At 53.8% G+C, this 115,343-nt stretch carries 102 protein-coding genes, 2 tRNA genes and 3 pseudogenes (2 of these 107 running past the window's edge); 65 read left to right on the top strand and 42 right to left on the bottom strand.

What is annotated here, in order from left to right:
• Window positions 1-65: the start of a hypothetical protein gene (locus ACZ1HF_RS07825; RefSeq protein WP_472656966.1), read on the bottom strand. Its footprint begins 577 nt before the window's first position; 65 of the gene's 642 nt are visible here — the first part of the coding sequence; its start codon is at window positions 63-65; the stop codon falls past the left edge of the window.
• 184 nt (window positions 66-249) lie between these two features.
• On the opposite strand from ACZ1HF_RS07825, the gene hisN reads away from it, so the two are divergent.
• The 3 genes from hisN to ACZ1HF_RS07810 are packed head-to-tail and all read left to right on the top strand — an operon-like array spanning window position 250 to window position 2,801.
• Window positions 250-1,032 (top strand): histidinol-phosphatase, encoded by a 783-nt coding sequence (gene hisN, locus ACZ1HF_RS07820; RefSeq protein ID WP_472656965.1) that lies wholly within the window; start codon window positions 250-252, stop codon window positions 1,030-1,032.
• Window positions 1,025-2,362, top strand: a complete 1,338-nt coding sequence (locus ACZ1HF_RS07815) for an 8-oxoguanine deaminase (RefSeq protein WP_472656964.1) — start codon at window positions 1,025-1,027, stop codon at window positions 2,360-2,362. The genes hisN and ACZ1HF_RS07815 overlap by 8 nt, the downstream gene beginning before the upstream one ends.
• 10 nt (window positions 2,363-2,372) lie before the next feature.
• On the top strand, window positions 2,373-2,801 hold the full coding sequence (locus tag ACZ1HF_RS07810) for a CAP domain-containing protein (RefSeq protein WP_472656963.1): 429 nt from the start codon (window positions 2,373-2,375) through the stop codon (window positions 2,799-2,801).
• Here the strand turns inward: ACZ1HF_RS07810 and guaD are convergent.
• Window positions 2,790-4,088, bottom strand: coding sequence for a guanine deaminase (guaD, locus tag ACZ1HF_RS07805; protein WP_472656962.1), 1,299 nt, complete (start codon window positions 4,086-4,088; stop codon window positions 2,790-2,792). The two genes, ACZ1HF_RS07810 and guaD, sit on opposite strands and share 12 nt — an antisense overlap.
• 117 nt (window positions 4,089-4,205) lie before the next feature.
• Here guaD and mgtE point away from each other — a divergent pair, with 117 nt between their 5' ends.
• Complete coding sequence (gene mgtE / locus ACZ1HF_RS07800) at window positions 4,206-5,591, top strand: magnesium transporter (RefSeq protein ID WP_472656961.1); 1,386 nt, start codon at window positions 4,206-4,208, stop codon at window positions 5,589-5,591.
• Between the two features lie 33 nt (window positions 5,592-5,624).
• On the opposite strand, the gene ACZ1HF_RS07795 is transcribed toward mgtE, so the two are convergent.
• On the bottom strand, window positions 5,625-8,168 hold the full coding sequence (locus ACZ1HF_RS07795; RefSeq protein ID WP_472656960.1) for a hypothetical protein: 2,544 nt from the start codon (window positions 8,166-8,168) through the stop codon (window positions 5,625-5,627).
• Between the two features lie 167 nt (window positions 8,169-8,335).
• Between ACZ1HF_RS07795 and ACZ1HF_RS07790 the strand changes: the two genes are divergently transcribed.
• Window positions 8,336-9,040, top strand: coding sequence for an SIMPL domain-containing protein (locus ACZ1HF_RS07790; protein WP_472656959.1), 705 nt, complete (start codon window positions 8,336-8,338; stop codon window positions 9,038-9,040).
• Window positions 9,041-9,081: 41 nt separating this feature from the next.
• Here the strand turns inward: ACZ1HF_RS07790 and ACZ1HF_RS07785 are convergent, their stop codons facing one another.
• Entirely contained in the window at window positions 9,082-10,374 is a 1,293-nt protein-coding gene (locus tag ACZ1HF_RS07785) for an O-acetylhomoserine aminocarboxypropyltransferase/cysteine synthase family protein (RefSeq protein WP_472656958.1), read from the bottom strand.
• A 74-nt stretch (window positions 10,375-10,448) separates the two neighbouring features.
• Between ACZ1HF_RS07785 and ACZ1HF_RS07780 the strand changes: the two genes are divergently transcribed.
• Together ACZ1HF_RS07780 and ACZ1HF_RS07775 are read left to right on the top strand one after the other, a co-directional pair.
• Window positions 10,449-10,862 (top strand): VOC family protein, encoded by a 414-nt coding sequence (locus ACZ1HF_RS07780; RefSeq protein ID WP_472659005.1) that lies wholly within the window; start codon window positions 10,449-10,451, stop codon window positions 10,860-10,862.
• 156 nt (window positions 10,863-11,018) lie between these two features.
• Window positions 11,019-12,050 carry a hypothetical protein gene (locus ACZ1HF_RS07775; protein ID WP_472656957.1) on the top strand — a complete coding sequence of 344 codons (1,032 nt, stop codon included), beginning with the start codon at window positions 11,019-11,021 and terminating at the stop codon, window positions 12,048-12,050.
• 15 nt (window positions 12,051-12,065) lie between these two features.
• On the opposite strand, the gene ACZ1HF_RS07770 is transcribed toward ACZ1HF_RS07775, so the two are convergent.
• The gene (locus tag ACZ1HF_RS07770; protein WP_472656956.1) at window positions 12,066-12,539 is read right to left on the bottom strand and encodes a CoA-binding protein; all 474 of its coding nucleotides are present in this window, start codon (window positions 12,537-12,539) and stop codon (window positions 12,066-12,068) included.
• A gap of 560 nt (window positions 12,540-13,099) precedes the next feature.
• On the bottom strand, window positions 13,100-13,897 hold the full coding sequence (gene rlmB / locus ACZ1HF_RS07765; protein WP_472656955.1) for a 23S rRNA (guanosine(2251)-2'-O)-methyltransferase RlmB: 798 nt from the start codon (window positions 13,895-13,897) through the stop codon (window positions 13,100-13,102).
• Between the two features lie 163 nt (window positions 13,898-14,060).
• Between rlmB and ACZ1HF_RS07760 the strand changes: the two genes are divergently transcribed.
• Both ACZ1HF_RS07760 and ACZ1HF_RS07755 read left to right on the top strand, forming a co-directional pair.
• Window positions 14,061-14,144: transfer RNA gene (locus ACZ1HF_RS07760), tRNA-Tyr, on the top strand.
• Window positions 14,145-14,235: 91 nt separating this feature from the next.
• On the top strand, window positions 14,236-15,168 hold the full coding sequence (locus ACZ1HF_RS07755; protein WP_472656954.1) for a hypothetical protein: 933 nt from the start codon (window positions 14,236-14,238) through the stop codon (window positions 15,166-15,168).
• A 7-nt stretch (window positions 15,169-15,175) separates the two neighbouring features.
• Here the strand turns inward: ACZ1HF_RS07755 and ACZ1HF_RS07750 are convergent, their stop codons facing one another.
• From ACZ1HF_RS07750 to ACZ1HF_RS07735, 4 genes are all read right to left on the bottom strand, one after another.
• On the bottom strand, window positions 15,176-16,891 hold the full coding sequence (locus ACZ1HF_RS07750) for an AMP-binding protein (protein WP_472656953.1): 1,716 nt from the start codon (window positions 16,889-16,891) through the stop codon (window positions 15,176-15,178).
• A 336-nt stretch (window positions 16,892-17,227) separates the two neighbouring features.
• Entirely contained in the window at window positions 17,228-17,938 is a 711-nt protein-coding gene (gene deoD / locus ACZ1HF_RS07745) for a purine-nucleoside phosphorylase (protein ID WP_472656952.1), read from the bottom strand.
• A 152-nt stretch (window positions 17,939-18,090) separates the two neighbouring features.
• A complete protein-coding gene (locus tag ACZ1HF_RS07740) occupies window positions 18,091-18,438 on the bottom strand; it encodes an H-NS histone family protein (protein ID WP_472656951.1) in 348 nt (115 codons plus the stop codon).
• A 136-nt stretch (window positions 18,439-18,574) separates the two neighbouring features.
• Window positions 18,575-20,542, bottom strand: a complete 1,968-nt coding sequence (locus ACZ1HF_RS07735; RefSeq protein WP_472656950.1) for a methylmalonyl-CoA mutase family protein — start codon at window positions 20,540-20,542, stop codon at window positions 18,575-18,577.
• Between the two features lie 204 nt (window positions 20,543-20,746).
• On the opposite strand from ACZ1HF_RS07735, the gene ACZ1HF_RS07730 reads away from it, so the two are divergent.
• The 6 genes from ACZ1HF_RS07730 (at window position 20,747) to ACZ1HF_RS07705 (ending at window position 27,007) form a co-directional block, all read left to right on the top strand.
• Window positions 20,747-22,117 (top strand): 1-acyl-sn-glycerol-3-phosphate acyltransferase, encoded by a 1,371-nt coding sequence (locus ACZ1HF_RS07730; protein ID WP_472656949.1) that lies wholly within the window; start codon window positions 20,747-20,749, stop codon window positions 22,115-22,117.
• A gap of 119 nt (window positions 22,118-22,236) precedes the next feature.
• Entirely contained in the window at window positions 22,237-23,529 is a 1,293-nt protein-coding gene (gene ccrA / locus ACZ1HF_RS07725) for a crotonyl-CoA carboxylase/reductase (protein WP_472656948.1), read from the top strand.
• A gap of 212 nt (window positions 23,530-23,741) precedes the next feature.
• On the top strand, window positions 23,742-23,954 hold the full coding sequence (locus ACZ1HF_RS07720; RefSeq protein WP_472656947.1) for a hypothetical protein: 213 nt from the start codon (window positions 23,742-23,744) through the stop codon (window positions 23,952-23,954).
• The gene (locus ACZ1HF_RS07715; protein ID WP_472656946.1) at window positions 23,920-24,612 is read left to right on the top strand and encodes a helix-turn-helix transcriptional regulator; all 693 of its coding nucleotides are present in this window, start codon (window positions 23,920-23,922) and stop codon (window positions 24,610-24,612) included. Before ACZ1HF_RS07720 ends, ACZ1HF_RS07715 begins: the two co-directional genes overlap by 35 nt.
• Before the next feature lie 176 nt (window positions 24,613-24,788).
• Window positions 24,789-25,424: an acyl-homoserine-lactone synthase gene (locus tag ACZ1HF_RS07710; RefSeq protein WP_472656945.1), complete on the top strand. Its 636-nt coding sequence runs from the start codon at window positions 24,789-24,791 to the stop codon at window positions 25,422-25,424.
• A 41-nt stretch (window positions 25,425-25,465) separates the two neighbouring features.
• A complete protein-coding gene (locus ACZ1HF_RS07705) occupies window positions 25,466-27,007 on the top strand; it encodes an ATP-dependent DNA helicase (RefSeq protein WP_472656944.1) in 1,542 nt (513 codons plus the stop codon).
• Here ACZ1HF_RS07705 and ACZ1HF_RS07700 read toward each other — a convergent pair.
• The 10 genes and pseudogenes from ACZ1HF_RS07700 to ACZ1HF_RS07655 form a co-directional block, all read right to left on the bottom strand.
• Entirely contained in the window at window positions 26,978-27,742 is a 765-nt protein-coding gene (locus ACZ1HF_RS07700; protein ID WP_472656943.1) for a TIGR02186 family protein, read from the bottom strand. The genes ACZ1HF_RS07705 and ACZ1HF_RS07700 overlap by 30 nt on opposite strands.
• Entirely contained in the window at window positions 27,742-28,665 is a 924-nt protein-coding gene (locus tag ACZ1HF_RS07695) for a sulfite exporter TauE/SafE family protein (protein WP_472656942.1), read from the bottom strand. The genes ACZ1HF_RS07700 and ACZ1HF_RS07695 overlap by 1 nt, the downstream gene beginning before the upstream one ends.
• 60 nt (window positions 28,666-28,725) lie before the next feature.
• Window positions 28,726-29,691, bottom strand: a complete 966-nt coding sequence (locus ACZ1HF_RS07690) for an ABC transporter permease (protein ID WP_472656941.1) — start codon at window positions 29,689-29,691, stop codon at window positions 28,726-28,728.
• A 4-nt stretch (window positions 29,692-29,695) separates the two neighbouring features.
• Complete coding sequence (locus ACZ1HF_RS07685) at window positions 29,696-30,331, bottom strand: LysE family translocator (protein WP_472656940.1); 636 nt, start codon at window positions 30,329-30,331, stop codon at window positions 29,696-29,698.
• Window positions 30,328-31,425, bottom strand: a complete 1,098-nt coding sequence (locus tag ACZ1HF_RS07680) for an ABC transporter permease (protein WP_472656939.1) — start codon at window positions 31,423-31,425, stop codon at window positions 30,328-30,330. Before ACZ1HF_RS07680 ends, ACZ1HF_RS07685 begins: the two co-directional genes overlap by 4 nt.
• On the bottom strand, window positions 31,425-33,047 hold the full coding sequence (locus ACZ1HF_RS07675; protein ID WP_472656938.1) for an ABC transporter ATP-binding protein: 1,623 nt from the start codon (window positions 33,045-33,047) through the stop codon (window positions 31,425-31,427). The genes ACZ1HF_RS07680 and ACZ1HF_RS07675 overlap by 1 nt, the downstream gene beginning before the upstream one ends.
• Entirely contained in the window at window positions 33,048-34,040 is a 993-nt protein-coding gene (locus ACZ1HF_RS07670) for a BMP family lipoprotein (RefSeq protein ID WP_472656937.1), read from the bottom strand. It lies immediately after the preceding gene.
• Window positions 34,041-34,403: 363 nt separating this feature from the next.
• The gene (locus tag ACZ1HF_RS07665) at window positions 34,404-35,474 is read right to left on the bottom strand and encodes a flavin monoamine oxidase family protein (RefSeq protein ID WP_472656936.1); all 1,071 of its coding nucleotides are present in this window, start codon (window positions 35,472-35,474) and stop codon (window positions 34,404-34,406) included.
• Window positions 35,474-36,151, bottom strand: a complete 678-nt coding sequence (locus ACZ1HF_RS07660; protein WP_472656935.1) for an SDR family NAD(P)-dependent oxidoreductase — start codon at window positions 36,149-36,151, stop codon at window positions 35,474-35,476. The genes ACZ1HF_RS07665 and ACZ1HF_RS07660 overlap by 1 nt, the downstream gene beginning before the upstream one ends.
• Before the next feature lie 4 nt (window positions 36,152-36,155).
• Window positions 36,156-36,823: pseudogene (locus ACZ1HF_RS07655) on the bottom strand (cupin domain-containing protein).
• A gap of 640 nt (window positions 36,824-37,463) precedes the next feature.
• Here ACZ1HF_RS07655 and ACZ1HF_RS07650 point away from each other — a divergent pair.
• The 3 genes from ACZ1HF_RS07650 (at window position 37,464) to ACZ1HF_RS07640 (ending at window position 41,102) form a co-directional block, all read left to right on the top strand.
• On the top strand, window positions 37,464-39,806 hold the full coding sequence (locus ACZ1HF_RS07650) for a cache domain-containing protein (RefSeq protein WP_472656934.1): 2,343 nt from the start codon (window positions 37,464-37,466) through the stop codon (window positions 39,804-39,806).
• Between the two features lie 86 nt (window positions 39,807-39,892).
• Complete coding sequence (locus tag ACZ1HF_RS07645) at window positions 39,893-40,537, top strand: response regulator transcription factor (protein ID WP_472656933.1); 645 nt, start codon at window positions 39,893-39,895, stop codon at window positions 40,535-40,537.
• A gap of 226 nt (window positions 40,538-40,763) precedes the next feature.
• Window positions 40,764-41,102 carry a hypothetical protein gene (locus tag ACZ1HF_RS07640; RefSeq protein ID WP_472656932.1) on the top strand — a complete coding sequence of 113 codons (339 nt, stop codon included), beginning with the start codon at window positions 40,764-40,766 and terminating at the stop codon, window positions 41,100-41,102.
• A gap of 106 nt (window positions 41,103-41,208) precedes the next feature.
• On the opposite strand, the gene ACZ1HF_RS07635 is transcribed toward ACZ1HF_RS07640, so the two are convergent.
• Window positions 41,209-42,018 carry a lytic murein transglycosylase gene (locus ACZ1HF_RS07635; RefSeq protein WP_472656931.1) on the bottom strand — a complete coding sequence of 270 codons (810 nt, stop codon included), beginning with the start codon at window positions 42,016-42,018 and terminating at the stop codon, window positions 41,209-41,211.
• A gap of 232 nt (window positions 42,019-42,250) precedes the next feature.
• Here ACZ1HF_RS07635 and ACZ1HF_RS07630 point away from each other — a divergent pair, with 232 nt between their 5' ends.
• Complete coding sequence (locus ACZ1HF_RS07630) at window positions 42,251-44,737, top strand: GcvT family protein (RefSeq protein ID WP_472656930.1); 2,487 nt, start codon at window positions 42,251-42,253, stop codon at window positions 44,735-44,737.
• Window positions 44,738-44,795: 58 nt separating this feature from the next.
• Entirely contained in the window at window positions 44,796-45,701 is a 906-nt protein-coding gene (locus ACZ1HF_RS07625; RefSeq protein WP_472656929.1) for a hypothetical protein, read from the top strand.
• Here the strand turns inward: ACZ1HF_RS07625 and ACZ1HF_RS07620 are convergent.
• Together ACZ1HF_RS07620 and ACZ1HF_RS07615 are read right to left on the bottom strand one after the other, a co-directional pair.
• Window positions 45,694-46,761: an NAD(P)/FAD-dependent oxidoreductase gene (locus tag ACZ1HF_RS07620; RefSeq protein ID WP_472656928.1), complete on the bottom strand. Its 1,068-nt coding sequence runs from the start codon at window positions 46,759-46,761 to the stop codon at window positions 45,694-45,696. The genes ACZ1HF_RS07625 and ACZ1HF_RS07620 overlap by 8 nt on opposite strands.
• Complete coding sequence (locus ACZ1HF_RS07615; RefSeq protein ID WP_472656927.1) at window positions 46,758-47,690, bottom strand: aldo/keto reductase; 933 nt, start codon at window positions 47,688-47,690, stop codon at window positions 46,758-46,760. Before ACZ1HF_RS07615 ends, ACZ1HF_RS07620 begins: the two co-directional genes overlap by 4 nt.
• 256 nt (window positions 47,691-47,946) lie before the next feature.
• Between ACZ1HF_RS07615 and ACZ1HF_RS07610 the strand changes: the two genes are divergently transcribed.
• From ACZ1HF_RS07610 to ACZ1HF_RS07585, 6 genes and pseudogenes are all read left to right on the top strand, one after another.
• A complete protein-coding gene (locus ACZ1HF_RS07610) occupies window positions 47,947-48,270 on the top strand; it encodes a hypothetical protein (protein ID WP_472656926.1) in 324 nt (107 codons plus the stop codon).
• Window positions 48,271-48,357: 87 nt separating this feature from the next.
• Window positions 48,358-49,302 (top strand): sugar ABC transporter substrate-binding protein, encoded by a 945-nt coding sequence (locus tag ACZ1HF_RS07605; protein ID WP_472656925.1) that lies wholly within the window; start codon window positions 48,358-48,360, stop codon window positions 49,300-49,302.
• 82 nt (window positions 49,303-49,384) lie between these two features.
• The gene (locus ACZ1HF_RS07600; protein ID WP_472656924.1) at window positions 49,385-50,458 is read left to right on the top strand and encodes an ABC transporter permease; all 1,074 of its coding nucleotides are present in this window, start codon (window positions 49,385-49,387) and stop codon (window positions 50,456-50,458) included.
• 15 nt (window positions 50,459-50,473) lie between these two features.
• Entirely contained in the window at window positions 50,474-51,244 is a 771-nt protein-coding gene (locus ACZ1HF_RS07595) for an ATP-binding cassette domain-containing protein (protein WP_472656923.1), read from the top strand.
• An 11-nt stretch (window positions 51,245-51,255) separates the two neighbouring features.
• Complete coding sequence (locus ACZ1HF_RS07590) at window positions 51,256-51,459, top strand: hypothetical protein (RefSeq protein WP_472656922.1); 204 nt, start codon at window positions 51,256-51,258, stop codon at window positions 51,457-51,459.
• A 26-nt stretch (window positions 51,460-51,485) separates the two neighbouring features.
• A pseudogene (locus ACZ1HF_RS07585) lies at window positions 51,486-52,483 on the top strand (LacI family DNA-binding transcriptional regulator).
• Here ACZ1HF_RS07585 and ACZ1HF_RS07580 read toward each other — a convergent pair.
• From ACZ1HF_RS07580 to ACZ1HF_RS07570, 3 genes are read right to left on the bottom strand one after another with little or no spacing between them, the layout of a single operon-like run.
• On the bottom strand, window positions 52,484-53,641 hold the full coding sequence (locus tag ACZ1HF_RS07580; protein WP_472656921.1) for a Gfo/Idh/MocA family protein: 1,158 nt from the start codon (window positions 53,639-53,641) through the stop codon (window positions 52,484-52,486).
• Between the two features lies 1 nt (window position 53,642).
• Window positions 53,643-54,539 (bottom strand): sugar phosphate isomerase/epimerase family protein, encoded by an 897-nt coding sequence (locus ACZ1HF_RS07575; RefSeq protein ID WP_472656920.1) that lies wholly within the window; start codon window positions 54,537-54,539, stop codon window positions 53,643-53,645.
• Between the two features lie 14 nt (window positions 54,540-54,553).
• Complete coding sequence (locus tag ACZ1HF_RS07570; protein WP_472656919.1) at window positions 54,554-55,657, bottom strand: Gfo/Idh/MocA family protein; 1,104 nt, start codon at window positions 55,655-55,657, stop codon at window positions 54,554-54,556.
• A gap of 121 nt (window positions 55,658-55,778) precedes the next feature.
• Here ACZ1HF_RS07570 and iolD point away from each other — a divergent pair, with 121 nt between their 5' ends.
• The 6 genes from iolD to iolG are packed head-to-tail and all read left to right on the top strand — an operon-like array spanning window position 55,779 to window position 62,142.
• A complete protein-coding gene (iolD, locus tag ACZ1HF_RS07565; RefSeq protein WP_472656918.1) occupies window positions 55,779-57,650 on the top strand; it encodes a 3D-(3,5/4)-trihydroxycyclohexane-1,2-dione acylhydrolase (decyclizing) in 1,872 nt (623 codons plus the stop codon).
• Window positions 57,651-58,487, top strand: coding sequence for a phytanoyl-CoA dioxygenase family protein (locus tag ACZ1HF_RS07560; protein WP_472656917.1), 837 nt, complete (start codon window positions 57,651-57,653; stop codon window positions 58,485-58,487).
• A complete protein-coding gene (gene iolC / locus ACZ1HF_RS07555; protein WP_472656916.1) occupies window positions 58,484-59,467 on the top strand; it encodes a 5-dehydro-2-deoxygluconokinase in 984 nt (327 codons plus the stop codon). Before ACZ1HF_RS07560 ends, iolC begins: the two co-directional genes overlap by 4 nt.
• The gene (locus tag ACZ1HF_RS07550; RefSeq protein WP_472656915.1) at window positions 59,464-60,321 is read left to right on the top strand and encodes a 5-deoxy-glucuronate isomerase; all 858 of its coding nucleotides are present in this window, start codon (window positions 59,464-59,466) and stop codon (window positions 60,319-60,321) included. The genes iolC and ACZ1HF_RS07550 overlap by 4 nt, the downstream gene beginning before the upstream one ends.
• Complete coding sequence (locus ACZ1HF_RS07545; protein ID WP_472656914.1) at window positions 60,318-61,145, top strand: class II fructose-bisphosphate aldolase; 828 nt, start codon at window positions 60,318-60,320, stop codon at window positions 61,143-61,145. The genes ACZ1HF_RS07550 and ACZ1HF_RS07545 overlap by 4 nt, the downstream gene beginning before the upstream one ends.
• Window positions 61,146-61,149: 4 nt before the next feature.
• Window positions 61,150-62,142 (top strand): inositol 2-dehydrogenase, encoded by a 993-nt coding sequence (gene iolG / locus ACZ1HF_RS07540; RefSeq protein WP_472656913.1) that lies wholly within the window; start codon window positions 61,150-61,152, stop codon window positions 62,140-62,142.
• A 41-nt stretch (window positions 62,143-62,183) separates the two neighbouring features.
• Here the strand turns inward: iolG and ACZ1HF_RS07535 are convergent, their stop codons facing one another.
• The 5 genes from ACZ1HF_RS07535 to ACZ1HF_RS07515 all read right to left on the bottom strand — a co-directional run bounded on the left by ACZ1HF_RS07535 (window position 62,184) and on the right by ACZ1HF_RS07515 (window position 67,272).
• On the bottom strand, window positions 62,184-63,242 hold the full coding sequence (locus ACZ1HF_RS07535) for a TRAP transporter substrate-binding protein (RefSeq protein WP_472656912.1): 1,059 nt from the start codon (window positions 63,240-63,242) through the stop codon (window positions 62,184-62,186).
• A gap of 37 nt (window positions 63,243-63,279) precedes the next feature.
• Window positions 63,280-64,569 carry a TRAP transporter large permease gene (locus ACZ1HF_RS07530; protein ID WP_472656911.1) on the bottom strand — a complete coding sequence of 430 codons (1,290 nt, stop codon included), beginning with the start codon at window positions 64,567-64,569 and terminating at the stop codon, window positions 63,280-63,282.
• Window positions 64,569-65,156, bottom strand: a complete 588-nt coding sequence (locus tag ACZ1HF_RS07525; protein ID WP_472656910.1) for a TRAP transporter small permease — start codon at window positions 65,154-65,156, stop codon at window positions 64,569-64,571. Before ACZ1HF_RS07525 ends, ACZ1HF_RS07530 begins: the two co-directional genes overlap by 1 nt.
• A 71-nt stretch (window positions 65,157-65,227) precedes the next feature.
• On the bottom strand, window positions 65,228-66,121 hold the full coding sequence (locus tag ACZ1HF_RS07520; RefSeq protein ID WP_472656909.1) for an aldo/keto reductase: 894 nt from the start codon (window positions 66,119-66,121) through the stop codon (window positions 65,228-65,230).
• Window positions 66,121-67,272 carry an LLM class flavin-dependent oxidoreductase gene (locus tag ACZ1HF_RS07515; RefSeq protein ID WP_472656908.1) on the bottom strand — a complete coding sequence of 384 codons (1,152 nt, stop codon included), beginning with the start codon at window positions 67,270-67,272 and terminating at the stop codon, window positions 66,121-66,123. Before ACZ1HF_RS07515 ends, ACZ1HF_RS07520 begins: the two co-directional genes overlap by 1 nt.
• An 86-nt stretch (window positions 67,273-67,358) precedes the next feature.
• On the opposite strand from ACZ1HF_RS07515, the gene ACZ1HF_RS07510 reads away from it, so the two are divergent.
• Together ACZ1HF_RS07510 and ACZ1HF_RS07505 are read left to right on the top strand one after the other, a co-directional pair.
• On the top strand, window positions 67,359-68,060 hold the full coding sequence (locus tag ACZ1HF_RS07510; protein WP_472656907.1) for a GntR family transcriptional regulator: 702 nt from the start codon (window positions 67,359-67,361) through the stop codon (window positions 68,058-68,060).
• Between the two features lie 8 nt (window positions 68,061-68,068).
• Window positions 68,069-69,160: a Gfo/Idh/MocA family protein gene (locus ACZ1HF_RS07505; RefSeq protein ID WP_472656906.1), complete on the top strand. Its 1,092-nt coding sequence runs from the start codon at window positions 68,069-68,071 to the stop codon at window positions 69,158-69,160.
• A gap of 3 nt (window positions 69,161-69,163) precedes the next feature.
• Here the strand turns inward: ACZ1HF_RS07505 and urtE are convergent, their stop codons facing one another.
• From urtE to urtA, 5 genes are read right to left on the bottom strand one after another with little or no spacing between them, the layout of a single operon-like run.
• Entirely contained in the window at window positions 69,164-69,859 is a 696-nt protein-coding gene (gene urtE / locus ACZ1HF_RS07500) for an urea ABC transporter ATP-binding subunit UrtE (RefSeq protein ID WP_472656905.1), read from the bottom strand.
• A gap of 3 nt (window positions 69,860-69,862) precedes the next feature.
• Entirely contained in the window at window positions 69,863-70,603 is a 741-nt protein-coding gene (gene urtD, locus ACZ1HF_RS07495) for an urea ABC transporter ATP-binding protein UrtD (protein WP_472656904.1), read from the bottom strand.
• The gene (gene urtC, locus ACZ1HF_RS07490) at window positions 70,600-71,805 is read right to left on the bottom strand and encodes an urea ABC transporter permease subunit UrtC (protein WP_472656903.1); all 1,206 of its coding nucleotides are present in this window, start codon (window positions 71,803-71,805) and stop codon (window positions 70,600-70,602) included. The genes urtD and urtC overlap by 4 nt, the downstream gene beginning before the upstream one ends.
• A 5-nt stretch (window positions 71,806-71,810) precedes the next feature.
• Window positions 71,811-73,754 carry an urea ABC transporter permease subunit UrtB gene (gene urtB, locus ACZ1HF_RS07485; RefSeq protein WP_472659004.1) on the bottom strand — a complete coding sequence of 648 codons (1,944 nt, stop codon included), beginning with the start codon at window positions 73,752-73,754 and terminating at the stop codon, window positions 71,811-71,813.
• 58 nt (window positions 73,755-73,812) lie between these two features.
• The gene (gene urtA / locus ACZ1HF_RS07480) at window positions 73,813-75,090 is read right to left on the bottom strand and encodes an urea ABC transporter substrate-binding protein (protein WP_472656902.1); all 1,278 of its coding nucleotides are present in this window, start codon (window positions 75,088-75,090) and stop codon (window positions 73,813-73,815) included.
• A gap of 502 nt (window positions 75,091-75,592) precedes the next feature.
• Here urtA and ACZ1HF_RS07475 point away from each other — a divergent pair.
• The 23 genes from ACZ1HF_RS07475 to ACZ1HF_RS07365 all read left to right on the top strand — a co-directional run bounded on the left by ACZ1HF_RS07475 (window position 75,593) and on the right by ACZ1HF_RS07365 (window position 100,209).
• A complete protein-coding gene (locus tag ACZ1HF_RS07475; RefSeq protein ID WP_472656901.1) occupies window positions 75,593-76,597 on the top strand; it encodes an ABC transporter substrate-binding protein in 1,005 nt (334 codons plus the stop codon).
• Window positions 76,573-76,860: a hypothetical protein gene (locus tag ACZ1HF_RS07470; protein WP_472656900.1), complete on the top strand. Its 288-nt coding sequence runs from the start codon at window positions 76,573-76,575 to the stop codon at window positions 76,858-76,860. Before ACZ1HF_RS07475 ends, ACZ1HF_RS07470 begins: the two co-directional genes overlap by 25 nt.
• An 89-nt stretch (window positions 76,861-76,949) precedes the next feature.
• Window positions 76,950-78,029: a dehydroquinate synthase/iron-containing alcohol dehydrogenase family protein gene (locus tag ACZ1HF_RS07465; RefSeq protein ID WP_472656899.1), complete on the top strand. Its 1,080-nt coding sequence runs from the start codon at window positions 76,950-76,952 to the stop codon at window positions 78,027-78,029.
• Between the two features lie 19 nt (window positions 78,030-78,048).
• The gene (locus ACZ1HF_RS07460; RefSeq protein ID WP_472656898.1) at window positions 78,049-79,479 is read left to right on the top strand and encodes an aldehyde dehydrogenase family protein; all 1,431 of its coding nucleotides are present in this window, start codon (window positions 78,049-78,051) and stop codon (window positions 79,477-79,479) included.
• Window positions 79,480-79,631: 152 nt separating this feature from the next.
• Window positions 79,632-80,510, top strand: coding sequence for a helix-turn-helix domain-containing protein (locus ACZ1HF_RS07455; protein WP_472656897.1), 879 nt, complete (start codon window positions 79,632-79,634; stop codon window positions 80,508-80,510).
• Window positions 80,511-80,635: 125 nt separating this feature from the next.
• Entirely contained in the window at window positions 80,636-81,157 is a 522-nt protein-coding gene (locus tag ACZ1HF_RS07450) for an ABC transporter permease subunit (RefSeq protein ID WP_472656896.1), read from the top strand.
• 35 nt (window positions 81,158-81,192) lie between these two features.
• Window positions 81,193-81,585 (top strand): branched-chain amino acid ABC transporter permease, encoded by a 393-nt coding sequence (locus ACZ1HF_RS07445; protein WP_472656895.1) that lies wholly within the window; start codon window positions 81,193-81,195, stop codon window positions 81,583-81,585.
• 63 nt (window positions 81,586-81,648) lie between these two features.
• On the top strand, window positions 81,649-85,629 hold the full coding sequence (locus ACZ1HF_RS07440; protein ID WP_472656894.1) for a Tm-1-like ATP-binding domain-containing protein: 3,981 nt from the start codon (window positions 81,649-81,651) through the stop codon (window positions 85,627-85,629).
• A 3-nt stretch (window positions 85,630-85,632) separates the two neighbouring features.
• Window positions 85,633-86,460, top strand: coding sequence for a phosphoenolpyruvate hydrolase family protein (locus ACZ1HF_RS07435; RefSeq protein WP_472656893.1), 828 nt, complete (start codon window positions 85,633-85,635; stop codon window positions 86,458-86,460).
• Between the two features lie 18 nt (window positions 86,461-86,478).
• Window positions 86,479-89,673, top strand: coding sequence for a flotillin family protein (locus ACZ1HF_RS07430; protein ID WP_472656892.1), 3,195 nt, complete (start codon window positions 86,479-86,481; stop codon window positions 89,671-89,673).
• Window positions 89,673-90,110: an SRPBCC family protein gene (locus ACZ1HF_RS07425; RefSeq protein ID WP_472656891.1), complete on the top strand. Its 438-nt coding sequence runs from the start codon at window positions 89,673-89,675 to the stop codon at window positions 90,108-90,110. Before ACZ1HF_RS07430 ends, ACZ1HF_RS07425 begins: the two co-directional genes overlap by 1 nt.
• Before the next feature lie 3 nt (window positions 90,111-90,113).
• Complete coding sequence (locus ACZ1HF_RS07420) at window positions 90,114-90,557, top strand: SRPBCC family protein (protein ID WP_472656890.1); 444 nt, start codon at window positions 90,114-90,116, stop codon at window positions 90,555-90,557.
• Window positions 90,558-91,349: an FAD binding domain-containing protein gene (locus tag ACZ1HF_RS07415; protein ID WP_472656889.1), complete on the top strand. Its 792-nt coding sequence runs from the start codon at window positions 90,558-90,560 to the stop codon at window positions 91,347-91,349.
• Window positions 91,349-91,831, top strand: a complete 483-nt coding sequence (locus tag ACZ1HF_RS07410) for a (2Fe-2S)-binding protein (RefSeq protein ID WP_472656888.1) — start codon at window positions 91,349-91,351, stop codon at window positions 91,829-91,831. The genes ACZ1HF_RS07415 and ACZ1HF_RS07410 overlap by 1 nt, the downstream gene beginning before the upstream one ends.
• Window positions 91,831-93,666 (top strand): xanthine dehydrogenase family protein molybdopterin-binding subunit, encoded by a 1,836-nt coding sequence (locus ACZ1HF_RS07405; RefSeq protein WP_472656887.1) that lies wholly within the window; start codon window positions 91,831-91,833, stop codon window positions 93,664-93,666. Before ACZ1HF_RS07410 ends, ACZ1HF_RS07405 begins: the two co-directional genes overlap by 1 nt.
• Before the next feature lie 2 nt (window positions 93,667-93,668).
• Complete coding sequence (locus tag ACZ1HF_RS07400; protein WP_472656886.1) at window positions 93,669-94,166, top strand: molybdopterin cofactor-binding domain-containing protein; 498 nt, start codon at window positions 93,669-93,671, stop codon at window positions 94,164-94,166.
• A 35-nt stretch (window positions 94,167-94,201) separates the two neighbouring features.
• Complete coding sequence (locus ACZ1HF_RS07395) at window positions 94,202-94,693, top strand: molybdopterin cofactor-binding domain-containing protein (RefSeq protein WP_472656885.1); 492 nt, start codon at window positions 94,202-94,204, stop codon at window positions 94,691-94,693.
• Window positions 94,693-95,574 carry an AAA family ATPase gene (locus tag ACZ1HF_RS07390; protein ID WP_472656884.1) on the top strand — a complete coding sequence of 294 codons (882 nt, stop codon included), beginning with the start codon at window positions 94,693-94,695 and terminating at the stop codon, window positions 95,572-95,574. The genes ACZ1HF_RS07395 and ACZ1HF_RS07390 overlap by 1 nt, the downstream gene beginning before the upstream one ends.
• Window positions 95,571-96,668 carry a vWA domain-containing protein gene (locus ACZ1HF_RS07385; protein ID WP_472656883.1) on the top strand — a complete coding sequence of 366 codons (1,098 nt, stop codon included), beginning with the start codon at window positions 95,571-95,573 and terminating at the stop codon, window positions 96,666-96,668. The genes ACZ1HF_RS07390 and ACZ1HF_RS07385 overlap by 4 nt, the downstream gene beginning before the upstream one ends.
• Complete coding sequence (locus tag ACZ1HF_RS07380) at window positions 96,665-97,540, top strand: amidohydrolase family protein (RefSeq protein WP_472656882.1); 876 nt, start codon at window positions 96,665-96,667, stop codon at window positions 97,538-97,540. Before ACZ1HF_RS07385 ends, ACZ1HF_RS07380 begins: the two co-directional genes overlap by 4 nt.
• A gap of 12 nt (window positions 97,541-97,552) precedes the next feature.
• Window positions 97,553-98,401 (top strand): N-acyl homoserine lactonase family protein, encoded by an 849-nt coding sequence (locus ACZ1HF_RS07375; RefSeq protein WP_472656881.1) that lies wholly within the window; start codon window positions 97,553-97,555, stop codon window positions 98,399-98,401.
• 9 nt (window positions 98,402-98,410) lie between these two features.
• Window positions 98,411-98,620 (top strand): hypothetical protein, encoded by a 210-nt coding sequence (locus ACZ1HF_RS07370; RefSeq protein ID WP_472656880.1) that lies wholly within the window; start codon window positions 98,411-98,413, stop codon window positions 98,618-98,620.
• A gap of 11 nt (window positions 98,621-98,631) precedes the next feature.
• A complete protein-coding gene (locus ACZ1HF_RS07365; RefSeq protein ID WP_472656879.1) occupies window positions 98,632-100,209 on the top strand; it encodes an isochorismatase family protein in 1,578 nt (525 codons plus the stop codon).
• A 93-nt stretch (window positions 100,210-100,302) separates the two neighbouring features.
• Here the strand turns inward: ACZ1HF_RS07365 and ACZ1HF_RS07360 are convergent, their stop codons facing one another.
• Complete coding sequence (locus ACZ1HF_RS07360) at window positions 100,303-101,085, bottom strand: IclR family transcriptional regulator (protein ID WP_472656878.1); 783 nt, start codon at window positions 101,083-101,085, stop codon at window positions 100,303-100,305.
• 205 nt (window positions 101,086-101,290) lie between these two features.
• Between ACZ1HF_RS07360 and bhcA the strand changes: the two genes are divergently transcribed.
• The 5 genes from bhcA to ACZ1HF_RS07335 all read left to right on the top strand — a co-directional run bounded on the left by bhcA (window position 101,291) and on the right by ACZ1HF_RS07335 (window position 106,763).
• A complete protein-coding gene (bhcA, locus tag ACZ1HF_RS07355; RefSeq protein ID WP_472656877.1) occupies window positions 101,291-102,481 on the top strand; it encodes an L-aspartate--glyoxylate aminotransferase BhcA in 1,191 nt (396 codons plus the stop codon).
• Window positions 102,482-102,488: 7 nt separating this feature from the next.
• Entirely contained in the window at window positions 102,489-103,460 is a 972-nt protein-coding gene (gene bhcB, locus ACZ1HF_RS07350) for a beta-hydroxyaspartate dehydratase BhcB (protein WP_472656876.1), read from the top strand.
• An 11-nt stretch (window positions 103,461-103,471) separates the two neighbouring features.
• Window positions 103,472-104,635 carry a 3-hydroxy-D-aspartate aldolase BhcC gene (bhcC, locus tag ACZ1HF_RS07345; protein ID WP_472656875.1) on the top strand — a complete coding sequence of 388 codons (1,164 nt, stop codon included), beginning with the start codon at window positions 103,472-103,474 and terminating at the stop codon, window positions 104,633-104,635.
• A 13-nt stretch (window positions 104,636-104,648) separates the two neighbouring features.
• Window positions 104,649-105,638: an iminosuccinate reductase BhcD gene (gene bhcD / locus ACZ1HF_RS07340; protein WP_472656874.1), complete on the top strand. Its 990-nt coding sequence runs from the start codon at window positions 104,649-104,651 to the stop codon at window positions 105,636-105,638.
• A 108-nt stretch (window positions 105,639-105,746) separates the two neighbouring features.
• Entirely contained in the window at window positions 105,747-106,763 is a 1,017-nt protein-coding gene (locus ACZ1HF_RS07335; RefSeq protein WP_472656873.1) for an AbrB family transcriptional regulator, read from the top strand.
• A 48-nt stretch (window positions 106,764-106,811) separates the two neighbouring features.
• Here the strand turns inward: ACZ1HF_RS07335 and ACZ1HF_RS07330 are convergent, their stop codons facing one another.
• Window positions 106,812-107,417, bottom strand: coding sequence for a flavin reductase family protein (locus ACZ1HF_RS07330; RefSeq protein WP_472656872.1), 606 nt, complete (start codon window positions 107,415-107,417; stop codon window positions 106,812-106,814).
• Between the two features lie 68 nt (window positions 107,418-107,485).
• Between ACZ1HF_RS07330 and ACZ1HF_RS07325 the strand changes: the two genes are divergently transcribed.
• Both ACZ1HF_RS07325 and ACZ1HF_RS07320 read left to right on the top strand, forming a co-directional pair.
• A complete protein-coding gene (locus tag ACZ1HF_RS07325; protein ID WP_472656871.1) occupies window positions 107,486-107,962 on the top strand; it encodes a GNAT family N-acetyltransferase in 477 nt (158 codons plus the stop codon).
• A 174-nt stretch (window positions 107,963-108,136) separates the two neighbouring features.
• Window positions 108,137-108,772: an EcsC family protein gene (locus ACZ1HF_RS07320; protein ID WP_472656870.1), complete on the top strand. Its 636-nt coding sequence runs from the start codon at window positions 108,137-108,139 to the stop codon at window positions 108,770-108,772.
• Window positions 108,773-108,838: 66 nt separating this feature from the next.
• Here ACZ1HF_RS07320 and ACZ1HF_RS07315 read toward each other — a convergent pair whose 3' ends face one another.
• From ACZ1HF_RS07315 to ACZ1HF_RS07300, 4 genes and pseudogenes are all read right to left on the bottom strand, one after another.
• Window positions 108,839-110,479, bottom strand: a complete 1,641-nt coding sequence (locus tag ACZ1HF_RS07315; protein WP_472656869.1) for a right-handed parallel beta-helix repeat-containing protein — start codon at window positions 110,477-110,479, stop codon at window positions 108,839-108,841.
• A gap of 144 nt (window positions 110,480-110,623) precedes the next feature.
• Window positions 110,624-112,524: pseudogene (locus ACZ1HF_RS07310) on the bottom strand (acyl-CoA synthetase).
• A 130-nt stretch (window positions 112,525-112,654) separates the two neighbouring features.
• A complete protein-coding gene (locus ACZ1HF_RS07305) occupies window positions 112,655-114,394 on the bottom strand; it encodes an ABC transporter transmembrane domain-containing protein (protein WP_472659003.1) in 1,740 nt (579 codons plus the stop codon).
• Window positions 114,395-114,532: 138 nt separating this feature from the next.
• Window positions 114,533-114,606: transfer RNA gene (locus ACZ1HF_RS07300), tRNA-Gly, on the bottom strand.
• Window positions 114,607-114,896: 290 nt separating this feature from the next.
• Between ACZ1HF_RS07300 and ACZ1HF_RS07295 the strand changes: the two genes are divergently transcribed.
• On the top strand, window positions 114,897-115,343 hold the start of the coding sequence (locus tag ACZ1HF_RS07295; protein ID WP_472656868.1) for an ExeM/NucH family extracellular endonuclease. It continues 3,066 nt past the right edge of the window; the window shows 447 of its 3,513 coding nt (coding positions 1-447); its start codon is at window positions 114,897-114,899; the stop codon falls past the right edge of the window.

Below are 115,343 nucleotides of genomic sequence, written 5' to 3'. Positions count from 1 at the left end.
CTTGTGAAAAGTGCGGTTGCTGAAAGAACAAGCCCGGCACATACTAGACGAAACATATGGTACACGCGATCAAATCTCCTGACTCATACTAAAGTATCACAGTATTGTGCGAGATAAAAGGTTTGGGACAGCAGTGCGTTACACTGAGAAGCTTAGAGTGCAGTTCAAAAGCAAGATTGATTGTACGAGAAAGCATTTGAGAGCAACGTAATAGGTAGAACAAGATCGGGGGTCTGTGTGGATGCAAAGTTGAAATCGGAACTGTTGGTGCTGTTACCGCTGCTTGCGGATGCGGCACGTGCTGAGACACTTGCGTATTTCCGAGGCGGAGCTTTGGCGACCCAATCCAAAGATTTAGATGGATTTGATCCAGTGACAATCGCAGATCGTGCGGCAGAACAAGCTATTCGTGCGCTTCTGGCGCAGCATCGCTCTGACGATGGCATTCTGGGGGAGGAGTTTGGCGCAACCGAAGGGGCCAGCGGTTTGACATGGGTGCTTGATCCCATTGACGGAACACGGGGCTATATCTCAGGGACGCCAACATGGGGGACGCTGATTGCGCTGCATGACGGCGCAGCACCGGTTCTGGGCTTGATTGACCAGCCTTATATTGGTGAGCGGTTTATTGGCGGGCTGGGCATTGCACAGCTTGAGGGGCGGCATGGCGTGCGAGACCTGAGAACCTCGGGCACGACGGATTTGAGCGATGCTTTGATTTTCACAACATTCCCCGAGGTGGGCACGGAAGCAGAAAGGACTGCTTTCAATGCGGTCGCAAGACGATGCAAACTGACGCGTTATGGGATGGACTGTTACGCCTATGCACTTTTGGCGCTTGGCCAGATTGATCTGGTGATTGAAGCTGGGCTGAATGCTTATGACATCCAAGCACCGATTGCGGTGATCGAAGCGGCTGGCGGTGTCGTCACCGATTGGCAGGGTAAACCTGTTGATCAAGGCGGGCGTGCCGTTGCGGCCGCAACGCCGGAATTGCACGCAGCTGCGTTGGAAATCCTGAAAGATGCCTGAAAGGCTGATCAAAGGGGCGGAAATCATCCTGACGATGGATGATGCGGGCTCTGAATTGGCTAATGCTGACATACTGATCCGGGATGGTGTGATTGCTGAGATAGGCTCTGATCTGAAAACGATTGGTGAAACCATTCTTGCAACAGGTTGTGTGGTTACGCCCGGTTTGGTGAATACACATCACCATTTGTATCAAACGCTGACCCGTGCTGTGCCCGGCGGTCAAGATGCGCTGCTGTTTGGTTGGCTCAATACGCTTTACCCGATTTGGGCGCGTTTCGGGCCGCAGGAAATGTTTAGCGCGACCCAGATTGGTCTGGCAGAGCTGGCACTGTCAGGCTGTACGATGACTTCGGATCACCTGTACCTTTACCCAAATGGCGCGCGGCTGGATGATACGATTGCAGCAGCGGCCGAGATCGGGCTGCGCTTCCATCCCACGCGTGGCGCGATGAGTATCGGTGAAAGCGATGGCGGTTTACCTCCGGATGGGTTGGTTGAAGCAGAAACAGCAATCATCAAGGATATGATCCGGGTTGTAGATACGTTTCATGACCCCTCACCGGGGTCTATGATCCGTGTGGGACTTGCGCCCTGTTCGCCTTTTTCGGTTAGCCGGGATTTGATGCGTGAAACTGCCCATCTGGCGCGGGACAAGGGCGTGATGCTGCATACCCATTTGGCCGAGAATGATGAGGATATCGCCTATTCCCTGGAAAAATTCGGCTGCCGTCCGGGACAATATGCTGAGGATCTTGGTTGGGTTGGTGATGACGTTTGGCACGCCCATTGCGTCAAGCTGGATGGAGCAGAGATTGATCTGTTTGCGCGGTCGCGCACGGGTGTGGCCCATTGCCCGTGTTCAAACTGCCGCCTTGGTTCAGGCATCGCGCCCGTGCGGGCCATGCGGGATGCAGGGGTTAAGGTCGGACTTGGGGTGGATGGATCAGCGTCTAACGATATGGGCAATATGATGCTTGAGGCGCGACAGGCCATGTTGCTGCAACGCGTAGTTCAGGGGGCTGACGCGATGAGCGCTCGGGAGGCTTTATATATTGCCACGCGTGGTGGCGCCGAAGTTCTGGGCCGCGGCGAGCACTGCGGGCAGATCAAGACAGGCTATCGCGCCGACATCGCGCTGTGGGATACGAATGGGGTCGATGGCGCGGGCAGTTGGGACAAGGTGGCGCTGATATTGGCAGGGCCAAGCAAAGTGCGGGATTTGTTTGTGGAAGGTGTGCAGGTCGTTCGGGATTATCAGCTTTCAGGTCTGGATTTGCCGTGGGCCCTTGAGCGACAGAAGCAATTGGCGCTAAACTTGATGCAATAGGAGGCACATTATGCGCTGCGATTTGATGATTTCGTTGGTTTTTGTGTTTGTGTTATTACCGTTTGCTGGTTTTGCTGATATCGGGCAAATCCTGAATGCCGAGAGACGGGCCGCCGGGCTACCTCAGTTGACCCAATCCGAACGCTTGACCCGCGCGGCGGAAGTCCATGCCAGCGATATGGCGCGCAGAGGGTTCTTTGGTCATCGTGGATCGGATGGTTCTAACGTTGGCAAACGGGTACGCAGAGCGGGTTACAGATTTTGCTTTGTGGCTGAAAATATAGCTAAGGGGCAGCAATCCTCTGCACGCGCTATGTCGGCATGGATGCAATCACGCGGCCACAGACGTAACAATCTGGACAGGCGCGCACGGGAATATGGCGTGGCGCGGGCACGTGGCAATATCTGGGTTTTGGTTTTGGGGCGGTCAAACTGTTAACTGCCCTTTAACCCAGACATTACGCACAGCCCGGTCATCCCCCATCATGATGGTGGGAAAGACAGTGTCCCAGAAGCCTTCGGCCCGGTTCGCGCGTTGTGAAATTTCAGGGGTAGAGGCCAGATCAAGTATCACAAGATCGGCCTCCATCCCCGGGGCAAGATTTCCAATCTTATGCCCCAAAAGCAGGGATTGCGCTGATCCGCAGGTGGCCAACCAAAGCAATTGCGCCGGGTGCAGCGCTACGCCCTTTAACTGGCTGATTTCATATGCGGCGGCCATGGTGCGGAGCATGGAGAAGCTTGACCCACCGCCAGTATCTGTCGCCAGACCTACGCGATGCCCATCGGCTTTCAGGGCGGACATATCAAACAGCCCGGAGCCGATGAAGGTGTTGGATGTGGGGCAGTGGATCAGAGCAGCGCCTGTCTCACGCAATCGATCCCGTTCGCGCGGTTCCAAATGGATCGCATGGCCATATAACCCGCGTGTCCCAAGCAGGCCGAATTGTTCATAGGTATCAAGATAATCGCGAGCTTTTGGGAAGAGACCGCGTACCCAGTTGATTTCTTCCACCTGTTCGCTGAGATGAGTCTGCATCAGGCAATCGGGGTATTCAGCCCATAACGCGCCCAACGCCTCAAGTTGCTCTGGCGTTGATGTCGGTGAAAAGCGTGGCGTGATCACATAGCCAAGCCTGTCCACCTCATGCCACTTCTGCAATAATGCCTTGCTATCATCATATGCAGATTGCGCAGTATCGCATAAGGCGTCTGGTGCGTTACGGTCCATACAGGTCTTACCAGTTAAGGCACGCAATCCGCGTTTTTGCGCCTCAGAAAAATAGGCGTCAACGCTCTCAGGATGAATTGTCGCATAGCTGACTGATGTGGTTGTCCCATGAGACAACGCCAGATCAAAATATAGGTTTGCAATTTCTGCGGCATAGGCCGGGTCAGAAAACCGTATCTCTTCAGGGAAAGTGTAGCTGTTTAGCCAGTCGATCAACCTCTTGCCCCAACTGGCGATGATCGCTGTTTGAGGGTAGTGCATATGCGCGTCTACAAACCCGGCCATAATTAAACAGTCGCCATAATCTGTAGGCCGCGCGTTCTCTGGCACGTCTATCGTATTTGCAGGACCGACGGCTGTGATATGACCGTTCTCGATCACAACTGCACCATGTTGTTCGATCTGTACCGCCTCACCCCAAGGCGTGTGAAACGGGTCGCTTTTGAAGCTTAGGGTCTGGCCATAGAGAACATGCGTTGTGGTCTGCTGTATCATACCCCTCGATACCGCGCTCAGGCCTGAAAGGAAATCTGTCAAAAGTGCTGATGCGCTCTACCGTTGCGGTGCAGCATTTACTAAGGTCGCCACAACGCCAGATTGAGGCAGGCAGTTATGACCGAAGATACCGTTAAGAACACTGAGAACAGGGAAGAAACCTACGCGTTGGAGCGCGGCTTGGTTGATGGGGTTATGGGCGCCATCGACGCTATGGATGCGCGTGCGCTTGATGTACTGCTTGAACCCCTGCATCCGGCTGATATTGCCGACCTTCTGGAGCAGATCAGTGGTGCGGAGCGGCGTGCATTTCTAAGCCTGTGGTCAACCAATATCGACGGCGAAGTTCTGTCAGAGCTGGAAGAAAGCCTACGCGAAGAGGTTATCGAATATCTGCCCGCCCATGTTCTGTCCGAAGCTGTCCGAGAGCTGGAAACAGATGATGTGGTCGATCTGGTCGAAGACCTTGAAGACGACCAACAAAAGCTGATCCTCGGCTCGCTTGAGGACGTGGATCGGGTCGCTGTGGAACAGGCGTTGACCTATCCAGAGTTTTCGGCCGGACGTTTGATGCAGCGAGAGCTTGTTGTTGCCCCACAGCACTGGAATGTCGGTGAAACGATTGATTTTCTGCGGGGTGAAGATGACCTGCCAGAGCAGTTTTATTATGTCATTCTGGTCGATTCTTCTTACCACCCGGTAGGCCACGTAACACTGGGCAAGCTTCTGGGGTCGCCTCGCGATATCCAATTAGCGCAAATTATCGAAGACGGTTTTCGGACCATACCTGTCACGCAGCCCGAGAAAGACGTGGCTTATGCGTTCAATCAGTATCACCTGATTTCCGCCCCGGTTGTTGATAGCGATGACCGTTTGGTCGGCGTTATCACAATTGATGATGCGATGGTCGTGCTGGATGCAGAGGCAGAAGAAGATATCTTGCGTCTGGCTGGTGTGGGCGGCGATGAAAGCCTGTCTGACCGCACATTGGAAACGATGCGTCAGCGTTTTCCATGGCTAGCGGTCAATCTGGTCACAGCAATTCTTGCATCCCTGGTGATTGCGCAGTTTGAAAATGTGCTGGGGCAGATCGTGGCGCTGGCTGTTCTTATGCCGATTGTGGCGTCGATGGGCGGGAATGCCGGGACCCAATCGTTGACGGTGGCCGTGCGGGCCATTGCGACGAAGGACTTGACCGGATCAAACGTCTGGCGGGTCGTGCGTCGTGAGGCCTTGGCTGGCCTGTTGAACGGAATGATTTTTGCGGTGGTGATGGGGGTGATCGGTGTTTTGTGGTTCGGCACGCCGATGCTTGGCGTAGTGATCGGGATCGCAATGGTGATCAACCTGCTTGTGGCGGCTCTGGCGGGTATCCTGATCCCGGTCGCGTTAGACAAGCTTGGCGTTGATCCAGCTTTGGCGTCTGGTGCTTTTGTGACAACAGTGACGGATGTGGTTGGGTTTTTCGTATTTTTAGGATTGGCGGCAGCATTGCTGATTTAGGATGCGTTCAGCGCTTGCAAGCCTATCCCAAGTCTAGCCTCGTGGCATTTCAAGCGTCACGGTACGCCCACCTTTGACATATTTCAGTGATTGCTCACCGATTGCCGCGATGCGCCCGCCATTTATCCGGTCGCCGATGGCCACTCTTTTAAATTTCCCGTTCGGCATACGTACGATCGCCTTACGGCTTGAGGTGGTGCCAAACACACCCACAAGGGCGACTTTGCCAAGGCTGATAGCATTATTGTCTGTGGCTGCACGGGCAACCGAAGCTGTGGTCGGGGCTGTTGGCGTTGCCCGGCTGCTGCGTACAACGGCAGGGCCTGTCGCGCGCACGGCTGCGGTCGAAGCTGACGCGGTCTGGGTTTGCTGCGGTGCGCGCTGGGCTGCGCGCGCAACAGCTTCAGGCCGAACACCGGGACGCAGTGAATTTGCAACGACGTTGACGTTTGCTGGCGCTGATTCTGCCAGATCCACTTCAGCCAGAGCGCGGGCAATTGCAGCGGCTTGGGCCTGATCTGATACGGGTCTGGGTTGAGGGCGAATAGCAGCCAGTTCTGAGTTACCATTTTGCACTGGCGCTGTCTCTTCAGTCAGTTCAACCGCTTCTGAAGGTCGTGGCTGCGGGCGAATGGTTGCCAGTCGTGCAGTTTCGGGATTTTCCGTCCCAGGTGTCTCGTCAACGGCTGTCTCCGGGACAAGATTATCCGGACGCGGGATCGCCGTTTTCGGTGGCTTTCCAGCAAATATCAGAATGCCCTCTGAGTTCAAGGCGCCCTCTAGCGTTGGTTCTACCAACGTATTTTCATCTCGCACGACTTGGGCGTCAGTTGGTGTCTGCGGCGACTGGAACACGGCCTCGTTTTCTGAAGGATCGAAGGACGCCAAAACAGGCGGGGTTTCCGGCGTAACAACAGGATCATTCGCTACAGTTTTCAGGCCATCTAATGTGTCTTGCGTCAGCGACTTTGCAAAATCCGGAGCGCGCTGCCAGATACCTGTTGCGGCATAGGCTGTTTTTGCCTCGGTCTGATTCATGGGCGATGGCAGGATTGCTGGTTTTTCCGCAGTCAACGGTTCGTCTACGGGCGCTATAAACTCTGGTATGGTGGCCGGGGCCACGGTGGGAAGCGCTGCCAAGTCTATCGCATCCAACTCTTCAATCTGATTCAACTGGGCCGGAGGTTGCTCAAGCTCAGCTATTTGCGGGGCATCTTGCCGGGAGAACCAGCGTGTTACGGCGTTCTCTGGCAAGAAGTAGGATGACAGAACGGCAACTAGCCCCAAGGTCACAAGCAGCGCAAAAGTCAGGATTACGCCCAGATAAGGTGGCTTGCCGCCAATAACGTCACCAACTGGTTCCAGTATCGGTTGAGATGGTTTGGGCTTTACAGGTGCTGTAAGCTTAAGCGTTTCACGTTTCGTTTGTAGCGATGTCAACGCAGGCTCTTGCCGGGGTTTGGTCTCCTCGGCCTCGGCTGTCATAGCCAGTTTCTTGATGCCGCCCAATTTTGGGGCAAGCTTGATGTCAAAGTCTCTCTGCGCTTCTTTTGCCGCCAATATGGGGGCCGGTGGTACGAAGTTTTCTGCTTTTGTAGTAGCAACACCCGGAGAAACTGTTACCTCATCTTCGTCCTCTGCAACAGACACAGGCTCTGCTGAAGTATCCAGAAACGGCTCAGGGATTTCGCTCTTGGTTTCAAAATTATCAGTTGCCCTTAGAATTGGTATGGGCTTGGCCTTGCCGGGCTCAGGCTTCTCTGCTTTTTCTTCGGCTATCTCATTGGCCTCATCGGTGGCTGTTTCTGCCGGTTCGATTTCAGAGGTTTGAGGGTCGACTGGGGCCGCTTCGATCTGATCGCCCGTTTTGGGCAAGGTGGCATCTTCCTGCTCATCGGTGGCTGTTTCTGCCGGTTCGATTTCAGAGGTTTGAGGGTCGACTGGGGCTACTTCGATCTGGTCGTCCGTTTCGGGTGCGGCAGTATCTTCTTGCGCTAAGACCTGCTGTTCCTCGATATCTTCCGGTTGAGCAATTTCCGGTTCAAAAGTATCATCTTCGATAATCTTGATCGCCACAGTATCAGTAACGAACTCTTGGCCGACGGCTGCAGAGGTTTTACCAAGGTTGGGTTCGCCGTCAAATTGCCCATCTTCTGGTATGGATGTGAATCCCAGCGGATTTAGGCGAAACGGAGCGAGGAATTTTTCTGCTTCAGCTAATGTTTCGCGCGCAACGGCCACCACTTTGGCCTCGTCGCTATGTAATGTATAATCAAATGATATCTGGCTTTCAGTATAGGGTGTCTGGTCCTCAAGGGCACGGATAATGTCGCCCTCAACATCATCCGAGACACTTACAGTCATGTAAAGCAACTGCGATGGCGGCAGGATCAGTTTAGTGGTGAAACTCTGACCACCGATTTCAACGGCATGTGCCCGGATAGCCCGGATGTCATCTTTGAGAGTTTCACTGTCGAATTGAACTTTTTCAACTTCAATCCAACCTGCACCACTTTTGGAACGATGAAGAAGGACGATGCAGTCCTCCAGAAGATTCAACGCGAAATCAGGGATCATATTGTACCGCTTCAGCCCACCACAACTAGAGCTATCCGTTTATTCCAGATTAGCCTTAAACATATCTTAACGCAGAAAACCTCCAAGAGAAAGCATTCTTGCCAAGGATTGCTTTGTGCGATGCGTCAAAGCTGTCATGATAGGCTCATATTCAAGGAGAAGTTGTCATGTACTTGGTCAAATCAGCAGTCATCGCCATTTCTATACTTGTCGCCGCATTGCCAGTATGGGCGCAGGATGAAACAGGTCGCATAACTGTTATGGGGGAAGGGCAGGTCAAAAGTAATCCCGATATTGCGACAGTGACGTTGGGAGTGACCAACCAGTCTGATAATGCAGCAGATGCTGTTCGCCAGACCTCGGATGTAACACGTGAGGTTCTGAGCCAACTTGCAGCCGTCGGGGTTGAGCAGAAAGACATGCAAACCAGCCAGTTATCCCTAAGCCCGCAATGGAATTATCGAAATTCTTCGGTTCAGGACGCGAATAAAATCACAGGATTTATCGCGTCCAACATGATTACCGTAAAGGTGCGCGATCTGGATCGTCTAGGCGATACGTTGGACCAGGTTGTAAGCAGTGGAGCCAATGATTTCAGAGGGTTAAGTTTTGGCTTCGCGGACCCGGAACCTCGAAAGGACCAAGCGCGTGAAGCCGCAATCAAGGATGCTATGCGCAAAGCCAAGTTATATGCGGATGCGGCAGGTGTTACTTTGGGATCTGTTCAGTCGATCAGTGATGTTTTTGCAGGTGGTGGTGCGCCCACAGTATTTGCTGAGTCTCGTATGGCTGCAGATAGCGGCATTCCGATTGCACAAGGCGAGTTGAGCGTCTCAGCGCGCGTCACGATGGTTTTTGAGATCGGCCAGTAGACGTAGATCACGGGTGATGCCAAGACATCACCCGTATCAATTCAGGCCGTTGCTTTGGTCAATGCCTGATCCAGATCAGCGATCAGATCTTTGGCATCTTCAATGCCGATAGAGACACGCACCACGTTGGGTTCTGCACCGGCGGCTTTTTGCTGCTCTGGCGTGAGTTGCCGGTGTGTGGTCGAGGCCGAATGGATGATCAGAGACCGCGCATCGCCCAGATTTGCGACATGACTGAAGATCTCCAAGCTATCGACCAGCTTGATGCAGGCCTCGTATCCGCCCTTCACAGCGAACGTGAACAGACCGCCTGCGCCTTTCGGGCAGACCTTGGCGACGCGATCATAATAAGGGGACGATTTCAGCCCGGCATAGGTCACGAAATCAACGCGCGGGTCCTTTTCAAGCCAGTTTGCGATTTGCTCTGCGTTTTCTATGTGTCGTTGCATTCGCAGGCTCAGCGTTTCAATGCCGCATAATGTGTAATGCGCGGCTTGTGGGTTCATCGTCATGCCGAGGTCGCGTAATCCGACAGCGATGCCGTGGAACGTAAAGGCCAGCGGGCCGAAGGTTTCGGCAAACTTCAAGCCATGGTAGGCTTGTTCCGGCTGTGACAGGGATGGGAATTTATCCGAAGCGGCCCAGTCAAACTTACCTGAATCGACAACGCACCCACCTGTTACTGTGCCGTTGCCTGTCAAATATTTTGTCGTGGAATGCACGACCAACGTAGCGCCATGTTCAATCGGGCGGCACAGATAAGGCGTGGCCGAGGTGTTGTCGATGATCAATGGGATGCCCGCAGCGTCAGCGATGTCAGCAATTGCACGCACGTCCATGATATAGCCGCCGGGGTTTGCAATAGCTTCGCCAAACACAGCGCGTGTTTTGTCATCGATGGCTGCTTTCACAGCGGCCTCATCGTCAAAGTCGACGAATTTTGCAGACCAGCCAAAGCGCTTGATCGTCTGGCTGAACTGCGTGACTGTACCACCGTAAAGCCGGGTTGATGCGACGACATTGCATCCCGGCTGCATAAGCGGGAACAGAGCCATGATCTGCGCTGCATGTCCGGAAGAGCAGCACACTGCACCTGCGCCACCTTCAAGGGTGGCAATGCGTTCTTGCAAAACAGCTACGGTCGGGTTCGTCAGACGCGAATAGATATAGCCGACTTCTTGAAGGTTGAACAAAGCGGCGGCGTGGTCGGCATCGCGGAAGACATAGGCAGTTGTTTGATAAATTGGCGTTTGTCGCGCACCTGTCGCGGGATCAGGGCGCGCGCCCGCATGAATTTGAAGCGTGTCGAAGCCGTAAGCCTCTTGATCGGACATCGTAATTCTCCTCATTGATTTGTGCCAGCTTAGAGGCTTGCCAACGGGGCGACAATGCTATGATATTCATACTGATGTTAATGCCTTTTCATCTTGCCTATCATGTGACGGATCTGAATGACGCCCGGACTTTTTACGGGGGTCTTCTTGGCTGCGTCGAAGGGCGTTCAACAGACACATGGGTGGATTTCGATTTCTTTGGCCACCAGATATCTTTGCATTTGGGAACGCCGTTTGTGACCACGAATACCGGCAAAGTTGGTGAGCATATGGTGCCAATGCCGCATATGGGGCTGGTACTACCCTATGAACTATGGCGCAAGTTGGCAGATCGACTTGAATCCGCAGGGCAGGAATTTGTTTTGCCTCCATCAGTACGCTTTGAAGGTGAGCCGGGTGAGCAATGGACGATGTTCTTCCGCGATCCGTCGGGCAATCCGATTGAAATCAAGGGTTTCAAGGACATGGCGCGGATTTTCGCCAGCTAAGCGTTCCATTCTGACTGTTGCCAAATATGCGCCAATTATGGCGATATGTTTTTAATGAGGCGAGTTTGTCCGCAATTGTCATTTTGAGGTCATAAGTTCTCCTTTCCTGTTCGGTAACGCTTCTGTGAAGTCGGAAACGCGAGCAGGAAGAGCTGAATGAAACTATCGTACTCAGCGAAACGCATTGCATTCGCCTTGGGCCTTTGGGGGGCATCCTCTCTGTCTGCGCTGGGCAATGAGGCAGAGATACAGGTTGCAGCTTTTGCAGTTGAGACGATGCCGGCCTATCAAAGCGCCGCGCAGTTTCAGGTCAGTCAGGGGCATCGGATCATGTCCTTGCAGCCCGAATTGGTCGGTTTCATGAAAGGTAGCAAAACCGGGTTGTTCAATGCCCGGATAACGCGCCATACCGGCCAGATAAACTTTGCAAATAAAGCGGAAAAACCCTTGTGGTTTCAGTTAAATACTTCATGGGCCTCGCTGCAGGGTATCAAAAATCAATATGGGTTCGGGGCGTTTGGTAGCCATAAGAAGCTAGCGCCCAAAGTGCTGATCGGGGCCATGTTCCAGTTTGACTATCATGAGCAAGCCAGCCGCTTTGCGAACAAGCGTGGTATGGGCTGGATGACAGGCCCCTATCTTGTTCTGGGGGCCCCGAGTCAGCCGCTTTATTTTGCCGGACGCCTGCTTTATGGCAAAACATCCAGCGAGGTTATGCAGGCTGGTGTTTATCGGGATGGTGTGTCGCGAGAGCGTTTGCTGGCGCAGGCCAGGGTTGCCGGAGAGCTTCGGTTTGATGAAACGATTGTGCGCCCAAAACTACAGATGTCGTATACGATTGACCGGCAAGCGGGTGAGATGAACCATATCGGCAGCCCCATGCCTCATCAGAAGATCGAGCTTGGCACTATGCAGTTCGGCGCGGAATTCGCCAAGCCTATGCCCGTCAAGGCAGGGTCTTTTGAAATGACCGGAGGATTGGACGGAGTTTGGACTTACAGAAACGCGACCGGCTTGGCTGGATCCGTTGCGCCATACTATGAAGGCGGGCGTGCGACGGCCAAATTTGGCCTCACACACCGTAATCAGAATGGTGCGCAACGCAGCATTGGTGTCTTCTATGATGGGATTGGCGCAAGTAGCCAGAAACATTATGGCATTGACGTTAAATTCAGTCTGAATTTCTGAATTGGTATTGATCTTCTAAAGTCGCGAAGAAATTACACCAGTGTTGAAGCCGCCCATACGTAGTTCCCCGAACAGGCGTTGATATTCTATTTTGGGACAGCGGTTCTGGATGACTGTCAGGCCCGCCGCTTCAGCTGTTGCAGTTGCTTCCTTATGCTCTATGCCGATCTGCATCCATATGGTTTTCAGATGGGGCAGGTTGGCGATTGCTTCATCAACAATAGCGGGCACAGCGTCCGGGCGGCGAAAAATATCAACCATATCTACTGGTATCTCGGCCGGGATATCTGACAGGGTGGCGCGGATTTGCTCGCCAAACAACATCTTGCCCGCGTGCCCAGGATTGATGCCAATGACCCGGTAGCCTTTTAAGGTCAGATAGCGCGCCACGTAATAGCTTGGCCGTACCGGATTCATCGAGACGCCGACACAAGCTATCACTTTGGTGCTGGTCAGGGTTTGGCGGAGAAGGTCATCAGAATAATTCATAACTTCGCCATATAATGGAAACCGCGTTAAAGGCACAGCGGTTGCTGATACGTATCTCCGAGTATGGCTTGCCTCAGTAATAAGCGGCTATTACAAAAAAGCGCCTGCGGGTCTAACCACAGGCGCCAGTCGCGGAACGAGGGACAGTGAAGTCAGATGCAACAGTTCCGGTGCTGCATCTACATGTCATAGATAAGGTCTGGAATCGCATCTTCTAGGGACTTTACAAAACTGTGAACGGTGGCGAGGCGAATTGTCGCGCTTAATCGAAGATTTCGTCGATCACATCCTCAACCAGTTCACGCCAAAACGGTTTGCGTTTCTTTTGTTGTTTTGAGGGGCGGCGATGGCCATAATTATCTGATCTGGAACGCTTCTTGTGGTTTTGCCCATAGTCGCTCCGCCCCTTCCGTCCGGATGTTTTGAGCGATTTCATCTCATGCAATGGGGCACCGCAAGACCCACATGCCAATTCATGCCCATCGCGCGCACTCAATTTTAATGTTGTCCGGCTTGAACAATAACAGCAGGTGGCAATCTTTACGTCATGGGGCACGGGGTCATCCTGTTCGTTGAATCTTCTCTATTGCATATAGGGACACTGCCGCCGCATTTGAAACATTTAGCGATCCAAATTCTCCCGCAGGGTCAATTCGGGCCAGTGTGTCGCAGGTTTCTTTAGTCTTTTCGCGCAGGCCTGGGCCTTCTGCGCCAAGCACGAGAGCTATAGCTTTACTGCCAGTCATCTCTTGCGTGGTTTCTTCCAAGGTCTGTGCGCCGGTGCCATCGAGACCGATCAGAGTGTAGCCCATCTCGCGCAGCGCCCCCATTGTTGTGGACAGGTTCTTGACCCGCAGATAAGGCTGGCGTTCCAGCGCACCGGATGCTGTCTTGGCCAATGCTCCGGTTTCCGGGGCCGAATGGCGATGGGGTGCGATGACTGCCCGCGCGCCGAATACCTCGGCAGACCGCAGGATCGCGCCGACATTATGTGGGTCAGTCACGCGGTCCAGCAGGATCACACGCGCGGCTTCGCCGCGTGGGGCGCAAATATCAGACAGGCTGCCCCAATCCAGCGGTTTGACTTCCAGGGCAGCGCCTTGATGGACAGATTGCGGATCAATGGGGGCAGCAAATTTTCGTGGGTCCGAGAGTTCTGGCTCCACCCCACAGGTCCGGATCGTGTCGCCAAGGCGATCAGCCGCGTTTTTCGTTACCACCAGCCGTAAGCGTTCGCGCATAGGGTTCATCAGTGCGTCGCGGACAGCATGCAGGCCAAACAGCCATACCGTCTCGGCCGCCGCTGCCCGGCGATTGCGTTCTTTTTCGACGACCCATTTGGGCTTCTTCTGTGCCATGTTTTCAAGCGCCTTGTTTTCGTGGTGACCTTGATCATTTGCGCGACCAAACGCAACGCGCAATATGGTAGCCAGTTGAGCCGTACCTGATCGATTTTCCTGTTGACGGGGCGATGGCAGGCTTATATCTCACCGAACGCAACAGGGCTCAGGCCTTGAGTGTGGGCGACAGGCCGCAAGGTGTGGCAGGGGACTGTAACTCCCTCGCGGAGACGCACGCCTGGTTCGATTCCAGGGTCGCCCACCATTTATCTACAGCATTGATATACTTGATTTTGTTTTGGAATAGCCCCTTAATGGGGTCATATTTCGACACAAATTTGGGATTTTTCGACACAATGCCGCCTAAGACCGTCAAATATTTGAAGGAAGATCGAGGTCGCTTCTTCTATCAGCGACGAGTTCCAAAGCGGTATCACAAGACGTTGGGCATCACTGTGTGGACAGAACCTTGTGGTGACGTGTCCTATGCCAAAGCGGTGTCACTGGTTACAGGTTGGGCTGAAGAGCATGATGCTTTGTTAGCAGAACTAAAAAATCCACAAACACAAACCGAGACGCGGCGTTCAACCGAGAGTGCCGAAGTCGAACCTCTGGTCACACGCATGATTGACGGGATGCAGCCCCTCAAGAACGATCCCTTAGCCTTTTCTCGCGCTGTCGATGAAGAAGGTAATGAGATCATTCTCGACTTAGCTCCCTTTGACCCGCTGAAAAAGGCCAAGGTAAGTGTCAATGACATCGACGGACAGGTTGACCCCGATAGGCAACTTGCGTGGTATCGTGGCGTCCTAGCAGCATTCTTCGGACAACATGTTGATCCACCGAACGATCCAGATGAACGCGGCGAATACGATCTGGTTAAACGCAAACTAGAACGTCGCATTGCTGGAATAGCTGGCGACCCAAACACGATAAGTGCTGTTGCCGAACGATACTACGACTTCTCTGGCATCACTAAAGAGGTTCGCAACAAGTATCGCCGTAGCATCAAAACGCTGATCGATCAGGTTGGAGATGTTCCCCTCAATCACCTCACAGCCGCCAAGCTCAGAGCTTTCAGAGAGCAGCAATCACCGAATATGCAGCCAACGTCGTTGTGGGCATTGTTCACACCGATCAGAGGTATCTTCAGGTACGCAGTCGAAAACGAAATCGTCGAACTCAACCCCATGCCCTCTGTGCCGATGCCGAAAGAAAAGCGATCAATTCAGATGCGGAAATGGCAACCATTTTCACCTGAAGAGGCTCAACGAAGTAACCGCTTATAGTTTTGATTTACGCCGTTTTATCGACCACCAACCCGAGTTCTGCGATCATAGCATCACGCATAATAAATTTCTGCGGCTTGCCCGTAACCGTCATTGGCAATGTATCCTTGAAACGGACCAACGCAGGAATCTTGAATTGAGCTATCTGATCTTTGCAGAAGTCGCGGATCGAAGCTTCTGTTGGCGTCATATCGGGTTTGGGTATGACCCAGGCACAGACGATTTCGCCGTACTTGTGGTCGGGAATTCCAAAGACCTGAACCTGACTGATTTCCGGGTGGGTAAAGAGAAACTCTTCCACCTCGCGTGGATATATATTTTCTCCTCCGCGGCAGATCATGTCTTTTACGCGCCCGGTGATGTTGCAATAGCCCTCGGCATCAAGTGTCGCCAGATCTCCGGTATGTATCCACCCGTCGCTATCAATGGCCTCAGCCGTTTTGTCCGGGTCGTTCCAATATCCTTGCATCACGATATACCCGCGGGTCAGTAACTGGCCTTGTTCGCCGATGCCAACGGTTTGACCGTCCTCATCAATAATCTTGACCTCAACATGGGGCTGAACCCGCCCGACACTGGTAACGCGCTTTTCCACTGGATCATCGACGGCACTTTGAAAAGAAACCGGGCTGGTTTCCGTCATGCCATAGGCGATGGTTACTTCGCGCATATGCATCTTTGACTGGACTTGTCTCATGACTTCAATCGGGCAGGGCGCACCTGCCATGATGCCTGTGCGCAGCGATGTCAGATCGAAGCTGTCGAAGTCTGGATGCTCCAGCTCGGCAAGAAACATTGTTGGTACACCATAAAGAGCCGTGCATCGCTCTTTTGAAATGGCTTGTAGGGTTGAGGTCGGGTCAAATGCTTCGCCCGGGACCACCATCGTAGCCCCTTTGGTAACGCACCCCAAGGTTCCCATAACCATACCAAAACAGTGATAGAACGGCACGGGCATACAAAGTTTATCGACTTCGGTAAACTTCATAGCGTTTGTGACGAAGTGAGCGTTATTGACGATGTTATGATGCGTCAGTGTGGCACCTTTAGGACGACCTGTTGTCCCGCTGGTGAATTGAATATTGATCGGATCATCAGGTTTCAGAGTGGCTGTTATCGCATCGATACGATCTGTCTCGGGGGCGGTGTTCTGAATATCTGAAAACAATTTCGTCCCGGGACGGGCGTGTGTCCCTGTGGCTATGACATGGCGCAACGCAGGCAACCGGGTTGAATTTAACTGAGGCTGGTTTTCTGAAAGTTCCGGCGTAAGTTCGCGGATCATCGCAACATAGTCGGAGGTTTTGAAAGTCTCGGCCAAAACCAGCGCCGTGCAACCGGTTTTGTTCAGAGCGTATTCCAGTTCAAACACGCGATATGCAGGATTGATATTCACCAGAATGATACCAAGGCGGGCTGTGGCGAACTGTGTGAGAACCCATTCGTAGCGGTTTGGCGACCAGATACCGACCCTGTCCCCTTTTGACAGCCCCAGTTGCGACAACCCGGTGGCAAGCTTGTCAATCTCATGTGCGAATTGAGTATAGGTCCAGCGAATATCCTGTTCAGAAAATACAACCGCTAGCCTGTCTGGGTATCGTGATACAGTCTCCGCCAACAGATCTGGTATTGTTATGTCCAGTAAGGGACTGCCCGTGTGGCCCGCAACATTGGCCAGCCCATCTTGCGGAATTTGATCTAACTGTTCCTGAGTATGTGTCATGGCTTTATCCAATTGCATTCTCCTCCCTTTGGATACGATTTGCTGCGCACTTTTTTACAAGCATACCGCACATTTCACGCCATGCGATGGAATATGTATTGCGTTGGTTGGCCGGTTCCCTGAAGCCAATAAGATATGCCGTCATATTTGCCGCAAGTTAAATACAAATCCTCATACCAGTTTCAAATGGCACAGCTACATTCCGCAGCACACGATCCTACCCCGTGCCAAGAATATCCGAGGCAGTTTCTATTTTCATGTCAGTATATAGATTTTATGCGTTGTAGGTCATCTACAACGCAACAAGATTTGAAAGCCGCGCAACGGCTTTACATATCAGCTGTCAGGAAATGCAGCTTCCAGTGCAATCTGCACCATATCTCCGAAGCTTTTCTCTCGATCTTCTGAAGGTAGCGCTTCGTGAGTGATCAAATGATCCGATACCGTAAGTATAGCAAGGGCGCGGCAGTTATATCTGGCAGCTATAGTGTAAAGCTCTGCGGCTTCCATTTCTACGGCCAAAATACCGTGGCGGGTCATCTGTTCCGTCAAGTCCGGACGTTCATCGTAAAAGACATCTGACGAATAGATACCGCCAATATGTGTATTCACACCTTTTGCTTCGGCAGCATTGGCTGCTTCTTTTAGAAGGCTCCAATCGGCACAGGGCGCGAAATTTACTTCTTTAAAAAATCCGCGGGATGGAGTCGACAGCGTTGAAGATGTCATAGCCAGAATGATGTCACGCAACGCTACTTTTTCCTGCATTGCACCAGTTGACCCGATGCGTATCAGTGTCTTCGCACCGTAGTCTCGGATCAACTCGTTGACATAGATAGACAAGGAGGGCATCCCCATGCCAGATCCGTGGATCGTGACCTTGTTTCCCTTCCATGTGCCGGTGAAGCCCAGCATACCGCGAACTTCGTTCACCAATTTTGGGGACTCCAGAAATGTTTCTGCGGCCCATTTCGCGCGATAAGGATCACCCGGCAAAAGAACAGTTTCAGCAATATCGCCGGGATTTGCACCTATATGAATAGTCATGAAACTAAGCCTTTACGTCGAGATCAGCCGTATAATTTGATCAGTCTTTTCAAATATGTGAACAAAGGTCCAAAATTTGATATTTTAATAGCAGTTACCGTAAATCAAGAAGCTTGGAATTTGCCATTTATGTCTGACCATATCTTCGAAATCTATTTGATTTCAAAATCTGACAGTTTCTTACCTTTTGATAAAGCATCTTTTATCCATAGCGGTTGTCGCCCGCGCCCGCTCCAGGTCATTTTTACGTCATTAGGGTTGCGATATTTTGCAGGGGCTTTTTTGGTTGATGATTTCTTCTTGGTGCCTGATGTTGCTTTTGATGCGGATTGAGATTCAGTCAATTCTGAAAGAGAATAGCCAAATGCTTTGACTGCTTTTTCAGCCGCGATAAGCGCTTTTTTCTTTTCCAGTGCGGCATGTTTTACGAGCGCTTTTTCAACGTCAGATTTGAGTTTCTCAAGTTCTTTTTTTGTCATGCTTTTTAAGTCGAATTTCATTGTAACCTCCATTTTTCTTTTTATTGCAGAAAAATAGAACGAAATGCAATTGCGTTTGACGCATTTCCCAAACGGGATTCAATTTTATTTCGACGTCTTCACCAGGCTGATACTAATGTGGCAGGGCGCGGTTTGATTATTCTGCCGCAACGTCTTTCGGGTCAACCAATTCGATGAGATCTTCCATGATGCGGTTCAGCTCGAAATCCTTGGGCGTATACACTTTGGCCACGCCCATCGCGCGTAAGCGGTTTGCGTCGTCTTCAGGGATGATGCCACCAACCACAACAGGTATATGGCCCAACCCTGCGCTATGCATCTTAGCCATGAGGTCTTCAATCAACGGAATGTGAGAGCCTGACAGGATTGACAGGCCGACCACATGGGCTTCATCGGTCTGTGCGGCTGAAACAATCTCATCGGGTGTTAGGCGAATGCCCTCATAAGAAATGTCCATCCCGCAATCGCGCGCGCGGGCGGCGATTTGCTCTGCCCCATTCGAGTGACCATCTAGACCGGGTTTACCCACAAGAAATTTCAAGCGACGCCCCAGCCTGTCTGATGCCGCATCGACGCGGGCGCGAATATCATCCAATCCTTCGGTGCGGTTTGATGGATTGCGCGACACGCCGGTAGGGCCGCGGTACTGTCCGAAGGTGGCACGGACCATATCGCCCCATTCACCGGTGGTCACACCGGCTTTGGCGGCTTCGATAGAAGCGGGCATGATGTTCGTGCCGGTTTGCGCGGCTTGGCGCAAGGCCTCCATGGCAGTCTTGACACGTGCGCTGTCACGGGTTTCGCGCCAATGGGACAGACGGGCAATTTGGTCGGCTTCTGCATCTTTGTCTGCAACCATAATGGCCTCATCGCCAGCGGTCAGCGGCGATGGCTCTCCGGTCGTGTATTTGTTCACGCCTACAACAGTTGTATTTCCATCTTCGATTCCGGTAATGCGGTTGGCATTGCTGTCAACAAGGCGAGATTTCATATACTCTATAGCCTCATTCGCGCCACCCATCGCATCGATGGTGGCAAGTTCGGCGCGGGCACCTTCTTTTAGCGCGTTTACCTTGTGCTCGACGGCAGGGTTGCCATCGAAAAGGTCGTCATATTCCAGCAGATCCGTCTCGAAAGCCATGATCTGTTGCATCCGCAGCGACCATTGCTGGTCCCAAGGGCGTGGCAGGCCCAGCGCTTCGTTCCAAGCAGGCAGTTGAACAGCGCGGGCGCGCGCTTTCTTGGACAGTGTAACGGCCAGCATCTCGATTAGGATGCGATAGACGTTGTTTTCGGGCTGTTGTTCAGTCAGTCCGAGCGAGTTGACCTGCACGCCGTAGCGGAACCGTCGGAATTTGGGGTCTTCCACACCGTAGCGATCCCGGCAAATCTCGTCCCAAAGATCCACGAAAGCGCGCATTTTGCACATTTCGGTTACAAAACGGATACCTGCGTTGACGAAGAAGGAAATACGTCCAACCATCGCGGGGAAATGTTCCGGTGCCACTTTGCCTTGCAGGTCGTCAAGAACGGCAGTTGCCGTGGCCAGTGCAAAAGCAAGTTCCTGTTCTGGCGTGGCACCGGCTTCTTGCAGGTGGTAGGAACACACGTTCATCGGGTTCCATTTTGGTAGATGTTCACGCGTATAGGCGGCAACATCTGTAATCATACGTAGCGAGGGTTTCGGCGGGCAGATATATGTGCCACGAGACAGGTATTCCTTGATGATATCGTTTTGCACGGTGCCTTGCAGGGCAGCAATATCTGCACCTTGTTCCTCGGCCACGGCAATATAGAGTGCAAGCAACCACGGTGCAGTTGCGTTGATCGTCATCGATGTATTCATCTGATCCAATGGGATATCGGCAAAAAGCGTGCGCATATCCCCAAGATGCGTAATTGGTACGCCGACTTTTCCGACCTCTCCACGGGCAAGTTCGTGATCGCTGTCATAACCTGTCTGTGTGGGCAAATCGAAAGCAACGGATAGCCCGGTCTGTCCCTTGGCGAGATTGCCGCGATATAAGGCATTGGACGCCTTGGCGGTTGAATGGCCCGCATAGGTACGAAACAGCCAGGGTCTATCTTTTTGCACGTCGGTCATCGAGATTCGCTATCTGTAACTTTATTACGCTATACGGTTCATATTCGGAATTTTATGACTTTGTCAATTCGCTGCGTCGCGGCATTTCTTCTTGCGAAACGCATTATACAAGTTACGTCCTTGGCTTATATATGGTTCGTGCCTACAGACCAACGTGAAGCCAAGGATTTACGCCGCGCGTAAACCCTGCCAGAGTCCGGCGCGATGTTTACGATTGTTGAATTACCTGTCTGGGCGCTTGTTCTTATGGGGCTACTTGCTGCGGTGACGGCAGCCTCGCATCTATTGTTCCCATCGGTTCGCTGGTTTTTTAGGCGCAGGGCAGAGCGTGTGGTCGCGCGGCTAAACACGAAGTTGAAACGTCCAATCCAGCCGTTCAAACTCGCGCAGCGCAGTGATATGATCCAAAATGTGCTCTATGATCCCGAGGTGATCCGCGCCGTGAATGATCGCGCTGCAAAAGAGCGGACCCCCGAAAATGTAGTATTTGAGACCGCACAAAGATATGCGCGTGAAATCGTACCCTCCTTTAGTGCAACGGTCTATTTCGGGTTCGGGATACGGGCGGCCAAGTGGTTGGCACGGGCGCTGTACCGGGTGCGGGTCGTCAACCCTAACCGAGAAGCGATTGATGCGATTGATCCAGAGGCGACGGTGGTGTTCATCATGAACCACCGGTCCAACATGGATTATGTGTTGGTAACGTATTTGGTGGCTGGCGATTCAGCTTTGTCATATGCAGTCGGCGAATGGGCACGCGTTTGGCCACTGCGTCCACTGATCCGCATGATGGGCGGGTATTTCATCAGGCGCAAATCACTCAACCTGCTTTATCGCCGGATACTGGCCCGATACGTGCATTTATCTACGCGGGAAGGCGTCACGCAGGCGGTTTTCCCGGAAGGTGGGCTCAGCCGGACGGGCGCGCTGGGCGACCCTAAACTGGGGCTGATCAGCTACATACTGGATGGGTTTGATCGCGACGGCCCGCGTGACGTTGTGTTTGTGCCGGTGGGTCTGAACTATGACCGTGTGCTGGAGGATCGTGTTCTAGTGGCGGCTGTGGGCGATGCGCGCAAACGGTTCACATTTCGGATCAGTACGGTTTTTCGGTACGTGGGCCGACATTTCTGGCAACGCCTGACGGGTAGGTTCCACCGTCTGGGCTTTGCAGCCGTGGCCTTTGGAACACCCATTTCGCTTAAGCAGTTTTTAGATAAGCCAAATGAAGACCCAGCCACAGCACTTGGCGCGATCTTGATGGAAGAGGTCGCAAAATCTGTCCCTGTTCTGCCAGTGCCGCTGATCTGTTGGTATCTTGCCGCAGCGGATGGGCGTATTGGGATCGCGCAGTTACAGGATCGGTTTGCCAATGATGTGGCTGACATGCGGACCCGCAGGATCGAGATCTGTTTGCCAGACGCAGGAATTGAGGCAGCTGTAACAGGCGCGTTGCGGATGCTGGAGGCACGTGGGCTTGTCTATCTAACAGAAGATATGGTGCACATCACGGACCGTAACCCTGAGCTCATAGCTTACTACGCCGCCTCCATTGCGCATATCTCCGCGACATAAAATTACAAAATTATCTCAATTAGGATTGCATTATTACTTTCGTATTTGTATTTCCGACCTATTGGCAGTGCAGAAATTGATTCTGCGTTGCGGCAGGATTACGGTTGAGGAGCACAAGTATGGCCTTGGATACTCGGGATACGATTATGGACTATGACGCCCCAAAGAAGGACCTCTACGAGGTTGGTGAAATTCCCCCGCTGGGCCATGTGCCTAAGAAAATGTACGCATGGGCGATCCGGCGCGAACGCCACGGAGAACCAGAACAGGCGTTTTTAACTGAAGTTGTCGATGTTGTGAAACCGGATAGCCATGAGGTTCTGGTGCTCGTGATGGCAGCAGGGGTTAACTATAATGGCGTATGGGCAGGCCTTGGTGTTCCGATCAGTCCCTTTGACGTCCACAAAGCCGAGTATCACATCGCCGGCTCCGACGCATCTGGGATAGTTTGGGCTGTGGGCGACAAGGTCACGCGTTGGAAAGTCGGTGATGAGGTTGTCATCCACTGCAATCAGGACGATGGCGACGACGAGGAATGCAACGGCGGCGACCCTATGTTCTCAAACTCTCAAAGGATTTGGGGCTACGAGACGCCTGATGGCTCTTTCGCGCAATTCACAACTGTTCAGTCGCAACAGCTGATGCCACGCCCTCAGCACCTGAGCTGGGAAGAAAGTGCCTGTTATACTCTGACGCTGGCGACGGCGTACCGAATGCTGTTCGGCCATCACCCGCATGAGCTGAAACCGGGTCAGAACGTACTTGTATGGGGCGCTTCAGGTGGTCTGGGATCCTACGCGATCCAATTGGCCAATACCGCGGGTGCCAATGCGATTGGGGTGATCTCGGATGAGGATAAGCGCGACTTTGTCATGGGTCTTGGTGCGAAAGGCGTCATCAATCGTAAGGATTTCAATTGCTGGGGGCAGATGCCCACAGTGAACACACATGAATATAAGGAATGGTTCGGCGAGGTTCGCAAATTCGGCAAAGCGATCTGGGATATCACCGGTAAGGGCAATAATGTCGATATGGTCTTTGAACATCCTGGCGAGGCGACGATGCCCGTGTCTGTATTCGTGTGTAAGAAAGGCGGGATGGTTGTTATCTGTGCTGGCACCACCGGTTACAACCTGACGATGGATGCGCGTTATCTTTGGATGCACCAGAAACGGGTGCAGGGATCGCATTTTGCACATCTCAAGCAAGCGTCAGCAGCGAACAAGCTGATGGTCGAACGCCGCCTTGATCCCTGCATGTCCGAGGTTTTCCCTTGGGCCGAAATTCCGCAGGCCCACACCAAAATGCTTCGGAACGAACATAAGCCGGGCAATATGGCCGTGCTGGTGACAGCCTCGCGTACTGGGCTGTCGACCTTTGAAGACACGTTGGAGGCTAGTCGTTCAGCTTGAAACAAGTCGATTTTCTGGACAGAAAAAGGCCCCGAATCATCCGGTTCGGGGCCTTTTTGCGGCGAACTTACGAGGGTTTAAGGAAAACAATAGTATAGAAAGGCCACCCCTCGCTATTTTGGGGGAGTAGGAAAGCGCGAATATCTTTGAAAAAACCTCCTGTGGTATCCTGTTGTTAACGATTGATTAACTGTTTCCGGAGGATGATTGTGATGAACAATGAATGGATTATCGATGTACTGACGGACCTGCGAAAGTTTTCGGCCAGCAATAATTTGGAAAATCTGGCAGAACAACTTGACGACATGATCATGGTTGCAACTCATGAGCTGTCATCGCGCAAGTCTGGGATACGTCAAATGGTAGGTGATATTGAGCAGGCTCGCGGATATGCAGCAACTTCTATCGCAGGCGACAACGCTTGACGAAGTTCAGACCTTTGTAACAGGTCTGCGCGATGCCTATGATATTGAGCATCTCGTATATCATTCGGTGAACAGCACCGGCGAACAATATGCAGCTTTGACCTATCGTGCAAATTGGGTCGACAGATATATCGAACAGGATTACGCGCGGATCGATCCTGTGGTTCATGGATGCTATCAACGTTTTCAGCCAATTGACTGGAAAGAGCTTGATTGGACACCCAAAAGCAGCCGCAATTTTCTGGGGGAAGCGATCGATGCAGGTCTGGGAAATCAGGGGTTCAGCGTTCCGATCAGGGGACCAAGCGGACAGTTCGCGCTTTTCTCGGCAAACCAGCGATGCAACGATGATGAGTGGAAGACCTACACTCAAGAACATGTCGGCGATCTGATCTTGATTGCGCATTACCTCAATGAAAAAGCGCTTGATATTGAAGGTGGCCCAACACGTGGTCCGGCCCGCGCATTATCCCCGCGCGAAAAAGATACGCTGACCTTGCTGGCGCTTGGTAATAACCGCGCAGCAATTGCCGAAGAGTTGAAAATTTCTGAAAGTACGCTACGGGTCTATATTGAATCCGCACGCTTCAAGCTTGGGGCGGCAAACACTACTCATGCTGTTGCTATTGCTCTGACTCATGGTCTGATTGTCGTCTGACAGCGACTTTCTATATCTTTAAAAAAATCTTAACCCAGATAACTTGCATTCATATTCTGAAAGAATTGCAATAATTTTTCATCATTTTCTTCAAACATTGATTTAGCGACCGGTGCCGTGACGGTTTATTAAGCATGTTTTGCGACCTCCATTCTATCTAGAATGGAGGAAGAAAGATGATCCGATATCTATACGGACACCAACTCAACAATTTCCCAATACTTAAAGAAACAATGCTGCGAGACCGTGCCACTCAATTCAAGGACCGCTTGAAATGGGAGGTCACAGTTGATGAACATGGGTTTGAGCAGGATCAGTACGACCCGATAAACCCGCTCTATGTCATCTGGCAAAACAGGTTTGGCACCCATGGCGGTTCTATGCGGTTTCTGCCGACGTTGGGCGATACGATGGTCAATGACCATTTCTCCCACTTATTACGCGATGGCCCTGTTGCTGATCCACAAATCTGGGAAACCACGCGTTTCTGCGTCTCGCCAGGGGCTGCGGATAGCAGCCGTGTCGCGTCTTTGCTGATGCTGGCAGGGGCACAATTGGGTGTGGGGTTTGGCCTGACCCACGCCATCGGCGTCTTTGACGCACGTATGGTACGCATTTACCGCAAACTGGGGTGGCAGCCTGATGTCCTTGGGACAGATGGTGTTGGCCGCGATGCAATCAGTGCGGGGCTATGGAAATTCGACATCGAAACGCTGAGTGATCTTGCGGAAAAGGCGAATGTCTCACCGGACCTGTCGCAAGTCTGGTTTGAACAGTCTTTCGGTCGCACTCCGAAAACCAAAGTCGCATAATCGTGCTGGCACCCGCCGGGGCAGGGCTATAGGATTTGCCCATGTCCCGCGCGGTTGCCACTATTACCTTCTCTGATGATCAGGCCGAGGCCTATGACAGTATTGCAGCCCTGCTAGCGCAGGCTGGTGTAGATATTGTCGAGGGGCAGACGACCCCTCTAGGCGACAGCAAGTCGCAGGTCATGGCTGTCGTAGGCAAGGCCGGGTCAGGCAAGACCTTGCTGTTGGCGCAGCTTGTGGAAGCAGTACAAGAAGCTGGGGTCGATTTGATCTCAGGCGACTATGACGGCAAACCGCGCAAGGATCGCCGCACCATCGCCGTCTTAGCGCCCACCAACAAAGCAGCCAGCGTGCTGCGCAACCGTGGTGTGCCTGCGACGACGATCCACCGTATTCTCTACACGCCCGTATATGACCCTGAATACGAAAAGATCGCTGACTGGCTGGCAGGGCAGGGGGATAAGCCTGATATAGAGGGGCTGACCGATGCCTCGCTGGAGCGCGCAAGGCTGTTCTATGAAGCAAACAAATCCATTCCCGGTGCGCTTGCGGCGGCTGGATTGAAAGGCTCGGATTTTATTCAGGGCTGGAAACGGCGTGATGATCCGCTGGACATCGGATTTATCGACGAAAGCTCGATGCTTGACGAAAAGCAGCTTGATGATTTGCAAGAGATTTTCCCGACACTCCTACTGTTCGGTGATCCGGCGCAATTGGCACCTGTGGGCCAGTCCGGAAAAATGGTGTTTGATACGTTGAAAGAGGGCCGGAAACTGACGCTTAGCCGTGTGCACCGGCAAAAACAGGATAATCCGATCCTAGATTTGGCCCATGCTTTGGCGGACCCATCTCTTGGGTTTGAGGCATTTGAGCGTATGGTGGAAGACGCAGGTCGATCTGATGATCGTGTCGTATATGCAGGTCGTGTCGAAGCTGATCTGATGTCACGTTCCCCTGTTCTGGTTTGGCGCAATGCAACGCGTATTCGGTTGATCCAAGCCTATCGCGGAGCTTACGGCGCGACCGTGGATACGCTTTTACCGGGTGAGCCGCTCATTTGCGATGGGATCGAGTTGCCGCTGAAGCACCGTAAAAAGCGCATCGATCTTGAGGCTCGTGGCCTGATCAAAGGGGCGCAAGTGATCTATCTGGGGCCTGGTAGCAAGCCCGGCTTTTCGCGCCTGCATGTTATGGGGGCCGAAGACCCACGGGTCAGTGCGGCTTCGATTATCAAAATCGAAGCCCCGGATGAGGAAGAACCTTTCATTCCCTTCGCCGCCCGTATGGGCGCGGCATTCCTGCATGGGGCTGCGGTAACAATCCACAAAGCCCAAGGGTCCCAATGGGAAACGGTTCAGGTTTTTGCACCTGATCTATATGCCGCCGCGCGTTCCGGGCGTGAAGAGTCGGGGCAAGCCTTATGGAAACGTCTGGCCTATGTGGCAATCACACGGGCACAACACAGACTACTTTGGGTGACACGCAATCGTCTGTCACGCCCGACCGGTGCATTAAGCACAGATGATTTGAAAGTCGCCCCTGCGCCGCTAACCCTAGAACCGAATGAACCGGAAAACAGCTGAGGCCAACCAACCCGCAGCAATGGCAATGAACAGCGACAAGAGCCCGTAGATCAATGGTTTTTCATGGGCCAGATTGTAAATCCAGCGTTCTAGCCCAACTTTGTTGACCTGAATGACCGTTGTATGTTCATCAATAATGCGACCACCACGTGTTAGATAAATTTTGGTGGTATAGTCGCCCTCAACCAGATTGGCGGGTAGGTCGATCTTAGTAGAAAACAGTGTTTCGTCGAACAGGTTGACGTGTCCCTCACGTTGCTGGAACAACTCGGCTTTCTTGCGGATGCGGATCAGCGCATCCTTGAACTTGACTTGGCTCTCAAGTGGCTCACCGGTGTTTGGCAACCTGATGGCCCGCGGGATGGTGATCTTGTGTAGCAAGTCATCGGCGGTTCGAAGAACTTCGGCCATAGGGCCGGTCGTTGCAACTGCATAAAAGCTGGGGGCTTTGCTGATCGTCAGCGCATCTGTGTTGATCCAGATACCAAGACGTCTATCCTTGCGCCGCACTGTTACAGGTTGTTTTGGGCCCGCGACTGTAATGATCACATGCATAGGATTTGCTTCGGGGATAGGTTTTTCCCGTTTTACGGCACCATAGATCAATATGTCTGAACCATCGAAATTTGCAGTGATCGCAACTTGGTCGCGCGACAGCCCTGCCACTACGGTTTCTGCCCGCGCAGGTAGGCTTGTCATGAGGGTCATCAGCAGAAATGTTACCAGAAGGCGCATCAATGCGCCCCTTCTAAAGCGCCACCAAGCGAGAAGAGCTCGGACGGCTGGACAAGTAGGTCAAATGCCAGCTTGCCACACACAGCCAAGACCATGATAGAAAGTAAAATACGCAACTGCTCGGCTTTCAGCTTGACGCCAATGCGCGCCCCGATCTGCGCACCGACGACCCCGCCAACCAGCAGCAGAACAGCCAATGCCATATCCACAGTGTAGTTGGTCGTGGCATGCAGAAGTGTCGTAAACGCAGTCACAAAGATGATTTGAAACAGTGAGGTTCCCACCACAACTTTGGTCGGCATACCAAGGATATAAATCATCGCCGGCACCATGATAAAGCCGCCGCCAACACCCATGATAGCAGCTAGAATGCCCACTAGCACGCCAACAATTACCGGGGGAATAACTGAGATATACAATCCCGATGTACGGAATTTCATTTTGAACGGCAGCGCGTGAATCCAGCCTCGTTGTTTGCGGGTGCGGATTGTTTGCGGGCTTTTGGACCGCCGGATGGCGCGCAGGCTTTCGAAGAACATCAGCCCGCCGATAATGCCTAGAAAGACCACATAGCAAAGTTTGACCAGTAGATCGACCTGACCGATCTGGCGCAACATAGTGAATAACTGCACACCAAGCGCCGCCCCGATCAGCCCGCCGACCAATAACACACAGCCCATTTTCAGATCGACGGTCTTTCGTTTGAAATGTGCCAGCACCCCTGAGAAAGAAGATGCAACAATCTGGTTCGCCTCAGTCGCGACAGCAACAGCAGGTGGGATGCCGATAAAGAACAGAAGCGGTGTCATCAGAAACCCACCACCGACACCGAACATGCCAGACAGAATGCCCACAATGCCGCCCAATCCCAGCAATAGGAAAGCATTGACGGAGACTTCGGCTATGGGCAGGTAAATTTGCATGGCATCTCTTAGACCCGGCTAACTGGACATAGCAATGCAAATTGATGAGTCCAGTTTGTTTTATCGTTCCTTAACGTAAGGTTCCCCACCTGCGCGGGGTGGAATTGCCTTGCCAACAAAACCCGCAAGGATCACGACCGTCAGAATGTAGGGTAGGGCTTGCATGAACTGCACGGGCAATACAATCCCCAGAACTTCAATATTTTGATATCGGTTCGAAATTGCCTCAAGCAGGCCGAATAGCAATGTGGCATATAGCGCGTACCACGGACGCCATTTTGCAAAGATCAATGCGGCCAAGGCAATAAACCCGCGGCCTGCGGTCATATCCTTGACGAAGCCAGCGGCAAGCCCTGTGGCAAGATAGGCACCTGCGATGCCGCATAAAATGCCGCAGATCGCAACGGCGGCGTAGCGCAGCCCGATGACGGAAACACCTGCTGTATCAACCGCAGCCGGGTTCTCGCCAACCGCGCGCAGCCTCAAGCCAAATCTGGTGCGAAACAGCACATACCAGCTAAGCGGCACGCAAAGCAGTGCGACATAGACCAGAATTGTATGACCTGAGATCAGCTCGGCATATATGGGTCCAAGAACAGGCACGTCGGACAATGCTTCGGCAAAGGGCAGGGTTACGGGTTCAAACCGACCTTGCCCCATAAGCGAGGGCGTGCGCCCGCCCAATTGGAACCAGCTTTGTCCGATCAGAACTGTTATGCCGGCAGCCAGAAAGTTGATGGCAACACCTGAAATCAACTGGTTGCCGCGATAAGTGATCGAGGCCAGCCCGTGGATCGCTGCCAGGACCAGAGACGACCCTATACCAGCCAGCAGTCCAAGCCATGCTGATCCTGTCATTGCGGCGATGGCAGCCGAAAAGAACGCGGCGGCCAGCATCTTGCCTTCCAACCCGATGTCAAAAATGCCAGCGCGTTCTGAAAACAGCCCGGCCAGACAGGCCAGTAGCAAAGGTGTCGCCAGGCGTAGCGTTGAGTCGAGGATTTGCAGAACAGTCAGAAAATCCATGGCGCTACACCTTCGTTGTCGCCAGCTTATAGCTGGCAAAACAGAAGAACACCCCAAGTCCCGCCTGAATGACGCGACGTGCTTTTAAATAGCCGGCGACGACTGGATCCGTTGAAAACGCCATAGCGTAGGTCAAATGACCAATGATGGACAAAACCGTTGCGCAGATAATCAGCATCAGCCCTACCAATGGCGGCGCATTTGCCCCGATGCTGAGCGCTACGACTGCCAACCATTGTATGGCTGCTTTTGGGTTGGTCATCTGCACCGTAAGTCCACGCAAATAGAGAGGCCAAAGTGACCGTGAGGTCGCTGAAATAGGCTGGGGGTCTATTGCGCTCGCTGCGTTGCGAAAGGCTTTGTAGGCAAGAAACAGAAGATAGGCTGCACCAAACAGTTTAACAGCAATCATCGCATTTGCATAAAGCGATACCATGACTGACAGCCCTGTCACGCTAAGCGTTGCCCAAAATGCTGTGCCAGTTGCAACGCCCATGGCGATTGCAGCGGCAGGCTTGCGCCCTTGCGACATTGCAGTCCCGATAATTGTCAAAATGTTGGGGCCTGGGCTGATCATACCCATCGAAAAAAGTCCGATACCGACCATCAGGCCCGGCAGATAAGGATACAGCTCACTCATTGTGCCTCTCCCCTTTTGCTGGCAAGGAACATTTTCTCAACTGGTCCGCGAACCATACCGTCAAGCGCACCCGTGAACAGGATCACCAGCGCCTGAATAACCACGATCAATTCCCGGGGGATGGTTGTCCAAAGGGCCAACTCGGCACCACCCTGATACAGAAACCCGAACAAAATGGCAGCCAATAACACACCGAATGGATGGGACCGCCCCATCAACGCCACGGCAATCCCTATGAACCCCGCACCTTCGACCGAGTTCAGAACCAAACGCTCTGCTTCGCCCATGACGTTGTTGATTGCCATCAAGCCTGCCAGCCCGCCCGAGATCATCATCCCGATCATGGTGATACGCACAGGGGAAATTCCAGCATAAATCGCGGCGGGCTCAGAGTGGCCGAAGGCCCGGATCTGATAGCCCAGCCTTGTATGCCAGATCAGAAAATATACTACGACGCAGGCAATCAAAGCCACAAACAGGGTGACGTTTGCAGGCGTTCGCGCGGCGAAAGGGATGCCAATACCGTTCAGAATTTCAGCCAGCGTTGGCAGATTGGTCGCGGCTGGAAACTTCGCTGTCGCCGGGTCCATAGAGCCTGCGGGACGCAACATATTCACCAGCACATAGTTCAAAAACGAGGCTGCGATGAAATTGAACATGATCGTGGTGATCACGATGTGACTGCCACGTTTTGCTTGCAGGTAGGCCGGTATCATTGCCCAAAGCGCACCAAATAGCATCGACGCGCCAATCGCACCTAGAAGGGCAAGTGTCCAATGGGGCCAAGGGATGAACAGACACGCCAATGCAACACCAAGACCGCCGAGTGTCGCCTGACCCTCCCCACCGATATTGAACAGAGATGCATGGAAAGCGACAGAAACCGCAAGGCCAGTAAAAATGAAATTGGTCGCGTAATAAAGCGTAAAGCCCCAGCCGTATGTGGAGCCTAGTGCGCCTTCAACCATCAGCTTCAATGCGGCAATTGGATCTTCGCCGATAGCAAGGATCACCAGCCCAGAAATTACAAAGGCCAAAACCAGATTAATGAGCGGAATTAAGAATATATCGGCCCATCTTGGCATTTTTTCCATCAGCGCACGCTCCCGTCTGTGTGGGCCAGCGCGGCTTCCACGGCCTCGTGTAGCGGTACGTCCGGTTCTTCTGTGATGCCCGCCATCAGCAAACCAAGTTCTTTCTCATCCGTCTCGGATGGCAGACGTTCGCCCATGATCTTTCCATCAAAGATAACAGCGATCCGGTCTGACAAGGATAGAATTTCGTCCAGCTCGACCGAGACCAGAAGGATAGCCTTGCCCTGATCCCGCAGTTCAACAATGCGTTGGTGAATGAATTCAATCGCGCCGATGTCTACACCCCGCGTAGGTTGACCAACCAGTAAGAGGTCCGGATTTCGCTCAATCTCGCGTGCGAGAACGATCTTCTGCTGGTTTCCGCCTGAGAAGTTTTTTGCCTCAAGCCAGCAATTGGCCGGGCGCACATCGAAACGTTCGATCTTGTCTTCGGTATCTTTGCGCAGGGTGTCGTTATCCATTAACAGACCCTTTTGATAGGCAGGGTCATGGTGATAGCCGAACGCCATATTTTCCCACGCCTTGAAATCCATGATCAGGCCTTCTCGTTGGCGATCTTCGGGCACATGCGCAATCCCCCGTGCGCGCCGCGACCTACCATCGGAATGCTTGCCCGTCAGGTCAATTTCCTGTCCGTTCACTTTGACCGATCCCGTTGCGGTCTGAATGCCGCCAAGCACCTCAAGCAGTTCGGATTGCCCATTTCCGGCAACCCCGGCGATGCCCAAAATCTCCCCGGCGCGGACATTCAGCGAAATGCCTTTTAACCGCTCCACGCCTTTGTCATCTGTTACCTGAAGATCTTCAACCTCAAGCACATTGGCACCCGGCGTGGCGGGCTTCTTATCGACCCGCAGAAGCACTTTGCGACCTACCATCAGCTCTGCCAATTCAGCAGGCGAGGTCTCTGACGTCTTCACAGTTGCAGTCATTTCTCCGCGGCGCATGACTGAGACAGTGTCAGTGATTTCCATAATCTCGCGCAGCTTGTGAGTGATCAGAATGATCGTCTTTCCCTGCGCCCGCAGCCCTTCCAGAATGCGAAACAGATGATCGGCCTCGGCCGGTGTCAGAACCCCTGTCGGTTCATCCAAGATCAGAATATCGGCTTGTCGGTACAGCGCCTTAAGTATCTCGACCCGCTGCTGCATGCCCACGCCGATATCCTCAATTCTGGCGTCGGGATTGACGTTCAACTCATATTCTTTGGCAAGTTGCGTCAGCAACTTGCGCGCCTTGGCCAGTGATGGACGTAACCATGGCCCGTCCTCAGCCCCAAGCACGACATTTTCCAGTACAGTGAAATTCTCTACCAGCTTGAAATGTTGGAAAACCATCCCGATGCCTGCCGCAATCGCAGCCTGACTGTCGGGGATCTGTGTTCTCTGTCCGCTAATATAGATTTCACCGGCATCGGCTTTGTAAAAGCCGTAGAGAATCGACATCAATGTCGATTTGCCAGCACCATTTTCACCGATTATCCCGTGTATTGTACCGGGCATAACACGGATCGATATATCTTTATTCGCCTGAACGGGCCCAAAGGATTTGGAAATACCTCTTAGCTCAATAGCAGGCGGAACGGCCAATTCTGGCCGCTCCTTTGATGTTTGCAAAGTCATTTAGAAAGACAGCGCAGGGCAGCTTTCGTCTGACATGTAGTCATGTACCTGAATTTCACCGGCAATAATTTTCTCGCGGATGCCGTCAACGGCAGCCTGCATCTCCGAAGAGACAAGGGGTGCATTGTTGTCATCCATTGCATATCCCACACCTTCCTCGGCCAGCCCAAGAACCTTTACGCCAGGCTCAAGGCTTTCTGCTGAAAACGCGTCATAGACGGCCACATCGACCCGCTTCATCATTGAGGTCAGAACGGAGCCCGGATGCAGACCATTCTGATTGCTATCTACACCTACAGACAGTTTGCCCGCGTCAGCTGCTGCTTGCAGAACACCAACGCCAGTGCCGCCTGCCGCAGCATAGATCACATCGGCCCCCTGACTGATTTGTGCCTTTGTCAGTTCAGCCCCTTTCACTGGGTCATTCCAAGCTGCAGGGGTCGTGCCTGTCATGTTGGCAATGACTTTAGTGTCCGGGTTCGCAGCTTTCGCACCTTCTGCAAAACCACAGGCAAACCGGCGGATCAGAGGAATATCCATACCCCCGATAAAGCCGACAGCATTTGTCTCAGAGGCCTGAGCCGCCATGTATCCAACAAGATATGACCCTTCGTGTTCCTTGAACACGATTGAGGTCACATTGGGCTTGTCGACCACTGCGTCAATGATCACGAAACTGGTCTCAGGATAATCATCGGCAACTTCTTCAAGTACCGACCCAAAGGCAAACCCAGTCATAGCAACCGGGTTAGCGCCTGTTTCCGCCAAACGGCGCAGGGCCTGTTCGCGTTGCGCCTCAGACTGCATCTCAAGTTCTTTGAACTTACCGCCAGTTTCATCAGCCCACTTCTTTGCGCCATTATAGGCAGCTTCGTTGAAGGATTTATCGAACTTGCCACCAAGATCGAAAATAATAGCCGGGTCAGCAAATGCCGCTCCTGCTGTCAACGCCAGCGTTGCCGCTGCGCCATAAAATTTCTGCATGAATGTCATGACAGTCTCCCAGATGTTTTTGTTTATACGGGGGCCCGTCCCCCCCGTGCCGTGTGAGCAGAGATTGCTCTCAGATCATTGCACATTAAGGGCCAACCCGGCAGGGAGGGTCAACCGATTCTTGATGGTTTTGTAAAGGAAACCGGTAAATTCAGCAGGTTACGTGAGGTGAATGCTTTTTATTAAGGCGTATATTCGTTTCCGAAGTCAGTCAGCGACTTTGGGTGTCATCGTGATGTTGCGGCTTTGCATCTGCAAATCAGGGTTGGAGAAGGATCACAAGTTCCGCGCAGGTTTCACCTAACATGCCAATGATAATGGGCAGTATCAGGACTGTCGCACCACAATTGAGCGGTAGGGCATTCAGGCAATACTACGGTTTTGGCCTGATATCTTTATCAGCTTCTGCGCAAGCTCTTCTGCGACGGCCAGTGCCCCTTCCAAAAAGCCGCCGAACTGGGGGGCGACTTCTGTTGCGCCCAAATTTAAGCGCCCGTCCCATAAATCAGTCAGGGTTGACGGCCGGCCGTAAGCAGGATGGCCCCCGATGGGCATATGATCCAGTTTGCTTGCGGTCTCGGATGCAAAGGCCCAGTCCGCCAGAACCGCTTTGCGTGGCGATAATGCGGCGTCTCCGAAGATCCGTCCCAATTGCGCCAGTGCTGCAGCCTCGATTTCATTGCCGCGGCCTTGTCGGTGTGTCACTGGGTCGCCAACAAAGCCGAACAAAGCAGCAGGCCCATCGGGTGCAGAGGCATCATGGATTTCGACAAGTGGGCCGTGGCGGCTCATCGCGTCACCGGACAGGCCAGCTTCGCGCCAGAATGGCGCGTCGTAGGTGGCAACGAATTTCGCCTGACCACCCATCCATGTCGGTATCCGTTCCATTGCATCACGTGCATGCGAAGGCAGTTCAGGCGTAAATCGCAGACCAGCAGCTACGCGAGGTGGTACGGCAAGAACGATCTGATTTGCCGCGATCTCGCGCCCATCAGCAAGGAGCGTTGAACCCGTCTGGCGCAGTTCTGTCACTGCTGTTCCAAGATGCAGACGCTCTGCCGGTAAACTGGTGGCAAGGGCGTCGATCATTGCCATCATGCCGCCCTTGATCCGCAATGACCCCTCCATTGAGGCAAATCCCATCCCGCGCTGTATGCGACCAGTTTCATCTTCGAAACTCAATTCACCCTGGCTCCATTGATCGAAAACCGTCAGTTTCAGCCGGTCAGCCATTGCTGCCATGCGTGGTTGTCCGGGCCAGAACCATGACGGCCCCAGATCAAATCCGGCCTCTTGATCGTGTAGCATCTTGATACGCCCGCCGAAGCGTTTCCGTGCTTCGACCAATTGAAAATCGGTCCCGGCGCGGTGCAAATGGTCTGCAAGTGCAAGACCCGACAGACCGCCACCCACGATTAATACGTCAGTTTTCATCAGAAACTTTCTGTTTGCGGGCGGAAATCCACTTCGTGACTCCAAGTCGATTTCGGCTGATGTGCGAGCGCCCAATAGGCTGCGGCCAGATCGTCAGGCTTTATCATTCGCTGTGGGTCAAGGCTATGCAGATCGCGCGAGGCGGGCGTATCGATAATTCCATCAAGGATCGTGTGCACCACATGCACGCCCGCAGGCTGGAAGCTGCGCGCCAAGGATTGTGTTAGCCCACGCAAGGCAAATTTAGCCGAGGCAAATGCCGCAAATTTTGCACCACCTCGCAGGCTTGCTGTTGCGCCTGAGACAATGAATGTCCCGCCGCCGTCCCGCACCATGGGTTGCAATACGCATTGGCCTAACATGATTGCTGATTGCACCATGGATCGCCAACAGGCGGTGAAATCGTCGAGCGAGGTCTCAAGGAAATCCTGAATAACCAGGTGGGCAGTGTTATGGACGACGATCTGTGGTGCACCATGCTTTTGCATCAGTGGCGCAAGCGTTGCGCGTAAAGCTTTCTCATCACACAAATCGCAGGCGCGGATATCATGCGGGCCGGTCCCACCGCTGCGGGTCAGGCCCACAGCCATCATACCCTCATCGGAGAATTTTTGCAGCAGGGCAGCCCCCAATCCGGGTCCTGCACCTGCAACGATTGCAAGGGGTTTGTCTGCCATAGCTTCAGACCTGCGGTGCCTTGGCGTAGGGCAGATGGCCCGCCTTCATCCACAGCTTTACGCCATCAGCGCCAGCCTGTGCTTTCAGCACGCTGCCTTCGGGTAGACGCAACCAGCTATCTTTGCGTAAGGTATCTCCGCCTTCGGAAAGCGTGCCGCCCAAAACCAGAATCTCGCCCCCATGAGGCAAGTCGATCTCTGTCGCTATGCCAGCATCCCATTCTTCATATGTCACCGTTTCATGATCATCCTTGTGCAGTTGATTGCGGCGAATACCCGGAGCGGCCTTTGTCAGATTGGCTGCCATATCCTTGCGGAACTGATTGCGGTCTTCCATGTCAAACTGCCAGAGCTTAACGAAAATTGTGCAGCCTTCGTCCGAACCTGGCGTGTGGCTGGTCGTTGGGGGTTGCGCACATAGGTGCCCGCCGGGAAATCGCCGTGTTCGTCCTGAAAGACACCTTCCAGCACGATGAATTCTTCACCGCCGGTGTGCGTATGTGATGAGAAGTGACTGTCTGGCGCGTAGCGCACGATGGTTGTGGCGCGCGCCACTTCGCCACCGATGCGATCCAGCATTCTACGATCCACGCCTGGCATGGGCGAGGCTTGCCAGTCTATAGAATCGGCATGAACAAGGACGCGTTGTGAAAAGTCATCATTGAGGTTCATTTGGCAAGCTCCTTCTTATTTTGATCATTATGGATCACTTGGCATTATTTTAGGTTATTTATTTGAGAGGTAATATATCTATTAGTAAGTAGGCAAGCGTAATAGTCCCTATTTTTATAATTTTAGATGAACAGTTTGTGATGTCTCAGATAAGAGAGAGCCTCGTAACTTGCGGGGGATGTTCACCTTAAACAGCTATAAATGAGTTGGTGCATAGGTAGATTTACATAGGTAATTATGCGGATTTATTCTCAAGTATCATTTATGCAAATATGTTGGACTTCTGACGTCTATCACCTGTTATTAATTCGAAAAGTACACGAACGGATGTTGCAAACATTGGTACCGATACTAATCGGCAGGTATGCTTTGGTACTCTTTGTATGGGTTTTGCAGTACTGCCATGTGCTTACTTCTTTCAAGCATTCAGAAATTCGTTAAAACAAAGCCGTTCAGTGAGTAGACTATCAAGATGATAAAGGTAAGATTTTCTCCAAAGAGAGCGCTATGCTTTTCATGAAACCTTCGCACAGTAGAAACTTGCCATGATCAATTTCAAACGTGATTCATCTTGTGCTCGCCCAAGCTGCTGTAGACTACAAGTTGAATTTTTTCCGCTTCATATTAGGCAGAGCGTGCCATGAAAATTTCGTTGGGAATGTGGCTTGCAATCGGCTTGGCTGGTTTGCAATTTTTGGCGGTCACGGTCGTTGTTTTCTCGTCCTACCTAACGTCCGAGCGCGCAATGCTCGATCATGCGCGCAATCTTTTAAGCGATGCGGGTACGAATACTATTGAACACTCGCGGGGCTTTCTGAACCCAGCAAGTGGCGCTGCCGAACTTGCAACGCGTCTGGCGGAAAACAAGATTGTCGCGAGCGACAATCCCAAGCTGCTGGAAAAGCTTCTGTTCCAGCAATTGCGGAGTGCCCCGCAATTCGGGGGGGTATTCTATGGAGATGAAGAAGGCAATTTTGTCTATGTTAAACGAAGCGATGGGGCGGGGCCATTTCGCTCGAAGATCGTCACCAGGGATGGGGAAAACCGTTCGACTGAGCTTATCTGGCGAAATGACAAGTTTGCAGTGATGGATAGCCGACCGGATCGGGAGGATACCTATGATCCGCGGGCACGCCCTTGGTATCAGCGTGCCAGTGAAGACCTTGGCATTATCTGGACTGATCCTTACATTTTCTTCACGTCGCAAACACCAGGCATCACGATCGCGTCGCCTGTTATCGGGAATGACAATACCTTGCAGGGCGTTATCGGCGTGGATATCGAGATTAGCGAGATTTCAAGTTTTCTGGCCCGCCTGAAGATCGGAGAAAATGGCACCGCTCTGATACTCAATAGAAACGGTGATGTTATTGCGCATCCCAGTCCGGAACTCATCAAGGCTGAAAATCCCGACGGAACGCACCGTTTTGCAAACATTGGTGAGATTGCAGACCCAATTGCGCGCGCGGCCTTTGAGAATCTGTCAGATATGAGCTTTGTTTCGATTGACGAAGAAACATCTGCCGAGTTCGAGTTTGGCGGGGAGCGTTATGTATCGACGGTAATGCCAATTATTAGTGAAAAGTTGCCATGGACAATTGCAGTCTATGCGCCCGAAAACGATTTTATTGGTGCCATAAAGAAGAACCGAACCCAAAATATCTGGACAGCAGCGATTATTGCTTTGTTGACCGGGATCGTTGGCCTGTGGCTTGCGAACTACATCCACAAACCTGTCCGTGCTTTTGCCGTCCGCTCGGCGCTTATCTCTCAGGGGGAGCTTGATCCATCAGCACCGATTCCGCGATCTTACAAAGAACTTGATCGTGCGAATGAAGCCTTGATGCACGAAATAGCGGAGCGCAAGAAAACCGAGCATGAATATGGACAGACTTTTGATATGTCATCGCGTGGTATGGCGCAGATTGAGGCGGGGACCGCACGTTATGCCAAGGTGAACTCGAAATTCTGTGATATTATGGGCTATACGGAAGATGAGCTTACGAAGATGACAATTCTCGACCTGAGCTATCCGGGTGAGCCGACCATTTTTCCGACTCTCAACTCAGAGGATAGTGATGATTTTGCGTTCAACCTTGAGAAACGGTGTATTCGCAAAGATGGGGAGGTTATCTGGCTCAAGATCAATGCAATCATGATCCGAGATGAGGCAGGGAAACCACTTCATGCAGTGGCGACGGTTGACGATATTACCAATCAAAAAGCGGCTGAAACTCAGATCCATAAACTCAACAAGGACTTGTCGCATATTGCCCGTGGAAACATGTTGGGTGAGATGGCGGCGGGGCTTGCACATGAACTGAACCAACCGTTGACGGCGATCACGCAGAATGTTGATGCGGCTCTTACGACTGCGACTGAGCAACCAAAGATTGACCCAGAGCTTATTGATATTCTGAAAGATCTTGATCAACAGGCCCATCGTGCAGGGGACATTATCAAAGCGCTACGTGCCTTTGCACGAAAAGATGAAGCTTCAAAGGCAGAATTCGACTTCCAAGAGTTACTTGATCAGTCGCTGCGATTGATACAATCTGAAGCAAATGAGCATGGTGTGAATATCTCGGTCGTTTCGAATGACCTGCCAAGCGTAACCGGTGTCCGTGTGCAAACGGCACAAGTGCTGGTAAACTTGCTTAGAAACGCTATCGAGGCGATGGATTGCAGCGGGATTGATGAGAAATTGATCACGGTAACGACCAAAGCAATCGATGGTTTTGTAGAAGTTTGTGTAGAGGATACAGGGCCGGGTGTTGACCCTAATCTCAATCTGTTTACGCAGTTTGAAACGACAAAAAGTGACGGTATGGGTTTGGGGTTGTCTATAAGCCGTTCGATTGTCGAGGCGAATGGCGGCGCGCTTTGGTATCATAGAAACAAAGTCGAACATTCTTGTTTCTGTTTCACGCTACCGACGACTGAGCTGGCGGAAAATCGTATCGAAGATGTAGTTAAGACATGATGACTCAGAAATGTGTAAGCCCCTGCTGGCAGGAAACGCTGCGGCCAGTATACTTGGTCAGATAAGAACGAACGAGATAATTTGTAATGTCCAATTCAAATCAAACTGTTTTTCTTGTTGACGACGATGAAGCTATTCGTTCATCGCTCTCAAGAGCTTTGACGAAGCGGGGTTTCGAAGTTCAAACTTTTGAATCAGCAAATGCTTTTCTTAAATCATATGACAAAGATCAGTCAGGATGCTTAATTCTTGACTACGGCATGCCTGATATGAACGGCTTGGAACTTCAGGAATATCTTGCCAATAACAGGTATTCGCTTCCTATAATTTTCATCACAGGACATGGGGGCATCCCGGAGTCCGTTCAAGCGATGAAAGGGGGCGCATTGGATTTTCTGGAGAAACCATTTCGTCAGGAAATTCTCATTGGACGGATCACTGCGGCCTTGAAGGCGGATGCGGATGCCAGACAAGTTAATGAGAAGACACAACTTGCTCGGGCCAAACTGGAAAACCTCACTGCTCGTGAAAGGGAGATCGCAAAACTTATCGTTTCGAGCCCTTCCAGCACATCAAGTAAAGAAATTGCCCGGCAGCTTGATATCAGTCCACGGACCGCCGACCACCATCGTGCCCGCATTCTGGAAAAAATGGGGGTTAAATCTGTCGCTGAATTGGTCAACCTTTCAATCAGCGCAGGGTTGTTCTTGGATAAAGATGCAGAGGCTTAATCTGATATAGGTGTTTCTGCCTACGTAATCACACGAATTTCCCCGAACGTTATATTCTGGCAAACACGCTTTTGAAGCGCGGTGGTTTAAAATCTGCGTCTGTATGTTAACGAGTGATAAAATAACCGTACCGGACAGCCTGCCTTTAGACAGAAAACGGTAATTGGGTCAGCGCACTGCATCCTCCACATGGGTAGTGCGCTGACCGTCAACGGAGAAAAATAGCGTGCTAAATTATGAAACCCTGCCGGCTAAAGTTGAGCAAACGAATATGATTGAGTCCGATATTATACCCAAAGACACAATCCATGGGAAAAGAACGCTTTTTTGGCAAGAGATTTTTGCAAGATACAATGTAAAGCCAACGCTCAGAGGCGATAGGCTGTTGCAGACAGCAATCTACTTAGCTGGCAAAGACATTGCCATCAAAAATGAGCTGGCAGAGCTTCCAGTCAGAACAGACTGGAAATTGGCTATTTCGATGATGGACATCTACGCCGACCCTAGATCCAGCGGTATCTCACGACCAGAGATGGTAAGTACTTTATCAAAGCAAGCCGCGTAATCTATGCGCCCCGATTTCAGACGAAAGTTTTAGCCTCAAAACCGCCCCGCGCCCAAAACGCTGCTTGTACTTAAGCGCTGGTAAAAAGCAGGCTGCGGGCAGGCAATCATCCCTCAATTCTTGCGGCCATGATCGCAATCGCTTTCTGATACACGCCCGCTGCGTTCCACTGTTTGATTACGGCAAAGTTGGGTTGGCCTTCCTGATACCCCTGACCCGGCTGCCAGCCTTTTTGGCGCAGGAAGTTAGCAGTAGAGGATAGCGCATCGTGGACGTTATTCAGGTCGAGCCTGCCGTCTCCATTGCCATCCACGCCGTAGCGCAAGGCATTGCCGGGCAGGAACTGTGTGTGGCCGAGCTCGCCATGCTTGGCACCAATGGCGTTGGGTGACAGCACGCCGCGGTCAACAAGTTGCAGAGCGGCCATAAGGTGGCCGGTAAAGAATTCGGACCGTCGGCAGTCATAGGCCAAGGTGGCGATAGCGGACATGACATTGCTGTCACCCATGAAGCCACCAAAGGCGGTTTCCATACCGTGGATCGCTACGATCACGCCTGCAGGGACGCCATAACGCCGTTCAAGGGAGGCAAAGAAATCGGCGTTGCGCGCCAATTTCTTACGGCCTTGGGCAACGATTGTATTGGCGCCGCGAACCTGCATGAATTTCTCAAGCGAATATTTGAAGCTTTTCTGGTTGCGATCAGCAGCAATGGTGCGTCTGGCATATTGGGTGCCAGCAAGCGCTGATAACCCCCGCTTGCCGATACCTTGTTGTGCAGCCTCTTGCTGAAACTGGGTTTTCCAAGCCTCAAAGCCGCCCGCGGAATTGCCACAGGCGGCGGCATAGGCACTGGTGGACAGAAATACACTAACAACAAGCCCAGTGCAGGCGGACGTCAGACGCGGAAAAAACATGGCAACCCCTTAAATCCAGATTTTATAAATCCTACAGCGGGTTTTGTTATTCATAAAGTACAATTAAGTTTGCAACAGAGCGCATTGCGAAGGTGTTGTCTTCAGAGCGCAATTCTCATGGAGCGATGTGAATTCAAACGCTGCTTGTCGGAAAACGCGCATTTTGGGTCGAATGATGTGTTCGTCTTGGTCCACGGCTTGCTAGAACGGTGATAGAACCGGAGGTACGCTCATGAAAACCCACGTAAAAGCTCTTGTTGTCGGTGGCGGCGCTGTTGGAACATCTATTGCCTATCATCTGGGCAAAGCCGGATGGGACACGATGCTTCTGGAACGCGATGAGCTGACGAGCGGGTCCACATGGCATGCGGCGGGGTTGTTACCGTATTTCAACATGAGTTACGCGACAACCCATATCCATGACTATTCCATCAGGTTTTATAAAACCCTTGAGGAAGAAACGGGTCTAAATGCCGGGTTCGCGGTCGTGGGCAATCTGCGCATGGCCCAAACCGACGCGCGTATGGATGAATACATGCTCTACGCCAGCACGGCAGAAACCGTGGGCGTGCCCTATGAATGGTTAACCCCGGCGCAGATCAAGGATCGGTATCCGCTGGTACGCACAGAGGATTTGAAGGGTGCAATCTATCACCCGACCGATGGTTACATAAACCCGGCGGATGTGACGATGGCGATGGCCAAAGGCGCGCGTCAGCATGGGGTTGCGATTGAGCGGAAGTGGCAGGTGGATAGCTATCACTGGACTGGTGATCATTGGGATGTGACCTGCATCAAGATGGTGGAAAAAGGCGGTAATCTGGTTCCCTCGGACGAGCAGACCGTGATCCACGCGGAACATGTGGTCACAGCGACAGGCAACCATGCGCAGCGCACAGCAGGTCTGCTTGGGATCAAGATCCCAGCGATCCCAGTAGAACATCAGTTTATCGTGACCGAGCCTGATCCGGCGCTTGTAGAATGGCGGAAGAACAACCCGGAACATCCCGTTTTGCGGGATGCCGATGCCAAGTGGTACGTGCGCGAGGAACGGGGCGGCTGGATTCTAGGGCCGTATGAGAAAAACGCCCCGGCCCGCTTTGAATATGGGGTGCCGGACAGTTTCCGCGCTGATCTGTTTCCGCTGGATCTGGAGCGGATTGAAGAAGAATATATGTCGTTTATTCACCGGATCCCATCCTCGGAAGAGGTTGGCTTGAAGGATGATTTCAATGGCCCGATTTGCTACACGCCCGATGGTAATCCGTTGGTTGGGCCAGCGCCGGGGCTGCGCAATATGTGGCTGGCCGAAGGCTTTTCTTTCGGGATCACGGCTGCAGGTGGCACAGGTTATTACCTTGCACAGATGATGGTTGACGGGGAGGCCGAGATCGACATGGCTTCGCTGGACCCAAAACGCTACGGGTCATGGATGACGACGGAATATGCTGCCCGCAAGAATGAGGAATGCTACGATCACGTCTACATCCTGCACCACCCGGATGAGGAACGGCCAGCGTGCAGGCCCTTGCGGTGTTCGCCAGCTTATGACCGTCAGGCGGCGCGGGGGGCTCAGTTTGGACAAGTTAACGGATGGGAACGTCCGAATTACTATGCCCCAGAAGGGTTTGATGACCATGACAACCGGTCCTTCCGGCGCGGTGGCTGGTGGCAATATGCGGTAGAAGAGGCGAAAGCGATCCGTGAAGGCGTTGGTTTGATCGATGCCACGGCGTTTACCAAGCATATCGTCAAAGGACCCGGCGCTGCAGCTTTCCTTGATTGGTTTACAACCAATAAGCTGCCCAAAGTGGGACGGATCAACCTGACTTACGCGCTGACAGATGCAGGCACAACGCGGACCGAATATACGATTGTGCGTCTCAAAGAGGATGAGTTCTATCTTGTCTCTGCCGGCGCCTGGACAGCCTATGACGCCGATTATCTGCGCAAGTCGGTTGAGGATATGGAACATAAGTTTGGTCGTATTGAAGTGCAGGATGTTACGACGCAATGGGGCGTGTTCGCCATTGCTGGGCCGAAATCGCGTTATGTATTGAAAGCGGTGATCAAGGACGCTGACCCTGAAACGGCGCTGTCAAACAAGCGCTTCCCGTGGTTGTCAGCGCGCCAGATCGAGCTGGGCATGTGCCCAGTCAACGCGATCCGCGTCGCTTACACGGGTGAGCTGGGTTGGGAGCTGCATCACCCGCTTGAGATGCAGAACTACCTGTTTGATCTGTTGGAAGAGGCAGGCGAGCCTTATGGCATGAAACTGGTCGGCGCGCGGGCGCAGAACTGGCTCAGGCAAGAGAAATCCTACTGCGCTTTCGGAACGGAACTGGGCCGCGATGCGACGCCGCTGGAAGCTGACCTACCGCGTTTCGTGGACCTGTCTAAAGAGTTTCGTGGCAAGGCCGCGATGGAAGCGGTGGGCATCCGGTCGAAATGCGTCACGCTTCTGATCGACGGACCGGAAGGTGCAGACCCTTGGGGGCGCGAAGCGCTTTACGATGGAGATACAAAGGTTGGTCGCCTCACATCTGGCGGCTACTCTGTCGCTTTCGGAAAAAGCGTAGGCATGGGCTATGTGTCCCCCGAACTGGCTGCAGTTGGAACAAAGTTGAAAGTGCGTATGCAACGCGATTTGTGGGATGCCGAAATTGTCGAAGACAGCCCGTATGATCCAAAGAACGAAACGATCCGCATAGACGGTTAAAAGACGGGATTCCCCTTGCCCCATGCAAGCGCTATGCTGCGGGGTAAGGAGGTTCCTGATGAAACGCCATCTGATTATGGCCGTCCTCAGCCTTGGGCTGTTGATCGCATCCTGTTTTGCGGTCAACCCGCTGTCCAATGCGGCGCAGCGCTACACCACGGAGGTGGTTGTCTCGACCGTTGCTGTCTATGCGACATTGCGGACAATGAATGCGTTTCTATCCACGGCTCAGGAGGTCGAGGTCGGCGGATCACTGGTCGTATCGGGCAACCTTCAACCTCTGAAAGCTCTTGAGCCGTTTGATGATACGGTCGAACAGATGGCGGGTGTGGTGTTTGCCTTGGCGATCGGGGCGGGGTTGTTCTCGCTATCTTTTGGGCCGCTGGCGGGGATTGGCTTTGGGCTGATTTTTCTGGGCTTATGTGTCGAAATTATTAGCGCACGGGCCAATGCCGGACATCGCGCACCGCGCGTAGGAAGTGTGGTGCTGCAATATGGCGTTGGTCTGGGAATAGTGCTGCCGCTGGCATTCGTGCTGTCCGCTTTGCTTGCGGATGTCGTGACCAGAAATGTGTGGGACAGGCATGAAGCGATCCTGAGCGAAATTTCTGGTGATCTTGCTACATCCTCTGTCAGTACAGCAGAGCAATCATCGCCGCGCCAAGACATCCCAAACGTGACAAAGCAGCCAAAAAACGGGATACTTGAACATATGCTAGACGGTATTATCCAAGGCACGTCTGCAATGACAACGACAGCGGCTCGGATGGCCGATGCAACACGTGCAACTTTTGCCGGGGTTGAGGACTATGCGCAGGCGGCACAGATCATCATATCGCGTGCGGATGAGTTGGTGGCGAGCTTCATCAACATTCTGGCAGTGTTCCTGTTCAAGACAATTCTGTTGCCAATGGTCCTGGCCTTTGCACTGCTTGGGATGCTGCGTAGCGTTAGGTTCAGTTGAAGCGGTGGGGTGATAAGGCCGTGATCAAGCCTCTATCCAGCTCGGATGGGGTGTCGGATAGAAGGGACAAGACCAATTTGCTGACCGCTGGCACCGTCTGAAAGCCATAACCACCTTGCCCTGCGCACCAGAAGAATGATGGGTCAGCCTTGTCGCGCCCAATAGCCAGTTGCCTGTCAGGCGCAAAGCTGCGCAGACCAGCCCAATTGCTTAGAAGACGGGTCACAGGGGTTATCACATGGGCCTCGTACCGCGCAAGCCCTTCGGCCAGAACCATGTCATCCGCGTATGCGTCATGAGGTGCGACCGGATGTTCATCAGCCGGAGAGACGATAAGCGCCCCGGCATCAGGCTTGGCATACCATGTCTCGCCGGGGCCAAACATCATGGGCCAATCGGTCACGTCGTGATTGCCGGGCGTGGGAATGCGCGCCATAGACCGACGCATCGGCTGGATGCCAAGCGGCGCAATGCCCGCCATTTGCGCGATCTCGTCGGCCCATGCACCAGCTGCATTGACAAGTGTCATCGCATCATAAATGCCGTCGCCTGCTTGTACCTGCCAACCTTGTGGTGTTTTCGCGATAGCTGAAACCTTGGCCTTGGTTTGAACTTCTCCGCCATTGGCGCGCAGGTGGCGGGCATAGCGTTGCACCATGGCATCTGTATCAATGTCCCACGCTTCGGTATGATAGCCAACGCGGTCAATGGCATTGCTGTCAAGTATCGGGACCATCGCGCAGGCTTCCTCCAGCGTTATTTGGGTCATGGCCATATGAGACAAGTCCGCATCGAAGGCGTCATCACCCGGTTTTCCCAACAACATAAGCCCGCGTTGTTTACTGGCATTGACCTCAAGGTGATAAGCCTTGCTGGCGCGGTTCAGGGCAATGGTGGTTGGCTTTCCGTAAGTTTCCTCAAACATTGCGGCGGATCGACCCGAGGCGTGGTAGGCAAGGGCGTCTTCAGTCTCTAGCAGAGTGACCTTGCCAATAGTGCTCAACTCTGCCGCGGCTGAGATACCGGCGATCCCGCCACCGATCACCAGAAAGTCGATCATGCTTCTTCGAGCCTGTCTGTCGCAGGTGCCGGTGTGGGCGACAAGGCTGTGATCTGCGCGTAAAGGGCGTCGTCCATAGAGAAGTCCAGTGCCGCGAGGGACGGGTGCAACTGTTCCGCCGAGCGGGCTGAGATGATCGGTGCTGTGACTGCCGGGTTATGTGCGGCCCATGCGACGGCAAGGGTTGCAGGATCTATAGCAAGCTCTGTTGCAAGGCCTGCCAGATCCGCCGCGCTTTGATGCATCCAGTCAAGCCCGTATCGCGCGCCATAGCGGGTGTCTTCTTTCAACCGTCCAGTGCCGTCGCTTGCGTATTTGCCCGTCAGCAAACCGCCTCCAAGTGGGGAGTAGGGGGCCACAGCAATACCTTCCGACGCGCACATTGGTAGGATTTCAACCTCTACCTGCCGTTTCACAAGGTTATACATAGGCTGCAGGATATCGACAGTGACACCAAACTGTGCGGCCACATTGGCAGCTTTCATTACCTGCCATGCTGCAAAGTTGGACACGCCGATATAGCGGATCAATCCTTTATCTTTTAGGCGCGCAAGCGTTTCGAATGTTTCATCCAGCGGAATGTTATCATCCCAGCGATGCAGATAAAGGATATCGATGGCATCCATCCCCAGACGCGCGCGACTTTCGTCGAAGGTGGTCAAAATATTGTCCCGGCTAGAGCCGCCTGTATAGCCTACCTTGGTTGCTACGATCAGATCGTCCTGCTCGGGGTTTGCGAATTGGCCCAGCAAGGTTTCAGACGCACCGCCGGTATAGACATAAGCGGTGTCGAAGAAATTTATGCCCTTTGCGCGGCAAGCATCATACATGGCTTTGCTGGCAGTCTCATCAGCCTTGCCGCCAAACTGCATGGTTCCAAAACAAAAGGGTGAGACGGGGGTGCCGGAGCGCGTTGTTAAATTGGTCATGCGGGCAATCTGGCAGAGTCGTTGTGTGGGATAAAGAGGGTGATCGCTTTGATTGTTTGTTACTTCGTAATTCTTTTGGAACCTGAGGGACAGGCCCGTGTTCGGGATGAGTATATTGAATGAACAACCTCTGCAAAATCAGACGAATACGTCCATCATTCAGGCATCCGTAACTGAAAATTCGATTCGATCCACCTGTGCGGTATTTGTAGGGGGCTCTCGGCTAATCTAGGCACATTAATCCAAACCTAAATTGTTGAAAAATAAGAATGAAAATTCATGCGAAAACAAAAAATTATACCCATTTATGCAACCGGTTGCAAAAAATAATTTCCCCGTTAAGCTGAATGGGCTTCGCAGAGCGCGTCGTGAAGAATTTGGGGATAATTTGAGACTTGCGCTAAACCATAGGACGGTTCCGTCACTGACTACGGCACAACTTCATGCTTTGGTGCTCTCGGTGCATTTAGTTGGTGTCAGAATGCGCAATGACCCCGAATATGCATTGTCTGATCTGAAAGCTGTGCTTTCGAGATCTATTCGCTTCATCAAAGGCACAATCATGGCGCATGCGGCGTGACTGTAGATTTGATGAATAAATCGCCCCAAATGGGATCCCGGTCTATAGTATTGGTTGTGCGCCGGGCACAGTTCTTGGGAGGAACACATGAAAAAACTTCTACTTACTGCAGGTCTGACAGCGTTGATCAGCACCACAGCGATGGCTGAAACCATTGGTGTGTCTATCGCGCGTTTTGACGATAACTTCCTGACCGTTATGCGCAATGGTATGGAAGATCATGCTGCCACTTTGGACGGTGTTGACCTTCAGGTTGAAGATGCAACGGATGATGTGGCCAAGCAACTTGATCAAATCAACAACTTCGTCGCATCAGGCGTTGATGCGATCATTGTCAATATCGTGGATACATCCGCTGCTGACGCAATGACTGCAGCTGCTGAAAGCGCTGGCGTTCCTCTGGTCTATGTGAACCGGGAGCCGACCAATGTAGACAGCCTGCCTGACAACCAAGCCTTTGTGGCCTCGAACGAGATCGAATCCGGGACACTCAAAGCATTCCAGATATGTCAAAACCTGCGGGCAGAGGGCAAATCCGGCGGCGCCAAGGCTTATATGCTTATGGGCCAGCTTTCCAATCAGGCCGCTATCCAACGCTCCAAAGACGTCGAAGACGTTCTGGCAATGGATATGTGTAACTTCATCGAATTGGTGGACAAGCAAACCGCTGAATGGTCACGCGACAAGGCACAAGACCTTATGACCAACTGGTTATCCTCGGGTGAGCCGTTTGATGCGGTTTTCGCCAACAACGATGAAATGGCAATTGGTGCAATTCAGGCGATGAAAGCGTCAGGCATTGATATGGCCGATGTGCAGGTCGGCGGTGTCGACGCAACACAGGATGCTCTTCAAGCGATGCAATCCGGTGATCTGGACGTGACAGTGTTCCAGGATGCCAACGGACAAGGTGCTGGCTCTGTCGATGCCGCTTTGGCACTGGCCCGCGGAGAGGACGTGGACCAAAAGGTCTACATCCCGTTCAAGCTGGTAACACCTGACAATATAGACGATTTCCTGGGTAAGAACTAAGCTCATGATCAACAGGCACAGGGCATGCGTATGTGCCCTGTGCCATTATAAGAAGAACCGATATGTGTAGGGGAGCTGACTAATGTCAGACACAAGTCACGGCATAGGTGGATTGTCTTTCGATAAATCCAAACGCCAATGGCCCAATGAGATCAATGTTTTTGGTGCGCTTATCCTGATTGTCCTGATCTTTGAAGGGCTAGGGGCCGCCATCATGGGGCAAAGCTTCCTGTTTGATAGCAATGATCGGTTTGACAGCATATTCAATGAAGCTCGTTTGAAGATCATTATTCTTCAGGTGTCTATCATCGGCATCATTGCCCTTGGCGTAACGCAAGTGATTATTTCTGGGGGGATTGATCTTTCCTCTGGCTCTGTCGTTGGGGCCGCTGCGATGATCGCGATGAGCTTTGCGCAGGTTGCCGAGGTTAATGGCAATCCCAATCCGAAGGCTGTATTCGGCCCGGAGTGGATGGATTTGCCTGTGCTTGTTCCTGTTATTGTCGGTCTTGCTATCGGTGTCTTCGCAGGGATCATTAACGGGTTTTTTGTGGCTTATGCCAAGATCCCACCTTTTATCGCAACACTTGGTATGATGGTGTCAGCGCGCGGTGTCGCCAAGTGGTGGACCAGCGGTCAGCCTATTTCTTTCCCAACCGAAGCTTATGGCGCGATCGGCAAAGGCATGATGCCGGTGTTTATTTTCATAGCGTTGGCGATCCTGTTTCATTTCATAATGACCCGGACACTTTACGGCAAACACACCTACGCTATCGGGTCGAATGAAGCGGCGGCTCGGATGTCCGGTATCAACGTCGCCCGCCATAAGGTTTTGGTTTATTCCATTGCCGGTATGTTGGCTGGCCTGTCGGCCATTGTTCTGACCTCAAAGAACCTGACCGCCCAGTCGGGTATGGGTATCATCTACGAATTGGATGCCATTGCAATGGCCGTTATCGGGGGCGTGTCACTCGCCGGGGGGCGTGGGTCCATTATCGGGACAGTTATTGGCGCACTGATCTTTGGTGTGATCATATCCGGTTTCACGTTCTTGCGGTTGGACGCGTTTTATCAAGAGATGGTGAAAGGCGCGATTATCGTCGGTGCGGTTGTCCTTGACCAGTGGCGCCAACAACGCGCCGCAGCGCGCGCATAAGGGAGGGCCAAAGAGATGTCGGATATTATTCTGGAGACCAAAGACCTGACCAAGCACTATGGCGGAGTACATGCTTTGGAAGGCGCAGATTTTGCTCTGCGCAAGGGAGAGCATGTCGCGATCATGGGTGACAATGGCGCGGGCAAGTCAACCTTCGTGCGCCAGATCACAGGCGTAGAGCAGCGCACCCGTGGTACAATTCACTTTAACAGCGAAGAAGTGCATTTCGCAGGCCCCCTTGATGCCCGCGAGGCAGGGATTGAAACTGTATTTCAATCCCTGGCGCTTGCCGATGATCTGGATGTTTCGGATAATCTGTTTCTGGGCCGAGAGATCGTGAAGTTCAACTTGGGGCCATTTTCGATCCTTGATTACAAAGCGATGCGTGAGGCAACGCTTGCAGGTCTTGAGAAAACTGCCGTGAAGATTCCGAATATCAAGAACACGATCCGCAATATGTCCGGCGGCCAACGCCAATGCGTTGCCATAGCGCGCACGGCGACCTTTGCGTCAAAGCTGACGATCATGGACGAACCGACAGCGGCGCTTGGCGTGCAGGAAACCGCTCAGGTAGAAAACATCATTCGCACCCTGAAAGAGCAAGGCGAAAGCCTGATCCTTGTTAGCCATAACATGCGACAGGTATTTGATCTGGTCGACAGGATCGTTGTATTTCGGCGCGGACGCATTGTTGCGAACCTGCGAAAGGAAGAAACAGATGGTCAAGATGTTGTGGCCTATATTACCGGGGCCAAAACAGGTGCGGAATACGAAGGTGCTGCTTAAAGTATCAGGCTATGTTTGATCTTGCCGTTCCTTTCTTCCTGCCGGTCTGGCGCCGGGTTGCTGTTGTGGGGGTTGCTGTGGGGTGGGGACTTTTTGAACTGTCCACAGGGGCGGCATTCTGGGGGCTGATCTTTTTAGGTATGGGTGGCATAGCCACATGGAAATTTATTACGGCTGACTGGTCAGCTGTGTCAGATGAAAAAGACAAGCCGTAACTGGCGCACAAAAGGAGACGACGGCTGTGGCGGTTACACTCAAGGATGTAGCAGAACGTGCGGGCGTATCCCGCTCTGCTGTGTCGCGCACTTATACCGAGGGGGCATCGGTTTCCAAGCAAACTCGCCGCAAAGTTGAAAAGGCCGCAAATGAGCTTGGATACAGCCCGAATGCCTTGGCGTCATCGCTGACCACGGGCAGAACAAAGCTGATTGGTCTGGTCTCCAACAACTTTCATAACCCGATCTTTCTTGAGGTTTTTGACCTTTTTACCAAGGGCCTTCAGGAACGCGGTTTGCGTCCTTTACTTGTTAATTTGACGGATGAAGTGAACCCTGAAAATTCGGTGCGCATGTTGAAGGCGTATTCGGTGGATGCGGTGATCGTTGCGTCCTCGACATTGCCAGAAAGCTTTGCTGAAGGGTTCCGCGATGCGGGTGTGCCGGTTGTGCATTCTTTCGGTCGGCATGTGGCCACCCCCAAAGTCAATGTCCTTGGTATCAACAATATCGAAGCTGGGCGCATGGCTGCGCAAACCTTTGTTGCGCGCGGATATAAGCGCGTGGCGTTTCTTGGGGGTCCGGAGTCAGCCACGTCCACCCAGGATCGTCATCAGGGTTTCGTCGATGAAATCGCGTTGCACCCCGATGTTGAAATGACGGCAAGTTTCGCCTCTGCATATTCTTTTGATGCAGGCCGGGCAGAGATGCTGCGCGTATTGGAGAGCCCCCATCCGAGGCGTATTTCTGCGGTGATGATGTCCTGTCGATTGGTGCTTTGTCAGCTATTCAGTCTGCGGGTCTATCTGTGCCGGGCGATATCGGATTACTTGGTCTGAATGATATGGAGATGGCGCGGTGGGAAAATATCAACCTGACCACGATCCATAATCCATTTCGCCAGATCATCGCGTCGTCCATTGAACTGGTCGAGGCAATGCTCAAAGACGATCAGCGCTACCCGGAAGCAAGGCTGTTCGCGTGCCACATCGTCGAACGCGGCACGCTGCGCCCGCTGCCCTGATTATCTAAGCAGCGGCGGAATTGCAGTAACCCATTTGCCGCCGTCTTTTGCAGATGCAACGCAAGCATAGACTGCTGCCATGGACCGCAACCCGTCCTCGGCCCTTGGGTAAAGATCGGCCGCTTTATCCACAGCTGTGCCAGCCTTTTCGGCCCGGATAACTTCTGCCAGATCTGAATAGATATTTGCGAATGCCAGCGGCATGCCTTCTGCATGGCCGATAGTCACACGGGTGGTTCTGTCAGCTTCTGGCGACAGCTCTGCCTCACCGCGCTCAATAATCTGAACCCGGCCATTTGTCGGGGTGAAGTAAAGCTGGTTTGGTTGTTCTTGCGCCCAACGCAACCCGCCTTTTTCGCCAAACACCTGAAGTGTCAGACCATGCATTCGACCCACAGCGACAGCTGACGTCCAAAGCCGTCCAACAGCGCCGTCTGTCATTCGGAAATTGACCATTGCATCATCTTCCAATTCGCGGCTGGAAATGGTTGAGGTGAAGTCGGCAGACAGTTTTTCGACCTCTTGGCCGGTCACGAAGCTTGCCATATGCATCGCGTGGATGCCGCAGTCGGCAAATTGCGCAGAGACGCCCATCTGTTTGGGATCATAGCGCCAGCGAATGCGCGGATTATCCGCCTGCGCTGCGTCTGCGTGATGGCCGTGTGAAAACTCGGCAACGACAACCCGCACAGCCCCCAGATCGCCACATGCAATCATCGCCCGCATGTGACGCACCAGCGAGTAGCCTGTATAGCCGTAATTCACGGCGCATATCTTACCGGTCGCGCGTGCGATTTTGACGATCTCTTCGCCTTCCTCGACGGTCATGGTCATCGGCTTTTCGCAGAGCACGTGAAACCCGCCTTCAAGGAAATCCTTGGTGATCTCAAAATGCGTCGCATTCGGCGTAGCAACGGTGACGAGGTCGATGCGATCCTCACGGGTCTTCTCGCCCGCAAGCATTTCTCGCCAGTCGCCATAGGCGCGATCTTTCGTTATTCCAAGTTCTTGCGCATAGGTGCGGCCAGCTTCAGGGTCGTGATCTAAGGCACCGGCAACGAAAGAGAAATCCCCGTCCAAGCCTGCACCCAGCCTGTGGGCCGGTCCGATCTGCGATCCCTTGCCGCCGCCGATCATTCCCCAATTCAATCGTGCCATATCAAGCCCCCTTGAAGCCAATGGATTGCAGATAAGCACGGTTCAGTTTTGCGTCTGCAATAGGCGACGTGTCGCCCGCCGGGTCACAGTCCTGCTCGACCGTGCACCAGCCTTCGAAACCGGTATCGACAAGCCGCTGATGCACTGCTGGGAAATCCACATCACCGTCGCCCAGGTTGCAGAAAATTCCCTGCGCGCAGGCATCATAGAACCCGGTTCTCTTTGCGATGACGTCGGCTTTCACAACGGGGTCGATATCCTTGAAATGCATATAGCTGATGCGGTCCATGTGGCGGTCCATAAAGGCCACGGGGTCAAAACCCGCATATGAATGGTGTCCGGTATCAAAACAGATCTTCAGGATGGCTTCGTCGATCTCGTCAAGAATGCGCTCCAACTCGGGCTCGAAATCGATGAACCCCGCTGCATGAGCATGCATTCCGACCGTCAGCCCATAGTCTTCTGTGCCCATCTTTGCGACCGTCGCGATCCTGTCACGAAAGGCAGTCCATTCGGCCTTATCCATTTGTTCTGCTTCGCTTGCCCTGCCAGCAGTGGGCGCGCGCCGCGGCGAGATCGAGTCGATCAGCACCAGATGCTGCGCGCCATGCGCCCGAAGCGCCTTGCACGTGCGCACAGCACCATCCATCACGTCGTCCCATTGGGCGGCATCATGGAAAGGGCGGAAGACCACGCCGCCTACAATCTCTTGCCCGAATTCTTCCAGCGCGTCGCCCAGAATAGTAGGGTCCTCGGGCATAAACCCGACAGGGCCAAGTTCGATCCCCGTATAGCCTGCATCTGCATTTTCTTGCAGCACTTTACGCCAGTTCGGGTTGCGCGGATCATCCGCAAATTCGACACCCCAGCTGCACGGGGCATTGCCAATCTTAATCATCGTTTTGCCTTCTCTCAGTAGTCCGCCACATTGACCCAAGCCTTTTTGGTGCTGGAGTCCAATGCAGCCGCAACCACGCGGTTTACTTCCATGCCTTCCGCAAAGGTCGGCCATACAGGTGTTTTGTCCGAAATCGCTTTCAGGAAATCATGCGCTTCAATTATGATCTGATCCTGATATCCCGTGCCGTGGCCGGGGCCTTGGCAAAATGGCAGATAATCAGGGTGAGCGGGTCCGGTCAGAATTTTGCGAAACCCTTGTTCTGCTTCGGGCCCATCGCGCAGATACAGGTGAATGGCGTTCTGATCCTCGCCATCGAACCGGATCGCGCCCTTTGTCCCGTGAACCTCATAGGCGTACCCCATTTTTCGCCCTGTTGCGATGCGGCTGACATGGATATGGCCTTGCGCGCCATTCTCGAATCTCACCATCATTTGCGCCTGATCATCATTTGTTACGGGAACACCGCCCCGGTCCGTGTGTACGGTTTCAACCACCGCATTCAGCGCGACAATCGGACCCATCAGACGCCGTGCACCATTGATCATATGTGGGGCCAAATCGCCCATCGTGCCATTGGCCATCCCATTTGTGCGCCATGTCGCGGGGGCATCCGGGTCGGCGTAGAAATCTTCAGTATGTTCACCTCTGAAATAGGTGATATCGCCAAGGCGGCCGCTTCGGATCAACTCATAGGCATATTGCGATGCTGGCGTGCGGATATAGTTGAAACCAACCATATGCGCAGCCCCCGAGGCTTCGGCTGCCGCAAGCATGATACGGCTTTCCGTGAGGGAGGCGCCCAAAGGTTTTTCGCACATCACATGCTTATTTTTGGAAAAGGCAGCGACAGCAATATCACAATGGGTCTCTTGAGGAGATGCGATAATAACCGCCTCGACTTTCGGGTCTTCGACCAAGACGCGCCAGTCATCTGTCGCGCGGTGAAAACCATAGGTCGCGCGGTAGCGCTCTGCAGAGGCAGGTGAGGACGCGCACACCATTTCCAACCGGGGCCGCAGGGACGTCCCGAAAAGTGCTGCGACTGAAGAAAAGGCAACAGCATGTGCCTTTCCCATATAGCCACCACCAACAATGCCGATGCCGATATCTGTCACTGTGGCATTCCTTTCAAGAAAGCAATTGCAACCGGTTGCAAAATGGTTATCTTGGATTCGGGCAGCGGGTCAATATGCAATCGCGCTGTGGGATGAATTTGACGATCCGGGGGGATATGGCGTGGCACAGACCAGTGATACCATCACATTGACCACAGCACAGGCCATTGTGCGTTATCTTGCTGCACAATTCATCGAGATTGATGGCAAGAAAACCCGTCTATGTGGCGGTGGGTTCGGCATTTTCGGGCATGGCAATGTCACGTGTCTGGGCGAGGCGTTGTATGACCACCAAGCCGAATTACCGCTCTATCGTGGGCAGAACGAGCAAGGCATGGGGTTCGCTGCTGCGGCTTATGCGAAGTATCACCTGCGCCGTCGGTTTATGTTTTGCACAGCCTCAGCCGGGCCCGGTACGGCGAACCTTTTGACAGCTTCGGCCTTGGCTCATGCAAACCGCTTGCCGATGCTTATGCTCTGTGGTGATACGTTTATCACTCGGCTGCCGGATCCGGTGCTGCAACAACTCGAACATTTCGGCGATCCGACATTTGGTGTAAACGACGCCTTCAAGGCGGTGACACGGTTCTGGGACCGGATCACACATCCCGCCCAGATCATCCAGTCTTTGCAAGCGGCTTTGAACACGATGCTGGACCCGGCTGATTGCGGTCCCGCATTTATAGGCTTGCCACAGGATGTGCAGGGTTGGAGCTACGACTACCCGGTCAGCTTCTTTGAAGAACACGTGCACCGGATCAGACGGCAAGCTGCGGATGTGGACGAAATCGCGTCGGCGGTTGGTCTGTTAAAGACAGCAAAGCGCCCGATGATTATCGCAGGCGGCGGAGTACAGTATTCCGGTGCCGTGGCTGAACTAACCACCTTTGTCGAAGCAACCGGTATTCCTGTCGTTGAAACCATTGCTGGGCGGGCAAATCTGCTGGATACGCATCCGCTGAATATAGGGCCGCTTGGCGTAACCGGATCAGACTCAGCCAATGCAATTGCAGAGAAGGCGGACGTTATTCTGGCAGTCGGAACCCGGCTTCAGGATTTCACGACCGGCAGTTGGACGGCCTTCGCGCAGGATGCAAAAATCATCGGCCTGAACGCGGCCCGCCATGACGCGGCTAAGCATATGTCGCTGACGGTCGTCGGTGACGCAAAGCTTGGGTTAGCGGTCCTGCGCTCTGACATGAAGGGTTACGCTTCGCCTGCTGACTGGACCAAACTTGCCCAGACCAAGCGCGCAAAATGGGCAAATTACGTGACTGAGAACACGCGCATAGGCAACGGCCCGCCATCTTATGCGCAAGCCATTGGTGCGGTGAATGCCCTTTGCGACCCACGCGACCGAGTTGTCGCTGCCGCCGGAGGATTGCCAGCAGAAGTAACGGCAAACTGGCGCACGTTGGATATTGGCACTGTCGATGTTGAATTCGGGTTCTCTTGCATGGGCTATGAGATCGCCGGTGGCTGGGGCGCCCGAATTGCGCAATCTGAGCTAGAGCCCGAGAAAGACACAATCGTTTTCACCGGCGATGGGTCATATCTATTAATGAACTCTGATATTTATTCTTCTGTTTTAACACAGAAAAAGCTGATCATTCTGGTACTCGACAATGGTGGGTTCGCGGTGATCAACAAATTGCAGAGCAATATGGGTGGCGAGAGTTTTAACAACCTATTTGCAGATACGCCCACGGCGACGCATCAGGTCGGCGTTGATTTCGAAGCCCATGCGCGGTCCCTTGGCGCAATGGCTGAAACGGTCACGTCACCAGCAGGTCTGGCTGATGCGCTTGCCCGCGCCAAAGCCGCTGATCAGACATATATTATTTCCATGAAGGTGGATGCTTATGACGGCTGGACAACCGAAGGCCACACCTGGTGGGAGGTCGGCACGCCGCATATCTCAGATAAGCCAAAGATAACTGCTGCACATGAAGAGGTCGAAAGTGCCCGCGCCCGACAGCGCAAGGGGGTCTGAGTGAAACGCTATACTGCAGATACGGTAGAGCCTGATGAAATCGTGCAGGAATTGCTGCATGGCAAGGGCGCAGTGCTGCTATCGGGTTTGTTTACGTCTGAGCAGATTACCGAGGCGCGTGACATCATCATGCGCGAATCTGAGGCTCAGGACAAAGTAACCCACTTTCAAGGCAAAGCGCTTGAGGAAGGTCACGCAAATCTACAGCGCCGCGTCTGGAACCTTCTGGCCAAGGGCGCGGTTTTTTCCGATATGGCAGCGCATCCTGTGTTCATGACAATCCTGCGGAAGTTTCTGGGGACCGAATTCATCATGGGGTCTATCGCTGCGAACCGGATCCTGCCCAACGGACCGGGGCAAGAACCGCATGTCGATTATCCATATTGGGATTTTCATACGCCTGAGACGCATCCACATGGTCTGAATGGATCTTTCCCGATGAATGCCCAGATTTCGATTCTGCTGGACCCCTTCACGGAAGAAAGTGGTGCGACGGCTTATGTGCCGGGGTCACAAAAAGAATTGCGCTATCCGGTTGAAGCTGACAACTTCTATGACAAATGCGAACGCATGTTGGGGCAGCCCGGTGATGTTGCTCTGTTTTATGGCGTGGCATGGCATTGTGCGATGCCGAATAAGTCTGACCATGACCGCTCTGCAATTTTGATCAACTATTTGCCAAAATGGGTCAAACCTTTGGAAGACATGCCTGCGGCACTCCCCGATGACTTCATCGCGACCGCGTCACCAGACATTAAACAGCTTCTTGGATTGAATTATCCCTATCCGGAAATTCTGGATCAAGCGGCGGCAACAAATGCGGCAGGACGTGTATGACCGATCTGCTTGATGGCATAAAACAGAACAATTTCGTCATTATAGGGCGTGCAGGCATGGATTTCTTCCCCGACCCGCCCGGGACGAAAACTGAAGAGGGTGAGGTCTTTCGCGCAAGCCTTGGCGGAAGCTCTGCCAATATCGCTGCTGGAATTTGCAAGCTGGGGGGTAAGTCGGCTTTGCTGACACGCGTGTCTGACGACAGCATTGGGCGATATGCGGTTAACCAGTTGTCCCATTACGGTGTCGATGTAGCGAATGTGATGCCCATCGGGGGCGAGTTCCGCAATTCATTGGCCGTCTACGAAAGCCGGATTGAAGATCATCAATCGGTGATCTATCGCAATGGCGCGGCTGATTTTCAGATGAATAAATCAGATGTGGAAGCTATCGATTATGGCAGGTTTGGTGCCTTAATCACGGCGGGCACAGTTTTTGCGGCAGAGCCGTCACGCAGTGCGGCGTTTCATGCCTTTGAATTGGCAAAAGCTGTCGGGCTACCGATCATTTTTGATATTGATTATCGCCCATATTCATGGCCCTCGCCGCAGATTGCAGAAGAGGTTTTGTCAAAAGCAGGCGCGATGTCTGATATGATCGTGGGCAATGACGAAGAGTTCGGGTTTATGGCTGGTGGCATCGACAAGGGGCTGGACAAAGCGCGTGAACTGGCGCGGACCACTGCAACCATTGTCGTTTACAAAATGGGCCCCGAAGGCGCGATTACCTTTCACGGCGATCAGGAAATCCGCACCGGGATATACCCTGTTGAGGCGCTCAAACCCACAGGTGCCGGGGACAGTTTTATGGCGGGCCTTGTTACTGGCCTTGCTGCTGGCATGGATTTGGATGCGGCGATCTTGCGCGGCTCTGCTTGTGCGTCTGTCACGGTCTCCAAACCTGGCTGCGCGCCCGCTATGCCTGACACAAAAACATTGCAAGATTTTTTGGCTGGTCACCCCGGCCCGACAAAAGTTTGAAAGGATCACATCATGCATATCCCCCCTTTGACAATCAGAACAAACCCATTGTCGATGTGGATGATGCAACTGTGCCGCTGAACTACTTCAATATCGTCAAGCTGAAGAAAGGCCAGGCGTTTGAATACGCCACACCGCGGTACGAGACATGTATCGTGCCCGCGACAGGGACGGTGGATGTAAGTATCGAAGGTTTCAAGGCTGACAGCATTGGTGAACGCGTCGAAGACGTTTGGGGCGGGGAGCCTGAAGGTGTCTATGTTCCAACGGGCGCGAAAGCTGAAATGGTCTGCACCAGTGACGAGGCTGAAGTCTTCGTTGCCGGGGCATTTTATGAAAAAGTGCTTGAGCCATTTGCTGTGCGGAAAGATGAGCTTGACCTTGTACAGTACGGGTCCGACGAGACCAAGACGCACCGTAAGATCAAACATATTCTTGGCACCAAATATCACGACAAGGTGGGGCGCTTGCTGGTCTCGGAACTGTTCACAGTGGGTGAGGGTGGCTGGTCCGGTTTTCCGTCGCATAAGCATGACACGGATCGTCTGCCAGACGAGACACGCCATGACGAGACGTACAATTTCCGGTTCAAGCCAAACCACGGATCGGGTGTCCAAATGCTTCAACGTGAAGAGGGTAAGGCAGGGGATGCTTACCACATTGTCGATGGATCAACGATCTGTCTTGATAAAGGATACCACCCCTGTGCCGTCCTGCCGGGCTATCAGATGTATTATTTCACCATTCTGGGTGGCTTGTCGCAGCGCAGCCTCGTGCAATATTTCCAGCCTAGCCATGCCTATCAGATCGAAACGATCCCTGGCATCAAAGACATGATCGCGAAGTTCAAATGACACTTGCGACACTGGCAGAGGTTCTGCAACCAGCCAAAGCCGATGGCTATGCAGTGGCTGGTCTTGTCACATTGGGCTGGGAAGATATGCGCGCCTATGTAGCCGCGGCCGAGGCGGAAAACTGCCCTGTTATTCTTCAAGCCGGGCCAAGCTGCCGCGAACATACGCCCTTGCCGATTTTGGGGAAAATGTTTCGGGTTCTGGCGGCTGAGGCATCAGTGCCAGTGGTCGCACATCTTGATCACGGATATTCCTACGATGACTGCGCCGAGGCACTTGACAGCGGGTTCACGTCGATAATGTTCGACGGCTCACGCAAACCCTTAAACGAAAACATATCAGAGACCGCCCAAATTGCAGAAATGGCCCATAAAGCTGGGATTTCCTGTGAGGGTGAGATCGGATTTGTGGGTTATGCCGATGGCGAAGCATCTGCAGGGACTGATCCCGGTGAAGCCGCTGTTTTTGCGCGCGACACTGGTGTGGACGCGATGGCGATCTCGGTCGGGAATGTGCACCTTCAACAGAATAAAGAGGGCGGTCTGAATGAGGACCGTATCGCGGCCATTCAGGCGGCAACGGATGTGCCGCTTGTGATCCATGGCGGCTCTGGCGTGCCGATAGAACAACGTCAACGTCTGGCCCGGACAACAAATATCTGCAAGTACAACATTGGGACTGAACTGCGTATGGCCTTTGGAGAGGCGTTGCGCATAGCTATAAATGCTGATCCTGACCGCTTTGATCGTGTCCAAATCCTGCGCGATACCCATGCCCCCGTTGTCGCGGCTGCGCGGACTGTTTTGCGCGCGCTGAAAGGATAATACATTGATCAACATCGGCATTCTGGGCTGCGGGCGCATTGGACAGGTCCATGCGCGCGCGATCATGGCTTCCCCCGACGCCCGTGTCGCAGCGGTAAGTGATTTTGTTCCTGCAGCGGCTGATGCATTGGCTCAGAAAACCGGCGGCATGGTTATGACGTCCGAAGCGATTTTGGCCGATTCGAACATTGATGCAGTGATCATCGGCACGCCAACAACCACGCATTATGATCTGATCCATCAGGCGGCTGATGGTGGGAAAGCAATTTTCTGCGAAAAGCCTATTGATCTGAACGCCGACCGCATTCGCGCCTGTTTGCAGGTGGTAGAAAAGGCTGGTGTTCCTTTTATGGTCGCTTTCAACCGACGGTTTGACCCGAATTTCGCTGCCCTAAAGGCGCGTATCATTGCGGGTGAGATCGGAGAGGTCGAACTGGTTACAATTCTGTCGCGTGATCCATCGCCGCCTCCGATTGAATATATCAAATCCTCCGGTGGTATTTTCCGCGATATGATGATCCACGATTTTGATATGGCGCGGTTTCTCTTGGCTGAAGATCCGGTATCGTTACATGCAACCGGGTCTTGCCTGATCGACCCTGAAATTGGCGCCGCAGGGGATTTCGATACGGCTGCGGTCACGCTGCGCACGGCATCGGGCAAGATTTGCCAGATCAGCAACTCGCGCAGAGCATCTTATGGGTATGACCAGCGGATCGAGGTTCATGGCTCAAAAGGTATGCTGCGTGCGGATAACATACTGGAATCCTCGGTTGAGGTTGCCACGGGTGCTGGCTTCAGCCGTGCGCCGACACTTAACTTCTTTCTGGAGCGATACGAGGCAGCCTATGCCAATGAGCTAGCGCATTTCATCGAAGCCCTAAGCGCTGGTACGCCACCAACTCCGACAGGGCATGATGGGTTGAAAGCGCAACTTCTCGCGGATGCTGCAACACAATCCTGCACTGACGGCGAGGCGAAGGCGCTTTCATATTAGGACTACGGATTTGGGCACCCCCTTCGGGATGCCCGTTGGTCTTAGTTCACATCTGCAGTGCGGGCTGTTGAGATGTCTGCTTCTGCGGATTCGACGGCGCTGGTCAGAGCCTCGAAAATAGTTTCCCCGCCGTCCACATTGGCCTTGAACCAGTCATAGACAGGGGCTGCTGCCTCTTTGAAGGCTGCTTTTTCTTCTGGTGAGGGCACGTAGAGGTCGCCGCCGTCTGCAACGAATTCCTCATAGGCCGCGATGGATTTGCGTTTGGGGGATGCAAATGTTGCCTGCTGCAACTGATAGAATCCGTCCACCACAACACGGCGCATATCTTCGGGCATAGCCATGAAGTTATCATTCGACATCCACCACAGCGCGCCCATATAGGCGTGGCCATCAAGGGTGACGTATTTCAGACCAGCATCGGGGAATTTCATGCTCATGATGTCGGTGATCCCGTTTTTGGACCCCTCAACAACACCTGTCTGGAACGAGGTGAACAGTTCTGGCCATGGAATTGGGGTAGGGGACGCACCAAGCGCCTTAACTAGTTCTTGCGGCAGGTCAGCAACCACTGTGCGGATCTTCAGCCCCGCCAGATCCGCAGGTGCGGCGACGCGGCGTTTTGTATTCGCAAAGTTGCGCCAGCCGCCTGTGTTGCCGATGGTCATCAGCCGGATTTTCCCGCCCGAGCTTTCCAATGCCATCTCACGCATCTTTCGGGTGAAATCGCCTGAGAGTACGTGTTCTGCAACCCGATCATCTGCCATCAGGTAGGGCAAATCCAACACTTGTACGTAAGGGAAAATGCCCGCAGCACCGCCGGAGGTCGAGATATAAACGTCAATTGTACCATCGGCCACGCCTTGCAAGCATTCCGCCCCGTTGGCGCACAGCTGGGTGCCTATGAATAGCTCGACCTCAATTGCACCATTGGAGGCCGCTTCAACATAGTTCTTGAACACGACAAGGCCATCATAGTCTTCGTCGTTCTCGTTTGAATTGGCGGTGGCCCGGATCGTGTAATCTGCCGCTATGGCAGAGATGGCTGTGCCCGCCAGCAGGGCTGCTGCGAGCAGCGATTTCAGGGTTCCTTTAAGCATATTGAGTTCCTCCCGTTTTTATATGTGCAGTTCAGGGTCAATTTACGAAGCCCGTTAGGCGTGGGATCGTCAGGGATATCGCCGGAATGAACGTGATCAGGAAGATCACGATCACTTCGACAGCGAGAAATGGCAAAATGGCTTTCGAGATGCTTTGCACCTTTTCGCCCGAGACAGATGAGGCGACGAACAGCACCAGACCCATCGGGGGTGTCGCAAGGCCAACGGTCAGGTTCACAGACATGATGATCGCGAAATGAACCGGATCAACGCCCAGGCTGACGAAGATGGGCCCAAGGATTGGTCCCAGAATGATGATCGCAGGGCCTGCATCCAGAAACATGCCAACCACGAAAAGCAGCAAGTTAATCAAGAATAACAGTATCAAAGGGTTATTGCTGAGGCTCAGGATGAACTCTGCCAGAATTTCAGGCGTATGGGACAAGCTTACCACTGTTTTAAATGCCATTGCGGCACCCACCAGCAAAAGAACTACAGCCGAGGTCGTGGCAGCCCGCGTCAACACATCCGGCAGATCGCGTAATTTTAGGGTACGCAGGACAAACAGGCCAATGACGATCGCATAGGCGACTGCGACAGCAGCGGCCTCGGTCGGTGTGAACACGCCGCCAAGAATACCCACAAGGATGATCACCGGCGTCATTAGCGGAAAGAACGCCTTAAGGCTGGCTTGCCCGCGTTCGGGCCATGTATATTTACGGGTGGCGACGGGAAAGTCGTATTTGTCAGCCATCAACTTGACCATCAACATCAGGCCAAGGCCCACCAGAATGCCCGGTATGATGCCTGCCAGAAACAGGGCTGCAACACTTTCACCCATCACATAGGCATAGATGATCATGATGCCCGAAGGGGGAATGATCGGCCCGATAACCGAGCTTGCAGCCGTGATCGCAGCCGAGAATTTGCGGGAATACCCCTGCTTTTCCATCGCAGGGATCAGCATTGAGCCAAGGGCGGACGTGTCCGCCACCGCGGACCCGGACAGACCTGCAAAAAGCATTGAGGACAGCACGTTCACATGGGCCAGCCCGCCGCGAAAATGGCCCATCATAGCTTGGCTGAACTCGACCAGTCGTAACGTGATGCCGCCCCTGTTCATCAGCTCTCCGGCCAGCATGAAGAAGGGGATCGCCATTAGCGGGAAACTGTCCATGCCGTTATAGACATTGCGATAAAGCAGGCTCAGATCGCGTTCCTGACCGTTAAGCCACAAGAGAATACCGGGTGCTGCCAACATTCCAAAAAACACCGGTAGCCCGATCATCAGGAACAGTAGAAATAGGGGTAGAAACCAAGCCAGCATTATTCGGCCCCCGCAACGTCGTCACCGGGGATTGGGCGCAGATCGTGGCCACGCCCGCCAAACGTGATCAGCGCGCGCAGGATCAGTTCGATATTAACGGCAGTCAGAAGAACCAGCCCAACGAATAAGGACATATACATCCAGGCAAGCTTGACGCGAACGGTCCCGAACCCCAGCCATTCCAAAGGCAGTTTTAGTGAGGAAGAGTTAAACAACCAGCCGCCATTCACATGGCTCCACCCGAGCTTTAGTCCGACCACAAGAACGAGCAGGGACAGTAATAACAAGGCTATAGACAAAAGGCTGGCAAATGGGCGGGGCAGGATGTTTTCGACCATATCAATTGCCACAAAACCGCCGCGCCTGTAGGCCGAGGCTGCAATCAACCCGGTCATCCAAAGCATCATGAAGCGTGCGGCCTCATCCGGCCAAGGTAGGGCATTGTTGAGGATATATCTGAAGAATACCTGTATCAGGATGACCACGACCATAAGCGCCATTGCGACAACAGCAATGCTGCGGCCAAGACGCAGGACGTGGTCGTTCACAAACTGCAGGGGGGCGAGTATCCCCAACAGTGGCGCCATGGCGCATCCTCCCTTTTCAGCCGGCTTATTTGCTGCCGGTTTGCATTCCGCGATCAGCCTTCAGTTTTCTATTATGGCACCTCTTGGCCCAAAGCAGATGTGTAAATTTCGAACCATGCCTGACGGTCCATTCTGACGTTTGTTGCATCAGCCAGTTTCGCAATACGGTCCAGCCTGTTTGTGCCAAGAACAGGCATGATCCGTGCAGGGTGCGCCAAGAGCCATGCAACCGCAACTGCGGTCTCATCGGTGTTTTGCTGCTCGGCAATTGCTTTCAAGGTGGCCCTTACAGAGCTGTTCTTTTCAGTGAACAAATCACCCCCTGACAGGGGCGACCAGGCCATGGGTGCAATCTGTCGTTCCTGCAGGAAGGCGATGTCGCCATTGGTGAACGGCGCATTATGAAGCACGCTGATTTCGATCTGATTTGTGACCAACTGTGTGTTCATCGCTGATTGTAGCAATGTCCAGTCATGCGGTTTGAAGTTCGAAACCCCAACAGCAAGCACCTTGCCGCTGTCGATCAATTCGTCCAGCGCTCTGCCGGTCTCGCCGGGGTCCATCATCGGGTCCGGGCGGTGGATCAACAGCAAGTCAATTTGCTCGATATTCATCAGGCGCAGTGAATGATCAACGGAGGCCATAATATGCGTGCGGCTGGTATCGTAATATTTGATCCGCGCGTCAGAGTAGCGGCCAACGGGCGCTATGATATCGCATTTTGTGACAATCTCTATCTGCTCACGCAGGGCAGGGGCAGCTTTCAGGGTCGCCCCTAGCAATTCCTCGGCCTCATAGCCGCCATAGATGTCGGCCTGATCCATCGTTGTAATGCCCTGCGCCAGGCAGCTTTCGATCTTGGCCTGAATATGTGCCGGGGTTGTATCGGCGTCATCACTCAACCGCCACATGCCATAGATGATACGTGACAGTTCCAGCCCATGCTGCAAAGTGATCCGTTCCATCAGCGCTTCCCCGCGCCCAGCGGCGTCATTGGAGTTTCTGCCGGAACACGTCCGTAAACATGCGGCAGAGAACAGGTTTTCAGATGCGGCAACACGCGTTGCCCAAAGCTTTTGCACTCATCGATATGTGGATAGCCCGAAAAGATAAACGCACGAATGCCCATCTTCTGATAGTCCTCAATGGCTGACATGACCTGATCGGTGGAGCCCACCAAAGCCGCTCCACAGCCAGAGCGTGCCCGTCCGATGCCGGTCCAGAGGTTGGGCTCTATATAGCCGAACTGATCGGCCAACTCGCGGGCGCGGGTCTGGTGCGCGACACCAAGCGAGGTGCTGTCATGGGCACGGTCACGAATGATGCGGCCATATTCGTCGTCCAGCTTCGAGACCAAATGATCCGCATATTCCCGTGCTTCGGTCTCGGTGTCGCGCACGATCATGTGGACGCGCAGACCATAATCCAGCATGCGCCCATGCGCCTTGGCGCGGGCATGAACAGCCTTCATCCGTTCGGCCAAGACATCTTTGGGTTCGGGCCACATCAGATAGACGTCGCAATGCTGGCCGCATAGCTCCAGCGCATCGGGGGAATAGCCGCCGAAATATAAAAGCGGCCCATCGGTCTGATAAGGCTTTGCCGGGGCGCTTGGGACATCTTCGAAATTGTATATCTGCCCTTGATAATTGATCTTGTCCTGCGTCCAAGCTTGTTTAAGGATTTCGACAACTTCTCGTGACCGTTGATAACGGTAGCTGCTGTCTTCTTTCTGGCCCGGAAAATCGGACGAGATGATGTTGACAGTCAAACGCCCCTTCAACATGTGATCAAGCGTCGCAATTGTACGGGCCAGCATTATAGGTTGTATCTCGCCGCAGCGCACAGCGGCCAGCATATTGATCCGGTCCGTAATCGGTGCGCACCCCGCAACAAAGGACAGAGTATCCTGCCCGACCTGATAGGAAGATGGGCACAGAATATTGCGAAACCCCTGAGTTTCGGCCTCTTTCACAATGTTTGAGCAGTGTTCCCAGCTAGACCGCAAACCGTCCCTCGGGACGCCCAGATATTCGTAATCATCTGAACATAATGCGGAAAACCATGACACCTCGACCTCTGCCAGATCGGCTGATGTCACAGGCACAATGCTCATCGAATCCCCCATTGGTCTAAGATTATCCTTGCGTAGCATTGGAAAGATTGTGAAACAATAGTGTATCAATTTGGACCAGTTGGCTGATGAAACCTCATGGGGCACTGCCCGCCTATATTCAGATCAGCGAGATGATCTTACGCGAAATCAGCGCTGGGCATCTGCTGGATGGGGAGCGTCTGGCCCCGGAACGCGATATGGCGAAGGATATGGGCGTCTCTGTGGGCACACTGCGTAAAGCTTTGGCGGAACTGGAAAGCCAAGGGTTTGTGCAACGGCGGCAAGGGTCTGGAAACTATGTGCAAGCGGACAAATCGCCCGAAGGAATCTATGCTTTTTTTCGGCTGGAACTTGTAAAAGGCGGCGGGTTGCCAACGGCCTGTCTGATCGATGTTACGCATCTGCCCAAGCCGGACGAGCTTCCGAAGTTTGGGACATCTGTGCAAGCTCACCGAATTCGGCGCGTACGTTTTCTGAACAAGGATCCTGTCGCGCTGGAAGAGATTTGGCTGGACGCAGATCAGGCGCAGAGCATCGTAGCAGAAGACCTCTCAGATTCACTTTACCTGTTTTACAGGAAATCCCTTGGCCTTTGGATCACACGTGTCGAAGATCGGGTAGGGATAGGGCAATTCCCCGGTTGGAGCCCAGCCCAGCAAGGCTTCCTACCTGATATGCCATGTGGCTTTGTCGAAAGGCTTGGCAGTGATCGGGGAAATGTAGCTGTTGAATATTCGCGCACATGGTTTAACGCCGACAAGGCGCGGTATGTGTCGCGCATGAAATAGGACTGCCAATGGGACAGAGCTTGAAATACGGCATCATCGGCTGCGGCATGATGGGGCAGGAACATATCCGCAATATCGCGCTGCTGCCCGACACCGAGGTCGCCGCAATATATGAGCCCGACGCGGCAATGCGCACCCAAGCGGCGGCACTTGTGCCGGGTGCGGTTTTTGCGGATGGTCTGGACCATCTGTTGAAGATCGATGCGCTGGACGTACTTCTGATAGCATCGCCGAACCATCTGCATCTGAGCCAGCTTGAACAGATTGTAGCGACGCGACCATTGCCGGTGCTCGTGGAAAAGCCGCTCTATACGTCTGTTGACGAACGCGCACGTGTTGACCGGTTGATGAGTACCTATCCATCGCCAATCTGGGTAGCGATGGAATATCGTTACATGCCGCCAATTGCGAGATTCCTGTCAGAGGTCGGCCCCGTTACGGGTGGTATCAAGATGCTGACGATCCGAGAACATCGTTTTCCCTTCCTGCAAAAGGTAGGAGACTGGAACCGGTTCAACAACAATACCGGCGGCACATTGGTTGAAAAATGTTGCCATTTCTTCGATTTGATGCGGCTTGCGATAGGGGCGGACCCGGTGCGGGTCATGGCCTCGGCGGGGCAGGCGGTGAACCATCTTGAAGAAAGCTATGACGGTAAGGTGCCTGACATTTGGGACAACGGCTATGTCATTATCGATTTTTCCAACGGCGCGCGGGCGATGCTGGAATTGTGCATGTTCGCCGAAGGATCCCGTTATCAGGAAGAAATCTCGGCAGTTGGGCCGGATGGCAAGATCGAAGCGCTTGTGCCTGGGCCGGGTCGGTTCTGGCCTGATCATTTGGGGACAGCGCCAACACCTAAACTTGTCATCAGCCCAAGGCAGCCGCAGGGGCCGCAAGAGCTTGCCATTCCCGTCGATCCGCAGCTGCTTGAAGCAGGTGATCATAACGGGGCGACCTTTTATCAGCACAGGCTGTTTCTGGACGCGGTGCGCAATGGAACACCGCCAACTGTGTCGTTTGAGGACGGTGCCATGGCTGTTCAGATGGGGCTTGCGGCCCAGGCATCAGCGCTATCGGGGCAGGCGGTTTTGCTGTGAGGTCTAAACAGACACGGCCCGCAACAGCCGGTCACGTGGCATGTCGGCTTTGCGCCCGGCTTCGACAATCTGGCCGCGTTTCATGACGTAAATCTGGTCTGCCAACCCGTAAGCGAAGTCGAAATATTGCTCGACCAGCAGGATTGCCATGTCGCCCTGATTTTTCAACAGTTCAATGACGCGCCCGATTTGTTGGATAATGTTGGGCTGGATGCCCTCGGTCGGTTCATCCAGCAGCAAAAGCTTTGGGCGTGTGATCAGGGCGCGGGCGATAGCAAGCTGCTGTTGCTGACCGCCAGACAGATCGCCACCACGGCGGTTTCTCATATCCTTAAGGACGGGAAACAGATCATATATATGGTCAGGGACGTGGTGATCGGCTTTTGGCAGGCAGGCGAACCCGGTTTCGAGGTTTTCATGCACACTCATCAGTGGAAAGATTTCGCGCCCTTGTGGGACATAGGCGATGCCCTTTTGTGCCAGAGCATGGGCATTGGAACGGCTAAAGGCCTTCCCCATAAAAGAAACAATGCCACCAGAACACGGATGTACCCCGGCGACAGCTTTCAGGAACGAGGTTTTGCCAACACCGTTAGTGCCCATCAGACAGGTGATTTCGCCCTTCTGGGCGGTCAGGGACACATCATAAAGGATCTGGCTTTGCCCATAATGCAAGGTCAGGTCTTGGGTTTCCAGCATCGGTTATCGTCCCAGATAGACGTCGATGACGTCTTGATTTGCGGTCACATGATCCAGCGATCCTTCAGCAAGAACCGATCCTTCATGCAGTACAGTGACTTTGCAGCCCAGCTTTCGGACAAAATCCATGTCATGCTCGACCACCACCACGGCGCGAGTTTTGGCAGCTTCCTTCAGGATATCGGTGGTGTGGTCACGCTCTGTCGGGGTCATGCCGGCGGCGGGCTCATCGACCAACAGAAGGCGCGGGTCTTGCGCAAGCAGCATGCCGATTTCCAGCCATTGTTTTTGCCCGTGAGACAGCTCACCTGCGGTGCGGGTGAGGTGATTGGTCAGGCCGACTTCTTCAGCAATAGCCTCGATCCGTTCGCCGCCTTGCTGGGTTTTGCGATAAAACAGCACGGCCCACGGCGCCCGGTCGTTCTTCAACGCCATTGCCAGGTTTTCACGCACGGTTTGATCCTCGAACACCGTCGGGCGCTGAAATTTGCGACCCACCCCGGCGCGGGCAATTTGGGATTCAGACAGTTTCAGAAGTGAAATGTTGTTTTCGCTCCAGATCACGTTGCCCTCGTCCGGCTTGGTTTTGCCGGTAACGATGTCCATGAAAGTGGTCTTGCCTGCACCGTTGGGGCCGATGATGGCGCGCAGTTCGGATGCACCGATCTCGAAACTGAGATTGTTGATGGCCTTGAACCCGTCAAACGAGACCGAGACGCCGGAGACTTCGAGAAGAGCGCTCATTTCCGCCGCACCACATAATCGACAAGGCCGCCGATGCCCTTGGGGGCGAACAGGGTGACTGCAACAAAAGACAGGCCTAACAGAACTAACCACCAGTCGGTCCATTTGAGCGTATAGAACCCAAAGTTGATATCTGGAGCCTGCCCGCCAGTGAACCAGCTGGATAGCAACGATACAAACGCGGCGCCGATTACAGCGCCATAGATGCGCCCCCGTCCGCCGATCGCAACCCAGACAGCCAGATAGATTGAGGCGATAGGAGCGATTTCTGCCGGGTTGATGATTCCTGCTTGCGGGTAATAAAGCGCCCCAGCAATAGCGGCGATAATTGCGGTCAGGGTGAAGATGAACAGCTTGTAGCCTTCGACATTATAGCCAAGGAAGCGCACCCGCGCCTCGTCATCGCGGATGCCGCGAATGACGGAGCCGAACTTACCCGAGGTGACAAATGTGGTCAGCAGATAACCGAACGCAAGCGCTATGGCCGAGGCCCAGAAAAACGCAATCGACAGCGTTGATTGCGGCAAATGGGTCAGGCCGGGGATGTTTTGCAGACCGGACAAGCCGTTGTTGCCGCGCAAGCCGCTGTCATTTTGAAACAGGTGGAACGCAAGAGCCAGTGTCATGGCCTGTGTCAGAATTGACAGATAGACACCTGTGACACGACTCCGAAAGGCCAGCCAGCCAAAGATTAGTGCCAGAAGTCCGGGGATCAGGATAACCAACGCCAGTTGTGCGCCAAGGCTATCGGCAAAGTACCAGACCCACGGGATGTCTGATCCACCGACAACACCAAAAATCTGCGTACCGATGCCGTCCTGAATTTCAAGTGGCGTCGGGGGAAGTTCGGCGTTCGAGAGGCTTTGGAGAACGATGTCTTTGGTGCGCTCATACATAAGCCACATGCCAATCATATAGCCACCAAGGCCAAAGAAAGCGAAATGTCCCAAAGAGAGGATGCCGCAATAGCCCCAGACCAGATCCATCGCGATGGCGACAAGACAAAGGCACAACGTCTTGCCGAGGGTTTTCACAAAACTGGTAGAGATAAAGCCTGCGCCAGGGCCTTCTGCAAGAAGTGTCACGCCGACCGTGAAAACCGCAAGGCAGGTGAGAAACACAAGCACATGGGGGTGTTGCAGAATAAAAGGCTTTGCCCGCGCAGCCCTGGATTGTCTTTGCAGCACTGAAGGTGAGGTCATAGCGTTCAGTCCCCCGCCGCGCGGCCCTTGAGGGCGATGATGCCTTTGGGGCGGAACTGGATGAAGATGATGATGAAGATAATCATGTAGGTTTGTGCTGCGAGCGTGTTTGATGGATTGAGAAACTCGATCCCCTTTTGCAGGTTGCCAATCATTGCGGCACCCAAAAGTGTGCCCCAGATGTTGCCTACGCCGCCGACAACGACCGTCATGAAGCTTTGTACGATGTAGTCTGCCCCCATCTCGCTGGTGACTTTGGCGTAAAGACCAATCGCGACACCTGCGATACCGGCAATGCCAGAGCCAAGCCCGAAGGTCAGCATGTTAATGCGGTCAGGGTTGATGCCCATGCTCGCTGCCATACGCGGGTTTTGGGTGACGGCGCGCACCTCCAACCCCAGCCGGGTGCGCTTGAGGATGAATAGCAACAATGTGAAGAAAATCAGGCCCAGCACGAAGATTGCGATGCGGATATAGCTGATCGACACCACGTCGTTCAGGACCCAAGCACCGTCCAGCCAGGCCGGTGATGTCAGGGGTCTGGCCTGCGTGCCGAAGATATTTTTGGCAAGCTGCTGCAATGCGATAGAGATGCCGAAGGTCGCCAGCAATGTCTCTAGTGGGCGGTGATACAGGTGGCGGATAATCGAGCGCTCCATCAAGACACCAGCGGCGAAGGTGACTGCAAAGGCAAGCGGCAAGGCAACCAAAATCGAGACCGTATAGTTGGGGATAAATTGCTGAACGATGTAGCCGGTATAGGCCCCCATCATGATAAATTCGCCATGGGCCATATTGATGACACCCATAACGCCAAAAGTTATGGCCAGACCGATGGCAGCAAGGAAGTAGATCGAAGCGAGGCTGAGACCATCCAGGGCGAGATCGAAAGTCTTGTTCAAACCGACACGCGTTTTGATGGCGGTGATTGCTGCTTCGGCCGCATCGGTGACGTCTGCCGATGGCTCTGCGTAAATGTCATAGAAGAAATGATCGTCCAACGCGGCTGCGCGGCCTTCTTCGGTCACGCGGGGTGGAACTGCGCCGCTAAGAGCAAGACTGGCATAAGCGCGATCACGTGCAGCCTCAGAGTTAAGAGTATAGACGGCGATGCCTGCAACCTGCCCATTAGTGATATTTGCCTTCAGAGCAGCATCGCGTGCCGCACGCGTGACATAGGCGGGGGCAAGATCGGCGGCGATCAGAAGGTCGTAGGCGTCATCCTCGGTCAGCTTTGCTGATCCGGGGCGCAATTCGCGGGCGATATTTCCTTGCGGGGGCGTTGCTGTGGCGATGCGCTTGGTTGCAATAATCGGGGTCAAGGCCGCGCGGGCTTCGACGCTAAGACTTTGTGCAAGCTCTTCAATGGCGGCGATGCGTAGGGTCAGGTCTTCCTCAAAGCGGGCCGTGAGCAGACGCTCCAGTTCGATTTTGCGTGTTTTGATTGCAGCGTTTTCTTCTGCATCGATTGACGCTTTCAGGGGCGCAAGCTGTGAGGCATCTGGATCACGCTCAATAGATCGCAAGGCAGCGTTGCGGCGAGATGGGTCCGGATCGATCAGTTGAAATTGCACGAGGGCTGACGCTATGACAGAGCGCACGCCGCTATTTGGCTTCAGTTGTTTCAGGGCTTTCTTGTCGGCCTCGCCGACAGGATCGCCAGATGTGATGTCGATCAGACGGTAGGTCTTTTTGTCATCGGTTTCGGTGTAGAAGAACAGCCCGTCTTCTTTACGTTGCCATAGCTCTTTCTCGCGCCATTGTTCCAGCAATACAGGTGTACCGGGTAGGTTCTGTTCCGCAAGGGCCTCAAGCACTGCATCAATCGTCTTACGGGAGGCTTTCTCGACGGCGTCGCGGTTGTCCTGCAAAACGGATTGTAAATCCTGGGCGTTTGCAAATGTCGTAAATAAGCTCACGATAAGAATAAGCAGAAGGCGGAAGGTCATCATGGGCTTTCTTCTTAAGGGCAAGGGTCCCGGCACAAGGCCGGGACGCTCAGTTGGCTTAGTAGTTCGATTTCAATTGCACGCAGGTTTCGGTTTCGGTGTTGTACATCCCGCACTCGAGCTCTTTCCAATTGCTGACCAGAACCGCTGATTCTGGCAGGAAGTCTGTCCAGGCATCACCGGGAACTTCTTCGGTTTCACTGATGATATCGAACTGACCATCCTCAGTGATTTCACCGATTAGGACTGGTTTGGCGAGGTGATGGTTAGGCAGCATTTCAGCCGTCCCACCGGTGAGGTTCGGGAATTTCTGACCGTACATGGCCGTGCGCACAGCATCGACATCTGTGGTGCCGGCCTGTTCAACCGCATTTACCCACATGTTGAAGCCGATATAATGGGCCTCCATCGGGTCGTTTGTGACACGATCCTCGCCCATCTTTTCTTTCCAGGCGGCGATGAATGCATCATTGGCCTCAGATTCGGCTGATTGGAAATAGTTCCATGCGGCGAGATGACCCACCAGATTGGATGTGTCGAGGCCGGAAAGTTCTTCCTCACCGACCGAGAAAGCGACTACGGGTATATCGTCAGCCGAAATCCCGGCAGCAGCCAGTTCCTTATAGAAGCCGATATTAGCGTCGCCATTGATGGTCGAAATCACGCCTACTTTCTTTCCATCCGCTCCCAGAGCGACAACGTCTGCGACGATCTTGGACCAGTCTGAATGGCCGAACGGTGTGTAGTTCACAAAGATGTCTTCAGCAGCAATGCCTTTGTCCTTGAGATATTGCTCAAGGATTTTGTTAGTCGTGCGTGGGTAGACATAGTCAGTACCCAAAAGCGCGAATTTCTCTACTCCCAGTTCTTCCAGATAGTAATCGGTTGCTGGGATGGCTTGCTGATTGGGGGCCGCGCCAGTGTAGAAGACGTTTTTGGAGCTTTCTTCCCCCTCGTATTGCACAGGGTAGAACAGCAAGCCGTTGAGTTCTTCGATCACAGGCAAAACGGATTTGCGCGACACAGAGGTCCAGTTGCCGAAGATCACGTCGACCTCGTTCACCGTCAGTAATTCGCGCGCTTTTTCAGCGAACAAAGGCCAATCAGAGGCCGGGTCCACCACAACAGCTTCAAGCTGTTTGCCCAGAACACCGCCTTTTTCGTTTTGCTGATCAATCAGCATCAGCATTGTGTCTTTCAATGTCGTTTCAGAAATGGCCATGGTGCCGGAAAGCGAATGCAAAATGCCGACCTTAATGGTTTCTGCCATAGCGGCAGCGCTGCTAAGCAAACCAATCGAGATAGATGTGAGCGTGATTTTTGTCAGTGACTTCATAAGTAACCTCCGAGCAGGCGATTATACCGCAAGACGCCTTGTCAATTGAGCAGGCCGTCCATACGTTTCCCCCTGCAACTGTTGTTGCATTTCGTGTGGCGACCTTATTGATGTCCAAGTCAGCTGGTCGTCACACACCTTATTTACGCATCATTGCGTATCAGTCGTGGCGAACCGATGAACACGCTTTCCAGCTTGAGCGGCAAATCCAAGGCAGGGTTTAACTGAGCCAAAATTTGCTTTGAGTGTATTTTGAGCAATATCTGTTACGTTTGCACAATAATTGGTCGCCTTATTTGTGGGTCGCGGCTTATCTTTTGTGCAATCCTCAAGCAGCCTAGCTGCGCTTGTTTGTGAGTATACCCATGCTCAAAGTGCCAAAAAAAGACCCTATGGTACGCGGGCGAACTCTCCGAGATCAGTGAAATCAAGGACTTTTGCAACGCTGTCGGTAAGGAAAGCTGCGCGCAATGCGTGGCATTTCCATATTAGGGAGGACTCCATGAGAAAGACTTTGCTGAACACGCTGTCCGTTGTTGGCCTGATGGCTGCGGGCGTTACAGTTGCACAAGCTGACGGTCATAGCGCGCCATTGAAAATCGGCGTTCTGGCTACGCTGGAAGGCACTTACACGGTTCTGGGAGAGGACGGTGTACGCGGAATGAAAACGGCTCTTGAGCAGATTGGGAATAAGGCCGGTGGCCGTGATATTGAATTGATTATCCAATCAACAGATGCCTCACCAGACAGCGCCGTGCGCGGTGCGCGCAAGCTGGTGGAACAAGATCAGGTGGACCTTGTTATCGGACCGCTATCCGGCTCTGAGGGGATTGCGATCCGCGATTATTCCAAGACACAACCGCAAGTGACGTTCATTAACGGTATCTCCGGTGCGCAGGAAACGACCTATGTTGATCCATCCGAAAACTTCTTCCGGTTCAACACGGACGGGGCGCAATGGGGTGTGGGCCTTGGCGACTATGTCGTCAACGAGAAGGGCTGGAAAACAGTCGCGTCTGTCGCCGAGGATTATTCCTTCGCATACACCAATTTCATGGGTTTTGCGATGGGCTTTTGCGAGGCCGGTGGTGAGATTACGGAACGCCTGTGGGTGCCACTTGGTACCAAGGATTTCGGCTCCATCATTGCATCACTGCCTGACGATGTTGATGCGATCTATGTTGGTCTTGGGGGTGGTGATGCAGTTAACTTCCTCAACCAGTACCAACAGGCAGGCGGTGATGCCAATCTGATCGGTGGGTCTATCATGGTGGATGGCACTGTATTGTCGGCAAAAGGCGATGCGAAAGCAGCGTTGATTGGCACACCGTCTTCTGGTCCGCAGGCTGATACTTGGGATGATCCGAAATGGCAGGAATATGTGAAAGCCTATCAGGACACCTTCCCCCCGAAGAGCGTTTCCCAAGCCCGTCCTTGCTGGCAACAGGGTATTACAATGCGACCAACGCAATGGCGCAATGTATGGCCGAGGTCGAAGGTGATCTGAGCGATGATCACGCAGCCTTTCGCAGTTGCTTGTCCGGGCTTGAGCTAGACGCGCCAAACGGCAAGATCACGTTGGATGAAAATCGTCAGGCAATCGGTACAAACTTCGTTATCGAAGTGGTGGAGCAGGATGACGGTAATCTTGCGACCCAGATGGTCGCCGTGAAAGAGGGTGTGAACCAAACATTGGGCATCGACTCGGCTGCGTTCTCAGACATCGGTCTGCCAAGCCGTGACACACCTGAGTGCAAGACCTCTTACTAAGTCATATGTACCAATATCCGGGCGGGTCATAACCGCCCGGATTACATTTCTCAGACAGTTTTGTTTGCTTTTCTGCGGCGGTGCTTGCCATGACGCTGATTACATATCCTTTGCGTGTTCATTTCGCAGATGGTGTTCTGGAGGAAGCCCTGCGGTCCGAGCTTGAGGATCACGGCTTCCAGACCCCGTTGATTATCGGCGATGCTGCATATTCGGAGGGCGAGTTTGCCGAGCGTCTCCATTCGGGGCTGACGCGTCGATGCAAACCAAAACATTACGCGGTTTCCCATAAGACAACAAAGCAGGGAATGGTGCGTGAAATTGGCAGCTTGCTAAAGAACACGCCGTTTGACGTCGTAATAGCTTATGGATCAGCCCGTGCGATTACCTTTGGGCGCAAATGCCGCCATTTGATCCACCAGAACAGGGCGGAACACGGCCATAAAACCAAGTCAGTTGACTTGTTTGCAGTTCCAGGTGTTGACGGTTTGCCCGGTCCCTGCAGACGCGCCAGAGATGATGACGCTGCCTTGCCGGACCCGGCAATCAAATCTGACTTACCGTCAATCCTGATCTGCGATCCGACCGTGACTATTGGTGCTGACAAATCGCAAAGTGCGGCTGCTGCTGTTTACAGCTTTATCAGATGCCTGGAGGCGTATCTGTCCCCTGCCTATAACCCGCCCGCCGATGGTATTGCGCTGGATGGGGTGAACCGCGTTGTCCAGAATCTTTACCGGGTGTTTGAGGGCGAAAATCTTGATGTCCGGCGTGAACTTATGGCGGCGTGTATGAATGCAGTGCTGGCTCAGCAAAAGGGCACCGGGCTGGCCCAATGTATATCAGAAAGCCTTAAAGATACGGGTCAGCTCGATTTGAACACAGGGGATATAGCGCGCCTGTTATTGCCGGCAGTTCTGGAAGCGCAAAGACTGGATGAAACCAAGCAACGCTCTTTATGCAGGATGATCGCAGATCAAGACGCAGTTGATCTGCCTACGGGTGTACAGGACTTTCTGGCTGACATGCCCCTGTCGCCTTCGCTATCTCAATTAGGACTTACCCGTACCGATCTTGGCAAGGTGGCGAAAGATATATCCAGCCAGTCCGGTTTACCCGAAAAAACCGGAGCAAAACAGGTTTTGTCTATTATGGAGTCGGTCTATTGAGCCAGAAAGGAACACCTGAATGAAACCGCTTCTGATCAATGGAGACTGGGTGGATGGTGCCCACGGGGTAGAGAATATCAACCCATCCGACAAGTCTGATGTGATCGATCTCTATGCGCAGGCCGGTGTTTCTGACATGCAGGATGCAATTACTGCCGCGCAAGATGCATTCAAGACATGGGGGTTTTCGACGCCGCAGCAACGCCACGATATTTTGAAAGCTACAGGTGATGAAATCATGGTTCGTCGCGAAGAGATCGGCACGCTTTTGAGCAGGGAAGAAGGCAAAATCCGCGCAGAAGGTATTGCTGAGACGACCCGCGCGGCGCAGATCTTTCACTTCTTTGCAGGCGAAGCCCTTCGGTTAAACGGCGATGTGGTGCCTTCGGTACGCCCGGGTGTCAGCGTCGAAATCACGCGCGAACCCGTTGGTGTTGTTGGGATTATTGCGCCTTGGAATTTCCCTATCGCCATCCCCGCCTGGAAAATTGCACCAGCGATTTGCTATGGCAATACTGTTGTTTTCAAACCGGCAGAATTGGTTCCCGGCTGTGCCTGGGAAATTGCGGATATTCTACACAGGGCCGGGTTGCCTGCGGGTGTTTTGAACCTTGTCATGGGGCAGGGCTCTGTTGTCGGGCAAGCCATGCTGGATGATCCACGTGTGGATGCGATCAGCTTCACCGGATCACAAGCCACGGGCGCCCGCGTTGCTGATGCCTGCATCAAAAACATGCGTAAGTTTCAGCTGGAAATGGGCGGTAAAAACCCGTTGGTCGTGCTTGATGATGCGGATCTGGATGTGGCACTGGATTGCGCCGTGAATGGGGCGTTCTTTTCGACAGGGCAACGCTGTACGGCGTCCTCTCGTCTGGTCGTGACGGAAGGCATTCATAACCGTTTTGTTGAGGCTCTGATTGATCGGTTGAGGGCGCTGAAAGTTGATAATGCGCTCAAGGAAGGCACCGATATCGGGCCTGTTGTAGATGCGACTCAGTTGGCGCAGGATTGTGATTATATTGACGTCGCACGGGCACAAGGGGGCAATTTGCGTTCTGGTGGTGCCCGTGTGGCCCGTGAGACTGATGGATTCTTTCTTGAGCCTGCATTGATCACTGACACGACGCCGGATATGCGTATCAATCGGGAAGAAGTCTTCGGTCCGGTAGCCTCAGTCATTCGGGTACGCGAATATGATGAGGCCCTGCATGTAGCAAATGATACAGAGTTCGGTCTGTCCGCAGGTATCTGCACCACCAGTCTGAAATTTTCCAGTGATTTCAAGCGGAAGTCCGAAGCTGGGATGGTCATGGTCAACTTGCCGACAGCAGGTGTAGACTATCATGTGCCCTTCGGCGGCCGTAAGAAATCCAGCTATGGCTCGCGCGAACAGGGCAGCTATGCGAAAGAGTTTTTTACGATCGTAAAAACCGCTTATACGGCCCCTTAAGGGGGTATTATCGCGGCTAATCCGAAAAACATTACATAACATTGAGTATGATTCTTGTCCTTTTGGGCTTGCCTGATCGTATGTTCTTATGCCGCACTGTCTGGTGTGACGAGATTGCCGCAAGAGCAGCCGTCACAAAGGGAGGAAAAATTATGAGTCACGCAATCTCCGTGTCACACGGAGCATTTGGTCGCGCCGCGCTCTACCGGCTCGATAAGCCGATCATCACACATGCGCATCGTGAAGGCCATCTTATCTTCTATGTGGATGGCGCGCCTTCAAAAATGATTGTGGGTGATAATGTTCATCAATGTAACAAAGAGACAGCCACCGCCGTCAGCCCGTGGGAACCACACAGCTTTGATCTGGAGGACAATGGCGAATGCGTTTGTCTGGTTCTCTATATCAAGCCGATGTGGTTTCTTGAAAACAGTGTATCGGCTGAATACGCCCTGAAGTTTGGCGCAGCTGCGCTCAACATCACGCCCCGGATCAATGAGCTGGTAAAGCGGCTGACAGCACATCTTCTGGATGATGAGGAAAGCACTCAGTTCGATACACTGCTGTTTGCGCTGACCAAGGAATGTTTCGAGACGTCTTGGCGAGAATCCTCAGATGAACAGCTGCGACTGGCCTGCAATCGGTTCAATGATTTTCGGGTGCGCCGGTCGCTGCGGCTAATGCAGGAACGCATGACCGAAGATATCGAGATGGAAACACTGGCACGCAGTGTTGGCCTGTCGCGTCCGCATTTCTTCAAACTGTTCAAGCAGCAGATGGGTGTGACGCCCAATGTCTACATGAACACGCTGCGCTCGGAACAGGCGATTGATGATCTGTTGACGACGGATAAATCCGTAACGGACATAGCGTTTGACCTTGGATTTTCCTCGCAAGCCAGCTTTACACGGTTTTTTTCGTCTAATGTGGGCATTGCACCAAGCGAGTATCGGCGGGTCGCCCATGTCAGTGGTTCCGCTTTTCCGATGATGGGCCAACCGACAAGACTTTCAGGTATGCAATCCCGATAGCACAGGCTCTAGCCTGAACGCAGCGGCGCACCGTGATCAACACTTGGCGCCCGAGGGAGGACATCGTTGATCTGTCTTGCATGCAGTCACTCTGCAAACACTTGGAGTGCATCTGAGGTGCGCCAATGAGGGCGTTTGCCAATCGCAACCCGATATGGGCAGGCATTCTTGCTGTAATTGCCGTTGTGTTGCTGTGGTTGATTTTTGCGATCTGGCCCGAGTGGCTTGTTGACGCCATAGGCCGCAAGAAGATTTTCCTGAATGCATTGTTCAATGGGATCACTCTGGGTGGGCTTTATTTTCTTGTGGCATCAGGCTTCACGCTAATCTTCGGCTTGATGCGCAATGTCAATCTGGCGCACGGGTCTTTGTACCTGTTAGGCGGTTATATCGGTTTCTTTGTCGCGGATTACACGGGCTTTTGGCTTCTAGCTTTCCCCGTGGCTTTCATCGTTGTGGGATTTCTTGGCATCCTGCTGCAAGTTCTGGTGTTCCAGCGGATCGAAGGCGATGATCTGCGCCAGACGCTTGTGACGATTGGAATCTCCATCGTTGTAGCTGATCTGATGCTGTGGGGCTTCGGGGGGATTTCTTCAATATATCACCGCCATCGTGGCTTTCCGGGCCGATGGATACGTTCTTTGTAACCGGCGTGAAGCGGTCGTCGGAGGAACTGATATTCATGAAATACCCGCTCGTGCGCATCGTGATCTTTGCGGCCTCAGTGGTTGTTGGCGTGGCCATGTGGCTGGCCTTAAACAAAACGCGCGTGGGGATGCTGATCCGCGCAGGCGTGGATGACAAAGACATGCTGTCAGCCACAGGGGCGCGTATTCAACTGGTCAATATGGGCGTCTTTGCTTTTGGCGCGGGGCTGGCTGGCATCGCGGGTGTTGTTGGCGGTACGTTCCAATCCGTTGCACCGGGCGAGGATATCCGCTTTCTTCTCGCCTCGCTTGTCGTCGTTATCGTGGGCGGCATGGGCTCGATCCCCGGTGCTGCTTTGGGCGCACTTCTGATTGGTCTGGCCGAACAATTCGGGTCGGTTTATTTCCCACTTATGCTGTGGTTCTGACGTTTTTGATCATGGTCGTTGTGCTTGCTTTCCGGCCCCAAGGCTTGATGGGGCAGAGCTGACATGGCAGTGATCGAGAACAATACCGTACAGCAAAGCCAAAGCCTGTGGTTTGAGCGTATTCCGGCAGGTTATTGGGCGCTGGGCATATTGCTTCTGATCATCCCAAGTTTCGCATCGAATTTCGTGATGTACCAGATTTTTGGATGGACCTTCATTCTGGGCATGATCTCCCTCAGCCTGATGTTTCTGGGCGGCTATGGCGGTATGGTCAGCCTTGCTCAGATGACATTTGCAGGAACAGCTGGCTATATGGTGGCGATCTTTGGGGATAGCGCGATCACCGATATCTCGCTGGGCTTTCCGTGGTGGATCACGATCCCGCTGGCGCTTTTGATCACTGTTCTTTTCGCCACGGCAATCGGGTGGCTCGCAGTCCGGACTGAGGGTATCTACACGATCATGATCACACTCGCCATTGCGGCGGCGTTCTTCTATTTTACTCGCCAGAATTACGATTTGTTCAATGGCTTCCAGGGCTTCAATGGTATCTTTCCGCCCGAACTGTTCGGCGTAAATTGGCGCGGGCCTAAAGCGTTTTACTATATGACGCTGTTTTTTGCGGTGCTCAGCTACGTGGTTGTTCTCTATATCTCGCGCGCGCCATTCGGATTAACCTTGCAAGGGGTGCGTGATAACCCGCGCCGTATGGCCGCTTTGGGCTATAATGTTACAGCGCACCGTGTAGCAGCCTATGCTTTTGCAGCTATTCCCGCAGGCATTGGCGGTATCCTTCTGACATGGCAATCGGCACAAATCAGCCCCGGTACAATTAGTATTCAGGCAGCCATCGATATTCTTGTCATTGCTGTAATTGGAGGGCTTGGCCATCCCATCGGGGCGTTTCTTGGCGCGTTCGTTTATGTGCTGCTCAAAACCTTCGCCATTGATGTGCTGGTCGCCCTTGGTCTCGGGGGCGAGCGGTTTCAACTGCTTATCGGTTTGGGTTTTCTTATCATTGTGTTCTTCTCGCCAGATGGGCTTCTGGGACTATGGAAACGGTTGAAAGACAGCCGTAGCAGAGACCCGCTGACGGGTGAGGCGAAAGGGGGCGCGATGCTTGATGAACGCGCTTCCGTTGCTGACCGCTTGGGTGCGACCGGCACCGACAACGCGCTGGAGCTGCGCAATATTTCCAAAAAATTTGGTGCGCTTGTTGCCTTGGCCGATATCGACATGACGGTAAAACCGGGCGAACGTCGCGCGGTTCTGGGATCAAACGGTGCAGGCAAGACGACGCTGTTTAACTGCATAACCGGGGATTTCCCGCCCTCTACCGGGTCGATAAAGTTTTTCGGCGAAGACATCACGATTTTCCCGGCGCATGAACGCATCCGGCGGGGCTTGCGGCGGACCTATCAGATTTCGCTTCTGTTCACGGGCCTAAGCGTTATCGATAATATTTATCTGGCCTGTCGCGGCGTCTCGCGCGGGCGGTTTTCGTTCATACGACCGCGCCACGATGATGCTTTGATGCAAACTGCCTACGATTTGGTGCGTGTTGTCCATTTACAGGATGTGCAGGACACGCCCGTGTCCGAGCTGTCTTATGGCCAACAACGTCAACTTGAAATTGCAATGGCTCTGTCTGGCGCGCCGCGTTTCATTCTGTTTGATGAACCCGCTGCAGGGTTGTCCCCGACCGAGCGAAGCGAGCTGATCGAAATCCTCACCGGCCTGCCAAGCCATGTAGGCTATATCATCATCGAGCATGACATGGACGTCGCGCTACGTGTGTCTGATCAGGTGACAATGATGCATAACGGGCGCATCTTCAAAGAAGGCAAACCGGCCGAGATCGAAGACGACCCCGAGGTTCAGGCGCTCTATCTGGGGGCGGCGATGAGTAGTATCCTCGAAGTCCGTGACCTGAATGTCTATTACGGCCAATCCCACGCCTTGCAGGGCGTAAACCTGACGCTGGATCATGGTGTTTTGTCTGTTGTGGGTCGCAACGGGATGGGTAAGACCACGCTATGCAAAGCGATTATGGGGCTGGAACCCACCGCGTCTGGGGCAATCAGTTTTAACGGACACTCGCTGGCTGGCCTTAGCCCGGCTGAAATCGCGCGGCTTGGCATCGGATATGTCCCGCAAGGGCGGCGCTTGTGGAAATCGTTGACGGTGGACGAACACCTAAAACTGGTCGCGACACGCGGCGGCGCGTGGACTGTGGAGCGTATATATTCTACCTTTCCCCGTTTGGCAGAGCGCAAATCCAACGGTGGTGGTCAGCTATCGGGCGGCGAACAGCAGATGTTGGCGATCGGGCGTGCGCTTTTGTTGAACCCCAAACTGCTTGTGATGGACGAGCCGACCGAGGGTCTTGCCCCCGTTATCGTTAATCAAGTGGCCGAAATGCTGATCCGTCTGGGGCAGGAAGGTGATATCGACGTTCTGGTGATCGAGCAGAATATCGGCGTGGCCTGCTCGGTTGCGGAAAAAGTGGCCATCATGGTCAATGGCAAGATCAACCGCGTGATGGATGCGGGTGTCTTATCGGCGGATCGTGATTTGCAGCAGGCGCTTCTGGGTGTCGGACGTCACGCCCATGACGAGACGCCAGAGCCGGGCGAGGTGGCGCAACCGGCCACGGAAGAAGAACATCACAAAGGCCCCGTCAAACTTTACCTCTCAAACCCGAAGACGCCCACCCGTTGGACACCGCCTGTGCCTGTGCGCGTTATCGAAAGTTCCGCGCGGACCGTCACACAGGTCGAAAGCGTCAGTCAGGCCACACCGTTGCGCATGGATGCGGCGAAAAACGGTACGGTCTATATCTGCGGCACACTTGATACCAAGGGCGATGAGCTGCGCTTTATGCGCGACATCATCAAAGGCTATGGGGTGCGCGTGGCGCTTGTTGATCTGTCGACCTCTGGCAAACCGTCAGGTGCGGATGTGCCGCCCCATGCGGTTGCGGGTTTCCACCCGCGTGGGGCATCTGCTGTGTTTACCGGGGATCGCGGCACCGCTGTGGCGGGTATGACGAAAGCCTTTGAGCGGTGGATGTCGGGACGCGAAGATATCGCGGGGCTTATCGGCGCAGGGGGCTCGGGCGGGACAGCGCTTTTGGCCCCTGCGTTCCGCATTCCGCCCGTGGGCGTGCCCAAGATGATCGTCTCGACCGTGGCAAGTGGCAATACTGAGCAGTATGTCGGACCTTCTGACATCACGATGATGCACTCGGTCGCCGATGTTCAGGGCATCAATTCGATCACCCGCGAAGTGCTTGGTAATGCCGCCCACGCTGTCGCTGGCATGGTCAAAGGACGCCAGAACATACGCCCCACAGAGAATCGCCCCGCGATAGGAGTCACCATGTTTGGCGTCACGACGCCCCTTGTGCAGATGGTCACGGGCGAGTTGGAAGAAGACTATGACTGCCTCGTTTTCCATGCCACAGGTACAGGCGGTCGATCGATGGAAAAGCTTCTCGCATCGGGTATGCTCGACGGTGTTCTTGACCTGACCACAACCGAGGTCTGCGACATGATCGCGGGCGGGGTTTTTGCTGCCAACGAGACGCGTTTTGATGCCGCAATCGAAAGCGGTCTGCCGTTTATCGGCGCTTGCGGTGCGCTTGACATGGTCAATTTCAATGCGCCCGAAACAGTACCCGAGAAATATCGCGGCAGGCTGTTCTACGAGCATAACCCGCAGATCACGCTGATGCGCACGACGGTCGATGAAAATATCGCAATGGGCCGTTTCATCGGTGAAAAACTGAACAAGATGAACGGGATTGTGCGGTTTTTCCTGCCAGAAGGTGGGGTGTCGCTACTCGATGCGCCGGGGCAACCGTTCTGGGATCCGGCGGCTGATAAGGTATTGTTTGACACGCTGGAAGAAACGGTGCGCCAAACAGCGAACCGCCAATTGATCCGCGTGCCGCACAACATCAATGACCCTGAATTTGCTGACCTCGTGGTCAAGACCTTCCGGTCTTTCCACGCCGTTCCACGACACGCCAAAGGAGCCTGAGACATGCTGCATGACCGCGCCACATTGATGAAGAAGTTCCGTGCCATGCGCGATGCGGGCGAGCCGATTATCGGCGGCGGTGCTGGTACGGGGCTGTCGGCAAAATGCGAAGAGGCGGGCGGCATTGACCTAATCGTCATCTACAACTCGGGCCGCTACCGCATGGCTGGGCGTGGGTCTTTGGCAGGTTTGATGCCTTACGGAGATGCGAATGGAGTGGTGATGGAAATGGCGGGGGAAGTCTTGCCAGTGGTCAAAGACACCCCCGTTCTGGCGGGTGTCTGCGCGTCGGATCCGTTCCGCCTGATGGACAAGTTTCTTGATGACGTGGCAGCCGCGGGTTTCTCAGGCGTTCAGAATTTCCCAACTGTTGGTCTGATCGACGGAAACTTCCGCGCCAATCTCGAAGAAACCGGCATGTCCTACCAGCTAGAGGTCGATATGATCGCGGCTGCCCACAAGAAGGGCTTGCTGACCACGCCTTACGTCTTTTCAGAAGAAGATGCGAAAGCGATGGCCGGCGCAGGCGCTGACATTATTGTTGTGCATCTGGGCCTGACAACCGGCGGCTCTATCGGGGCAGAAACGGGCTGCACGCTGGAACAGGCCCCGGCGCTGACCGATGCCTGGGCGAAAGCGGCGCTGGATGTGAACCCGGATGCGATCGTCCTTGTGCACGGTGGTCCAGTCGCCATGCCAGAGGACGCTGATTTCGTCCTGAAGAACACCAAATACTGCCACGGCTTTTACGGCGCCTCTTCGATGGAGCGTCTACCGACCGAAGTGGCGCTGACAGAACAAACCAAGAAATTCAAGGAAATCGGCCGCTAGGGCCGGGGAGGAATCATTATGACCGGAGAACTGATTGGACAGCTGATCTTGTGGCTGATCATGGCGGTGATCGTCATTTTCATCCTCTACTGGGTGATGAACTGGCTCTATCGCCGCTCGACCAAGGAAGTCGCTTTCGTGCGAACGGGCTTTCTTGGTGAAAAGGTCGTCATTAATGGCGGCGCTTTCGTGTGGCCAATTATTCATGACATCACCCCGGTCAATATGAACTCGCTTGACCTGCATGTGAAACGCGAGCGGGAAACCGCGTTGATCACCAAGGATCGGATGCGTGTCGATGTGGATGCATCGTTCTATGTGCGTGTGAAACAGGACAAACCGTCTGTGTCATTGGCGGCCTCAACACTGGGGCGCCGCACGTTGGAGCCTGAACGTATCCACCAGTTGCTGTCCGGGCGCTTCGTGTCTGCCCTGCGCACGGTGGCAGCGGAAATGACGATGGAAGAGCTGCATATGCAGCGTAATGACTACGTCCAACGCGTGTTGGAAACCGCGCAGGAAGGGCTGAACGCCAACGGGTTGGAGCTGGAAAGCGTGGCCATTCTGGACATCGACCAGACTGATATTGAGTATTTTAACCCATCGAACCGCTTTGACGCCGAAGGTCTGACATCCGTGATCGAAGCCATCGAGGGGCGTCGCAAACTGCGCAATGACATCGAACAGGACACGATGATCAAGATCCGCGAGCGCAATCTGGAGGCTGAGAAACAGTCGCTTGATATCGAGCGCGAAAGCGAAAGTGCGCGTCTTGAGCAAGAGCGCGAGATTGAGTTCCGCCGCGCACAGCAACGCGCTGAATTAACCCGCGAACGTTCTGAGCGAGAGAAGGAAGCCGAACAGGCGTCGCTCTTGTCCAAAGAGGCGATTGAGACATCACGGATCGCCAATGACGAGATGATTGCCGAAGCCCGTATCGCGTCGGAACGCAAAATCCGCCAGCAGGAAATTGAGCGCCAGAAGGTGATCGACGAGGCCGAAATCGCCACGCGCGAACAGGTTGAAAAGGCGCGGATTTCCCAAGAACGTGTTCTGGCCGAGACGCGGATTAAGTCTGATAAGGACACACAATCTGCTGATATTGCCGCGAAAGAGGCCATTGAGAAGGCGCGCATTGCGCAAGAGAAAATTCTGACGGAAGCACGCATTGCCAAAGATCAGGAAACGCAGTCAAAAGAGATCGAGCGTCAGCGGGTTGTTGATGAGGCCGATATTTCAGCCAAAGAGGTGATCGAGAAGGCCCGCATCGCGCAGGAGCGTGAAATTACGCAAGCGCGGATCGAGCTTGAGCAGTCGACCCGCGAAAAGGAAATCGCGCGCAATCTTGCTGTCGAAGAAGCTGACATCGCAGCACGTGAAGCGGCAGAGAAGCTGCGGATCGCGCAGGAAAAGACGGTTTCAGCCGAACGGATTAGCTCGGACAAGGAAACGCGCCAGCTTGAAATCCTGCGTAAGCAGGCGCTGGATGAAGCGCAGATCGCATCAGATCAGGCGACAGAAGCTGCACAAATCGCGCGCGAGAAAGCGTTGGCCGCGGAACGGATCGCCTCGCAACAGGAAACACGTCAGCGCGAGATTGATCAGCGCAAGACGCTGGAACAGGCCGAGATCGTGGCGCAGGAAGAGACCTCGAAAGAACGGATCGCGCAGGAAGAACGTGTTCGTGCCTTAGAGATCGCGCGCAACAAGGCCGTCGATGAGGCAGAAATTGCAGCACGTGAAGCTGTTGAAAAGGCACGCATCGCGCAGGAAAACCAACTGGCTTTGGAACGGATCGAGGCACAGGAGAAAACGCAAGAACGCGACGTTGCCCGCACCCGTGCCATTGCGCGGGCTGAGACTGCAAAGTCCGAGGCTATCGAGGCCGGACGCATCGCCAAAGAGAAGAAGGTCGCTGCCGAACGTATCGCATTTGAACAGGACCAACGCGAGCGTGAGATAGCCCGCAACAAGGCCGTAGATGTGGCAAATGTGAGCGCGCAAGAAGCGGTCAGCGCCGCGCGGATCGCCGAAGAGGCCAAGACCCGCGCTGCCGAGATCGCGAAAGAAGCCGAGATCAGATCGCGCGAGATCGAGAAGAACGAGGCTGTGGAAGCGGCCGAGATTTCCTCACGTCGTCTGGTGGAACAACAACGCATCGAGAAAGAAGCGGAAACCACCGCCGAGAAGATTGCGCGGGATCAGAAAATCCGTGATCTCGAAATTGAGCGCAACAAGGCGTTGGATGCAGCTCAGATTGCGGCCGATGAGGCCGTGGAAGCTGCGCGCGTGGCGAAAGAAAAGACCGTCGATGCAGAACGTATTCTGGCCGAACAGGAAATCGACGCCAAGAAATTGGAACGCAAGAAGGTTCTGGAACAGCTTGAGATTGCACGTGTTCAGGCGTTGCGCGAAGCCGAGATTGCGTCTCAGGAAGAGGTGGAGCGCGCCAAGATCGCCTCTGAGCGGGGTCTGGATGATGCGCGGATTGGCCATCAGACCGAGCGTCGCCGCCTGGAAATCGCACGCGAGAAGGCTGTTGAAGAGGCCGGCATGGAAAAGGCTATCGCGCTTTATCAGAAATCGCTGGATGAAAGCGCTGCTGCCGTAGAGGCCGAAAATGCCCGCGCGCGGGCGGTTGAAGCTGCTGAGAAGGTTAAAACTGTCACTGACAGCGAAATTGCCGAACGGCGCAAGAAAGTCGGCGTCACGGCTGCCGAGTTGCAAGCCGAAGAAAAACGTATTGCCGCCGAGGCCGAGAAAGTCCGTGCGGCAGTCGAAGCCGAAGCCGCAAAGCTTATCAACGAAGCAGAGAATGTGCTTACCGACGAAGCGCGTCACAGCCTTTTCAAACGCAAGATGCTGGAGCACGTGGAAGGCATCGTCAGCGCTTCAGCCAAGCCGCTTGAGAAGATCAATGATATCAAGATTATGCAACTGGGTGGGTCTGGCACGCAGGGACTCGACTGGGCGCAGAACGGGGGCAATGGCGGTTCCGGCGGAGGGGGCGGTGGAAGCCCAACTGATGAGGTCATGAACTCGGCCCTGCGCTACCGCGTGCAGGCACCATTTGTGGACAGTCTTTTGACCGATATCGGGATTGACGGCTCTAACATCTCAAAATCGGATATTTTCCGCAACGCATCTGACATGACCCGCGCAAATTCCGAAATTGCGCGCGCCGAAGCAGCCAAGAAGAAGGGTGACACATAATGGCGCGGGTCTTCGTTTCCAGCGTTATCAATGCATCTGCTGACCGAGTCTGGGACCGCGTGCGCGATTTCAACGCATTGCCCAAATGGCACCCGCGCATCCGCGACAGCCGGATCGAGGACGCGCTGCCGGGCGACAAGGTCGGCTGCATCCGCAATTTTCACCTGCAATCGGGGGATAACCTGCGTGAGCAGCTTCTGGGTCTGAGCGATTACGACATGTTCTGCACCTACTCGATGCTTGAAGGCCCGATGCCGCTGGAGGATTACGTCGCCACCCTGCGTCTGACGCCCATCACTGATGGGGAACGGACATTTGCGGAATGGTCCGCCGAGTTTTCCTGCGATCCAAAGGACGAAAGTGATCTGGTGAACGGGATCGGAACAAACGTGTTTCAGGGTGGCTTCGATGCACTTAAACGGCATTTTGGGGGCTAAGTCTTGGTCAAAGTCATTCGTAGCACTGTTCTGGAGGCGCCGATTGAGGTGGTTTGGGATGTCTTGCGCGATTTCAATGGCCACGACCAATGGCACCCCGCGATTGCAGATAGCCAGATCGAGCGGGGGCGCGATGCGGACCGCGTGGGCTGCGTGCGCAAGTTTCACCTGACCGATGGCTCAGAGCTGCGTGAACAGTTGCTGACCCTTTCCGACATGGAAACCAGCTATTCCTACTGCCTGCTGGAGACACCCATCCCACTGTTCAACTACGTCTCTCACGTTCGGCTGATGCCGGTGACAGAAGACGACCACACGTTTTGGGAATGGGAAGGCTCTTTTGATGTGCCTGCTGGGCGTCGCGATGAATTGGCCGAGATGGTCGGTGAAAATATCTATCAGTCCGGGTTCGATGCGATCCGGGCGCATATGGGACTGGAGGCATAGATGCTGAGTGTCGAGACCTATCCAACACTAGGCGAGGCCGCAGGTGCGGTAGGCCAGGGCGCGCAATATCTTGCGGGCGGAACCTTGGTGATGCGGGACGTGAATTACGGTGATCAGAGCTTTTCACGCATCATTCGATCCGGGCAGGTCGACCGTGACATTCGCGCAGATGCTGGTGGCTTGCGGATTGGGGCAGGGACCACAATGGCAGGTATTCTGGCGTCTCGCGATGCGGAGTTTTTGCATCCCGTTGCCCGCCAGGTCGGCGGTCCTGCTGTGCGGAACATGGCGACGGTTGGCGGCAATCTCTTTGCGCAGCACCCTTATGGTGATTTTGCGACGGCTCTGCTGGCGCTGGACGCGCAGATACATTGGGCAGATGGCCGGACGGAACCAATTGAGGGCTTTTTTGCCGGGCGTGACAACGCGCGCGGTCTTGTGTCTCATATCACTTGCGCGCGGCCCAATGCGGGCGACTTTCGATGGCTGAAAATCTCTCGCGTGAAGCCCAAGGGTGTTTCCGTCATGTCGATAGCAGCGTGGTTGCCGGGTGGCGCGCGCCCGTCAAATGTGCGTATCGCTTTCGGGGCAATGGGACCAACACCTTTGCGCGCCAAGGCGGCAGAGGCCGCGTTGAACGGGCAATCGCTTGATGAGGCGGGCATAGCGCAGGCATTGACGGTCTGCACGCAAGACCTCGCCCCACAGGACGACCCGCTGGCAAGCGCATGGTACAGGCAGGAAGTCGCGCCGGTTCATCTGAAACGTCTACTTCTGGGAGGGCGCAGCTGATGGCCAAGACCCCGATCACCTTCACGCTAAACGATGCTGAAACTGCGCTATTTGTTGATCAGGGCGCAAATCTTTTGGATGTGCTCCGCCGTGGTGCAGGTGATTTGACGCCCAAACATGGCTGCGGGCAAGGAACTTGTGGCGCTTGTACGGTCTTGATCGACGGTGTGCCGCATCTGTCGTGCCTGACTTTGGCCGAAACAGTTCAGGATCGCCGGATCGACACCGTTGGTGGGCTTGCCGGAGGGCCTGATCTGCATCCATTGCAAACGGCATTTATGGAAGGGTTCGCGGCCCAATGCGGGTTCTGCACCGACGGGATGTTGCTAGCCGCCAAGGCGCTTTTGGACAAAAATCCAAACCCGACGCGCGACGAAGTGACGGAAGCCATTTCGGGCAATCTGTGCCGTTGCACCGGCTATGAGCCGATTGTCGATGCAATCCTGACGGCGGCAGCACGAATGCAGGGGAGGACCGCGTGATGAGCAGCATTGAATTCCGCAAAGACCTGTTTGCTGATGAGCGTGACGACGATCTAAAGGAAATCGGCAAGCCGACAATCCGTCAGGATATTCTGGGCCACGTGACAGGGCGCACGGCTTATTATGATGATCACCTGTTCGACGGACTTTTGCATATGCGCGCTGTGCGCTCGCCGCACCACCATGCGCGTATCCGCTCGGTCGATACCTCGGCTGCTGAGCGCATGCCGGGTGTGCGTAAGGTGGCCACGGCTAGGGATGTTCCGAATAATCTGAACACGCTGTTAGCGCTGATTAATTTCGGTAAGGATGATGAACCGCTCTGCGCCTCTGAGACAGTGAAATACAAAGGCGAAACGGTGGCTTGGGTCATTGCCGATACCGAACGTCTTGCGCGGGACGCCGTTGCCCAAGTACGGGTTGATTACGAGATCTTGCCCCATGTTCTGGACCCCGAAGAGGCGCTGGCCCCGAATGCGCCTGTGGTCAATCCAGTCTACCCAAACAATACGTTCGACTACCACGGCACCTATGATCACCAGAAATTGCGCTTTGGCGATGTGCAAAAAGGCTTCGCCGAAGCGGATCACATCGTAGAGGCCGAATATCAGATGTCACCGATCGAGCAGGCCCCGATAGAGACATGTGGCGCGATTGCGGCCCCTGAGACCAATGACCGATATGTCTGCCACACCAATACGCAGGCATTGTTCTTCTCGCTGGGAACAACAGCGAAACTGCTGGATATGGCATCATCGCGATTGCATTTTATTGGTGGCACGGCGGGCGGCGGTTTTGGTGGTAAGGTGGATTCCATTGTCGAACCTACGGCGGTTCTTGGCGCGGTTTTGACCGGGCGGCCCGTGAAATTTGCTTGGGACCGGGAAGAGGAGATGCAGGTCGGTGCCCCGCGCGGGGCAGAACGCTGGCGGATCAAGGACGGTGTGATGAATGACGGGCGTATCGTTGCGCGCGAATTCACCGGGTTCTTTGATAGTGGGGCTTACATCCGCTTGAGCTCTTACGCGATCATCAAAGGAACCGGGCATTTACCAGGGCCTTATACGATCCCGAATGTTGCCTCGAATGTGTATTGCTGTATCACAAACCGCACACCTGCGACGGCGATGCGTGGGTTCGGGATTACGGGTGTGGATTTCTCGATTGAAGTGCAGATGGACCGGGTCGCCGAGGCGATTGGCATGAACCCGATAGAGCTGCGGATTAAGAACGCCTACCGCGATGGCGATATGAAGGCGCATCGACGGGTTGCCAAAAATACCGCGCTGATTGAATGCTGTCAGGTGGCCGCTGGCAAAGCAGGATGGGCGATTTCGGGCGAGGCTGCGGCTGCGTCCTCATTGCAGGGCGGCGGTGGGGATCGCGCTTTGATCCCGGAGACAGTGACAGATCAGGAAGGTCGCATCGGCGAACGGCGTGCCGGGCGCACCGCAACGACCGCGCCGGCACAGCAAGGGTCTGGCCGGGTGGCCGCTGGGACGTCAAGCCCCGGACATGTGGGTGCACCAGTGCAAAACCCTGATATGCAGATCGACGCTGAACGTGTGGGCCACAAGATCGCCGCACAAATGGGCAGTGCGGCTGAGACGGCCCCGCCACCTGCGGTGAGCGTGCCCACCCAGCCTCCCGCAGCTTCGACGCCACCACCGCCAGCGCCGACATATACCAGCCCGCCGCCGGTCGCGCCCGCCCCGGCCCCGGTTCAGGCCACTGTGCCTGCGCCGCCGGAACCCTATAAGCCTGAAAAACCCTTCTCTCGCGGGGTCAATAAGCCGGGTCAGTCCCGGTTCCTGTCCGGCACAAGGAGACGTTAGAGATGGCTATTCACAAAGGCCGCGGCTTTGCCTGCATCAACTATCCGATTGGCATGAACCTTGGGGGGGATCCGTCTCAGGCGCTGGTGCATTCAACACCAGACGGGAAATTCATGGTCGCATTAAGTTCGATTGATCTGGGCCAAGGTATGAAATCTGTCACACGCCAGATTGCGTCCGAGACTTTGGGTGTCCCGGTCGAGGATGTCTATGTTGACACCGCTGACAGTGATACCGGACCGCATTGCATGGGGTCTTTCGCCTCTCGCGGGACACACCGGGTTGGCAATGCGGTAATCCGGGCGGCTGCGGAAGCGCGCAAACAGATGTTGGAAGCTGCGGCGGAGGAGTTGGAGGTCAACGCGTCCGATCTTGATACGGATGGGCGCGGAAATATCCATGTGAAAGGCGCAGAAAGCCGCTCGATCACGGTTGCGGATACGGCGATTGCGGCACAGTTCAAGCAGGGCCGCACCTTGTCAGGGCGCGGAATTTTCTGATCCCACCGTCTGACGCGGACCCCGAGACCGGCGAGATGTCCCCCGTGACCTGTTTTGCCCACGCTGCGTTGATCGTCGATCTGGAGGTCGATGACGAGACCGGCGAAGTTGAAGTAAAAGAGATAAATTCCGCCTATGAGGTGGGCCGCGCTTTGAACCCAAAACTGGTGGAACAACAGCTTATCGGTGGCGCGTGGATGGGTGTGTCCCATGCGCTTTATGAGACGACGGAGCCCTACTATCCCGACCGCCGCGAAGGCCCCGAAGACTTCAATACCTACTTGATGCCGGGTCCGGGCGAGATCGTGCCCCATAACGTCGCCGTTCTGGAACGCCCCGCCCAGGATGCACCCTATGGTGGCAAAGGGCCGGGCGAGATGTGTGCGAACCCAGTACTGCCGGCGATTGCGAATGCGGTTTACAACGCCGTCGGGGTCCGCGTCGACGCATTGCCGATCACGCCCGAGAAGGTGTTGCGCGGCATCAAGGCGCAAGGTGGCGCACAGCCCAAGGGCGTGCCGCATTAATGGCGGTCAGGCCAAATATCGCGGGGATCGACAGTCCCGAGGCGCTGCAAAGCGCGCTGGTGGCGGCGCAATATCTGGCCGATGATGCCCTGTCGACTGCGGCCTATCTGTCGCTTGCTTTGCAAAAACCGATGCTTCTGGAAGGCGCACCGGGGGTAGGCAAAACCGAAGCTGCGAAAGCGTTAGGTGGCGTCTTGGGCCGCAATGTGATCCGGCTGCAATGCTATGAAGGTATTGACGCGGCGGCGGCGCTTTATGAGTGGAACTACCCCCGTCAGATGCTTGCGATCCGGCAGGCGGGGGAGGATTATCTAAACCTTTATGACGAACAGTTCCTACTGGCTCGCCCGCTTTTAGAGGCGTTGCGCAATCCCTCTCAAAGCCTTCTTCTGATTGATGAAATCGATCGCTCGGATCACGAGTTTGAGGCGTTCCTGCTGGAATTTTTGTCTGACTTCACGATTTCCATTCCCGAAACAGGCACCGTGCGCGCGACGGAACCTCCGGTTGTGGTGCTGACCTCGAACCGCACGCGTGATCTGCACGAAGCACTGCGCCGGCGCTGTGTGTATCACTGGATCGACTATCCCGATGCCGCACTTGAGGCGCAGATTGTCATGGCTCGCGCGTCCACGGTTGCGCAGGCAACGGCCGAGGCAGTGGTCGCTTCGGTTGCCCATCTTCGGGCTGAACCATTGGCAAAGCCGCCCGGCGTGGCTGAAACCGTTGAATGGGCAGAGGCCGCGACATTACTGAACCAACAAGGTGCGCGCTGGCCCGATGCGTTCCGCCGCTCTATCGGGGTGGCTTTGAAGGACCATGATGATCTGACTTATATGATGCCACGCCTAGAAGGCATTTTGCCGGGAGAGGCCGCATGACCCTTCCTCGCGCGTTGGAACCTATGGTGAAATTCGCCCAAACCTTGCGGCTTGCGGGATTTGCGATCTCACCCGATCAGACCTCGGACTATATTACGGCGATTGGCATCCTTGGTCCGCGCAATATGCAGGACATCTGGCGTGCGGGGCGGGCTGTGTTTTCAATCCCGCCAGAACGCTTACAGGAATATGATGCGTTGTTTCGGGCTGTTTTCATGGGCCAGACGGTCGCGGCACCGGTCGAGGGTGAAGATGAAGACGAGGTCGAGGTCTATGAGCCTACAGGTGAGAGCCAAGAGGTCGAGATCGCAGAGGAAGAGACCGAGGTCGGCGCAGAGCCTGTGACGACCGAGAAGCTTGGCCGCCGCGCCCTGAGTGAGCAGGGGGAGGTCGATGCGTTGGCTCATTTTATACGTCATGCCCCTGCCGGGCTGCCGCGCCGCACCTCTTACCGACGTCGGGCCGCCAAACATGGTGATCGAATGGATATGCGCCGGACCTTGCGCGAGGCGGTAAAACGCGAGGGCGAGGTGATCCGGCTTTACGAGACTAAACGCAAGACGCGTCAGCGTCGCGTGCTGCTGCTGGTTGATGTGTCCGGGTCTATGAAAGACCGCTCGGACGCGTCGATGCGGCTGGCCCATGCGGTGGTGCAGGCTGCTGATCGCGCCGAAGTTTTCACGTTAGGCACGCGGCTGACGCGGATTACGGCGGCATTGAAACCTGCTGATCGGGCGCAGGCCCTTCAGCGGGCATCAAGCGCGATTGCGGATTTTGACGGCGGCACGCGGATTGGCGAAGCTTTGCAAGCCTATCTTGCCGTGCCGCGCTTTGCCGGTTTCGCGCGCGGGGCGGCTGTTGTGGTTCTGTCAGACGGCCTTGAGCGTGGCACGCCGGAGGCGATGATTGACGCTGTAACCCGCCTGTCGCGGATTGCATGGCGATTGGATTGGTTGACGCCGTTGGCCTCCGACACCTATCGGCCTGAGACCGAAGCCCTGCAAGGCATCCTGCCGTTTATCAATGACTTAGGCGACGGGTCCGACACCGCTGCCATCACTGACCACATCCTGAACCTAGCGAGAGCCGCATGATTGATGCCCACCACCATATTTGGCTGCAAAAAGACCTGCCCTGGCTGCTTGGCCCCGAACAGCCGCGCATTTTTGGCAGCTACCGCTCGATCATGCGCGACTATGAGATCGACGAATATCTGAGCGACCTCAAAGGCACTGGCATCAAGAAATCGGTCTATGTGCAGGCCAATTGGGCACCTAATTGGTTCGAGGACGAGGTCGCGTGGGTGCAATCTGTGGCTGATACCCACGGCTGGCCACATGGTATCGTGGGGTTTGCAAACTTTATGGTCGACGATGTGCGGCCTCAACTGGATCGGTTGCAGAAATACGGGCTGATGAGAGGTATCCGTCAGCAACTTCATTGGCACGAAAAGCCGATGTACCGCTTTGCGCCGCATGCGGATGTCGCGCGCGACGGGCGTGTGCAACGCAACGTGGCGCGATTGGCTGACTATGGGTGGAGCTTCGATTTGCAGGTCTTCGCGGACCAGATGGATGGCGCGATTGAATTGGCGGAGACGGCCCCCGATGTGACCTTCATTCTGCAACATGCCGGGATGCTGACGGATTTGTCGGACGCCGGTTGGACCCATTGGCGCACGCAGATGGGCAAACTCGCGAAATGCGACAACGTGGTCACGAAACTCAGCGCATTTGGGACATTCGTTCATAGAAACGACCCCGAGCTGATCGCCAAAATGATTTCCGAGACGGTGAAAATCTTCGGAGCAAAGCGCTGCATGTTCGGCTCCAACTTTCCGATCGAGAAGATTTGGACCAACTACAAAGACCTCTTTGATGCCTTCCAGCAAGGCGCAAGCACGCTGCCAAAGGCACAACAACACGCAATATTCAATGACACCGCCCAGCGGGTCTACGGGTTATAAGGGAGACATATCATGGCTTTGCAAATTCACGTTCTCGACTATGGGGATATTGAGCTGGAGACCTCTTTTTTGGTGCTGGGTCATGAATGCGGCCGTACCCGGCGTGTGCCGGTCTATGGGTTCTTGATCCTTGGCGGCGCTTATCCGGTACTGGTGGATACAGGGTACCGCGACAATGCGATCATGGAGAGCCTTGGCATGCGGGGCCTGCAGTTCCACGACAATATGATCGAAAACCAACTTGCTAAACACGGGCTGAAGCTGGGCGATATCCGTTACATCCTGCACACCCATTTGCATATCGACCATGCGGGCAAGGATGACTTGTTCCCGATGAATACGACCGTTTGTCTGAATCGGCGCGAGATGGAATTCAGCGTGTCCGGCATCATGTACCCGCAATATCCAAAGCCCGACATCAAGCATCTGGTCGACCGGATTTACGAGCCCGAGGCGATGCGGTTTCTTGATCTCGATATTACCGGCGCGGAGGAGATCATTCCGGGCGTCTGGTGTGAAGCTGCAGGCGCGCATACTGAAGGATCGATGAATGTGATCGTGGAGACCGCCGAGGGTCTGGCCTGTATCTGTGGTGACGTGATTTATGATTTCAACGATCAGATCGTAAACCACGTGATGACCAACAACTGGATGGAGCCGCGCGTAACCGGCAATCATTCACAAACCAAACGCGAAGAAAAAGGCGCGATCAAGAAGCTCTTGCAGAACTACACCTTCCTGCTGCCGATCCATGATAAGCCTGCGAAAATTGAACACGCCCATGTGGTTGGCCGTTTAGGCATGCAAGTACCCGGCTCGATGACCGAAAGCCTGCCGGATCGACCGTGGTTCCCGGTATAGGGCTGACGTATGGCAAGCGACCCCAAGGGCTCGAAAGTGCTAGGGCTATTGTGCCTGATTGGTCTTGGCGGCGTGGTTCTCGTTGTGATCTTCGGGGATCTTGAACCGGCCGCCTATCTGCATGACCCCGCCCTACAGTTCGAAAAGCTGGTGTGGGGTCTGTCAGGCCTTGTGATCGCAGCCATCATTCTGACGATCTTCAAAGTTTTCCGAAAGTGAAGAGGTAACACATGGCTCATATTGCGGTTTCGCAAGCTTTCCACGATCTGATTGATATCCACGCCCCCATGCGCAAATTGGGCGACGGGTTTATCTTTACCGAAGGGCCTTTGTGGCATCCGGTCGAAAACCACCTGATCTTTTCCGACATGCCAGGCGATACAAGGCGTAAATACATGCCGGATGGTACTATCGTGGAAATCGCGCGTCCCTCGAACAAGGGCAATGGGATGACATATGACGCCGATCTGAATCTTCTGATCTGCGAACATTCGACCTCCAGTGTCGTCCGCATTTCGCCTTCGGGGCAGCGCACGGTGCTGTGTAGCCATTTCGAGGGGAAAGAGCTGAACTCCCCCAACGATATTGTCGTGGGCAATGATGGTGCGGTCTATTTCACTGACCCGACCTATGGCCGGTTGGAACATTTCGGCGTGCCGCGTCCCTTGCAACAAGGGTTTCAGGGGGTTTACCGTTTGCCGCCGGGACATAAGCCGGGCGATGAACCTCAGCTTGTCTCGGATCGCTATATGTTCAGCCAACCCAATGGGTTGACCTTCTCGCCTTGCCAGAAATGGATGTGGGTCAACGATACGGATCAGGCCAATATCCGCATGTTTGACGTGGGTACAGACGGACGGCTGGTGAATGGCCGTATTTTTGCAAGTGGTATCAAGGAAAACGCGCGTGCCGGTGTGCCGGACGGAATGAAGGCTGATGAGAAGGGCAATGTCTATGTGACCGCGCCGGGGGGCATCTGGGTCTATGACTTCCACGGCAAGAAGCTGGGCGAGATCGAAGTGCCCGAGATGGCCGCCAATATGCATTGGGGCGGGGCAGGGTGGAACACGCTCTATATCGCGGCCTCCACCGGGCTCTATGCGCTCGACACCAAGGCCACGGGCCGGGCCGAGCCTTTTATGACGCCGAAAGCGGCCTCCCCGCAGGATACACAGATGGAAAGCCCCATGATTAACACGAACCTAGCCCCAATTGAGGGCGCGCGCACGGCTATGATTATTCAGGACCTGCAAAATGATGTGATGATGGATGGCGGAGCGTTTGCCTTTACCGGGTCGCCCGATCATGCGCGCCAGCAGAATGTCGTGGCCAACAATATCCGTCTGGCAGAGGCTGCGCGGGCGAAGGGCGTGATGATCCTGCATGTCCATATGTTGCTGGAACCCGGCGCGCCCTATCTGGTGCAACACGCTGCCCTGCAACGGGGCCTGAAAGAGAAAAACGCTTTGGTGCGCGGAACTTGGGGTGGCGCACCTGTGCCGGGGCTTGAGCCGCGCCAGGGTGATTTAGTGGTTGAGAAAATGTCGATGTCCGCGTGGGAAACCTCGCGGCTGGAGGCTTATCTGCGCCACGGCGGGCGCGACACGATCCTGAATTGCGGAAGCTGGACGAATATGAGCGTCGAGCACACTGCGCGGACCGGGGCGGATAAAGGGTTCCACATGATTGTGCCGGAAGATTCTTGCTCAACCATGAATGCGGAATGGCATAACGTGGCGATTGGTTACGGATTGCAGGAAGTGTCCACTGTTACGAATGTCGATGCGGTCATCGCGGCATTGAGGTAGCAGATATAATGATACGCGGGTCTAGGGCTCGGCGTTGTATAATAATGGGTCTTTGGTCGTATAATCCGGCCCACCGATGATGCGGGTTATCTCTTATGCGCTTGTAGCGACTTTTGTGCCGAACTCCTGAATGCGATGCTCGGAAAAGCGGCTGCTTGGGCCCGAGATCGAGATGCCTGCCACAGCTTCGCCACGTGCATCAAAGATTGCGGCACCTATGCAGGACATGCCGTTAAACCGTTCTTCACAGTCAAAAGACCAGCCCCGATTATGGGTTATCTTAAGGTCTTCGAACAGGGCAGCCGGTGTTGTCAATGTGTTCGATGTGAATTCTTGCAGGCCTGCGCTTTGAAGCAGCCGGATCAATTTTTGCTCGGGCATTGCAGCCAGTATCGCCTTGCCAGTGCCGGAGGCGTGCATTTGTGTCCGGGTTCCCGCATTAAAGAATGCCCGGATCGGATTTTGGGTCTCGACCTGATTGACGAAGACAACCTCATGCCCATCTGGGATTGCAAGATTGGCCGTCTCGCCAGTGCGTTCCATTAAACGGCGCATGATGGGGCGGCTGATTTCCAGCAGGTTGGCGCGTTTGATGTAGGTGCTGCCGATGCGATATGCCTCAAGCCCGACCATCCAGTTTTGCGTGCTGTCCTCAAACTCAACCAACCCATGTTTCTGTAACGTGACCAGAATGCGGTGGGTGGTTGCTGTTGGTATACCAAGGCTCAGCGATAGATCGGTCAAATTCGCTTGATCTATTTTGGACAGGGCAACCAGAACGCCTAAAGCGCGATCAAGAGCTTGCATCGTAGGCGCAGGTTGATCGTTAAATTGTGAACGGGGACGTCCGCGTGGTTTTTTCTGAATCGGTGTCATGGTGTTATCCTAATTTCGGCATGCTATTTATTATATTTTTGAAAAATAATTTCAATTAATAGCGCTAACTAGAAATATGAAAACTGATTTAAATATATTTTTCAATTACTTACCGAATAAAAATCTTTTAATGAAAAACATTTCGAGAAAATTAAAAAAATATCTGATTTGAGAGATGATGGTCTGAGACAACAGGAGATATGCCATGTCTGACCAGAACCCGATTTTTATTCCAGGCCCGACCAATATTCCTGATCGGCTGCGTCTTGCCATGCAGGTACAGACCCGCGATCACCGCGCGCCGGATTTCGTGGAAACCTTTGCGCCGGTGCTTGAAGGGACGAAGAAAGTATTCGGTACGCGTGATGGCAGGGTTATCACATTCCCGGCCAGCGGGACCGGCGGGTGGGAGGCTGCTGTGACGAACACCTTGTCGCCGGGGGACAAGGTTTTGGTGGCCCGCTATGGTATGTTCTCGCATCGTTGGATTGATCTGTGCCAGCGCCAGGGTCTTGATGTTCAGGTCGTTGATTGCGCATGGGGTGACGGTGCGCCCGCCGATCAGTTTGAAAGCATCCTGAGCGCTGATACGCACCACAACATCAAAGCTGTTTTGGTTGCGCATAATGAAACGGCCACGGGTGTGAAATCCGATATCGACGCGGTGCGCAAAGCAGTGGATGCGGCAAGCCACCCTGCTTTGATGTTTGTTGATTGCGTCAGCTCACTGGCCTCGATGGAATTCCGTATGGATGAGTGGGGCGTCGATATCGCGGTCTCGGGCTCTCAGAAAGGATTCATGCTGGCGACGGGTATGGCGATACTAGGGGTCAGTCAAAAGGCACTTGCTGTGATGGACAGCGCAAAGCTGCCCCGGACATTCTTTGACTTTCGTGATATGATGAATGCGAATGCCAGTGGTGGCTTCCCCTACACGCCCCCTCTGCAACTGATCTACGGCATGAATGAAAGTCTGAACATGCTGTTTGAAGAAGGGTTAGACAATGTCTACGCGCGCCATTTTCGACTGGCTGAAGGCGTGCGAAGGGCCATATCGGCCTGGGAGCTTTCGCTGGTTGCGACATCGCCAGAGCTGTACTCGGATACGGTCAGCGCGATTTATGTGCCGGATTGGTTCGACAGCAACGCCCTGACGGATCACGCTTTCAACGCCTATGGTGTGTCCTTCGGCATTGGCTTGGGGCAGATGAACGGCAAGGCCTTCCGTATTGGGCATTTAGGGTCATTGACCGACGTTATGGTGCTTTCAGGACTGGCGACGATCGAGATGGCGATGGCCGATCTGGAGTATCCGATTACGCTTGGATCAGGCGTCGCAGCCGCACAAGACTACTACCGCAAATCGCAGGGCACCGCCCTGAAAACAGCTGCGTGAGGATGCTATGAAGGACATTGCTGATATGCCACTGCCGACCTTCGACGATGTGATCGCGGCCCATGACCGGATCAGGCCTTATATACATTGCACTCCGGTTTTGACGTCGGAGTATTTAGACGGGCTGTCGAGGGCAGAGCTATTTTTCAAATGTGAAAACTTTCAGAAAGCGGGTGCGTTCAAGGTGCGTGGTGCCTCCAACGCAGTCTTCGGCCTTAGCGATGAGATGGCCGAAAAGGGCGTCGCGACCCATTCATCCGGCAACCACGCTCTATCGCTAAGTTATGCGGCAGGTCGCAGGGGCATTCCCTGCACAGTCGTCATGCCGCGTACAGCACCTCAGGCAAAGAAAGACGCAGTACGGGGTTACGACGGCAAGATTGTAGAGTGTGAGCCCTCGACAACCAGTCGCGAGGCCGTTTTCGCAGAAGTCGTCAAGGAAACCGGCGCGGAATTCGTGCATCCCTACAATGACCCACGCGTCATTGCAGGGCAGGCGACGTGTTCACGCGAAATGCTGGAGCAGGTGGAAAATCTGGATGCCATTGTGGCCCCTATTGGTGGGGGTGGGATGATCTCTGGCACTTGTCTGACGCTAAGTTCTATCGCGCCGCATATCGAGATTTATGCGGCAGAGCCTGAACAGGCCGACGACGCCTATCGCAGCTTCAAGGCGGGTCACATTATTGCGGATGACGCGCCGGTGACGATCGCAGACGGGCTGAAAGTGCCACTGAAGGAGAACACGTGGCACTTTGTGTCGAACTACGTGACCGACATTCTCACGGCTTCGGAACAGGAAATCATCGACGCGATGAAACTGACCTGGCAACGGATGAAAATCGTTATGGAGCCAAGCTGCGCCGTGCCATTGGCCGTCATCCTGAAAAACCCGGACGTGTTCCGCGGCAAGCGGGTCGGCGTCATCGTAACCGGTGGAAATGTAGATTTGGATAAACTGCCCTGGATCACGGGCTAAGGAGAGCGACCATGAACAAGCAAGTGACACTTGATGATTTTGAAGTTGGTTATGACATCCCCGCTTTTGTCGGCATGGATGAAGCTGACATTCATACCCCTTGTCTTGTTGTCGATCTGGACGCACTTGAGCGCAACATCACCAAGATGGGCAATTTCGCCAAGGACATGGGCGTGCGCCACCGGGTGCATGGCAAGATGCATAAATCCGTGGATGTGGCATTGCTTCAGGAAAAGCTTGGCGGAAGCTGCGGTGTCTGCTGCCAGAAAGTCTCGGAAGCCGAGGTGTTCGCACGGGGCGGCATCAAGGATGTGCTGGTGTCAAACCAAGTGCGCCAACCCGCGAAGATTGACCGTTTGGCGCGCTTGCCCAAACTTGGGGCCCGCGCGCTCTGCTGTGTGGACGATCTGGATAATGTCGCTGACCTGTCAGCGGCGGCACTGAAGCACTGCACACAAATCGAGTGCCTGGTCGAGATCGATTGTGGCGCGGGCAGGTGTGGCGTGACCACAACCCCGGCTGTTGTCGAGATTGCCAAGGCGATTGATGCGGCGGACGGGCTAAAATTTGCAGGTATTCAAGCCTATCAAGGGGCGATGCAGCATCTTGGTAGCTATGATGATCGAAAGGCCAAGATCGATCTGGCCGTAGCGATGGTCAAAGATGCTGTGGATACGCTGAAAGCAGAAGGCCTGGAGTGCGACATCATTGGCGGCGGTGGCACCGGTTCTTATTACTTCGAGGGCAATTCCGGCGTGTATAATGAGCTGCAATGCGGCTCTTACGCGTTCATGGATGCCGACTATGGTCGTATCCTTGATAAAGATGGCAATCGGATCGATCAGGGTGAATGGGAAAATGCGCTGTTTATTCTGACCAGCGTCATGTCCCACGCAAAGGCTGACAAAGCGATTTGCGATGCTGGGCTCAAGGTGCAGTCAGTAGATTCAGGTCTGCCGTTCATCTATGGGCGCAGTGATGTGGAATACGTCAAATGCTCGGACGAACATGGCGTGATTGCTGATCCTGACGGCGTTCTCAAGGTGAATGACAAACTCAAATTAGTGCCCGGTCACTGTGATCCAACCTGCAACGTGCATGACTGGTATGTGGGTGTTCGGAACGGCAAGGTCGAAACGCTTTGGCCCATTTCCGCCCGCGGCAAGGCCTATTAAGGATATGAACACGATGGACAAGATAAAGGCCGATGGCCTGCTGATCATCTCAGAAGAAATCTGTGAAAAGGTCATCGGACGCTCGGATGCGTTCAAAGCGGTCGAGAATGTTTTTGGCGCAATGGCACGGGGGGACGCCTATAACTTCCCGGTCATCCGGGAAGCGATTGGGTATGCGGATGCTTTGTATGGCTTTAAATCCGGCTTTGATAAATCTGGCATGACATTGGGCGTCAAGTCCGGTGGCTATTGGCCGGGTAATATGGAAAAGGGTCTGACCAACCACCAATCCACGATCTTCCTGTTTGATCCTGATACCGGGCAATTGCAGGCACTGGTGGGCGGCAACTATCTGACGGCGGTACGCACTGCGGCGTCGTCTTCGGTATCGATTGCGCATCTGGCGCGCAAAGATGCGAAAGTGCTGGGCATGATTGGTGCTGGACATCAATCAACCTTCCAACTTCGCGCCGCCGCCGAGCAGCGTGATTTCGAGAAGGTCATCGCATGGAATCCACATCCCGAGATGTTGCCGAAATTGGGCGCCGTGGCCAAAGAGCTTGGTTTGCCGTTTGAGGCCGTTGAGCGTGAACAGCTTGGTGCGGAAGCCGATGTCATCATCACCATAACTTCTGCCTTCGAGCCGCTGTTGATGCGGGATTGGATCAAACCGGGCACTCATATCGCGTGTATGGGCACTGATACGAAGGGTAAGCAAGAAATCGATGCAGCACTGGTCGCAAATGCGACGGTTTTCACCGATGAGATCGCGCAGTCAATCAGCATTGGCGAGGCGCAGCACGCCATATCCGATGGGCTGCTCAGCGAAGATGCAATTACCCCGATTGGAGCTGTGATAAACGGGACTCATAAGGGTCGTATAAGTCCTGACGAGATTACCTTGTTTGATGGCACAGGTGTTGGTTTGCAGGATCTGGCTGTCGCGTCGGTCGCTGCACGTCTGGCGACAGAACAAGGCTTGGCCGCACGCGTTGCTCTGTGATGTATCTTAGATAACATCGCCTCCAGCGTTTGTCGGTTCAGGTTGTGGTTCGACAACGCGCAGCTATACCATCTTGAACATGGTATAGCTCAGGTGTAGGCGAGGCCTGTGCAATCTGTTCTGATAACCCTTCTGATCGGTGCATGTGGGGCTGCGGCCGCATGGGTGGCAGGCTTGCCCGCACCTTTTCTGACAGGTCCGGCAATGGTCGTTTCCGTTGCTGCCCTGCTTGGGGTGAATTGTACGATCCCCATTATATTGCGGGACTTGTGTTTTGTGATTATCGGGCTTTCGCTTGGCACCGGGGTTACGCCTGAAATTCTGTCGGCAGCACGCACATGGCCCGTTAGCTTGATAATTATGTGCCTTGCCATTGCCTTGATCATGTTGAGTGGTGCCTGGATGTTCCGGCGGTTCTTTGAGATGGATCGTAAAACCTCACTTCTGGCGTCAAGCCCCGGTCATCTTAGCTATGTTCTTGGTTTCAGTGCAGATATCGGGGCCAATGTTGCGCTTGTTGCAGTCACTCAATCCTTACGCGTATTGATACTGACGCTCATGGTGCCGGCGATGGTGGCACTGCTGATGGATGCGGATATGTCTATGCGCCTATCAGAAGGTGAGCAGTTATCTTACCTTCATCTTGCCATCCTGTTTGGCTTGGCAATTGGTCTTGGGTGGGGGTTGAAAAGACTGTCTGTGCCCGCAGCTTTTCTGTTTGGCGGTATGGTTGTGTCGTCTTTCGGGCATGGCGCAGACCTTACCCCCGGCGCCATGCCGCAGGTTTTGACCATTGGTTCATTTGCGATCATGGGCACGCTTATCGGGACGCGCTTCAGCGGTGTTACACCCACGATGCTGGCCAGTGCTGCCCTGGGGGGTGTTTGCCTGACAGCGCTGAGCCTTGTTGTGGCTTTCCTCGCTGCGCTGCTTGTTGCAACGCTTACCACATTGCCGTTAACTGATTTGCTGATCGCTTTCGCACCGGGCGGGTTGGAAACAATGGTCGCCATGTCCGCAATACTTGGGGCAGACCCTGCCTTTGTGGCGTTCCATCATTTGGCGAGACTACTTTTCCTGAGCGTATTTGTTCCTGCCGCACTTGCTTTCAAGCGCTTCGGGTGAGGCCCAAATGTGTAAAATTGCTTTCTGCTTTAAGGCCAGTTGTACCGCTTACCCTTCGGGGCGTTTCAAACTAAACGCATCGGTCACATGGGTGTAATCCTGATACCCCAGACGCGCCAATGGCTGGAAAGTGGTTACGTCAAATAACCCGTCCACAAGGCAATCGTCGCGCATGTGGACACCCGTCACTTCGCCAAACACGGCAAAATTTGCCTCGCCGTCCAGTTCTACAATCTTGGTCAATTTACATTCGAGCGAGGCGGGGGCCTCGGCCACGCGAGAACAGTCGATTGTCTCACATGCGGTGCGCTTGATGTCTGCCAAGGCAAACTCATCCGTTTCACGCCCATATTGACCAGAGGTTACGTTCATCGCGTCACGGGCTGCATATTCGACGATATTCACACAGAAAACTTCCGTTGCCAGAATATTTGACACAGTGTCTTTGCCGCGTTCGCGGTCAGGTTTTGCGCTTGTGGATGCGAACATCACTTGTGGTGGCACATAGGCGACTGCATTAAAGAAAGAGTAGGGGGCCAGATTTTCTGACCCATCCGCATCCCGGGTCGCGATCCAGCCAATGGGGCGCGGCGTGACAATGGCATTGAATGGGTTATGGGGTAGGCCGTGGCCATCTTCGGGGCGATAGAACATGTGAACTCCTCTTTGCGACAGGGGTAACGCCATGTTACTTGTTTCGAAAGAGAAATTCGGACGGTTGCGTGGAACTCAAACCAGAGACGGCAGAGGATTGGTGGGAGGTCGAGGCGCTGTTTGATCTGTGCTTTGCGCCGGGCCGGACGGCCTTATCATCTTATCGTTTGCGCGATGATGTGCCGTCTGTCTCTGATCTGTCTCTGGTAGCTCGTGATGATCTGGGCGTACTGGGCGGTGCGATCCGGTATTGGCCAGTGCATATAGGGAAAGCTAAGGCCTTGTTGCTGGGCCCTGTTGCCGTACATCCGACTCGTCAGGGCGAGGGTCTGGCGGCTGCTTTGATCCGCGATAGCCTGATCCGGGCTGAGGTCGCAGGGTGGGCGCGGGTGATGTTGGTGGGGGATGCCCCATATTATGGCCGTTTCGGGTTCCAGCGTTTGGAGGATATCGTGATGCCAACCCCCACAAACCCTGATCGCGTGCTAGGGCTTGGCAACTGGGACGGTGTGTCAGGCAAGGTTCAAAAATATCGCCAGACTTGAAACCATGCGCTTGTCCACCCAAATTTAAGACATGAACCAGACTATTTTGCCCCCCGTTAAAATGCCGGATGTGCCGGTTGAAGTCCAGATTGCTGATCTTGCGAAACGGTATCGCTCTGCACGTGGGTTAGGCATGCAAGTTGTCACGGCTTTGGGGGGCAAGCCGAAACCTTGTTGGATCGGTTGCCCGCTTCGGTCCGGGGCAATCTTGACGCAGCCACGATCAAAGCGCTTGAACTGAGCTTTGATGCGGCGGCCAAAACACGTGGCCCCTTGCCCGATGCAGGGCATTGGTTGACCCGTGCCGTCACTATGGGCACCGGGGTTATGGGTGGCGCGGGCGGGCTGCCATCTGCCATGGCGGAATTGCCGGTGACGACGACTGTGATCCTACGTACCATTCAAAGCATTGCTGTCGAATATGGCTTTGACCCGGCCCATGATGACACGCGCGCCGATTGTTTGCAGGTCTTCGCTGCTGCTGGACCGCTGGCCGAAGATGACGGTACGGATCTAAGCTTCCTGACGCTGCGGATGACTGTGACGGGCGCTACGATGCAAACGCTTTTGACCACAATTGCCCCGCGCCTAGCTGTTGTGCTTGGTCAGAAACTGGCTGCTCAGGCTGTTCCTGTTCTGGGGGCTGTCACCGGGGCTGCAATCAACTACACCTTCACTAGCTACTATCAAGAAGTCGCGCATGTCACCTTTGGTTTGCGCAAACTTGCCGAAGATACCGGGCAGAACCGGGCTGAACTGATCGAACAGTTTAGTCGTTCTGTGAGCGCGGCGGCAGGGAAACCTTTATAGCAGTTGAGACTTACCATTTTTTTCGACTGTCACTGCATTAAACCGTGAGTAATCAGTGACCTCAAATCAAATCAAATCAAAGGTTAGGTTTATATTTTCCAGCACAATATTGTCTTTTCCATATACTTCGGCTTCCAAGGTATATGTGCCGGGGTCCAGATCAAGGCCCTTGAGGAAATCGCCATTTTTGTTGCTGAACAAAGCAAAAGGTTCCACTCGCTCTGTCGTTTTATTTCCTTCAAAATGTAGAACAACCTGCGTAATATCTTCTGCACCATCTGCAGCTTTCGCATAAAAAGTCGTCATATCCGAAAGGTCGGATAAGGATACTTCATCCCCATCTTTAAGTGTACGCAGAGTTTTGTCAGTTGAGGCATCCGCAAAGAAAAAATCTAGTATCGCGTCAGGTTCATTCGGTTCTGTGTCTGGAGACGGTGTATCTTGAGCCGGCGTACTGGTTAAATCAGTAGCAGGATCAGGCGTGTTAACAGGCTGCACGATTGGGTCCGGTTCTGGCGCAACTGTGCTGTCTTCAATCGGCGAAACTGAAAACCTTGAATTAAGATCATCAATAACGACTTGACCCGCAGCCCCAACCGTGGACTTTACCTCTGCGTTATACATCAGATTATTTGTACCACTCTCGGGCTTATCCTCAGAATGACCAACATTGCCGCCATTGCCCCAGAAATAGGTGATACCTTTGCCTTGCGCATTTGCTTTTGCAAAGTAATCACCATCACTGGAAACGCGATCAAAATCCGTTGGTTTCCAAACTTCGTTTCCTATAAAGTAATTGTCGGATGTCAGCCTTGATATTTTTGTACTGGTGCCATTATCTGCGAACCCCATCATAAAACCAGTATCCGGCACATTCTGTGGGTCAGGATGTTTATAATCAAACTCGGCATAAACAGCCACATTTTTTACAAATTCACTATTTTGGGCACCTTCCTCGACAAAACCAGCCCATCTGCGCCAACCAACGATAAAATTCTCAAATGCAATATTATCGTCGGCATATGCGTCAAAATCTATTCCATCACCACCAGCATTTTCGATGAAATTATGTGAGATAGCTGTTCGTTCTGAGCCAAGACTCCAAACGGCGCGTTTGCCAATATCATGTATATAGTTATTTAAAATAGTTACGTCTTCATTGCCCCAGTGCGCAACAATACCTTCCCACATATTTGCAACTTCAAGGCCACGCACCTCAACATTCGATGAGCCTTCGATATAAACACCGGTAGTACGAAAGTTTCCTTCAAGCTGTGCATTTTCTGTGCCGATTATGTTTATATTATTTTTGTCATCTATCCGAAAGACCGCGTCAACATCATCACTTTTATTCTCATCATCATAAAAGGCCGCTGTGTGAGTCCCGTTCTTACTGATTTTTCCATCTACATAAATCGTAACATCACTGGGAACGTTCAGCGTTTTCGAGAATTCAAGATCACCGCGTATTACGAATGTTTTTCCAGAACCGTTTTCGATAAGATCCATAGAAGCAGTATCTGCTGATTTAATCTCAATCGCATCAGTCGGAACAATCTCTTTTGACTGCAAAGCTGATATGGTATTTTTAAATGCATCGCTTTGCGTTACCGATGATTTAATATCATCATCAATATTTTTATAAATATGATCTACAGCACGCTGTGATATCCCAGCATTTAAAACATCTTCTGAAGATACATCCATTTTCAGCCTTTACAAGTTTGATTCTGTTATTTCGAATCACAGTATCAACCGCAAATTTAGCTGGCTACCTTCCTACCCACATTGCGCAATTTATTGCTTGTCTTAATAAATTCATAGGCAATAAATATACTTTATTATCTATTATTAGGTTTTTGAGACCGCCCATTCCCAAGGGCGTGTGAACTCGCCGAGCGTATGTGTGACGTCTTCCTCCGATACATCACCGGTTTTCTCGAGCTGAGCCACGAGACCGCGTTTTTTGTCTTCCGAGACGGAGACAACTTCAGCAGCTAATTCGGCTTTAGAAAGTGCTGCGTTATAAATTCTGGTAATGGCCCGTTTGCGCAAATCCGGTTTGAAAATCTTGCCCACGGCGGTTTTTGGCAACTCGTCCAGAATTTCGATATATTTCGGATGGGCTGCGCGCTCATGCACGGTTTCCTTAGAATAGGCCATCAGGTCGTCCACTGTAGCTGTGGCTCCTGCGACCAGTTCCACATAGGCGCAAGGCAGCTCTCCGGCGTGGGCGTCTGGTTGTCCGATGGCACCGGCCATGGCGACATCGGGATGGCCGGCAAGGGCTTCCTCAATCTCGGCGGGATCAATATTGTGACCGCCCCGGATAATCAGATCTTTGGCGCGGCCTGTGATCCACAGATACCCGTCTGGATCAAGCCGCCCCAGATCACCGGTGCGCAGGTGTTCGCCGTTTGCGTATAAGCCTACGTTCTTGTCAGGTTCCGTATAGGTTTTGCCGGTAAACACGCCGGGGTTCTTCACACAAATCTCGCCAATGACGTCTGTAGGGCATTCTGTTTTGATCGTCCCGTCCGTCTCACAATCCAGAATTTTGACATCCGTGTAGGGAAAGGGAATGCCGATAGAGCCGACCTTCTTTTCGCCGCTCGGTGGGTTGATGGATACAAGGCAGGTCGCCTCGGTCAAACCGTATCCCTCGACTATGGTGACGCCTGTGGCTTTCTCAAACCGGTTATACAGTTCCAGCGGCAGGGGCGAGGACCCCGAGAACGCGATTTGCAATGACGAGATATCCGCATCCACTTTGCGCTGCATCAGCGCTGACAGGGCGGTTGGCACAGTGATCATGAACGTAACTTGCCAGCGCTCGATCAGCTTCCAGAAATTGTCGAACACACCTTCCCCGCGATAGCCTTGTGGCGTCGGGAAAATCACGTGAGAGCCAGAGGCGATAACGCTCATCAACACCACATGACTTGCGAAAACATGGAATAAAGGGAGCGGGCAAATCAGCACATCTTCTTCGGTGAACAGCAGCTTTTGGCCAAGCCAGCCATTATATACAAGGCCGGAATACTTGTGCTGCGCGACTTTGGGCATGCCAGTCGTACCACCGGTGTGGAAATATGCAGCGATCCGGTCTCCTGTGCTATCGACAAAATCGAGACTACGGTTCTGCTTGTCAATCTCAGCATTGAAATCCAATACGCGGGCTTTGTGACTGACCGGGTTTTTGGGCGGATAAGAGGAACGATAAATCGCTTCAACCCGGTCAGATAGCGAAGCAGGTCGACCTCTAAAACTGTATGAACGTCGGGGGCATCTACCAAAGCCTCAGACACCTTTTGCGCCAGTTCAGATTTCGGAAAAGCCTTCAGTGTGACAACAACCTTGGCGCCGGTTTCGCGCAGGATCGCAGAAATCTGTTCATCGTCCAACAGCGGGTTGATCGGGTTTACAATGCCCGAAATCGTACCGCCCAGCAAAGTGAATATAGTCTCAGAGGCGTTTGGTAGCACATAGGCCACCACATCGTTTTCGCCGATACCAAGAGAGCGGAACAAGTTCGCCGTTTGGCAAACCTTGCCATGCAGTTGATCCCAGGTGAAAGTTTCGGCTTTGTCATTCGCGCCGGATTGCAGCTGATAGCTGACCGCATTGCGATCAGGAAACTTGTCACGTACTGAACTTAGAAACTGGTGCATCGTGACTGGCAGATCCCGCTCAGCCCATGTCTGCTCGGCCTCAATTGCATCACGATCCGCGCGATTGGCAAAACTTCCCATTTTTTCCTCCCTGTAAGGTCATTGGCTGACCTCTTCCCTTCCTCGAAATGTGGGAAGAAAATACGTCTTACACAAGTCTGACGCTACGCCATCTGCATTTCATGACGCAAGGTATCAGAATGCAAAACACTTATTCCGCAGCCAAACCGGCCGTAAATTGCAATTTTGCAAGTCGCGCATAGAGCCCATCTTGCGCAACTAATGCATCATGGGTGCCTTCGGCCACGATTTGGCCCTTGTCGAAGACGATGATCCGATCGGCCTTTTTCACAGTGGCAAGTCGATGAGCAACAACAAGCGTTGTTCGTCCTGCCGAGAGCGTTTCGACAGCGCTTTGAACTGCAGCTTCACTTTCGGCATCCAGGGCCGAGGTGGCCTCGTCCAGCAACAAGATTGGCGCATCACGCAAAATGGCGCGGGCAATCGCAATACGCTGTTTCTGTCCACCAGACATCATCACGCCCCGCTCACCCACATAGGTGTCAAACCCGTCCGGCAAAGCGGAAAGAAATTCATAGGCTGCTGCGGCTTTGGCAGCCGCCTCGACCTCTTCATCACTGGCGTCCGGGCGACCGAAGCGAATGTTTTCCCGCGCCGAGGCCGCAAAAATTACGGGGTCTTGGGGCACAAGGGCGATGGACTGGCGAAACTCTGAGCGAGCCACATCGGTCAGGTTATGCCCATCGATCAGAACCCGCCCCTTGTCAGGGTCATAAAACCGCAGCAGCAGTTGGATGATCGTAGTCTTCCCGGCACCAGACGGCCCGACAAGCGCTACAGTTTCCCCAGGGGCAACCTTCAGGGACACACCGTCCAGCGCAGCTATGCCGGGGCGGGCAGGGTAGTGAAATGTCACGGCGTCAAAACTGACCTCACCGCGGAGTGTATTCAATTGTAGCGGGGCATCGGGATCCGTGACTGTATCCTCGGCGGTTAGCAGTTCGACCAGCCGTTCGGTTGCACCGGCTGCGCGCTGTAATTCGCCCCAAATCTCGGACAGAGCCGCGACACCACCAGCAACCATAATGGCATAAATCAGGAATTGTACTAATTCACCCGGTGTCATAGCCGCGGATTGTACATCCCGTGCGCCAATCCAAAGCACACCTACGATCCCCGCAAAGACGAGGAAGATCACGATAACTGTCATTACGGCCCGTGTGCCGATCCGTTTTTGGGCCGCGGCATAGGCGTTTTCTGTGAATAGCCCGAACTTGACGCGGCTGGGTGTCTCATGGGTGAAGGCCTGCACTGTCTGAACCGACAGAAGCGCCTCGGACGCATTGCCGGAACTCGCAGCGATCTGATCTTGATTTTCACGGCTGAGTACGCGCAGTTTGCGCCCCAAAAGGATGATTGGAACGATCACTGCAGGCACAATCAGCAATACCAGACCAGTCAACTTGGCGCTGGTGAGCAGCATCAGAACGAGACCACCCAAAAAGATTAATATATTGCGAAGTGCGATGGACGCTGAAGACCCGATAACCGACAGGATTAGCGTTGTATCAGTGGTGATCCGGCTAAGAACTTCACCGGTCATGATCTTTTCAAAGAAAGCGGGGCTCATCCCGATTGTCTTGTCGAAGACGGCTTTGCGGATATCGGCCACAACCCGTTCACCTAGGCGGGTCACAAGATAATAACGCAATCCAGTGCCAAGGGCCAAAAGTGCGGCAATCCCAAGGGCCGCACCGAAATATTCATCCAGCAGCGCCGCCTGATCTGTCACAAACCCATCCACGACCCGGCGCACGGCCAAGGGAAGAACCAATGAGATGCAAGCTGTTAGCGTCAGAGCAACAAGTGCTGCAAACATCAAAGGGCGGTAAGGTTGTACAAATGGCCATAATGCAGCCAAAGCACCAATACGTTTGGATGTCGCGCGCTCGGCCTCGCTGCTTTGGGGTCTACCATCTTACCTCTCAGAAGTTTTGAAAGGATTAAACAAGCGACTGCATTGCTGCAAGCGGCAGACTGCATTGATACGTATGATTTCTGATTTATTTGGAGCGGGCGGCGGGAATCGAACCCGCGTCTTTAGCTTGGAAGGCTAAGGTCTTACCACTACACAACGCCCGCGTTCGCCGCCTTGTAACTGTGTCTGCCGCCGAGTTCAAGCCTTCGCCATAGCCGCAGTAACGTTGAAATTTGCAAGGCTGCGAACGTCTTCGTTTGCCAGGTGGGTTAGAAGCAAAGCCACGGGGTTCGGCGAAATATCGCCGATGCAGGTATCCCTTACTACCCGACAGTTTTTTACGCGGAATGATGGTTGGATTGTCATCGTTCCGTTGCGTGCGTTTGGCAAAGCGTTTTGGTGGAGCGAGCCAGACGCTCATAATCAATGATTATTATCTAGGTGGACAGAACATATGGACCGTAATTCTTCTCAAGACATCGAAACAACAGCGCTTAATACTGACGACAGTGCTGCCGTAGCAGCGACCGAGGTTTCTGTTCTGAGCGAGACGTTTGATGATACGTCACGCTTTACCACCAGCGTTGGCTTCTTCTCAGACGGGTTTGGGGATTATTTTGGCATCAACGATGGTACGGACAGCGATTTCGGGGCCGATGCAGCGCCAAGCGGCGTGAAAGCCTACACTGGCACCACGGGCGCATTTCTGACCGGAATGGATCTGGACGGCGAGGGGGCTTCGCTTCCAATCAGCGTTACTTGGGCCGATTTGGATATTGAAGGATTGTCTGACCTGCGTTTTTCGGGTGATTTCGGAGAGTTTTTCGACGCCCCCGGTGATATTGATGCCAGCGATTTCATTCGAATTGAGGCAAGTATTGATGGCGGACCTGCTGTAACG

The sequence above is a fragment of the Litoreibacter sp. GN1-5 genome (assembly GCF_055693805.1).
Note: the sequence above shows the minus strand (reverse complement) of the source record. Positions and strands in the feature narration are given on the sequence as shown.

Coding starts and splice junctions, on each gene's coding strand:
- ACZ1HF_RS07815 (WP_472656964.1), top strand. CDS start 1,025: ATGCCTGAAAGGCTGATCAAAGGGGCGGAAATCATCCTGACGATGGAT.
- ACZ1HF_RS07810 (WP_472656963.1), top strand. CDS start 2,373: ATGCGCTGCGATTTGATGATTTCGTTGGTTTTTGTGTTTGTGTTATTA.
- guaD (WP_472656962.1), bottom strand. CDS start 4,088: ATGATACAGCAGACCACAACGCATGTTCTCTATGGCCAGACCCTAAGC.
- mgtE (WP_472656961.1), top strand. CDS start 4,206: ATGACCGAAGATACCGTTAAGAACACTGAGAACAGGGAAGAAACCTAC.
- ACZ1HF_RS07795 (WP_472656960.1), bottom strand. CDS start 8,168: ATGATCCCTGATTTCGCGTTGAATCTTCTGGAGGACTGCATCGTCCTT.
- ACZ1HF_RS07790 (WP_472656959.1), top strand. CDS start 8,336: ATGTACTTGGTCAAATCAGCAGTCATCGCCATTTCTATACTTGTCGCC.
- ACZ1HF_RS07785 (WP_472656958.1), bottom strand. CDS start 10,374: ATGTCCGATCAAGAGGCTTACGGCTTCGACACGCTTCAAATTCATGCG.
- ACZ1HF_RS07780 (WP_472659005.1), top strand. CDS start 10,449: ATGTTAATGCCTTTTCATCTTGCCTATCATGTGACGGATCTGAATGAC.
- ACZ1HF_RS07775 (WP_472656957.1), top strand. CDS start 11,019: ATGAAACTATCGTACTCAGCGAAACGCATTGCATTCGCCTTGGGCCTT.
- ACZ1HF_RS07770 (WP_472656956.1), bottom strand. CDS start 12,539: ATGAATTATTCTGATGACCTTCTCCGCCAAACCCTGACCAGCACCAAA.
- rlmB (WP_472656955.1), bottom strand. CDS start 13,897: ATGGCACAGAAGAAGCCCAAATGGGTCGTCGAAAAAGAACGCAATCGC.
- ACZ1HF_RS07755 (WP_472656954.1), top strand. CDS start 14,236: ATGCCGCCTAAGACCGTCAAATATTTGAAGGAAGATCGAGGTCGCTTC.
- ACZ1HF_RS07750 (WP_472656953.1), bottom strand. CDS start 16,891: ATGACACATACTCAGGAACAGTTAGATCAAATTCCGCAAGATGGGCTG.
- deoD (WP_472656952.1), bottom strand. CDS start 17,938: ATGACTATTCATATAGGTGCAAATCCCGGCGATATTGCTGAAACTGTT.
- ACZ1HF_RS07740 (WP_472656951.1), bottom strand. CDS start 18,438: ATGAAATTCGACTTAAAAAGCATGACAAAAAAAGAACTTGAGAAACTC.
- ACZ1HF_RS07735 (WP_472656950.1), bottom strand. CDS start 20,542: ATGACCGACGTGCAAAAAGATAGACCCTGGCTGTTTCGTACCTATGCG.
- ACZ1HF_RS07730 (WP_472656949.1), top strand. CDS start 20,747: ATGTTTACGATTGTTGAATTACCTGTCTGGGCGCTTGTTCTTATGGGG.
- ccrA (WP_472656948.1), top strand. CDS start 22,237: ATGGCCTTGGATACTCGGGATACGATTATGGACTATGACGCCCCAAAG.
- ACZ1HF_RS07720 (WP_472656947.1), top strand. CDS start 23,742: ATGAACAATGAATGGATTATCGATGTACTGACGGACCTGCGAAAGTTT.
- ACZ1HF_RS07715 (WP_472656946.1), top strand. CDS start 23,920: ATGCAGCAACTTCTATCGCAGGCGACAACGCTTGACGAAGTTCAGACC.
- ACZ1HF_RS07710 (WP_472656945.1), top strand. CDS start 24,789: ATGATCCGATATCTATACGGACACCAACTCAACAATTTCCCAATACTT.
- ACZ1HF_RS07705 (WP_472656944.1), top strand. CDS start 25,466: ATGTCCCGCGCGGTTGCCACTATTACCTTCTCTGATGATCAGGCCGAG.
- ACZ1HF_RS07700 (WP_472656943.1), bottom strand. CDS start 27,742: ATGCGCCTTCTGGTAACATTTCTGCTGATGACCCTCATGACAAGCCTA.
- ACZ1HF_RS07695 (WP_472656942.1), bottom strand. CDS start 28,665: ATGCAAATTTACCTGCCCATAGCCGAAGTCTCCGTCAATGCTTTCCTA.
- ACZ1HF_RS07690 (WP_472656941.1), bottom strand. CDS start 29,691: ATGGATTTTCTGACTGTTCTGCAAATCCTCGACTCAACGCTACGCCTG.
- ACZ1HF_RS07685 (WP_472656940.1), bottom strand. CDS start 30,331: ATGAGTGAGCTGTATCCTTATCTGCCGGGCCTGATGGTCGGTATCGGA.
- ACZ1HF_RS07680 (WP_472656939.1), bottom strand. CDS start 31,425: ATGGAAAAAATGCCAAGATGGGCCGATATATTCTTAATTCCGCTCATT.
- ACZ1HF_RS07675 (WP_472656938.1), bottom strand. CDS start 33,047: ATGACTTTGCAAACATCAAAGGAGCGGCCAGAATTGGCCGTTCCGCCT.
- ACZ1HF_RS07670 (WP_472656937.1), bottom strand. CDS start 34,040: ATGACATTCATGCAGAAATTTTATGGCGCAGCGGCAACGCTGGCGTTG.
- ACZ1HF_RS07665 (WP_472656936.1), bottom strand. CDS start 35,474: ATGAAAACTGACGTATTAATCGTGGGTGGCGGTCTGTCGGGTCTTGCA.
- ACZ1HF_RS07660 (WP_472656935.1), bottom strand. CDS start 36,151: ATGGCAGACAAACCCCTTGCAATCGTTGCAGGTGCAGGACCCGGATTG.
- ACZ1HF_RS07650 (WP_472656934.1), top strand. CDS start 37,464: ATGAAAATTTCGTTGGGAATGTGGCTTGCAATCGGCTTGGCTGGTTTG.
- ACZ1HF_RS07645 (WP_472656933.1), top strand. CDS start 39,893: ATGTCCAATTCAAATCAAACTGTTTTTCTTGTTGACGACGATGAAGCT.
- ACZ1HF_RS07635 (WP_472656931.1), bottom strand. CDS start 42,018: ATGTTTTTTCCGCGTCTGACGTCCGCCTGCACTGGGCTTGTTGTTAGT.
- ACZ1HF_RS07630 (WP_472656930.1), top strand. CDS start 42,251: ATGAAAACCCACGTAAAAGCTCTTGTTGTCGGTGGCGGCGCTGTTGGA.
- ACZ1HF_RS07625 (WP_472656929.1), top strand. CDS start 44,796: ATGAAACGCCATCTGATTATGGCCGTCCTCAGCCTTGGGCTGTTGATC.
- ACZ1HF_RS07620 (WP_472656928.1), bottom strand. CDS start 46,761: ATGATCGACTTTCTGGTGATCGGTGGCGGGATCGCCGGTATCTCAGCC.
- ACZ1HF_RS07615 (WP_472656927.1), bottom strand. CDS start 47,690: ATGACCAATTTAACAACGCGCTCCGGCACCCCCGTCTCACCCTTTTGT.
- ACZ1HF_RS07605 (WP_472656925.1), top strand. CDS start 48,358: ATGAAAAAACTTCTACTTACTGCAGGTCTGACAGCGTTGATCAGCACC.
- ACZ1HF_RS07600 (WP_472656924.1), top strand. CDS start 49,385: ATGTCAGACACAAGTCACGGCATAGGTGGATTGTCTTTCGATAAATCC.
- ACZ1HF_RS07595 (WP_472656923.1), top strand. CDS start 50,474: ATGTCGGATATTATTCTGGAGACCAAAGACCTGACCAAGCACTATGGC.
- ACZ1HF_RS07590 (WP_472656922.1), top strand. CDS start 51,256: ATGTTTGATCTTGCCGTTCCTTTCTTCCTGCCGGTCTGGCGCCGGGTT.
- ACZ1HF_RS07580 (WP_472656921.1), bottom strand. CDS start 53,641: ATGGCACGATTGAATTGGGGAATGATCGGCGGCGGCAAGGGATCGCAG.
- ACZ1HF_RS07575 (WP_472656920.1), bottom strand. CDS start 54,539: ATGATTAAGATTGGCAATGCCCCGTGCAGCTGGGGTGTCGAATTTGCG.
- iolC (WP_472656916.1), top strand. CDS start 58,484: ATGACCGATCTGCTTGATGGCATAAAACAGAACAATTTCGTCATTATA.
- ACZ1HF_RS07545 (WP_472656914.1), top strand. CDS start 60,318: ATGACACTTGCGACACTGGCAGAGGTTCTGCAACCAGCCAAAGCCGAT.
- ACZ1HF_RS07535 (WP_472656912.1), bottom strand. CDS start 63,242: ATGCTTAAAGGAACCCTGAAATCGCTGCTCGCAGCAGCCCTGCTGGCG.
- ACZ1HF_RS07530 (WP_472656911.1), bottom strand. CDS start 64,569: ATGCTGGCTTGGTTTCTACCCCTATTTCTACTGTTCCTGATGATCGGG.
- ACZ1HF_RS07525 (WP_472656910.1), bottom strand. CDS start 65,156: ATGGCGCCACTGTTGGGGATACTCGCCCCCCTGCAGTTTGTGAACGAC.
- ACZ1HF_RS07520 (WP_472656909.1), bottom strand. CDS start 66,121: ATGGAACGGATCACTTTGCAGCATGGGCTGGAACTGTCACGTATCATC.
- ACZ1HF_RS07515 (WP_472656908.1), bottom strand. CDS start 67,272: ATGAGCATTGTGCCTGTGACATCAGCCGATCTGGCAGAGGTCGAGGTG.
- ACZ1HF_RS07510 (WP_472656907.1), top strand. CDS start 67,359: ATGAAACCTCATGGGGCACTGCCCGCCTATATTCAGATCAGCGAGATG.
- ACZ1HF_RS07505 (WP_472656906.1), top strand. CDS start 68,069: ATGGGACAGAGCTTGAAATACGGCATCATCGGCTGCGGCATGATGGGG.
- urtE (WP_472656905.1), bottom strand. CDS start 69,859: ATGCTGGAAACCCAAGACCTGACCTTGCATTATGGGCAAAGCCAGATC.
- urtD (WP_472656904.1), bottom strand. CDS start 70,603: ATGAGCGCTCTTCTCGAAGTCTCCGGCGTCTCGGTCTCGTTTGACGGG.
- urtC (WP_472656903.1), bottom strand. CDS start 71,805: ATGACCTCACCTTCAGTGCTGCAAAGACAATCCAGGGCTGCGCGGGCA.
- urtB (WP_472659004.1), bottom strand. CDS start 73,754: ATGACCTTCCGCCTTCTGCTTATTCTTATCGTGAGCTTATTTACGACA.
- urtA (WP_472656902.1), bottom strand. CDS start 75,090: ATGAAGTCACTGACAAAAATCACGCTCACATCTATCTCGATTGGTTTG.
- ACZ1HF_RS07475 (WP_472656901.1), top strand. CDS start 75,593: ATGAGAAAGACTTTGCTGAACACGCTGTCCGTTGTTGGCCTGATGGCT.
- ACZ1HF_RS07470 (WP_472656900.1), top strand. CDS start 76,573: ATGGCCGAGGTCGAAGGTGATCTGAGCGATGATCACGCAGCCTTTCGC.
- ACZ1HF_RS07465 (WP_472656899.1), top strand. CDS start 76,950: ATGACGCTGATTACATATCCTTTGCGTGTTCATTTCGCAGATGGTGTT.
- ACZ1HF_RS07460 (WP_472656898.1), top strand. CDS start 78,049: ATGAAACCGCTTCTGATCAATGGAGACTGGGTGGATGGTGCCCACGGG.
- ACZ1HF_RS07455 (WP_472656897.1), top strand. CDS start 79,632: ATGAGTCACGCAATCTCCGTGTCACACGGAGCATTTGGTCGCGCCGCG.
- ACZ1HF_RS07450 (WP_472656896.1), top strand. CDS start 80,636: ATGAGGGCGTTTGCCAATCGCAACCCGATATGGGCAGGCATTCTTGCT.
- ACZ1HF_RS07445 (WP_472656895.1), top strand. CDS start 81,193: ATGAAATACCCGCTCGTGCGCATCGTGATCTTTGCGGCCTCAGTGGTT.
- ACZ1HF_RS07440 (WP_472656894.1), top strand. CDS start 81,649: ATGGCAGTGATCGAGAACAATACCGTACAGCAAAGCCAAAGCCTGTGG.
- ACZ1HF_RS07435 (WP_472656893.1), top strand. CDS start 85,633: ATGCTGCATGACCGCGCCACATTGATGAAGAAGTTCCGTGCCATGCGC.
- ACZ1HF_RS07430 (WP_472656892.1), top strand. CDS start 86,479: ATGACCGGAGAACTGATTGGACAGCTGATCTTGTGGCTGATCATGGCG.
- ACZ1HF_RS07425 (WP_472656891.1), top strand. CDS start 89,673: ATGGCGCGGGTCTTCGTTTCCAGCGTTATCAATGCATCTGCTGACCGA.
- ACZ1HF_RS07415 (WP_472656889.1), top strand. CDS start 90,558: ATGCTGAGTGTCGAGACCTATCCAACACTAGGCGAGGCCGCAGGTGCG.
- ACZ1HF_RS07410 (WP_472656888.1), top strand. CDS start 91,349: ATGGCCAAGACCCCGATCACCTTCACGCTAAACGATGCTGAAACTGCG.
- ACZ1HF_RS07405 (WP_472656887.1), top strand. CDS start 91,831: ATGAGCAGCATTGAATTCCGCAAAGACCTGTTTGCTGATGAGCGTGAC.
- ACZ1HF_RS07400 (WP_472656886.1), top strand. CDS start 93,669: ATGGCTATTCACAAAGGCCGCGGCTTTGCCTGCATCAACTATCCGATT.
- ACZ1HF_RS07395 (WP_472656885.1), top strand. CDS start 94,202: ATGTCCCCCGTGACCTGTTTTGCCCACGCTGCGTTGATCGTCGATCTG.
- ACZ1HF_RS07390 (WP_472656884.1), top strand. CDS start 94,693: ATGGCGGTCAGGCCAAATATCGCGGGGATCGACAGTCCCGAGGCGCTG.
- ACZ1HF_RS07385 (WP_472656883.1), top strand. CDS start 95,571: ATGACCCTTCCTCGCGCGTTGGAACCTATGGTGAAATTCGCCCAAACC.
- ACZ1HF_RS07380 (WP_472656882.1), top strand. CDS start 96,665: ATGATTGATGCCCACCACCATATTTGGCTGCAAAAAGACCTGCCCTGG.
- ACZ1HF_RS07375 (WP_472656881.1), top strand. CDS start 97,553: ATGGCTTTGCAAATTCACGTTCTCGACTATGGGGATATTGAGCTGGAG.
- ACZ1HF_RS07370 (WP_472656880.1), top strand. CDS start 98,411: ATGGCAAGCGACCCCAAGGGCTCGAAAGTGCTAGGGCTATTGTGCCTG.
- ACZ1HF_RS07365 (WP_472656879.1), top strand. CDS start 98,632: ATGGCTCATATTGCGGTTTCGCAAGCTTTCCACGATCTGATTGATATC.
- ACZ1HF_RS07360 (WP_472656878.1), bottom strand. CDS start 101,085: ATGACACCGATTCAGAAAAAACCACGCGGACGTCCCCGTTCACAATTT.
- bhcA (WP_472656877.1), top strand. CDS start 101,291: ATGTCTGACCAGAACCCGATTTTTATTCCAGGCCCGACCAATATTCCT.
- bhcB (WP_472656876.1), top strand. CDS start 102,489: ATGAAGGACATTGCTGATATGCCACTGCCGACCTTCGACGATGTGATC.
- bhcC (WP_472656875.1), top strand. CDS start 103,472: ATGAACAAGCAAGTGACACTTGATGATTTTGAAGTTGGTTATGACATC.
- bhcD (WP_472656874.1), top strand. CDS start 104,649: ATGGACAAGATAAAGGCCGATGGCCTGCTGATCATCTCAGAAGAAATC.
- ACZ1HF_RS07330 (WP_472656872.1), bottom strand. CDS start 107,417: ATGTTCTATCGCCCCGAAGATGGCCACGGCCTACCCCATAACCCATTC.
- ACZ1HF_RS07315 (WP_472656869.1), bottom strand. CDS start 110,479: ATGGATGTATCTTCAGAAGATGTTTTAAATGCTGGGATATCACAGCGT.